Source organism: Absicoccus intestinalis (assembly GCF_033971885.1).
Lineage (GTDB): Bacteria > Bacillota_I > Bacilli_A > Erysipelotrichales > Erysipelotrichaceae > Absicoccus > Absicoccus intestinalis.
The window spans coordinates 1-115,343 of record NZ_JALBUS010000002.1 but is presented as its reverse complement, the minus strand read 5'-3'; the positions used below and the strand labels follow the sequence as shown (position 1 = coordinate 115,343).

126 protein-coding genes and 7 tRNA genes (1 of these 133 running past the window's edge) are annotated in these 115,343 nt (G+C 40.2%); 119 read left to right on the top strand and 14 right to left on the bottom strand.

Annotation, left to right across the window (positions count from 1 at the left end; translation table 11 throughout):
• The 27 genes from MOZ64_RS01770 to MOZ64_RS01640 form a co-directional block, all read left to right on the top strand.
• Positions 1 to 462, top strand: partial view of a PBSX family phage terminase large subunit gene (locus tag MOZ64_RS01770; protein ID WP_320324906.1) — the 3' end only. It extends 801 nt beyond the left edge of the window; only the last 462 of its 1,263 coding nucleotides appear in the window; the start codon falls outside the window, past its left edge; it ends in the stop codon at positions 460 to 462.
• The gene (locus tag MOZ64_RS01765; protein ID WP_320324905.1) at positions 459 to 1,835 is read left to right on the top strand and encodes a phage portal protein; all 1,377 of its coding nucleotides are present in this window, start codon (positions 459 to 461) and stop codon (positions 1,833 to 1,835) included. Before MOZ64_RS01770 ends, MOZ64_RS01765 begins: the two co-directional genes overlap by 4 nt.
• A 1-nt stretch (position 1,836) precedes the next feature.
• On the top strand, positions 1,837 to 3,471 hold the full coding sequence (locus MOZ64_RS01760) for a phage minor capsid protein (RefSeq protein ID WP_320324904.1): 1,635 nt from the start codon (positions 1,837 to 1,839) through the stop codon (positions 3,469 to 3,471).
• Positions 3,472 to 3,488: 17 nt separating this feature from the next.
• Entirely contained in the window at positions 3,489 to 3,686 is a 198-nt protein-coding gene (locus MOZ64_RS01755; protein WP_320324903.1) for a hypothetical protein, read from the top strand.
• Positions 3,687 to 3,691: 5 nt separating this feature from the next.
• Positions 3,692 to 4,015 carry a YjcQ family protein gene (locus MOZ64_RS01750; protein ID WP_320324902.1) on the top strand — a complete coding sequence of 108 codons (324 nt, stop codon included), beginning with the start codon at positions 3,692 to 3,694 and terminating at the stop codon, positions 4,013 to 4,015.
• Between the two features lie 38 nt (positions 4,016 to 4,053).
• Positions 4,054 to 4,389, top strand: coding sequence for a hypothetical protein (locus MOZ64_RS01745; protein WP_320324901.1), 336 nt, complete (start codon positions 4,054 to 4,056; stop codon positions 4,387 to 4,389).
• Positions 4,390 to 4,669: 280 nt separating this feature from the next.
• On the top strand, positions 4,670 to 5,227 hold the full coding sequence (locus MOZ64_RS01740) for a phage scaffolding protein (protein ID WP_320324900.1): 558 nt from the start codon (positions 4,670 to 4,672) through the stop codon (positions 5,225 to 5,227).
• 11 nt (positions 5,228 to 5,238) lie between these two features.
• Positions 5,239 to 6,060: a phage major capsid protein gene (locus tag MOZ64_RS01735; protein ID WP_320324899.1), complete on the top strand. Its 822-nt coding sequence runs from the start codon at positions 5,239 to 5,241 to the stop codon at positions 6,058 to 6,060.
• An 88-nt stretch (positions 6,061 to 6,148) separates the two neighbouring features.
• Positions 6,149 to 6,478 (top strand): head-tail connector protein, encoded by a 330-nt coding sequence (locus tag MOZ64_RS01730; protein ID WP_320324898.1) that lies wholly within the window; start codon positions 6,149 to 6,151, stop codon positions 6,476 to 6,478.
• 1 nt (position 6,479) lies between these two features.
• Entirely contained in the window at positions 6,480 to 6,842 is a 363-nt protein-coding gene (locus MOZ64_RS01725) for a DUF6751 family protein (protein WP_320324897.1), read from the top strand.
• Positions 6,842 to 7,279, top strand: coding sequence for a minor capsid protein (locus MOZ64_RS01720; RefSeq protein ID WP_320324896.1), 438 nt, complete (start codon positions 6,842 to 6,844; stop codon positions 7,277 to 7,279). The genes MOZ64_RS01725 and MOZ64_RS01720 overlap by 1 nt, the downstream gene beginning before the upstream one ends.
• Positions 7,280 to 7,704: 425 nt before the next feature.
• Positions 7,705 to 8,211, top strand: coding sequence for a hypothetical protein (locus MOZ64_RS01715; protein ID WP_320324895.1), 507 nt, complete (start codon positions 7,705 to 7,707; stop codon positions 8,209 to 8,211).
• 65 nt (positions 8,212 to 8,276) lie between these two features.
• Positions 8,277 to 8,669, top strand: a complete 393-nt coding sequence (locus MOZ64_RS01710; protein WP_320324894.1) for a DUF6673 family protein — start codon at positions 8,277 to 8,279, stop codon at positions 8,667 to 8,669.
• A 1-nt stretch (position 8,670) separates the two neighbouring features.
• Entirely contained in the window at positions 8,671 to 9,216 is a 546-nt protein-coding gene (locus MOZ64_RS01705; RefSeq protein ID WP_320324893.1) for a Gp15 family bacteriophage protein, read from the top strand.
• A gap of 19 nt (positions 9,217 to 9,235) precedes the next feature.
• Positions 9,236 to 13,138 (top strand): phage tail tape measure protein, encoded by a 3,903-nt coding sequence (locus MOZ64_RS01700; RefSeq protein ID WP_320324892.1) that lies wholly within the window; start codon positions 9,236 to 9,238, stop codon positions 13,136 to 13,138.
• Positions 13,123 to 13,998 (top strand): phage distal tail protein, encoded by an 876-nt coding sequence (locus tag MOZ64_RS01695; RefSeq protein ID WP_320324891.1) that lies wholly within the window; start codon positions 13,123 to 13,125, stop codon positions 13,996 to 13,998. Before MOZ64_RS01700 ends, MOZ64_RS01695 begins: the two co-directional genes overlap by 16 nt.
• A 2-nt stretch (positions 13,999 to 14,000) precedes the next feature.
• Positions 14,001 to 15,062, top strand: coding sequence for a siphovirus ReqiPepy6 Gp37-like family protein (locus MOZ64_RS01690; protein ID WP_320324890.1), 1,062 nt, complete (start codon positions 14,001 to 14,003; stop codon positions 15,060 to 15,062).
• Position 15,063: 1 nt separating this feature from the next.
• The gene (locus MOZ64_RS01685; RefSeq protein WP_320324889.1) at positions 15,064 to 15,804 is read left to right on the top strand and encodes a hypothetical protein; all 741 of its coding nucleotides are present in this window, start codon (positions 15,064 to 15,066) and stop codon (positions 15,802 to 15,804) included.
• On the top strand, positions 15,805 to 16,227 hold the full coding sequence (locus MOZ64_RS01680; RefSeq protein ID WP_320324888.1) for a hypothetical protein: 423 nt from the start codon (positions 15,805 to 15,807) through the stop codon (positions 16,225 to 16,227). It abuts the gene before it with no gap.
• A 1-nt stretch (position 16,228) separates the two neighbouring features.
• Positions 16,229 to 16,648: a hypothetical protein gene (locus MOZ64_RS01675; protein ID WP_320324887.1), complete on the top strand. Its 420-nt coding sequence runs from the start codon at positions 16,229 to 16,231 to the stop codon at positions 16,646 to 16,648.
• A gap of 395 nt (positions 16,649 to 17,043) precedes the next feature.
• Positions 17,044 to 17,433: a hypothetical protein gene (locus MOZ64_RS01670; RefSeq protein ID WP_320324886.1), complete on the top strand. Its 390-nt coding sequence runs from the start codon at positions 17,044 to 17,046 to the stop codon at positions 17,431 to 17,433.
• Between the two features lies 1 nt (position 17,434).
• The gene (locus tag MOZ64_RS01665) at positions 17,435 to 17,569 is read left to right on the top strand and encodes a hypothetical protein (RefSeq protein WP_320324885.1); all 135 of its coding nucleotides are present in this window, start codon (positions 17,435 to 17,437) and stop codon (positions 17,567 to 17,569) included.
• A 1-nt stretch (position 17,570) separates the two neighbouring features.
• Complete coding sequence (locus MOZ64_RS01660) at positions 17,571 to 17,783, top strand: holin (protein WP_320324884.1); 213 nt, start codon at positions 17,571 to 17,573, stop codon at positions 17,781 to 17,783.
• On the top strand, positions 17,767 to 18,087 hold the full coding sequence (locus tag MOZ64_RS01655) for a hypothetical protein (RefSeq protein WP_320324883.1): 321 nt from the start codon (positions 17,767 to 17,769) through the stop codon (positions 18,085 to 18,087). Before MOZ64_RS01660 ends, MOZ64_RS01655 begins: the two co-directional genes overlap by 17 nt.
• Positions 18,088 to 18,141: 54 nt before the next feature.
• Entirely contained in the window at positions 18,142 to 19,854 is a 1,713-nt protein-coding gene (locus MOZ64_RS01650; RefSeq protein WP_320324882.1) for a GH25 family lysozyme, read from the top strand.
• A 1-nt stretch (position 19,855) separates the two neighbouring features.
• Positions 19,856 to 20,125: a hypothetical protein gene (locus MOZ64_RS01645; RefSeq protein ID WP_320324881.1), complete on the top strand. Its 270-nt coding sequence runs from the start codon at positions 19,856 to 19,858 to the stop codon at positions 20,123 to 20,125.
• Positions 20,126 to 20,145: 20 nt separating this feature from the next.
• Positions 20,146 to 20,391, top strand: coding sequence for a DUF6275 family protein (locus MOZ64_RS01640; protein ID WP_320324880.1), 246 nt, complete (start codon positions 20,146 to 20,148; stop codon positions 20,389 to 20,391).
• Between the two features lie 434 nt (positions 20,392 to 20,825).
• On the opposite strand, the gene MOZ64_RS01635 is transcribed toward MOZ64_RS01640, so the two are convergent.
• The gene (locus tag MOZ64_RS01635; RefSeq protein WP_320324879.1) at positions 20,826 to 21,455 is read right to left on the bottom strand and encodes a helix-turn-helix domain-containing protein; all 630 of its coding nucleotides are present in this window, start codon (positions 21,453 to 21,455) and stop codon (positions 20,826 to 20,828) included.
• A gap of 20 nt (positions 21,456 to 21,475) precedes the next feature.
• A complete protein-coding gene (locus MOZ64_RS01630) occupies positions 21,476 to 21,847 on the bottom strand; it encodes a hypothetical protein (RefSeq protein ID WP_320324878.1) in 372 nt (123 codons plus the stop codon).
• A 406-nt stretch (positions 21,848 to 22,253) separates the two neighbouring features.
• On the opposite strand from MOZ64_RS01630, the gene MOZ64_RS01625 reads away from it, so the two are divergent.
• The 15 genes from MOZ64_RS01625 to MOZ64_RS01555 all read left to right on the top strand — a co-directional run bounded on the left by MOZ64_RS01625 (position 22,254) and on the right by MOZ64_RS01555 (position 35,505).
• On the top strand, positions 22,254 to 22,817 hold the full coding sequence (locus MOZ64_RS01625) for a hypothetical protein (protein WP_320324877.1): 564 nt from the start codon (positions 22,254 to 22,256) through the stop codon (positions 22,815 to 22,817).
• 2 nt (positions 22,818 to 22,819) lie between these two features.
• Positions 22,820 to 23,224, top strand: coding sequence for a hypothetical protein (locus tag MOZ64_RS01620; RefSeq protein WP_320324876.1), 405 nt, complete (start codon positions 22,820 to 22,822; stop codon positions 23,222 to 23,224).
• Between the two features lie 967 nt (positions 23,225 to 24,191).
• The gene (locus tag MOZ64_RS01615) at positions 24,192 to 24,950 is read left to right on the top strand and encodes a DeoR/GlpR family DNA-binding transcription regulator (RefSeq protein ID WP_320324875.1); all 759 of its coding nucleotides are present in this window, start codon (positions 24,192 to 24,194) and stop codon (positions 24,948 to 24,950) included.
• Positions 24,951 to 25,077: 127 nt separating this feature from the next.
• Positions 25,078 to 25,509, top strand: a complete 432-nt coding sequence (locus tag MOZ64_RS01610; RefSeq protein ID WP_320324874.1) for a PTS sugar transporter subunit IIA — start codon at positions 25,078 to 25,080, stop codon at positions 25,507 to 25,509.
• A gap of 68 nt (positions 25,510 to 25,577) precedes the next feature.
• Positions 25,578 to 26,069 (top strand): PTS sugar transporter subunit IIB, encoded by a 492-nt coding sequence (locus tag MOZ64_RS01605; RefSeq protein WP_320324873.1) that lies wholly within the window; start codon positions 25,578 to 25,580, stop codon positions 26,067 to 26,069.
• 63 nt (positions 26,070 to 26,132) lie between these two features.
• Positions 26,133 to 26,978, top strand: a complete 846-nt coding sequence (locus tag MOZ64_RS01600) for a PTS sugar transporter subunit IIC (protein ID WP_320324872.1) — start codon at positions 26,133 to 26,135, stop codon at positions 26,976 to 26,978.
• Between the two features lie 2 nt (positions 26,979 to 26,980).
• Entirely contained in the window at positions 26,981 to 27,805 is an 825-nt protein-coding gene (locus tag MOZ64_RS01595; RefSeq protein ID WP_320324871.1) for a PTS system mannose/fructose/sorbose family transporter subunit IID, read from the top strand.
• Positions 27,806 to 27,872: 67 nt separating this feature from the next.
• Positions 27,873 to 28,202: a hypothetical protein gene (locus MOZ64_RS01590; protein ID WP_320324870.1), complete on the top strand. Its 330-nt coding sequence runs from the start codon at positions 27,873 to 27,875 to the stop codon at positions 28,200 to 28,202.
• Positions 28,203 to 28,280: 78 nt separating this feature from the next.
• Positions 28,281 to 29,318, top strand: a complete 1,038-nt coding sequence (locus MOZ64_RS01585) for a glycosyltransferase family 4 protein (RefSeq protein ID WP_320324869.1) — start codon at positions 28,281 to 28,283, stop codon at positions 29,316 to 29,318.
• Positions 29,319 to 29,326: 8 nt separating this feature from the next.
• Positions 29,327 to 30,358: a lysylphosphatidylglycerol synthase transmembrane domain-containing protein gene (locus MOZ64_RS01580; protein ID WP_320324868.1), complete on the top strand. Its 1,032-nt coding sequence runs from the start codon at positions 29,327 to 29,329 to the stop codon at positions 30,356 to 30,358.
• Positions 30,358 to 32,334, top strand: coding sequence for a glycosyltransferase (locus MOZ64_RS01575; protein ID WP_320324867.1), 1,977 nt, complete (start codon positions 30,358 to 30,360; stop codon positions 32,332 to 32,334). Before MOZ64_RS01580 ends, MOZ64_RS01575 begins: the two co-directional genes overlap by 1 nt.
• Positions 32,327 to 33,259 (top strand): 3'-5' exoribonuclease YhaM family protein, encoded by a 933-nt coding sequence (locus MOZ64_RS01570; RefSeq protein WP_320324866.1) that lies wholly within the window; start codon positions 32,327 to 32,329, stop codon positions 33,257 to 33,259. Before MOZ64_RS01575 ends, MOZ64_RS01570 begins: the two co-directional genes overlap by 8 nt.
• A complete protein-coding gene (gene rimO, locus MOZ64_RS01565; RefSeq protein ID WP_320324865.1) occupies positions 33,256 to 34,557 on the top strand; it encodes a 30S ribosomal protein S12 methylthiotransferase RimO in 1,302 nt (433 codons plus the stop codon). Before MOZ64_RS01570 ends, rimO begins: the two co-directional genes overlap by 4 nt.
• Entirely contained in the window at positions 34,545 to 35,021 is a 477-nt protein-coding gene (locus MOZ64_RS01560) for a DNA-deoxyinosine glycosylase (RefSeq protein WP_320324864.1), read from the top strand. Before rimO ends, MOZ64_RS01560 begins: the two co-directional genes overlap by 13 nt.
• Positions 35,014 to 35,505, top strand: a complete 492-nt coding sequence (locus MOZ64_RS01555; RefSeq protein ID WP_320324863.1) for a dCTP deaminase/dUTPase family protein — start codon at positions 35,014 to 35,016, stop codon at positions 35,503 to 35,505. The genes MOZ64_RS01560 and MOZ64_RS01555 overlap by 8 nt, the downstream gene beginning before the upstream one ends.
• Before the next feature lie 87 nt (positions 35,506 to 35,592).
• On the opposite strand, the gene MOZ64_RS01550 is transcribed toward MOZ64_RS01555, so the two are convergent.
• Positions 35,593 to 38,214 (bottom strand): cation-translocating P-type ATPase, encoded by a 2,622-nt coding sequence (locus MOZ64_RS01550; RefSeq protein WP_320324862.1) that lies wholly within the window; start codon positions 38,212 to 38,214, stop codon positions 35,593 to 35,595.
• Positions 38,215 to 38,476: 262 nt separating this feature from the next.
• Between MOZ64_RS01550 and MOZ64_RS01545 the strand changes: the two genes are divergently transcribed.
• From MOZ64_RS01545 to MOZ64_RS01465, 17 genes are all read left to right on the top strand, one after another.
• Positions 38,477 to 38,553, top strand: a tRNA-Arg gene (locus MOZ64_RS01545).
• Between the two features lie 15 nt (positions 38,554 to 38,568).
• Positions 38,569 to 38,645: transfer RNA gene (locus MOZ64_RS01540), tRNA-Pro, on the top strand.
• A 17-nt stretch (positions 38,646 to 38,662) separates the two neighbouring features.
• A tRNA-Met gene (locus MOZ64_RS01535) sits at positions 38,663 to 38,739 on the top strand.
• Positions 38,740 to 38,751: 12 nt separating this feature from the next.
• A tRNA-Ile gene (locus MOZ64_RS01530) sits at positions 38,752 to 38,828 on the top strand.
• 20 nt (positions 38,829 to 38,848) lie between these two features.
• A tRNA-Ser gene (locus tag MOZ64_RS01525) sits at positions 38,849 to 38,939 on the top strand.
• A gap of 10 nt (positions 38,940 to 38,949) precedes the next feature.
• Positions 38,950 to 39,026, top strand: a tRNA-Met gene (locus MOZ64_RS01520).
• A 3-nt stretch (positions 39,027 to 39,029) separates the two neighbouring features.
• Positions 39,030 to 39,105, top strand: a tRNA-Phe gene (locus MOZ64_RS01515).
• A 198-nt stretch (positions 39,106 to 39,303) separates the two neighbouring features.
• Complete coding sequence (locus MOZ64_RS01510; RefSeq protein ID WP_320324861.1) at positions 39,304 to 39,492, top strand: hypothetical protein; 189 nt, start codon at positions 39,304 to 39,306, stop codon at positions 39,490 to 39,492.
• Between the two features lie 343 nt (positions 39,493 to 39,835).
• On the top strand, positions 39,836 to 41,104 hold the full coding sequence (locus tag MOZ64_RS01505) for an MFS transporter (RefSeq protein ID WP_320324860.1): 1,269 nt from the start codon (positions 39,836 to 39,838) through the stop codon (positions 41,102 to 41,104).
• A gap of 88 nt (positions 41,105 to 41,192) precedes the next feature.
• Positions 41,193 to 42,299, top strand: a complete 1,107-nt coding sequence (buk, locus tag MOZ64_RS01500) for a butyrate kinase (RefSeq protein WP_320324859.1) — start codon at positions 41,193 to 41,195, stop codon at positions 42,297 to 42,299.
• A gap of 15 nt (positions 42,300 to 42,314) precedes the next feature.
• Positions 42,315 to 43,319, top strand: a complete 1,005-nt coding sequence (locus MOZ64_RS01495) for a phosphate acyltransferase (protein WP_320324858.1) — start codon at positions 42,315 to 42,317, stop codon at positions 43,317 to 43,319.
• A gap of 50 nt (positions 43,320 to 43,369) precedes the next feature.
• Positions 43,370 to 44,305: an alpha/beta hydrolase gene (locus tag MOZ64_RS01490; RefSeq protein ID WP_320324857.1), complete on the top strand. Its 936-nt coding sequence runs from the start codon at positions 43,370 to 43,372 to the stop codon at positions 44,303 to 44,305.
• Positions 44,306 to 44,319: 14 nt separating this feature from the next.
• Complete coding sequence (locus MOZ64_RS01485; RefSeq protein ID WP_320324856.1) at positions 44,320 to 44,910, top strand: 4'-phosphopantetheinyl transferase family protein; 591 nt, start codon at positions 44,320 to 44,322, stop codon at positions 44,908 to 44,910.
• Between the two features lie 151 nt (positions 44,911 to 45,061).
• Positions 45,062 to 45,301, top strand: coding sequence for an acyl carrier protein (locus tag MOZ64_RS01480; RefSeq protein ID WP_320324855.1), 240 nt, complete (start codon positions 45,062 to 45,064; stop codon positions 45,299 to 45,301).
• Between the two features lie 11 nt (positions 45,302 to 45,312).
• The gene (locus MOZ64_RS01475; RefSeq protein ID WP_320324854.1) at positions 45,313 to 46,602 is read left to right on the top strand and encodes a thiolase family protein; all 1,290 of its coding nucleotides are present in this window, start codon (positions 45,313 to 45,315) and stop codon (positions 46,600 to 46,602) included.
• A 10-nt stretch (positions 46,603 to 46,612) separates the two neighbouring features.
• Positions 46,613 to 47,050: a Zn-ribbon domain-containing OB-fold protein gene (locus MOZ64_RS01470; RefSeq protein WP_320324853.1), complete on the top strand. Its 438-nt coding sequence runs from the start codon at positions 46,613 to 46,615 to the stop codon at positions 47,048 to 47,050.
• 4 nt (positions 47,051 to 47,054) lie between these two features.
• Positions 47,055 to 47,885: a ThuA domain-containing protein gene (locus tag MOZ64_RS01465; protein ID WP_320324852.1), complete on the top strand. Its 831-nt coding sequence runs from the start codon at positions 47,055 to 47,057 to the stop codon at positions 47,883 to 47,885.
• Positions 47,886 to 48,150: 265 nt separating this feature from the next.
• On the opposite strand, the gene MOZ64_RS01460 is transcribed toward MOZ64_RS01465, so the two are convergent.
• On the bottom strand, positions 48,151 to 50,088 hold the full coding sequence (locus tag MOZ64_RS01460; RefSeq protein WP_320324851.1) for a BglG family transcription antiterminator: 1,938 nt from the start codon (positions 50,086 to 50,088) through the stop codon (positions 48,151 to 48,153).
• 175 nt (positions 50,089 to 50,263) lie between these two features.
• Here MOZ64_RS01460 and MOZ64_RS01455 point away from each other — a divergent pair, with 175 nt between their 5' ends.
• The 7 genes from MOZ64_RS01455 to MOZ64_RS01425 all read left to right on the top strand — a co-directional run bounded on the left by MOZ64_RS01455 (position 50,264) and on the right by MOZ64_RS01425 (position 59,329).
• Positions 50,264 to 50,908 (top strand): class II aldolase/adducin family protein, encoded by a 645-nt coding sequence (locus tag MOZ64_RS01455; protein WP_320324850.1) that lies wholly within the window; start codon positions 50,264 to 50,266, stop codon positions 50,906 to 50,908.
• A 10-nt stretch (positions 50,909 to 50,918) separates the two neighbouring features.
• The gene (locus tag MOZ64_RS01450) at positions 50,919 to 52,076 is read left to right on the top strand and encodes an iron-containing alcohol dehydrogenase family protein (protein WP_320324849.1); all 1,158 of its coding nucleotides are present in this window, start codon (positions 50,919 to 50,921) and stop codon (positions 52,074 to 52,076) included.
• Between the two features lie 10 nt (positions 52,077 to 52,086).
• Positions 52,087 to 53,142 carry an NAD(P)-dependent oxidoreductase gene (locus MOZ64_RS01445; protein ID WP_320324848.1) on the top strand — a complete coding sequence of 352 codons (1,056 nt, stop codon included), beginning with the start codon at positions 52,087 to 52,089 and terminating at the stop codon, positions 53,140 to 53,142.
• Positions 53,143 to 53,150: 8 nt separating this feature from the next.
• A complete protein-coding gene (locus MOZ64_RS01440) occupies positions 53,151 to 54,323 on the top strand; it encodes an MFS transporter (protein WP_320324847.1) in 1,173 nt (390 codons plus the stop codon).
• Between the two features lie 145 nt (positions 54,324 to 54,468).
• Positions 54,469 to 56,445, top strand: a complete 1,977-nt coding sequence (locus MOZ64_RS01435; RefSeq protein ID WP_320324846.1) for an oxidoreductase — start codon at positions 54,469 to 54,471, stop codon at positions 56,443 to 56,445.
• An 8-nt stretch (positions 56,446 to 56,453) separates the two neighbouring features.
• Positions 56,454 to 58,019 carry a xylulokinase gene (locus tag MOZ64_RS01430; protein WP_320324845.1) on the top strand — a complete coding sequence of 522 codons (1,566 nt, stop codon included), beginning with the start codon at positions 56,454 to 56,456 and terminating at the stop codon, positions 58,017 to 58,019.
• A gap of 251 nt (positions 58,020 to 58,270) precedes the next feature.
• A complete protein-coding gene (locus tag MOZ64_RS01425) occupies positions 58,271 to 59,329 on the top strand; it encodes a zinc-binding dehydrogenase (RefSeq protein WP_320324844.1) in 1,059 nt (352 codons plus the stop codon).
• A gap of 51 nt (positions 59,330 to 59,380) precedes the next feature.
• Here MOZ64_RS01425 and MOZ64_RS01420 read toward each other — a convergent pair whose 3' ends face one another.
• A complete protein-coding gene (locus MOZ64_RS01420) occupies positions 59,381 to 60,502 on the bottom strand; it encodes a PP-loop family protein (protein WP_320324843.1) in 1,122 nt (373 codons plus the stop codon).
• A gap of 55 nt (positions 60,503 to 60,557) precedes the next feature.
• Here MOZ64_RS01420 and MOZ64_RS01415 point away from each other — a divergent pair, with 55 nt between their 5' ends.
• Complete coding sequence (locus MOZ64_RS01415) at positions 60,558 to 61,751, top strand: L-serine ammonia-lyase, iron-sulfur-dependent, subunit alpha (RefSeq protein ID WP_320324842.1); 1,194 nt, start codon at positions 60,558 to 60,560, stop codon at positions 61,749 to 61,751.
• On the opposite strand, the gene MOZ64_RS01410 is transcribed toward MOZ64_RS01415, so the two are convergent.
• On the bottom strand, positions 61,696 to 62,481 hold the full coding sequence (locus MOZ64_RS01410; RefSeq protein ID WP_320324841.1) for a MurR/RpiR family transcriptional regulator: 786 nt from the start codon (positions 62,479 to 62,481) through the stop codon (positions 61,696 to 61,698). The two genes, MOZ64_RS01415 and MOZ64_RS01410, sit on opposite strands and share 56 nt — an antisense overlap.
• An 88-nt stretch (positions 62,482 to 62,569) precedes the next feature.
• On the opposite strand from MOZ64_RS01410, the gene MOZ64_RS01405 reads away from it, so the two are divergent.
• The 9 genes from MOZ64_RS01405 to MOZ64_RS01365 all read left to right on the top strand — a co-directional run bounded on the left by MOZ64_RS01405 (position 62,570) and on the right by MOZ64_RS01365 (position 70,296).
• Complete coding sequence (locus MOZ64_RS01405; RefSeq protein ID WP_320324840.1) at positions 62,570 to 63,574, top strand: hypothetical protein; 1,005 nt, start codon at positions 62,570 to 62,572, stop codon at positions 63,572 to 63,574.
• Between the two features lie 140 nt (positions 63,575 to 63,714).
• A complete protein-coding gene (locus MOZ64_RS01400; RefSeq protein ID WP_320324839.1) occupies positions 63,715 to 64,137 on the top strand; it encodes an Hsp20/alpha crystallin family protein in 423 nt (140 codons plus the stop codon).
• A gap of 122 nt (positions 64,138 to 64,259) precedes the next feature.
• Positions 64,260 to 64,643, top strand: a complete 384-nt coding sequence (locus MOZ64_RS01395; RefSeq protein WP_320324838.1) for an Hsp20 family protein — start codon at positions 64,260 to 64,262, stop codon at positions 64,641 to 64,643.
• A gap of 43 nt (positions 64,644 to 64,686) precedes the next feature.
• The gene (locus tag MOZ64_RS01390; protein ID WP_320324837.1) at positions 64,687 to 65,397 is read left to right on the top strand and encodes a tRNA threonylcarbamoyladenosine dehydratase; all 711 of its coding nucleotides are present in this window, start codon (positions 64,687 to 64,689) and stop codon (positions 65,395 to 65,397) included.
• 41 nt (positions 65,398 to 65,438) lie between these two features.
• Positions 65,439 to 66,194 carry a DeoR/GlpR family DNA-binding transcription regulator gene (locus tag MOZ64_RS01385; protein WP_320324836.1) on the top strand — a complete coding sequence of 252 codons (756 nt, stop codon included), beginning with the start codon at positions 65,439 to 65,441 and terminating at the stop codon, positions 66,192 to 66,194.
• 16 nt (positions 66,195 to 66,210) lie between these two features.
• The gene (locus MOZ64_RS01380) at positions 66,211 to 67,065 is read left to right on the top strand and encodes a YihY/virulence factor BrkB family protein (protein ID WP_320324835.1); all 855 of its coding nucleotides are present in this window, start codon (positions 66,211 to 66,213) and stop codon (positions 67,063 to 67,065) included.
• A 52-nt stretch (positions 67,066 to 67,117) separates the two neighbouring features.
• The gene (locus tag MOZ64_RS01375) at positions 67,118 to 67,405 is read left to right on the top strand and encodes a hypothetical protein (RefSeq protein WP_320324834.1); all 288 of its coding nucleotides are present in this window, start codon (positions 67,118 to 67,120) and stop codon (positions 67,403 to 67,405) included.
• A 457-nt stretch (positions 67,406 to 67,862) separates the two neighbouring features.
• Positions 67,863 to 68,405 carry a LemA family protein gene (locus MOZ64_RS01370; RefSeq protein ID WP_320324833.1) on the top strand — a complete coding sequence of 181 codons (543 nt, stop codon included), beginning with the start codon at positions 67,863 to 67,865 and terminating at the stop codon, positions 68,403 to 68,405.
• The gene (locus MOZ64_RS01365) at positions 68,368 to 70,296 is read left to right on the top strand and encodes a DUF2207 domain-containing protein (RefSeq protein WP_320324832.1); all 1,929 of its coding nucleotides are present in this window, start codon (positions 68,368 to 68,370) and stop codon (positions 70,294 to 70,296) included. The genes MOZ64_RS01370 and MOZ64_RS01365 overlap by 38 nt, the downstream gene beginning before the upstream one ends.
• Positions 70,297 to 70,332: 36 nt before the next feature.
• Here the strand turns inward: MOZ64_RS01365 and MOZ64_RS01360 are convergent, their stop codons facing one another.
• Together MOZ64_RS01360 and MOZ64_RS01355 are read right to left on the bottom strand one after the other, a co-directional pair.
• A complete protein-coding gene (locus MOZ64_RS01360; protein ID WP_320324831.1) occupies positions 70,333 to 70,812 on the bottom strand; it encodes a phosphatase PAP2 family protein in 480 nt (159 codons plus the stop codon).
• 12 nt (positions 70,813 to 70,824) lie between these two features.
• Entirely contained in the window at positions 70,825 to 71,781 is a 957-nt protein-coding gene (locus MOZ64_RS01355; protein WP_320324830.1) for a sugar-binding transcriptional regulator, read from the bottom strand.
• Positions 71,782 to 71,840: 59 nt separating this feature from the next.
• On the opposite strand from MOZ64_RS01355, the gene MOZ64_RS01350 reads away from it, so the two are divergent.
• Positions 71,841 to 72,329, top strand: a complete 489-nt coding sequence (locus tag MOZ64_RS01350; RefSeq protein WP_320324829.1) for a GNAT family N-acetyltransferase — start codon at positions 71,841 to 71,843, stop codon at positions 72,327 to 72,329.
• A gap of 41 nt (positions 72,330 to 72,370) precedes the next feature.
• Here MOZ64_RS01350 and MOZ64_RS01345 read toward each other — a convergent pair whose 3' ends face one another.
• Together MOZ64_RS01345 and MOZ64_RS01340 are read right to left on the bottom strand one after the other, a co-directional pair.
• Positions 72,371 to 73,243 carry a DegV family protein gene (locus tag MOZ64_RS01345; RefSeq protein WP_320324828.1) on the bottom strand — a complete coding sequence of 291 codons (873 nt, stop codon included), beginning with the start codon at positions 73,241 to 73,243 and terminating at the stop codon, positions 72,371 to 72,373.
• A 66-nt stretch (positions 73,244 to 73,309) separates the two neighbouring features.
• Entirely contained in the window at positions 73,310 to 76,744 is a 3,435-nt protein-coding gene (locus MOZ64_RS01340) for a pyruvate carboxylase (protein WP_320324827.1), read from the bottom strand.
• 80 nt (positions 76,745 to 76,824) lie between these two features.
• Between MOZ64_RS01340 and MOZ64_RS11645 the strand changes: the two genes are divergently transcribed.
• From MOZ64_RS11645 to MOZ64_RS01250, 19 genes are all read left to right on the top strand, one after another.
• On the top strand, positions 76,825 to 77,361 hold the full coding sequence (locus MOZ64_RS11645) for an alkaline phosphatase family protein (protein WP_441293710.1): 537 nt from the start codon (positions 76,825 to 76,827) through the stop codon (positions 77,359 to 77,361).
• A 123-nt stretch (positions 77,362 to 77,484) separates the two neighbouring features.
• Positions 77,485 to 77,976, top strand: coding sequence for an alkaline phosphatase family protein (locus tag MOZ64_RS11640; RefSeq protein ID WP_441293709.1), 492 nt, complete (start codon positions 77,485 to 77,487; stop codon positions 77,974 to 77,976).
• A complete protein-coding gene (locus MOZ64_RS01330; protein ID WP_320324826.1) occupies positions 77,955 to 78,611 on the top strand; it encodes an HAD family hydrolase in 657 nt (218 codons plus the stop codon). Before MOZ64_RS11640 ends, MOZ64_RS01330 begins: the two co-directional genes overlap by 22 nt.
• Positions 78,608 to 78,976: a PTS glucitol/sorbitol transporter subunit IIA gene (locus tag MOZ64_RS01325; RefSeq protein ID WP_320324825.1), complete on the top strand. Its 369-nt coding sequence runs from the start codon at positions 78,608 to 78,610 to the stop codon at positions 78,974 to 78,976. The genes MOZ64_RS01330 and MOZ64_RS01325 overlap by 4 nt, the downstream gene beginning before the upstream one ends.
• A complete protein-coding gene (locus MOZ64_RS01320; protein ID WP_320324824.1) occupies positions 78,973 to 80,169 on the top strand; it encodes a Sapep family Mn(2+)-dependent dipeptidase in 1,197 nt (398 codons plus the stop codon). Before MOZ64_RS01325 ends, MOZ64_RS01320 begins: the two co-directional genes overlap by 4 nt.
• Positions 80,170 to 80,246: 77 nt before the next feature.
• Positions 80,247 to 81,866, top strand: a complete 1,620-nt coding sequence (locus MOZ64_RS01315; protein ID WP_320324823.1) for a putative manganese-dependent inorganic diphosphatase — start codon at positions 80,247 to 80,249, stop codon at positions 81,864 to 81,866.
• Positions 81,867 to 81,880: 14 nt separating this feature from the next.
• Positions 81,881 to 83,203 carry a TrkH family potassium uptake protein gene (locus MOZ64_RS01310; RefSeq protein ID WP_320324822.1) on the top strand — a complete coding sequence of 441 codons (1,323 nt, stop codon included), beginning with the start codon at positions 81,881 to 81,883 and terminating at the stop codon, positions 83,201 to 83,203.
• Position 83,204: 1 nt separating this feature from the next.
• Positions 83,205 to 83,855: a potassium channel family protein gene (locus tag MOZ64_RS01305; RefSeq protein ID WP_320324821.1), complete on the top strand. Its 651-nt coding sequence runs from the start codon at positions 83,205 to 83,207 to the stop codon at positions 83,853 to 83,855.
• Between the two features lies 1 nt (position 83,856).
• Entirely contained in the window at positions 83,857 to 84,690 is an 834-nt protein-coding gene (gene nudC, locus MOZ64_RS01300; RefSeq protein WP_320324820.1) for an NAD(+) diphosphatase, read from the top strand.
• 98 nt (positions 84,691 to 84,788) lie between these two features.
• The gene (locus MOZ64_RS01295; protein WP_320324819.1) at positions 84,789 to 85,607 is read left to right on the top strand and encodes a transketolase; all 819 of its coding nucleotides are present in this window, start codon (positions 84,789 to 84,791) and stop codon (positions 85,605 to 85,607) included.
• Positions 85,607 to 86,533, top strand: a complete 927-nt coding sequence (locus MOZ64_RS01290; RefSeq protein WP_320324818.1) for a transketolase family protein — start codon at positions 85,607 to 85,609, stop codon at positions 86,531 to 86,533. Before MOZ64_RS01295 ends, MOZ64_RS01290 begins: the two co-directional genes overlap by 1 nt.
• The gene (locus MOZ64_RS01285; RefSeq protein ID WP_320324817.1) at positions 86,524 to 86,736 is read left to right on the top strand and encodes a type II toxin-antitoxin system Phd/YefM family antitoxin; all 213 of its coding nucleotides are present in this window, start codon (positions 86,524 to 86,526) and stop codon (positions 86,734 to 86,736) included. Before MOZ64_RS01290 ends, MOZ64_RS01285 begins: the two co-directional genes overlap by 10 nt.
• An 88-nt stretch (positions 86,737 to 86,824) precedes the next feature.
• Positions 86,825 to 87,196: a hypothetical protein gene (locus MOZ64_RS01280; protein WP_320324816.1), complete on the top strand. Its 372-nt coding sequence runs from the start codon at positions 86,825 to 86,827 to the stop codon at positions 87,194 to 87,196.
• 149 nt (positions 87,197 to 87,345) lie between these two features.
• A complete protein-coding gene (locus MOZ64_RS01275; RefSeq protein ID WP_320324815.1) occupies positions 87,346 to 87,900 on the top strand; it encodes a histidine phosphatase family protein in 555 nt (184 codons plus the stop codon).
• The gene (locus MOZ64_RS01270; RefSeq protein ID WP_320324814.1) at positions 87,897 to 88,472 is read left to right on the top strand and encodes a histidine phosphatase family protein; all 576 of its coding nucleotides are present in this window, start codon (positions 87,897 to 87,899) and stop codon (positions 88,470 to 88,472) included. Before MOZ64_RS01275 ends, MOZ64_RS01270 begins: the two co-directional genes overlap by 4 nt.
• 2 nt (positions 88,473 to 88,474) lie before the next feature.
• Positions 88,475 to 88,939 (top strand): MarR family winged helix-turn-helix transcriptional regulator, encoded by a 465-nt coding sequence (locus tag MOZ64_RS01265; protein ID WP_320324813.1) that lies wholly within the window; start codon positions 88,475 to 88,477, stop codon positions 88,937 to 88,939.
• Positions 88,940 to 89,030: 91 nt separating this feature from the next.
• Positions 89,031 to 89,402, top strand: coding sequence for a GntR family transcriptional regulator (locus MOZ64_RS01260; protein WP_320324812.1), 372 nt, complete (start codon positions 89,031 to 89,033; stop codon positions 89,400 to 89,402).
• Positions 89,395 to 90,099: an ABC transporter ATP-binding protein gene (locus MOZ64_RS01255; protein WP_320324811.1), complete on the top strand. Its 705-nt coding sequence runs from the start codon at positions 89,395 to 89,397 to the stop codon at positions 90,097 to 90,099. The genes MOZ64_RS01260 and MOZ64_RS01255 overlap by 8 nt, the downstream gene beginning before the upstream one ends.
• Complete coding sequence (locus MOZ64_RS01250; protein WP_320324810.1) at positions 90,090 to 90,848, top strand: hypothetical protein; 759 nt, start codon at positions 90,090 to 90,092, stop codon at positions 90,846 to 90,848. Before MOZ64_RS01255 ends, MOZ64_RS01250 begins: the two co-directional genes overlap by 10 nt.
• Here the strand turns inward: MOZ64_RS01250 and MOZ64_RS01245 are convergent.
• Positions 90,845 to 90,982 (bottom strand): hypothetical protein, encoded by a 138-nt coding sequence (locus tag MOZ64_RS01245; protein WP_320324809.1) that lies wholly within the window; start codon positions 90,980 to 90,982, stop codon positions 90,845 to 90,847. The genes MOZ64_RS01250 and MOZ64_RS01245 overlap by 4 nt on opposite strands.
• Positions 90,983 to 91,016: 34 nt before the next feature.
• On the opposite strand from MOZ64_RS01245, the gene MOZ64_RS01240 reads away from it, so the two are divergent.
• The 9 genes from MOZ64_RS01240 to MOZ64_RS01200 are packed head-to-tail and all read left to right on the top strand — an operon-like array spanning position 91,017 to position 98,074.
• Positions 91,017 to 91,751, top strand: coding sequence for a hypothetical protein (locus MOZ64_RS01240; RefSeq protein ID WP_320324808.1), 735 nt, complete (start codon positions 91,017 to 91,019; stop codon positions 91,749 to 91,751).
• A gap of 23 nt (positions 91,752 to 91,774) precedes the next feature.
• On the top strand, positions 91,775 to 91,963 hold the full coding sequence (locus tag MOZ64_RS01235) for a hypothetical protein (RefSeq protein ID WP_277633448.1): 189 nt from the start codon (positions 91,775 to 91,777) through the stop codon (positions 91,961 to 91,963).
• 1 nt (position 91,964) lies between these two features.
• Positions 91,965 to 92,693 carry an LD-carboxypeptidase gene (locus MOZ64_RS01230; RefSeq protein WP_320324807.1) on the top strand — a complete coding sequence of 243 codons (729 nt, stop codon included), beginning with the start codon at positions 91,965 to 91,967 and terminating at the stop codon, positions 92,691 to 92,693.
• Positions 92,694 to 92,695: 2 nt separating this feature from the next.
• On the top strand, positions 92,696 to 93,379 hold the full coding sequence (locus MOZ64_RS01225; protein ID WP_320324806.1) for a hypothetical protein: 684 nt from the start codon (positions 92,696 to 92,698) through the stop codon (positions 93,377 to 93,379).
• Complete coding sequence (gene recG / locus MOZ64_RS01220; protein WP_320324805.1) at positions 93,348 to 95,327, top strand: ATP-dependent DNA helicase RecG; 1,980 nt, start codon at positions 93,348 to 93,350, stop codon at positions 95,325 to 95,327. The genes MOZ64_RS01225 and recG overlap by 32 nt, the downstream gene beginning before the upstream one ends.
• Before the next feature lie 9 nt (positions 95,328 to 95,336).
• Positions 95,337 to 96,125, top strand: coding sequence for a hypothetical protein (locus tag MOZ64_RS01215; RefSeq protein WP_320324804.1), 789 nt, complete (start codon positions 95,337 to 95,339; stop codon positions 96,123 to 96,125).
• Positions 96,125 to 96,724: a PIN domain-containing protein gene (locus MOZ64_RS01210; protein ID WP_320324803.1), complete on the top strand. Its 600-nt coding sequence runs from the start codon at positions 96,125 to 96,127 to the stop codon at positions 96,722 to 96,724. Before MOZ64_RS01215 ends, MOZ64_RS01210 begins: the two co-directional genes overlap by 1 nt.
• Before the next feature lie 34 nt (positions 96,725 to 96,758).
• Complete coding sequence (locus tag MOZ64_RS01205; RefSeq protein WP_320324802.1) at positions 96,759 to 97,586, top strand: carbon-nitrogen hydrolase family protein; 828 nt, start codon at positions 96,759 to 96,761, stop codon at positions 97,584 to 97,586.
• Positions 97,583 to 98,074, top strand: a complete 492-nt coding sequence (locus tag MOZ64_RS01200; protein WP_320324801.1) for a hypothetical protein — start codon at positions 97,583 to 97,585, stop codon at positions 98,072 to 98,074. The genes MOZ64_RS01205 and MOZ64_RS01200 overlap by 4 nt, the downstream gene beginning before the upstream one ends.
• Here MOZ64_RS01200 and MOZ64_RS01195 read toward each other — a convergent pair.
• A complete protein-coding gene (locus tag MOZ64_RS01195; RefSeq protein WP_320324800.1) occupies positions 98,053 to 98,973 on the bottom strand; it encodes an AEC family transporter in 921 nt (306 codons plus the stop codon). The two genes, MOZ64_RS01200 and MOZ64_RS01195, sit on opposite strands and share 22 nt — an antisense overlap.
• Positions 98,974 to 99,040: 67 nt before the next feature.
• Complete coding sequence (locus MOZ64_RS01190) at positions 99,041 to 99,892, bottom strand: dimethylarginine dimethylaminohydrolase family protein (protein ID WP_320324799.1); 852 nt, start codon at positions 99,890 to 99,892, stop codon at positions 99,041 to 99,043.
• Between the two features lie 228 nt (positions 99,893 to 100,120).
• On the opposite strand from MOZ64_RS01190, the gene MOZ64_RS01185 reads away from it, so the two are divergent.
• The 14 genes from MOZ64_RS01185 (at position 100,121) to MOZ64_RS01120 (ending at position 115,158) form a co-directional block, all read left to right on the top strand.
• A complete protein-coding gene (locus MOZ64_RS01185) occupies positions 100,121 to 101,338 on the top strand; it encodes an ATP-binding protein (protein WP_320324798.1) in 1,218 nt (405 codons plus the stop codon).
• A 54-nt stretch (positions 101,339 to 101,392) separates the two neighbouring features.
• Positions 101,393 to 102,577, top strand: a complete 1,185-nt coding sequence (locus tag MOZ64_RS01180) for a PucR family transcriptional regulator (protein WP_320324797.1) — start codon at positions 101,393 to 101,395, stop codon at positions 102,575 to 102,577.
• A 128-nt stretch (positions 102,578 to 102,705) separates the two neighbouring features.
• A complete protein-coding gene (locus MOZ64_RS01175; protein ID WP_320324796.1) occupies positions 102,706 to 103,806 on the top strand; it encodes an ABC transporter ATP-binding protein in 1,101 nt (366 codons plus the stop codon).
• A 12-nt stretch (positions 103,807 to 103,818) separates the two neighbouring features.
• The gene (locus tag MOZ64_RS01170) at positions 103,819 to 104,652 is read left to right on the top strand and encodes an ABC transporter permease (protein ID WP_320324795.1); all 834 of its coding nucleotides are present in this window, start codon (positions 103,819 to 103,821) and stop codon (positions 104,650 to 104,652) included.
• Positions 104,649 to 105,449 (top strand): ABC transporter permease, encoded by an 801-nt coding sequence (locus tag MOZ64_RS01165; protein ID WP_320324794.1) that lies wholly within the window; start codon positions 104,649 to 104,651, stop codon positions 105,447 to 105,449. The genes MOZ64_RS01170 and MOZ64_RS01165 overlap by 4 nt, the downstream gene beginning before the upstream one ends.
• Before the next feature lie 2 nt (positions 105,450 to 105,451).
• Entirely contained in the window at positions 105,452 to 106,306 is an 855-nt protein-coding gene (locus MOZ64_RS01160; protein ID WP_320324793.1) for a dimethylarginine dimethylaminohydrolase family protein, read from the top strand.
• Between the two features lie 12 nt (positions 106,307 to 106,318).
• On the top strand, positions 106,319 to 107,365 hold the full coding sequence (locus MOZ64_RS01155) for a polyamine ABC transporter substrate-binding protein (RefSeq protein ID WP_320324792.1): 1,047 nt from the start codon (positions 106,319 to 106,321) through the stop codon (positions 107,363 to 107,365).
• Positions 107,366 to 107,367: 2 nt separating this feature from the next.
• Complete coding sequence (locus MOZ64_RS01150; RefSeq protein WP_320324791.1) at positions 107,368 to 108,621, top strand: Zn-dependent hydrolase; 1,254 nt, start codon at positions 107,368 to 107,370, stop codon at positions 108,619 to 108,621.
• Between the two features lie 173 nt (positions 108,622 to 108,794).
• A complete protein-coding gene (locus MOZ64_RS01145; RefSeq protein ID WP_320324790.1) occupies positions 108,795 to 109,067 on the top strand; it encodes a type II toxin-antitoxin system RelB/DinJ family antitoxin in 273 nt (90 codons plus the stop codon).
• Positions 109,068 to 109,349 carry a type II toxin-antitoxin system YafQ family toxin gene (locus MOZ64_RS01140; protein ID WP_320324789.1) on the top strand — a complete coding sequence of 94 codons (282 nt, stop codon included), beginning with the start codon at positions 109,068 to 109,070 and terminating at the stop codon, positions 109,347 to 109,349. It abuts the gene before it with no gap.
• 372 nt (positions 109,350 to 109,721) lie between these two features.
• Positions 109,722 to 112,580, top strand: a complete 2,859-nt coding sequence (locus MOZ64_RS01135) for a DEAD/DEAH box helicase (RefSeq protein ID WP_320324788.1) — start codon at positions 109,722 to 109,724, stop codon at positions 112,578 to 112,580.
• 1 nt (position 112,581) lies between these two features.
• Positions 112,582 to 112,971, top strand: coding sequence for a (deoxy)nucleoside triphosphate pyrophosphohydrolase (locus MOZ64_RS01130; protein ID WP_320324787.1), 390 nt, complete (start codon positions 112,582 to 112,584; stop codon positions 112,969 to 112,971).
• Between the two features lie 172 nt (positions 112,972 to 113,143).
• Positions 113,144 to 113,344: a hypothetical protein gene (locus tag MOZ64_RS01125; RefSeq protein WP_320324786.1), complete on the top strand. Its 201-nt coding sequence runs from the start codon at positions 113,144 to 113,146 to the stop codon at positions 113,342 to 113,344.
• Positions 113,345 to 113,622: 278 nt separating this feature from the next.
• Positions 113,623 to 115,158, top strand: coding sequence for a helicase C-terminal domain-containing protein (locus MOZ64_RS01120; RefSeq protein ID WP_320324785.1), 1,536 nt, complete (start codon positions 113,623 to 113,625; stop codon positions 115,156 to 115,158).
• On the opposite strand, the gene MOZ64_RS01115 is transcribed toward MOZ64_RS01120, so the two are convergent.
• A partial coding sequence (locus tag MOZ64_RS01115; protein ID WP_320324784.1) for a hypothetical protein occupies positions 115,145 to 115,343 on the bottom strand: 199 nt, incomplete at its 5' end. The genes MOZ64_RS01120 and MOZ64_RS01115 overlap by 14 nt on opposite strands.

Below are 115,343 nucleotides of genomic sequence, written 5' to 3'. Positions count from 1 at the left end.
GGCCTGGATGAATATTACTATTCCGGCCGTGATACCGGACGGCAGAAGAGCCCTAGCGATTACGCCAAGGACTTTCGCGCTATGCTTGATACCTTGTATGAGACGCATGGAAGAAAGCGTGTATACGTCTATATTGATCCGTCTGCCAAAGGTTTGGCGGAGGAGATCAAGCGGATATGTCCGGAGATAGTATTACGAAATGCAGACAACACAGTGACCGAAGGAATCAACCGAGTGCAGAAGCTGTTAAGCTACGATGCACTTTTTTTATGTGATAAGCAGAAGAATGCAGAATCTGAATTCTATTTATACGGCTACGACCCCGATTCGATTGATCGGGGCCTCGAGAAGCCAATCAAAGAGCATGACCACGCGATGGATGCAATCCGGTACGCGGTCATGGGACAGTGGCGCACCATGAAGCGCATGCTGCCGTACTTAGAAAGGGAGGACAAGGAATGAACGAACAGGCCAAACAGACATCGTCCGGTGTATGCGCCTATCTGAAGAATCTTGGATATGACACTGTCGATGCCGAGTATTACAAAATCATACAAAACTGGATGGATTGGTACATGAATAGCTTGGATGACAATCACAAGACACAGTACTGGAATGGCGTGACTGTGAGGTCCAGGGTCATCAAGTCACTAGGGATGGCGAAAACGGTGTGCGAGACATGGGCCAATTTATTGATGAACGAAAAAGTTCAGATTGCCATTGAACCGGAAACCGTCAATACCCGAGTCCATCAGATATTGGATGCCAATGACTTTGAAGGGAACACCAACGAATTGTGTGAGAAGTACTGTGCGTTAGGAAGTGGGGCCTTCCTGGAATACATGAAGGATGATGAGATCTTCGTTGACTACATCATGGCCAATATGATCTACCCATTGTCCTGGGATTCGACAGGTATTAAAGAGTGCGCCTTCGCGTCCCAACGCCACGATAAGAGCATTGGTGACTATCTGTATATCCAGATGCACGTGATGGATGAGAGAGGTCTGTACCAGATCGAGAACCACATGATACAGATCAAGGCAAGTGGTTCCTTCGATGAATTGCCGCTACCGGAAGGCATGGAACCAATTACATACTTGAATACGGATATCCCACTGTTCCAGATCGTGAAACCAAAACAGGTCAATAATGTGGATATCTACAACCCGATGGGCATATCTGTATACGCGAATGCGGTAGATGTACTGAAAGAAATCGACACGACCTTTGATGCTTTTGACTCTGAGGTACGCACCGGACGCCGACATATACTCATGGCTGGCGAAGGCTTCACGATGGACGCCAACGGTAACCAACACAATGTGATTGATGACAATGAGGAAGTGTTGCGCATGGTCGGCGAAGGTGGAAGCGATGGCGGTATTGAGCTACATGACTTTAGTCCTTCTTTCCGGATCAGTGAACTAAAAGAGGCTTTGCAGTTTCAGTTGAATTTACTATCTGAGAAATGCGGTATGGGTACCAATCAATATGAATTCGCCACCAAAGGAGTCAAGACGGCTACTGAGGTGATCAGTGAGGACAGTGATATGTACTCTACGTTGAAGAAGCATGAGAAGCCACTGGATACCGCTATCCGTGGCATGATCCGTGCGATTGGCTATTTAATGGGCACAGATATCCAGTATGAAGATATCCAAATTGACTTTGATGATTCGATCATCGAAGACAAGGAGACCGAGCGTAAAAATGACCAGACAGACCTGGCCAATGGAACGCTGCGTCCTGAGGAATACCGATCGAGATGGCGCAATGAATCCATTGAAGAAGCTCTCAAGAATCTGCCACAGCAAGCGGACGTACTAGAGTAGTATGATCGACCCAAGCACATTAGAGTCCTATGGTTATGGCGCGGAAAAGATCTTTGCGAATTTGGAGATACGGATCATGCTTGATGTGGCCAGGCGGATCCATGACGCCGGTGTGATCACACGTAGTGCGGATTGGCAATTATATCAACTCAAATTGATGGGTTACTCCAATGCAGATATACGCAAGCTTGTAGAGAGCGCGCTCGGTGATTCTGAGGCTTATGTCAATGGCCTTTACGAAGAAGCCATCAAGACCGACTACATTCGCTACAAGCCGATGTATGAATATCTGAATAAGGACTTTGTGCCATGGATAGCCAATACGCAATTGCGCAATATCGTTGATCAGAAGCGAAGGAACACGATCAATGACTACACCAACATGACTCGAAGCCTTGGCTTTGTCGTAAAAGAAGATACCGGACTGAAAGCGGTAAGGCTAACGGACTATGTTAATGACAAGCTCAATCAGTGTTATGTAGATATTGCATCCGGTGCCTTTGACTACAACACGACTCTGCGCAAGGCCGTAATAGAGATGACCAACTCCGGCGTGAGGTGGATCAACTATGACACTGGATGGCACAACCGCATAACTGTAGCAGCAAGACGTGCGGTCATGTCGAGCCTATCGGATATCAACTCGAGTATATCCGATCAAGTGGCCAAAGACCTTAACACAGATATGTTTGAGGTTACCGCACATGCGAATGCTCGACCAACCCATGCCGTTTGGCAAGGTGGATGGTACACCAAGCGAGAGCTTGAAGAAGTATGTGGCCTTGGAGATGTAACGGGCCTTCTCGGGGCGAACTGCTACCACAATTATTACCCGGTGATACCTGGACTAAGTAAGCACACTTACACCAAGAAAGAGCTCGAAGAGTGGAAGAACGACACACCAAAGGAATATGAAGGTAAAGACTATACAGGTTATGAGGCAACGCAAAGGATGCGTAAGATGGAGACCAATATGCGCGCCTATCGTGAGCACATCAAGATCTTGAAAGAGTCCGGTGGTTCCGAAGTTGATATACTGGCCACACAGGCCAGATATCGAGCTCAGATGAATGAATACGCTAGATTTAGCGATGCCATGGGTCTGAAACAGCAGAAAGAGCGCATCTATGCCGACGGGCTTGGTAAAGTTGGTACTGGTATCCCGTCAAGAGGTGATAAGAGAACAAATAATGTATCGCTTAATAAATATTCAATGCTGTTAAAAGGCAGAGAGAAGGCGATTCAAAATCATGATATATCAGCTTTGATTGACGAAGAAACCTATATAAATGTTGCTAAAGAAGTCGATAAAAAGCTAGTTGGATTAAAGACTAGTGATGATATAATGATTACTGGATATAAGACACACTTTATTGATAGGGTGATTGGCGAATATCAATCTAGTAACGAAACCATAAATAAAAACAGTTTTGCTGTTAAGGCTGAGATTATGAGCGAAAAGCCAAGACAAGGTGTACCTATTGAGTATATAAAAGACTGCTTACAAAATAGCGATAAGGCGACCATAAAGCCGCATAAGAGTGGCAAGCGGTCTAAAACATATATCTTAAAAGGAAAATGTGCGGTTACTATAAACCCCGATAGCGGTGATTTAATACAAACCAATAGACTATAAAGGAGGCGATCAATTTGTTGTTAGAAGAAGAAAAAAAATGGATTACAGAGAATATTAAAAACGGTTCAAGAATTATTGATTCACAAGATAAAGAAGAAATCATTCTTTTTTTACATGAATTTACTGTTGATGAGTTATATGACAATGACTTTGAAGCCACAGAAAAGACCCATATGGCCGAATCCATTATTGATCGTTTAGTCATTAGTGAGTGATAGTCATGTCCGAAAGTATTAAATTAATTTACAAGATACTCAAGATACTTGAGCAATCTATGGATTATCCTGAATTCGATATTAATAGACTAGACCCTGAAGCGCTTGGTACTTCTTTGAATCGGCGCAATGCGATCCTGGAAATGCTTCTCAAAAAAGGCTATATAGATGGTATCGCAATCAAGAAGTATGTTGATGAAGAATCAAATACTATCTTAGGCCTTGGTAACATCAAGATAACGGTTGACGGTCTTGAATATCTTGAAGACAATAGCCTGATGAAAAAAGCGGCAAACCTTGCAAAAGGAATCGCAGAAATAATTAATTAGCACATCTGAAATGGTGTGCTTTTTTAGTGGAGAGATGAATGGTATATATTTTAAATACGCGATATGAGATATTTTATCGCAATCGAAAAGATGATGTGGAACTTGAAGATGCAGATGGGTATGTTGATTTTTACAATAAAAAAATTGTAATCTGCAATTTAGACGACTGGACTAATACAACGCCAAAAGCCATTGCAGAACGAATGAAAGAGACCTTGCGCCACGAAATTATTCACGCTTTTCTTTTTGAGAGTGGGTTGTCCACATGTTCTGGATATACAGATCATTGGGCTAAAAATGAGGAGATGGTCGATTGGATTGCAATCCAAGGGCCAAAGATCCACGAAGCTTGGAAGAGCGCTGGGGCCATATGATCATGTGCAGACACATCTATACTGAATCGATTGATAAATCATACTACGATCATAACCTACAATGCAGAGCAGAAAAGAGAGTACGTACGTGTATTCTTTGCGGCAAGACAGAAAAGGAGACGATATACGTGAAAGATCCGCCGAAGCGAAAGCTACCTAAATTTATTCATGATGATCTAAGTGATGCTTAGGTCTTTTTAAATGCCCTCGGTATGGCGTTAAAAGGCAACGACCGGAGCGGAGCGAACCGTGTTAAAAAAGTGTTATGGAGGAAAATTAAATGAAACGAGATGATCTAAAAAAGATCGAGGGGCTTACCAGTGAACAGATTGATGCCATTATGAAGTTGCATGGTACCGATACCTCAGAATGGAATCAAAAACTGGAAGAACAGAAAAAGGAAATCCAAAAAAGAGATGACACGATCAATGAATTGACCGAAAAGGTCAAGACTTATGACGGTGTCGATGTAGCAAAGCTACAAAGCGATTTGAGTGAGTGGGAAGACAAGTACAACAAAGATATGGCGGCGAAAGATAAAGACTTCGCGAAGCAGATGTATTTTAGTACGATCCAATTCAATAGCAATTTGGCCAAGAAAGCCGCTATGGAGGCGTTCGACGAAAAGAATCTTGAATTCAAAGATGGCAAATTCATTGGCGCCGATGAATTTATCGAGGACCTGAAGAAGTCCGATCCACAAGCTTTCAAATCAACAGATCCAGACCCTAAGCCAAAAGGAAAAGGCGCACCAATGGGTGGAAGGGCACCTGGGTCTGATGACCTGGACGGCGTAGAAGAGCGCTTCTACGAATTGAATCCAGGACTTAAGAAATAGGAGGATAAAAGATGGCACATACACCACAAGAAAGATATTCAAATCTAGTATTAGCGAAATTACGCGCTACTTCCATCTTTGCCGGGTTATTCAATACCCGCTATGAAGGAACACCAACGGCCGGAGCCGTAAAGATCCCAGTACGTGATACTGAAGTAGCGGTTGGCGATTACAATAAATCAAAAGGCGGAACCTTATCCGAAGGAAGCACAGCTTACAAAACATTACCTATCGATAAAGATAAATATGTAAATGAATTGATTGACGGATTTGACGCAGAAAGTGTACCGGACAACTTGGTAGCCGATCGTTTAGATTCGGCCGGTTATTCGATGGGCGTTAGCTTGGATTCAGAGTTGGTTAATTTATGCGCGACCACTGGTACTGCTTTGTCTGGAACCGCAGCATTGACCAAATCCAATATCTATGAAGATATCGTGGATGCTGTGCAGACGGCAAAAAAGAAGCACATCAATGTCAATGAGATGTGGCTAGCGGTAACCAACGACACATACGCAACATTGTTGAAATCCGACCAATTCATCCATGCGTCACAATTAGGTGATTCGGTGATCCAGTCGGGTGTGGTTGGACGTATTGCCGGTGTCAATGTATATGAATCCGACAATATTGATGACAAATTGAATGTCCAATACATTCTTGGTAACAACGTATTCTGCCACTATGTAGCTGAGTGGATGGTACCTGTAGCAATCAATGACTTGAAAGACGGCGCACATATCGGTGCTTCCGCAGTCCAAGGCCGTCAGTGCTATGGCGATATGATCTCACGACCTGAAACTGTATTGGTCAAGAAAAAAGCATCCGCTTAGATCGGAGGTGTAGCTGATGGCTCTTACATACGATAACTATGAGAGCTCGAGCCTTAGTCCGATGACACATCAGGAGTATGACTACTATGTGGATGATGCGATCATGACGGTGCGCGGTTACTGTCACGGTCGCATTCCGGACGATCTGTCCGAGATGGAGACACAGGAACCAACGGCCTATAGGGCCCTTGAAAAGTGTGTCTATCGTGTGGCTGATCGTTTGAAAGACTTTGACAAGGCCTTTAACCAGATGGACGGCATCGCAAGTGAAACCACGGACGGGCACTCGGTCACTTTTGAGAAGCGTGATCATGCGAGCCAGGAAGCAGATCTGTACAGATTGGTACGTAAGCACCTGATGCCTACCGGGCTACTGTATAGCGGCTATGATCCTTATTGGGACGATCGGAAGTGGTAGCATGTTGGATACTGATCAAGTGATCACACACGTATACAGTGTGTATGACAGAGCTACGCGCACCAATGTCCATAAGAAGGAAGTGCTAACCGGTTCGTGGTTCCGTAAGAGCCAGGTCACGATCGAGGGCAAATCCGCAGTAAGTGCGGATGCCGTGATCGTACGCATACCGGTAGCAACCGCAGCTGATGCACCTGTGATCAAGGTGACGGACTGCATGGTACTTGGTGATGCCGATATTGAGTGCAAGACCCTAGCAGATATCAAGAAGGCCTATCCGGAGTGTTTCGAGGTCCAGTCCGTGACCTATAACATGCACTCCGTATCCGGCTACTCCAATCATGTGAGAGTGAGCGGATCCTGATGGCACGTACTTTTAACATTCCACTTGAAAATCGGACCATTGTGATACGCACCAAAGGCGGCGAGGTCAAAGGTGAGCTCAAATGGAACCCTACTTACAACCCAAGCAATCGCTTTGAGGTCGCACAGACCTATGTCGATACAGAGGTCATCCGATTGAGTGATCCTATGGTACCGTTCCGTCAAGGTGTACTGCGAGGCAGTGGCATGCGAGCATCATCGATTGGCGATGGTTGGGTACGATACAGTACGCCATATGCGCGCTATCAGTACTACGGCAAGGTCATGATTGGTCATGCACCTAAGACCGTTACCAACATACCGCTAACCTATAGCGGAGCACCACGACGCGGTGCGAAGTGGTTCGAGCGAATGAAAGCACAGAATCTGAATCATATCATGAGAGGAGCTGGACGGATAATTGGAAGTGGTAAATAAATTAGAAAAGATACGTGACTATTTCTGCGAATGCCCGTATCTAAAAGATGGACTTTTCAATGTCGACTATCTAGGCAATGAAGCGATACAGTACGCTATCGTAAGCCAGATCAACGCCAGTCCCGTGATCAAGAGATACACGGATGGCGAGAAGCTTATGCAGTATCCTTTCAGTTTCATGTCCGTGGGGCAATACTCGTCGGACATACTGGATCAGATCAGTGCATCGGGCTTCTATGAACGGCTTGAAAAGTGGATAAATGAACAGAATGATATCGGTAATCTGCCCGACATACCGAATATCCAAAGTATTGAGGTACTCGCACCAGGGTACCTTTTTGACGTATACGGCACAGGTATGGCCAAATACGAGATTCAATGTCGGGTAACATACCTGGAATATTAGATTAAAGGAGGATAACTAAATGGCAGAAGCTAAAAAAGGCTTAGTAACACGTGATAAGAAGGTCGCCTTTATGCAAGTAAGTGGTGCGACCGATGGGACTTATACACGCATGACGAAATTCACAGAAATGTCGAAAAGCTCTAACGCAAATGAGTACTCACGTAAATATGTAGATCAACCAGGCGAGGACAGTGACGTAACAGGATACAGTCCATCTTACTCTTATGCCTTCGATCAATACGTGGGCAACGCCGTGCATGATGATATCGTCAAGATCACGGATAACGAATTGGTAGGTGACGATGCCGTACGTACGATCATCGTGGTTGACTTTACGCAACCAGGTACGACAGAAGGGTCGTACAAAGCTAAAAAGCGTCAATACTCAGTCATCCCTGATTCGGACGGAGACGACGAGAACACTTACACATACTCCGGTGATTTGAAATCCAAAGGTGTATCGACAGATGTGGTTGTTACGACCTCGGATGATTGGGCTACCTGCAAGGAATCTGCAGGCGCCTAAGCAAATATGATGGATGAGCACTTAGCTCATCCTTTTTAATTTTCTGAAAAGGAGGATAAAGAACCATGAGCAAATGGAAGATCAGAGATGCAGTGCTCGAATTTGACTGGAACGATTATGATGACACCATGCGCTTCCATGAGGCTGAGGAAGCTCTTAATAAAAAGGATTTGGAAAAGGCCCTAAACAAGCCAAATATCACGCAATGGGATCAAACAAAGCTATACTGTGAGGCCTGGAACCAATACTTTGATACGGTATTTGGCGTCGGCACATCTGATAAGCTTTTCAACGGCAAGCGCAACCGCGTGCTTACAACGACCACGATCTGTGCCTATACCGAATTCATGAGGAAGGCCCGTGAAGAGGCAAATAAGGCAGATGTAGAAGCATCTAAACAGCTAGATAAGGCCTATAAAGATTTGAGCGAATTCTTGAAAGATAAAATGGTGAACTAGTATGAATCCACTAACTCAGAAACTGCCGTCAACACTGGCCGTATCTGAGAAAGAGTATCGGATCATCACAGACTTCCGGTACTGGTTGCAGATCAATGAGGTGATCATGGGACATACAAGAGATGATATAGGTGCTTTGATTGAAGGCCTATTCATGGAGGAGACGCCAGAGAGCACAGACGCCGAAGAACTGATGCAACAAATTGGGTGGTTTCTGCGATGCGGCGAACAGCTGCATGCGCAAACATCCAAGCAAAAAGAGACCTTCAGTTACACGGCGGATGCGGACTATATCATAGCCGCCTTCCAGGAATTCTATAGCATTGACCTGATGAGCATCGATGATCTGCACTGGTGGCGGTTCAACATCCTCTTAAATGCCATGAGCGGAGACAGTGAGCTCAAAGAGCGCGTGCGATTCCGAAATATCAAGCTAAGCGATATCAAGGACAGAAAGCAGCGCAAACAGATCAAGCGGATACAACGTATGATCGCACTGCCTCATGCGCCGATTGATGATACAGATATAGGTGCCGCTTTATGGTAAGGAAAGGAAGTGACAGCATATGGCAGATGGGTCCTTAATTTTTGATACTCATATCAACGAAAAAGGCTTCTCCAGTGGCGTAAGCAAGATCGGAAAAGCCGCGAAGACAGGCCTTAAAGTAGCTGGTGCTTCTTTGGTGGCAATGTCCGGCTATGCACTCAAGGTTGGTACTGATTTCGATTACGCCATGAGCGAGGTAAAAGCCATATCCGGTGCTACTGGAAAGGACTTCCAGGCTCTACGGGATAGGGCACTAGAAATGGGCGCCAAAACCAAGTTCAGCGCTACGGAAGCCGGAGAGGCCATGAAGTATATGGCCATGGCCGGATGGAAGACCGGTGACATGCTAAGCGGTATCGAAGGAATTATGAACCTGGCGGCCGCATCTGGGGAGGACCTGGCCACTACTTCCGATATCGTGACCGATGCTTTGACGGCTTTTGGTTTGGCCGCATCAGACTCGGCACACTTCGCGGATGTTCTGGCGGCCGCATCATCTAACTCAAATACCAATGTTGGCTTGATGGGCGCGACCTTCAAATATGTTGCGCCAGTGGCCGGAGCTTTAGGCTATAAGATCGAGGATGTGGCACTGGCCATTGGTTTGATGGCCAACTCCGGAATCAAGGGCGAGCAAGCAGGTACGGCACTGCGGTCCATACTTACGCGGATGTCCAAGCCTACGGATGATGTAGCGGCGGCGATGGATCAACTGCATATCTCACTGACCAACGCCGATGGCTCCATGAAGCCTTTTGGCCAGGTGCTAACGGAATTGCGATCATCCTTCTCCGGATTGACTGCCGACCAAAAAGCACAGTATGCGGCGACCCTTGCCGGACAGGAAGGTATGTCCGGATTATTGGCAATCGTCAATGCCTCGGATTCGGACTATAAAAAATTAAAAGACTCAATTGATAATTGTGACGGCTCGGCTAAAAAGATGGCTGACACCATGAACAACAACCTAAAAGGTCAGTTCACGATCCTAAAAAGCTCACTGGAAGGTCTAGGTATAGCTTTCTATGACAAGCTCAAAGGCCCTCTTACCGAAGCCGTAAAGGCTTCAATCAAGAGCCTGAATGAATTGACCGCATCCATGCAGAACGGCCAATTGGCGGACAGTTTCACACAAGTGGCCGGCGCTATGGGCATGGTGGTAAGCGTGGGTGTCAAAGGCCTCACCAAGGCCATACCGATCGTGATCAAGTCTTTTGGTTGGTTTATATCGCATGGGAAAGCAACGGCCAGTGCCATAACTGGTATTGGCACGGCAATGATCGCGGTCAAGAAAGGCGCCACTATAGCCGGTGCTTTCAATAAGGCTAAAGCTGTAATATCTTTGTTCTCAACTACGGTGACCGCAGATATGAGCATGGCCACCAAGGCCACGGAATTATTCAGACTGGCGACCATGGGTCTATCACCTACGGCACTAACTGTTGGTATCATCGGTTTGACTGCCGCGGTAGGGTCTTATCTAGCAATATCCCTTGCCGCATCTGCGTCCAAAGATACGGATGCGAAGAAAACCGATGAATTAATCGAAAAGCACAAGGCGTTTACGGCTACTTTAAAAGAGCAAGATAAGGCCGCAAAGGAGCAGCTTAATACACTGGATACCAATAGCGCTCAAGCTACGACACTGGCGGCAAAGATTGAGACTCTGGCCAATAAAGAGCACAAATCCGCAGGCGAGAAACAACTGTTAAAGCAATATATCGAGGATTTGAACGCGGTAATGCCAGGTCTTAACCTGTCGTATGACGAGAATACGGATAAGCTCAATCAGTCGACAAGTGCTATCTATGCCAATATCGCGGCGCTACAGGAACAAGCCAAAGCACAAGCCTATCAAGAGCTGGCCAAGAAAACGGCCAAAAGCTTAGCGACGGCAGAGGATAACCTGGCTCAATCCGAAAAAAGGGTAGAAAAGAATACCAATGCAGTTGAGAAGGCACAAAAGAAATACAATGCGGCAAAAAAGGAAGCAAAGAAACATACTAAAGATCTTAATGACCACACCAATGAGTGGGTCCAAAAAATGGATCTTGCAAAAGCCAAATTAGAGGATTCAAAGGTAACGCTAAAGAAGTCTCAGAATGATACAAAATCATATAAAGATGAGATCGCAGACCTAAACAAAAAGCTAAACGAGTACGCCAATTCATCGGCGGAGGCACAGCAAAAGACCGCTAACTTCCAGTCTGTACTGCAACAGGCACAGGAAGCAGGCATCGAGATACCGGAATCAGTCATCAAAGGTATCCAGTCAGGTATGTATGATCTGCCTCAGACTTTGGACCAAATGAAGAACCTGATCAACTTCGACCCGATCGCGCAAAAAGCTAAAGAAGCGGGCGTCAACATTCCGCAAAGCGTGAGCGAGGGAATCATGGACGGTACGTATGCCGTACCGACCAGTATCGACCAATTAAAGAACCTGATCAGTTTTGACGGCATCGCGCAAAAAGCTAAAAAGGCCGGTATCGATATACCGCAAAGCGTAAGTGAAGGTATCATGAACGGCACATACCAGGTGCCTACAAGTATCGAGCAACTAAAGCGATTGATCCAGCTTGATAACCTCGCACCAAATGCCGAGGTGGATGGTCAGAAAATACCGGAGGATATCGTCAAAGGTATCCTATCCGGCAAGATCAAGATGCCTACAAGCATCGAAGAGCTAAAAGCTTTGATCAACTCATCATTAGACAGTGCGCAAGCAGATATCGATGCAAATGCCGAGGCCAATGGCGGATCTACATCAACACATTATCAGACAGGTATGCATGCCAAAATTCCAGGCGTACAGGCCGAGGGTCTTAACCTTAAGACCGCCGCCAAGACGTCCATGACGGATGACGGCACTACGTCCATATTAGGTATGGCGCTAGGTAATAACTATGGATCCGGTATCGGATCTACGGCCGGTACCGTACTGATGCATGCACTAGGTCTTAAGACCTCCGCCCTGTCGGGAACGGCAGATACAGGTGGCATGTTCGCAAATGGATCCATGTCCGGCGGCCAATACGGATCCGGTATCGGGTCTGCAAGTGGCGGTGTTCTGTCGATGGCCATGACCTTGATGATGATGGCACTGACAGGTACATCCGGCGGTGCTTTCTTCGCAAATGGGTCCGCTTCAGGTGGTCAGTATAGCTCTGGTCTAGGCGCATCCGGTGCCTTATCTACTGCAGCGGCAATGACCTTAAAAAGGCTCGCAGAAACAGCAGTTACTGGCGGATCGTTCCGAAGTAAAGGCTCGCACTCTGGTAGCGCCTACGGACAAGGTATCGGATCTGCAAGAGGGACTGCACGATCCAATGCGTCGGGTCTGAAATCCGCCGCGGAAGGCGGTGTGCAAGGAACCGGTGCCTTTCAGACGGCCGGTAACATGGCCGCGCAAGGGTATGCGCAAGGTATTAATGCGGGAACCCCGTATGTAGAAAGAGCGGCCAGAGCGATGGTACAGAGAGCCGCCGCGGCGGCGAATAAAGAACAGATAACCGGTTCGCCTGCAAAGCTATTCCGTGATGATATCGGTATCTGGGCGTCCAAAGGGTATGCCTATGGTATCCTGGACGGCATCCGAGACGTTAAGAAGAGCGCCGCACAGATGGTACAGAGTGCTGTATCAAGCGCTACAAATACGCAGAATCGCCTTAAAGATACAATCAATGGGCTGATGCTTGATGGCGGTCTGAGCCAGTTGAAAGAATCGGCTCGTACGGTCATCGATAACTTTGTTGGAAGCGCTACAGTGCCTCGTCTAGCAGGTGCCTATGGTACATCTGGCGGCACGGTGACCAATTACAATCAGACCAATTACTTCACCTCTACGGGCCCTTTAAAGCCGTCTGAACAAGCAACCGAGATGAAGAATGCGTTAAGAAGAATGGAGTGGAACAAGCGATGAGAGAGTGGTATATCACAAATTCATATGGCGTTGAGATAAGCTTCAACGCCGGCGACCCTTTCCGATTGACCAATATCGAGGGGCTTGGCGTCAACAATGTGTCCTTCTCAGAGTCGCAGACGATCCACGCCGTCGGGACCACGATATCGGCCTCATCTGTTGAAGGCCGAGAGATAACACTGGAAGGCGATATGAAGAGCACTTATGCCAATCGGCGTAAGCTGCTTGATACTCTACTGCCCGATAATGATTTAATATTTCGGGTTGTAGATAAAGAAGCCGATGTTGATCACTACATCAAGTGCCAGGTCAAGAAGAGTCCGGAAATTTCCGAGGATCAGGAAGTGTATAAAAAATTCCAATTTGTGCTCTACGCTTCCTATCCGTATTGGCGCGATAACAAAGAGTCGATCGTAGCCTTCGTAACCTATAACAGCGGATTCAAGTTTAAGCGGTCCTTCTCGAATACGATACCGTGGAAGGTTGGGTCACGTGACGTTAACCAATTAACCTATGCAGTCAATAAAGGGTCCGATAAGACAGGATTCCTGGCACGTTTCGAAGCTACAGGCTATGTCAAAGGGCCTGAAATATTGAAGGTATTGACGCAAGAAAATATTAAGTTTCCTAATCTGGAGATGGGAGAAGGCGATGTGCTTCTTGTGTCTACATATGAGAATGAGCGCTACTGCAAGCTCATATCAAATGGTATCGAGAAGAACATCTACTACTTGATGGATGATGACTCTAATTTTTTCGTACTGGACAAGGGAAGCAATGCGGTCCGCTTTGACGCCTCGTCCAATATCGGTAATCTGTACTGTACGATCAGCTTCGCGAACACATATGTAGGTGAGTAGATATGGAAATCGCAATCTATGATAAACAGGGTGTTAAAGTAGATATCCTGCAGAACACCACGAGCATCCAATGGAACCGAAAGTACAACGAGACCGGTACCTTTGAGATACACGCCAAAGGTACCGAAGCCAATATCAAGCTACTGACTACCGAGAATCGATTAGTCAATCAAGACACGAATGAGATAGGTTTCATCACATATGTCTTTCCGGACGTATCATCGTCCGGAGAAGAAGATATTGAGGTTCGTGGGTATCTTAACAACCTGGATGATCGGATCAATCCGAATACGGTTACGATCACGACCGTAGAGACAGGCCTGTATAAGCTTGTCAACGATAACAAGCGTGGGCTTGATATCACCACGGCAGATACCAAAGGGCTAAGCGAAAAAATAACCGATGGTATCGATACCACGTGGAAGACCCTTCGTGAGTCTTTTGAAACGATATGCCAGGCTACAGGCCTTGGGTTTCGCATGGTTCGTAAAGACGGCAAGATGAATGTCATCGAGCTGTACAAACGCGGTATCGTTGATACGGTCAAATTCTCGGATGAGATCGGGAATATTGTTACGCAGTCGTACCTGGATGATATATCCAGTTACAAAAACTACGCTTATGTCGCATGTCAAGGCAAGAGCGAAGAAAGGCTCGTGTACAAGGTCGACGTGTCCAATGGCAGACCAATCAAGGAACTGTATGTGGACGCCCGTGACCTTTCATGGACCTATCAGGATGATAAAAAGGTCGAACATACCTATACCGCAGAGCAGTATAAAAATAACGCAATCAAGCGTGGTATGGAAAAATTAGAAGAGTGTGCCGCGATCCGTGAATTCACAGCAGATATAAGCTCTGGTGATACACTTTTTGTGTTCCGTAAAGACTACGATCTAGGCGATGTGATACCAGTCAAATCCGTCAAGTACGGCATCGCTAAACAATTCCGGATATCGGCCATCGATGAGATCCAGGAGGATGACGGATCGTCGTACAAGATCACGTTGTCCAATTATGAGGAAGAACTAAAAAAGAAAAATGTAACTACGGAGGAGGGATAGGATGGCTAATGCTTTCCCATTGAACGATGTCGAGTACCTGGCAGACGACCTAAGGCGTTGGTTCGTCGGACGGGAATCTGGCATCCTAAATATCACAGGCACGGACTTCTCGGTCAGTGCCGCCGGCGGTATGCTTGTAAGCGTCAATCCTGGACAGGCCTATCTGCATACATCGACGGAGAAGACAGGCGGCCTGATGTACTGGACGGATACGCTCAAGCAGTATCAGGTACAGGTGGCAGACACGTCTGATCGGTACGACTATATCGCCGTGCGGTATTCAAAAGAGGAGAACTCGTGCACACTTAAGTATGTCGTCGGTACTGGCGTAACACCTACACCGGTGCGTACGACCAATATCTATGAGATCATACTGGCTTACTTTTTGGTACCGGCCAACGCTGGAGAGATCACACAAGCCAATATCGTCGATACACGACTCAATAGCAAGTACTGCGGTCTGTGTGTGGATACACTGACCAAGATACCAACAGACTCTTATGCCAACCAACTGACTGAATTTATGCAGACCAATCAGAGCGAATTCAATACGTGGTTCGCTACGATCAAGGGCACGCTTGATGGTGACACGGCCGCAAAACTGGCCAATCAGATCACGACGCTACAGGATAAGGTAACAGCACTTGAACCTTACAAAGCTCAGGTGGATACGCTCAACGCCTGGAAACAGTCCGTGTTGGCCGGAGAAACTACAGTAATGATCTTCGAGGAGGAGGAGTAAATGATAGTAGCGAAATTTTTAAATGCCGCACACAATCTGGTGGAGCAGAAGGACATCAAAGAGACTGTGATTGGGAGCCACAAATCCACCGATTATGTGCACAATATTACATGTACACAAGATCCGACAAGCTTCGACTACCTACTGATCTACGTTTTTGCACCAGGCGGAAAAAGGAACACGATCTGTGCTGCAAAATACTACAATGGCAAGTGGTATAATCTAGCATCGGCCACTGTCTATCGCACCATCTCACTGCTGATCACATCGTCCGGTACTTCTCTGCGTATCGAGATAGCAGAGTGGGCTAACTCATCCAGTAACAATGGATGCCAAATTGACGCCGTCGTCGGTGTGAATCGGGGGGGGGGTCACTGGCTAAGATCTTTAGTTGGCTGGCACCTCGCAGAAAGGTGGTGCTAGCATGCTGACCGCAAAAGCTAACTCCACAGAGTACAAGGTACTAACTGATACTGATCTAGATGTGCAGACTGCTACCGTATCCGGTAACGGCTTGACGGTCACGCTATACAAGAGCGGACGCGTCGTAAATGCCGAATTTAAGAAACTCGGTAACATGCCAAAAAGTGGTTACAATTCTGTGATGCTCACCATACCAGATGGTTTTCGGCCTACAGTGGCGCAACAGATATACTACTTAGGCATCGCCGGAAGCGGTAGGAGCGGAGACGGAAAATACATGGTCAGTCAGGCCGGAGATGTTAGTATGTTCACCACTACAACTGGGGCCATCGAGCGTATCGTGACAGGTTCCTGGATCACTTCGGGGGGGGTAATTAAGGCCCTACTTAGATTGATTCGAAAGGCGGTGATTGGATGCTAAAAACCAAGACACAGTCGACCGCTTACAATCTAGTGACTGACAAAGATATGACTTACTCATACGCAGAAACCAAGACAGGAGCCACATGGGTGGATGGAAAACCGATATACAGACGTGTTTTCAAGGTCACCAACAAAGCATTGTCTAATGGCACTATGGTGCAGAGCTTCGCAAGATCAAACTTTAGCGAAATCACAAGAATCTACGCTTATCTTTGCGGATCAGATGGCGGACACATACCCTTTACGCGCGTCGGAAGCTCGGGGAAGGGATCAGGTATCGAGTACTCATCGGCTAATAATGGCTTTATATTTATGGGTAACGATACCTGGAGTGCACAATCATCCAGATGGCTCATGATCATCGCAGAATACACGAAATAGAAAGGAAACTATATGTCTACAACTATCTATATAAATAAGGACGATACAGGCCACGTACAGGCCGTATCTACAACATACACAAGTGCAACCAACAACGAGGCAGTGCTAGATGATAGCACTTTTTCTTTTGATAAAATCGAGGGTTATAAGGCTACCTACGATGCCGAAGGAAAGTTACATGTAGCCTTTGACCAGACTCAATACGACGCTTATACCAAAGCGCAAGCCGAGGCCGAGGCGAAGGCCAAGGAGGAAGAAAAGAAACAAGATAAGCAGGACGAGATCTTGAATCAGATTATCGCGATGGGCATCGATATCGGACAGATGAAAGCGGATATCGACTTTTTAAAAGCCATGTCTGGTGTCGACACTACCAACTCGACCGCGGAAGAAGGTGCTTAGTATGACCGTATATCAGATGGCTAAGCTATACTATCCAAAGTACTGGACACTTCGTATGCTTCAAATGCTCGTCAAGGCCGGACGGCTCACACAAGCCGAGATGGATGAGATCGTAAGTGGCGCAAAGGAGGGATAGCATGGACAAACTACAAAACAAGACCTGGTGGGACGCGGCACTTATCCGTGCGGTCAAGACAATATGCCAAACAGCAGTAGGTACGATTGGTGCTAGTACGATGATCGAGGCCGTGGACTGGAAAGTGGTGCTATCAGCAAGCCTTTTGGCCGGACTGGTATCACTTCTAACTAGTTTAGGTGGCTTGCCTGAGGTGGATGATGGTAACGCCTAAGGACGGAATGACCTTCGAGTTCTTGTTTTCTTCGGCCGCATTTGTGGTATTGATTATCAATATCGTTGTCATGATCAGAAACAATAGTAAGCAAGACGCAGAAGGTGTCGTCAAGGCAAATCTCAAATTAGACCAGCTATGCCGTGATAGTGGTGAAACAAGACTTGATCTTAAATCTATGAAATCAGACATCGAAAAAATGACCAAAAAGCAAATCGAGCATGACTTCCGTCTTGAGAAGATTGAAGAAGACCTAGACAGTGCATGCGGCCGAATTACTAAACTTGAGGAGAAAGAAGGTTAGTATATGTCTTTCACACCTAGAACATCATATGGAAATTTCGGAAGTACACAGTGGATGCAGTATGCAGTAGCGCGTACTGGAGTGGCCATGCCTAACTGCTTTACGTATGCAACAGCACGAATTTCCGAGATCGTAGGAAGCCGACAATCACTTGATGGCAGTTCAAAAGTAGTCGGCGCGGGACAACTATGGGTGACTCATGCGCCCGAATTTGCTCAATCGAGCACGCCAGTGCTCGGTGCGCTCATGATCTTTCAAGGTGGCGTCGCGCCATACTACTATGGCCACGTTGCTGTGGTAGAGGGCATCTCCGGTGGACGTGTGACCTTCTCTGAATCGAGTTATCGGGAGTTCAACTTCCGCCTCAATTCGATGAGCTCAGCGCCTGGATCGTACTATCCTAATGGGTATGGCAATCTTAAGCTTATTGGCTACCTTGTCCATAAATCATTAACAGCATCAGATATTAAGTTGACCAACGAGAATGGCACCTATACTCTTGCAGTACCGACCAATAAACGGCGCGACTCGCCAACTGGCATCATCGCCGAGACTTTACCAGTCGGGAAGAAACTAAGTTACACCAACGTGACTACTTATGGCGGTTCCAGATACATCAGTTGGGTAGAGACAGAGCCTAATGGCAACAAGTATCGATACTACGTCTATGCACCTAAACAGGAGAGCTCAAGTTATAGCGAGTCTCAACTGATCAATGAGGTTGGTGTGGCCACACTTACCAAGGCTGTTAACAAGCGCCGTGACTCGCCAACGGGCATCATCGCAGAGACCTTACCGGTTGGTAAGAAGCTAAGCTACACAAATAAATGGATTGGGAATGGTCATCGTTATATCAGTTGGGTCGAAACGGAGCCTAATGGCAATAAGTATCGCTATTTTGTGGCCGTATCCGGTTCCGAAAAATACGGTGTTGATACATGGGCTACCTTTGGAGGACCTAGCACAGACACCAAGGCCCCTCAGACACCAACAACCGCACAAACAATCAATGAATCCAATGTTAAGCACTGGGGCGTTGACCTTTCGGAACACAATGCCGATGGCATCGACCTAAGTGCGTATGACTTTGCGATCTTAAGAAGCAACTACGGCGAGATCGCGGACAAGGAGATAGAGTGCTGGATCGATGTGTGCAAGAAGACAGGAATCCCTTATGGGCTGTACTGCTATGACTACGCCATTGATGACGATCAAGCAGAAGCAGAGGCCAAGTATACGATCGAGATGGCCCAAAAGTACAAACCAGAACTTGGCGTGTGGATCGATATGGAAGACGAGGATAAGTATAAGGAAAAAAGAAACGCATGGACAAAAGAAAGAGCCTTACGTACGTGTGAGATCTTCTGCAAGTGCGTCCAAAGCGCCGGCTTCTACACTGGTATCTACTCGTCATCCTGGGTCTTCAAAAACTGGCTTAATAGCAGCACGCTCAATCAGTATGATAAATGGGTTGCTCAGTGGGATTCAAATGATGGAAACTACAACAGCGATACGTCAAGTATGGGCACGATCCATCAGTACACATCCGTAGATAAGCACTCTGGCATCGGATTGGATAAAAATGCGATGTACGTTGATTTCGATCATTACAAGTCTAAAATTGCGGAAAAACCACAAAATGAGACAGAAAACGTACAAAAAGATGAAAGTAATGAATCGGATATCAAAAAATTAAATGTACTTATAAGCACATTGATCAATCTTTTGAAGAAGCTATTGAGCATTTTCGGAAAGTCGGGTGATTGAATTGGCGCTCCACTACCGGAAGAAACCAGTGGTCATCGAGGCGATGCAGCTCAATATGCGAAATCGTGACAAGATCCTTGACTTCGCGCAAGGCAGTATCACACTGAAGTGGGACGATGGATACCTAGTTGGTGCGTATGTGCAGACCTTGGAAGGGTGCATGTATGCAACCTATGGCGACTATATCATCCGTGGCGTAGATGGGGAGTACTATCCCTGCAAACCGTCGATTTTTGAGAAGACGTATGAATTAGCAGACCAATTATTTTAAAAGAAAGGAGATGATGATACATGGATGAAAAAGCTATAAGAATTGTTTATAACTATATTGACGAACATTTGGATGCAAAAAACACAAAAAAATATGAGGTATTTGTTGTATGGAAGGTTAAAGCATTACAAAACTGGAAGTGGTTGATTTCATCAACGCTTGCCGATGGGATGTATTACGAAATAACTTATAATGGCGATATAAAAGAATTCTATTTAGATGCATATAAAAAATTCGAAAACAGATGCATCAAAGATACTTATTAATTCGCAAAGCAATTTGCAAAACAACTTTTTAAACTGAAGTATATGTTTTGCAAAAATCAGTTATTGTTTTTACTGTTTTTCTAAAAAAAGCAGTTAGTGCACGATTTTGCAAAATATGACACTAAGAAAAATTATAGTGTCGAATATCACGAAATGTGGCACTAAGAAAATTCAACTATTGTTTTCGTGTAAAAGGGGTAGTTATATGGCTACCCTCTTTTTTTTATGCTATAATATGACTGTGAAATGGTCACATTCGATGGGACTAAAAAAAGAAGATGACTTACGATGGATAAACGTTGGGAGTGATCCTATATGCTTTGGGTTATCTTCTTTTTTTTGTGGTATAGTATAGTAGAAGAACAAAAAGCAATTTGCTTTTCGAGATGGTAGTGCCCCATGTACTACTGTCTTTTTTTGTGGCCGATTTTTTTTTAGAATTGATACAGCCGCTTGTATAACTCATCGACGGTGGTATTCATCGCGGACGCCAATTTAATTGCGTTGGCGACTGACATTTTGGCAAAGTCTGTTCTGCCTTTCATCAGATCGCGCACCGTTTGATCCGGAACGCCCGACTTTTTCGAAAGGCTTGATGTCGTGTGCGGCCAAAGATCCGCAAATCTAAGGCAACGCTCGATGCCCATCAGGTAGCATAACGAAGCATAATTGAAATATGCGTCGGTTGCTTTTCGGAAACCTTTAACACGCTTTTTGCTCACAAAGTCAAACGCTTGTTCGCTAAGTGGCATGTATTCGCCTGTATCAGTGCAATGCAAAGCATAATTGCCATCGATTTCTACCAATCGAACATGGTACTCTTTGTAGGCATCTTCGATATTTTTTGAATGTACAAGATCACTTAATTTTGCTCGTTGAGACTGCCAATAATCAACAGTATTCTTTTCAGATTTGCCGTTGATCTGCAAGTCAGATTGTAAATCCTTAATAGCATCGCGGAATGCCTTATCCAGCCATTCATAATCGTGAATGGCGTGGGTCATATCATGCAACATTTCGCTTGGGCAGTAGTTTTGTAAGAATTCTTCATTATTCATTTTCATAATTTTTTACTCCTTTTCTGTTAATCCTTTGCCAATACTCTGGCGTCTTCGATAATAACTTCTCCACAGTCATTACCACATTCTGCATAGTCACCACCAATTAGATATAGATGATCACCCTCATAGTGCTCAACGCTTTCAAGCGCCTCTTCGATGGTATCTTGCGTAACTGCGATAGCACATGTTCCGTCGAGTTCACCATAATCCCAGCAACCAAGGATTCCGTTATAATTATCAGATTCGAATGTGTCATCATCGGATTGTGGATCTTGGTACCATTGATGGCTGTTCGCTACGGTATCACCGACTTGATAATCCGTGTAGTCCATCCGTAATCCGTATACGGAATGCTCATCTTCTTCTACGATTCTTCTAATGTCTTCCTTGGTCATGATCTATGCCTCTATCTTTCTACACCCATATACTACCACGGTATACCGTGGTATACAAGCACAAATTGCATTTTTTTTTGAAATTTGTTTTAATCGTGATAACCCTACACCGATATATCCCAAAGTCACACAAAAGCACCACAAATACACCGATATATAATATAGGTAAGGGAAAGCCGTATTCCCTTTCTTAAAACTTTCTTGAAAGCGCCTTAGGTAAAAATACGATACCTAAGGCGTTTTCATTGGTCTAAAAAGCTATCAATTTGTATCAAAGCACCACACATTTAATAAAGAATAAAATATAAATTGAATTGAAAGGATGTACCAGAGGCATCTTCCTTTTTTATAGCTTGATTCAAAGGCCTTCTTTTTTATATAATTGTTGCAATGGGAGTGAATAAGTATGAATTTTTCAATGTTTAGTGATTCCATGTTAATGTGGGTCATCGCAATCATCATATTTGGCTTTATTGGTTGGTCCACATATAAAACAGTCAAATTGATCATGGCAAACCGTAAAGCTCTCGAATTATTTCAGAGTCAGCATCCACATGCAGAAGTATTGGATGGATCCAAAAAATCGATGTTGTTGACATTTGCCTTTGGCATTGTTTGTATTGTTTTCTTATGTATTACAGGTACGGTAATGAAAGTGGACATGAGTCAAATCTTCTACTATCGTGTGGCTTATTTAGCGTTGGCATTGATTTTCTTTGGTCAAGGTGTTGAGATGAGCGTACGTAAGAAATTATGGTTTGCCGAAGATGGGTTCTTCTATATGGAAAAATTTTATCGTTTTCGTATGATCACTTCTTATGAGCGTCAAAAAGGAACGGTACCAACTGTGAAGATCCAAATTGGCCAAGATGGAATTGTTTTACCAAATAATATGGCTGTCGTTGTAAAAGAACATGCCGAAGCGTGGAAAACCGCAAAGAAAGCGTCGAAGAAAAAAGGAAAAAGATAATTATGGCTAAGGATACTAAAAAGCAGGAAACACCGCAAGTTACGCCAACGATGCAAAAGATTCTTGATCGAGAAGAAAAAATGAAGAAGCGAAATAGTGGGCGTACCGCTAGTGAAGCTGTGATCAATGTATTTCGTAAACATAAGGCTTTCAGCCCCAAGCGAGCTGTACAAATCGATGCATTTAAGGATTTGCCTTTATCAACTTCAACGATTTCGTATACGATGGCTAATTTGATTGATCAAGGCGTCATTATGCAAAGTGAAGATAAAAAGGACTATTGGTTCAATGAAGCCCGTTGGAATGAATTATCGAAAGAAGTTGTTCGTGACTATCAATTGGTTTTTATTGTTCCATTGGTTGTTGGTTTAGCTGTATTTGTCTTGATTAAATTCGTATTTCACTAAAAAGAGCTAACGTTATCTGTTAGCTCTTTTAATATGCCATTTGTTCGTGGGTTATTTGTTTTCCGTATACCTTATTTTTATACCCTTTCACCCTTCTTGGATGTTTTCTGACCCTCACACTTGATTTCCATACTCTTTCAAAAATGACCTTTATTGAAGATTTGTATTATTATTATTATTATTATTATGTTTTCTCTTCGCATTCATTTTTTTTATTATATTTCCATCAATTCTCATTTAAAACGATTTTTTCAGAATCCTTTCCATTCTTACCACTATTTTCTTTTAAATGATTTTTTTAGTACATCGATTCTCCAAACATACCTCTATTGAAGATTTCTTTCCATTTGGATCTCTCTTCTCATGTATCTTCTTATTGAATGCCTTTTTTTCATTTGAAACAGCTTTTTTCAGAAGATTTCTTCTTACCATTTTCCCTTTTCAAATGATTTTATTTTGTACTGTGTGCGAACAAATGGATGTAAACGAAGATTTCTCCTCTTCGTATGCATCGATTTCTTTTTGTACTTATATAATAACAGGAATCTTCTCATTTACAATAAACTGGCATTTTTGGCTAAAACTCTGGCATTTATTGATATATATAACTTTTATTTAAAAAAAGGGGACTTACATATCTGGATGGATATTTCTGTACGTGTGGAATTCCAGATTTGTTGTCCCATCTTCATTATTGTATTTTAAAAATAAAATGCAATGTGATTATTTGAATATTAAAAAAAAAAACAACAAAAAAATTTGGTATGGTAAAAGATAATAGAAATATTACTTTGGAATGATAGGGAAAAGAAGAAATAGGAGATAATTAAATCGTGAAAGATTTATTTGGTGGAACTAGTAGATTTCCAGTATCGAATCATTGGGGAAGAACAATAAATTTGTAAAAAATTTGGTAAAATAAGAAAAAATGATATAATAATTTTGCTTTGCAAGGGGAGAGACAGAAATGTCAAAGAAAAAAGAGATACGACAAAATCAGATTTATCAGTTGTTGGTTGATAATGGTCGCATGCGCATCAAAGATCTCGCTGATCAGCTCGATGTCACGACGGAAACATTGCGAACGGATCTAGTCGATCTCGAAAAGCAACGTCGTGTTGTTCGTGAACATGGCTATGCGCGAAGTCTTTCTGAATTAGAAGAATCACCCCTTCAATGGCGTGAAAAAGAAAATGAAACAGATCGAAAAGTTGTGGGTATTCGTGCTATGCACTTGGTAGAAGATAATCAAGTCATCTTTTTGGATTCGGGATCTACGGTGTTATTGGGAGTGCCCGTTTTGGCAACCAAACATGGCATCACGGTCGTGACCAATAGCATACCCGTGGCTTATCAAACTGCATTGATGGATATCCATACGATCTTTTTAGGTGGACCCGTTACGAATATCGGTTTACGGACCCATGGCCATCGTGTCGTTGAAGCTATTGATGAAATCACTTTTGATCTCGCTATTCTTGGTAGCGATGGGATTGCGAATGCTCATGGATTTACGATTCTTTCGTACAATGAGATCAATATCAAAAAACATGTTATTGTCCAGTCAAAAAAATCAATTGTAGCAATGGATGGTTCTAAATTTAAGAAGAAAGCTTCTTTTGCGTTTTGTAATTTTAGAGATATCGATACTTTAGTAACAAATCCTTTTTCCGAAGAAGATAAAGCCATCGTTAAAGAAATACCGGAAATTATCGAAGTATCTTGACGCATGAACAGTATTTGATCATTTGTATACATCCCTTGATGAATTATGGTAAATTATGTGAACAAATGATTGAAAGAGGTTACAAACCATGTTAACATGGAGGAGTAATAAGACGGAGGACGAAACAATGAAATATGTAATTATGGTAAGTCATGGTGAGTTCGCACCTGGTTTACATTCAGCTGTCAAAATGATGACTGGTGATCGCGATGATGTTCTTTCTACAAGTTTGAAAGACGGAATGAGTGCCGATGAATTTGCAGAAAACTTCAAGACACTAACAAAAGATATCAAGGATGATGATCAAATTATTTTATTGGCTGATATCTTAAGTGGATCTCCATTCACCAATGCATTGAATGTACTTTCAGAACGCGGCTTGATGGGAAATACATTGGTATTAGCAGGAATGAACATGCCAATGGCAATCACGGCTGTTTTGATGAAAGACAATTTCGATGATTTTGATGCTTTAGCAGAAACATTGTTGAGTGAAGGTCGTTCAGGATTGACTCGTTTTACAGTAGACGACGATGCTGATCAAGACGACGATATTTAATAAAATTTGGTAAGGACGTTTCATAGATCATAGAACGTCTGGATAGAAACTAAAGGAGGAATAATATAATGATTAGTTTCGTACGTGTGGATGATCGTATCATTCACGGTCAAGTTGTCACAAGATGGTCAAAAGAATACCCTTGTGATGGTATTATTGCGGTGAATGACAAAGCTGCAACTACGCCTGTTTTGAAAAAATCTTTCCAGGCTAGTACAGATAAGAAAGTCTTTGTTTGGACGATGGAACATTTCTTAGATGTACAAGAGAAAGTATTGAATTCTAAGAAAAACTATTTCTTGATCACTAAGAATCCAATCGATATGAAGAAGATCTTAGTTGATCACAAATTTGTACCAAGCAATGTAAAACGTATCATCATTGGACCATGTAATGATCGTCCCGGTGCTACAAAACTTGGTAACAACCAAAGTATCACTCAAGAAGAAGCGGATGCACTAGAAGCCATCACAAAAGCTGGTTACGAAGTTGAATTCGCATTGGTTAAAGAAACTTCAATTGGTACTTGGGATAAATTTAGATCTAAATTTGGTTACTAGAAGAAGGCAGCTTCTAGTAAGCATTTAGATAAATAAAGTATAAGGTTTAAAGGAGAGAAGAGTATGACTTTATTTCAAGCTATTATTATTGGTATTTTGAGTATGTTAGCTGCTTCTACACCTGCCATGGCCGGTACTACTATCGGTAACTATACGATGAACCGTCCACTAGTTGCTGGTTTGTTATTGGGAATCGTCTTCGGCGATCTTCGTGGATGTATCCTAATTTCAATGCCAATGCAAGTTATGTGGATCGCTTTGGTTACTCCAGGTGGAACCGTCGCATCTGACTTGCGTGCCGTTTCTTATATTGGTATTCCATTGGCTTATGTAGGTGCTCGTGCTGCAGGTATGGATTTTGGTGGAAAAGAAGCGCAAGGATTAGCATCTTCTATTTCTGCTATGACTGGTGTTATCGGTATCACATTGTTCTATTTAACAGCAATGATGAACTTGATCTGGCAACACTGGGGCTGGGCTCAAATTGAAAAAGGAAATATTGAATGTGTCGGTAAAGTAGATGCCTTACTGCCTTGGATCACAAATATCGTCATTTCATTTATTCCAGTTACATTACTTTGCTACTATGGTTCAGGTGCCGTAGAAGAAGTATTCAACAACTTAAATACTTCTGTATGGTACGTCAAGGCTATCTTAACTGTTGGTGCTGTTTTACCAGCTGTAGGTATCTCTATCTTGTTGAAGTCTGTAATCACTAAGAATTCTGACTTGATCTACTTCATGTTTGGATTCGCATTGGCAGCTTCTATGGGATTGACATTGTTAGCCGCTACAGCAGTTGGTGGTGTATTCGCATTGATCGACTACAAGATGGCAATGAATAAGATTGAATTGTTAGAAGCTGGCGCTGGCGCTAGTGGTGCTGACGACGATGAGGAGGATATTTAATCATGGCTGAAAAGAAAAAAATCTCTGAAAAGGCGTTAAATACCGCATTCTGGCGTTGGTGGTATGGAAACTTAACATGTTTCTCACAAGAACACATGCAGACATTTGGTTACATGTGGGCTATGCTTGCTCCAATTAAAGATCTTTACTCAAGTCATGAAGATCAAGTAAAGGCTATGCAAGCTTATACTCCATTCTTCAATACTGAACCTCAAATTGGTGGTATCGTTGTTGGTATTACTTGTGGTTTGGAAGAAGCTCGTGCAAACGGTGCTGAAGAAATCGATGATGAATTCATTAACTCTATTCGTGCAGGTTTGATGGGACCTCTTGCCGGTATCGGTGATTCTTTGATCGTTGGTACATATATCCCTATCTTACTTGGTATCGCATTAGGATTAGCTGAAGGTGGATCTCCAATTGGTCCTCTATTCTATATCATCGTTTGGAATGTAACGGAAATCTTATTTGAAAAATTTGTCTTCAAAAAAGGTTACGAACTTGGTGGTTCTGCTGTTGATGTATTAGTTGGTGATAAAGCGACTGCATTCCGTGAATCTGTAATGGTTTTAGGACAAGTAATCGTTGGTGCAATGGCTGCTTCTTGGGTAACTGTTTCATCTCCATTGGTAATCGCAAAAGACTCAACTGGTGCTGATGTTACATTGATCTCTCGTTTAGATGGTGCGTTCCCTAAACTATTAACTTGTGCATTCGTATTGTTGGCTTGGTTCTTACAAGCTAAGAAAGGTATGTCTGCTGTTAAAGTATTATTGTTGTTCGTAGTCATCGGATTCGTTGGATCTGTAATCGGAATCTTAGGTTAATCTTTAACGATATGCAAAGCGGAGGCTTTAGCCTCTGCTTTTTTTTCTTAAACAAAGGAGTGATCAGATGAGTAAGTTATCACATAAAGAAAGAGAGCAACTGGCAAGTATTATTGATCAAGAAAATGCCATGTTGAAACGCGTTCGAAGAATCATTCGATGGGAAACCATTTTATTAGTTATTTTCGTCATTTTATATATTTGGGGTGCTTACGTGACAAATGACGCATTCCTGCCAAATATAGGTCCGGGACTTAAAACGGACTTTCGATGGATTGGTTTGATTGGTTCCATTGTCTTTTTGATACTAATGGTCTTGTCCTTTATTTCCTATCGAAATGGACGGAAAGGATTGCTTGCCAAAATTGATTTGTATCAAGGAAAAGAGAATAAATAGCGATGACATAGCGAAGCTATGTCTTTTTTTGACTATAGGAATATGGTATTGATATAATAGTGCCTAGAAGGTGTATATATGAAAAAATTATCCATTACGATGTATTCCAGTGCCGATAAAGTAGCTGGACAAGGTGTAGGTAGCGCTTATAAAGAACAGGTACGCTTGGTCAAAGAAGGAGCGTCTGACCTTTTTGATGTCCGTATCAACGATTGGAAACATCGAAGCGATATTCAACACTTTCATACGGTAGATCCCCAATTTTTTGTGAAAATGCATGATCATCGTTGTGTAAATATTGCCTATTGTCATTTTTTACCCGATACACTAGAAGGCAGCTTACAACTCCCTGGCGTTGCCTTTACTGTTTTTAGTAAATACGTGGTTCAATTTTATAAGAGTGCTGATCGCTTGGTCGTTGTGAATCCAAGCTTTATAGATGATTTGGTTGCCTATGGCATTGATCGTAAAAAGATTTACTATATTCCTAACTTTGTTTCTAAGGAACAATTTTATTTAAAACCCATGGAGCAACGGAATCAAATTCGTCAAAAATATGGCTTTCAAGCCAATGATTTTATCGTATTTGATGCTGGACAAGTACAAACCCGTAAAGGCGTATTGGACTTTGTGGAAGTGGCAAAAAAATGTCCAGACTATCAATTCGTTTGGGCAGGAGGATTTTCGTTTGGGAAAATTACGGATGGCTATGAAGAATTGAAAGAAGTACAGGCACATCCGCCCAAAAATGTGCATTTTTTAGGTATCGTACCACGCGAAGACATGGTTGACCTTTATAATATGGCGGATGTCCTTTTTATGCCAAGCTATAATGAATTGTTTCCAATGACCATCTTAGAAGCAGTCAATCTAAGCATTCCTTTGGTTTTACGTGATCTAGATCTCTACAAAGATATTTTGTTTGACCATTATCTGCGTGGCAATGATAACGATACATTTGCCAAGATTCTTAAGAATCTACACGATGAACCAAGTATCTATCGCAGTGCACAAGCTGATTCACAAGCAATCAGCGACTATTATTCGAAAGAACATGTTTTAGACATGTGGCGAAAATTTTATGTCGATGCATATAAAGAAAAGAAGTATAAATAGGAACGACTATGAAAAATCATAAATATGTATGGAACATTCTATTAGTTTTATCCATTACGGGAATTGCTCTATACTTTGCGTTAAAAGACAACTTTACTATCATCGTGCATGCCATTGCTTCCATGAATATCTTCTCCCTTTTGATCGTGCTACTATGGGGTGCCCTCTTTACGATTGTATGGGGACTTGTTTATGTGGTATTAGGGAGGAAATATATTCAAAAATATTCCGTGAAAGATGGCGTTGCGGTTGCGTTTGTGGGGGCTTTCTTTGCCGGCATTACGCCAAGCAGTACGGGTGGTCAATTTGGTCAAGTCTATATCATGAAGAAACAAGGAATCAAAGTGAGTGATTCCGCCAGTATTTTATGGGCTGACTTTATTATCTATCAAACCACGATGATGATTTATGTAACTATTCTATTTATCTTGCGATATGCCTATTATCGAAGTCAAAGTGGCTGGTTTCGTATCATTTTTTTAGGCTACTTGATCAATTTGATCGTGATCCTTGTATTGTATACCATTGCGCTCTTTCCTAAGCTTTATATTCGTCTGACCGGGAAACTTGCGAAATTCATGGGACGATTCAAATTTATCAAAGACCCAGAACACATTGTGGAGTCTTGGACCATTCAGGTGACCCAATTCACCAAAGAAGCAAAAACCCTATCGCAAGATAAACGACGCATCATTTTATGCACACTGATCAACGTTGTTCGTCTGACCCTTTTGTATTCGTTGCCTTATGCGATTGCGTGGGCTTTGCATATTTCCATTCCGATCAATAAATTATTGGATGTGATCGCACTTTCTAGTTTTGTGATCATCGCCAATAGTTTTATCCCCATTCCCGGAGCCAGTGGTGGAACTGAAGTGGTTTTCACCTTATTATTTCGAGGATTGATGGGTTCTCTAACGGGCGCGGTCATGATCTTGTGGCGATTCTCTACGTATCATGTTGTCGTTCTTATTGGCGCAATTATCTTCATCATCATGCGCAACTATTATGATCGACAAACGAAAAAGGAGGTATCCTAATGCGCATAGGCCTATTTTCCGATGCTTATTTACCTGATATCAATGGTGTTGTCTCTAGTGTAGCGACTTTAAAAGGCGCCCTGGAAAAACTAGGACACACCGTTTTTGTGATTTCAAACCATAAAGGGATGACCATTGAATACGATGAAAAAAATCATATCCTGCATTTACCAGGCATTGAATGGAAAAAGATGTATGGATATAAGATTTCCAGTCCCATTCAAGTCATGGGTGAAAACTATATTCGTAAAATGAATTTGGATATCATTCATGTGCATACCGAAATTGGTATTGGTCTCTTTGCTCGACAAATGGCTAAAAAATATAATATCCCTTTGGTGTATACCTATCATACACTGTATGAAGATTATGTTCATTATGTCAATCCACGAGAAATTGAATCGGTCGATCATACCACGAAACGAATTGTTCGTTTTCTATCGAAAGTAGCCGGTAATGGACCGATGGCGGTGATTGCGCCAAGCAATAAGACCAAGAAAGCCTTAATGTCTTATGGGGTCACGACCCCGATCTATATTGTGCCTACGGGCATTGATCTGAGTGAATATAAGATGTCGAATCTAGACCCTGAAAAAATAAAGGCGGTACGGCAATCGGTGCAGATTCCAGCGGATCATCATGCGGTTGTTTTTGTGGGGCGTATAGCGAAAGAAAAATGCATTGAAATGCCGATTGAAGCCTTGGCCCTTTCAAAAGATCCCTTGTTGGAGCTAGTGATCGTTGGGGCTGGAACCGATGAAAAATATTATCATGAATTAGCCGATACCTTAGGCGTTCGTGATCGTGTCCATTTTACAGGCAAGATCGCCAAAGAAAAGATTCCCTATTATTATGCCGCCTTTGATTGTTTCGTTTCGGCATCCTTATCAGAAACCCAAGGCATGACCTATTTAGAAGCTTTGGCTACAGGACTGCCCGTATTTGGCCGTCGAGATGAAGTCTTAGATGGCCTCATTGACGAAGGTGTGACCGGCTATTATTTTGATGATGCTAACGAATTGGCTCAAAAATGGGAAGTTTTCTTTAGTCAATCGACATCCAAACGGAAAGCGATGACCCCGCTGTGTGAAGCCAAAACAAAAGCCTATGATACCGAATTGTTTGCGCAGAAAGTTTTAGCGGTTTATCAACAAGCTATGGATGATTATCATATGGCTTATCAAGTTGTTAAGATTGATTTCTTGCAGAGTGATTTTGTCCAATTAAATGTGAAACGCAAACAAGATGAAGAAGTCATCAAGATCAAGATTCCAGATGATGATTTCTTTGATCTGAAAGTGTCTGTCAATACGATTCTAGATGCTTATACCGTTGAGAATTATATCAATATGCAAAGTTATTACGAATCCGTCATTAAGGTGCAAAGACATTTGTCCAAAGCGGATTATTCGAGTTATGAAATTTTGCAGTATTGTCAAAGACGACTCAACTTAGATGCTGAAACCAGTCGCTCGATCGTGCGTAATTTTGAAGATGCACGCTTGATCAATGATCGACAATATGCGATGGAAAAAGCTTTGGTCTGGCATAGTTATGGGCAAAATAAATTAATGATCCGCAAAAAATTGGAAAAAGCAGGGATTCGTGGTGAATTGTTGGAACAAGCCTTGGATCAATTGTCCGATACGGATGAAGAAGTGAATGCCACCGAAATGGCGAAGCGCTTATTAAAAGGCATCAAAGCGCAATCGGAACGTATGATGCGACAAAGCCTGACCAACAAATTGATCAAAAAAGGTTATTCTGTAGATATTGCGCATCGCGTTGGTGAATCGATTGAAATTGATACCGATGAAAACGAAGCTTTAAAACAAGCGGTTGCCAAAGCCAAACGGTTATATGGAAATAAGGCACTGGATGAAAATGAGAAATTACAGAAAGTGCGTTTGTATTGTATGCGAAGGGGATTCACGGCTTCGCAAATAGAAAATGCCTTGGAGGAAATAAATGATTAAAGATATAAAAGATGCAGGAAAATATAAGATCTTGTGTATGATTTCTAAATGTGATCAAAGCAAGACCAATAAAGGAACACCGTATTTAAACATGGTCTTAGAGGACGCAAGTGGAGTCATGGATGCCAAATTCTGGAACCTGACCGAAGAACAAGCCAATCAATATAAAGTGGGCATGGTCGTAGAAGCCATGGGTGATGTGATCTTATATCGCAATGCCTTACAATTTCGTATCCAAAAATTGATTGAGCATCCCGAAGAAAATATCACGGACTATGTTCGCAAGGCACCTATGAAAGCAAGTGAAATGCAGCGAAAAGTGCATGAATACATATCTTCGATGAAAAATGAAACGTTAAAATTGGTAACGGAAACGATCATTTCGCGGTATCAAAAGGATTACTATACCTATCCAGCAGCTACGCGGAATCATCATAATTTTGTCGGTGGATTGGCTTACCATTCGTTAAGCATGGCGCGTTTGGCAGACCAAATTGCCAATCAATATCCATATTTAGATCGTGATCTATTGATTAGTGGCACTCTGTTGCATGATGTGGGCAAGATCGTGGAATTTTCTGAACCTGTCTTGCCAGAATATACGGCACAAGGAAACCTATTGGGTCATATCAGCATCATGAATTGTTGCATCGATGAAGTGGCTCATGAATTAGGAAAAGAAAAAGAAGAATCGATTTTATTATTGAAACATATGATCTTATCGCATCATGGCAAACAAGAATTTGGTTCGCCCGTTTCACCCATGATCCCGGAAGCTGAAGTTTTATCGATCATTGATGATTTGGATGCCCGTTTATTTATGATGCGTGCAAGCCAAGAAACCACGGAACCTGGTAAATTTGGCCCGCGTGTCTTTGCCTTAGAAGGACGCATGGTCTATCGTAGAAAGGATGACAAAGAATGAAAATTGGATTTGTATCTTTGGGATGTGCCAAAAATCTGATTGATTCTGAAAATATGATGGCCATGTTGAAAAGTGAAGGCCATGAAATTGTACCGGATTCGAAACAAGCGGAAGCCATTGTTGTCAATACCTGTGGCTTTATTGCTTCGGCCAAAGAAGAATCGATCCAAACGATTTTTGAGATGGCAAAATATAAAGAAAAGGGATTAAAAAAATTGATCGTGTGTGGGTGTCTAGCTCAACGATATCAAGAAGTGTTGGAACAAGAAATTCCAGAAGTCGATGCGATCATTCCGATTCGGGATTATGATAAATTAGCCGATCGCCTACGTCCTCTTCTTGGTCAAGGGGATCAATCCTTGATTTCAAAAAGTGAGCGTGTGTTGACGGGAAATCCTTGGCAAGCGTACATCAAGATCAGTGATGGATGTTCCAATCATTGTGCGTATTGTGCCATTCCTTTGATTCGGGGTGAACAAAAATCACGGACGATGGAAGATATCGTGAAAGAAGCGACTTTCCTAGCTTCCATTGGGGTAAAAGAATTGACCCTAATTGCGCAGGATACCACGAAATATGGATTGGATAATTATGGTGAATATAAGCTAGGAGACCTGATTCGGAAAATCGATAAAATTCCGGGGTTCCATTGGATCCGGATCTTATATATGTATCCCGATGAAATTGTGGATGATGTATTGGTTGCGATGAAAGAAAGTAAAAAGGTCGTTCCTTATTTTGATATTCCTACGCAACATGCATCGACTCGCATGTTGAAACGCATGAATCGTCGCTCTTCTCATGAAGAAGTCAAAGCGATCACCCAAAAAATTCGTCAGATGTTCCCGGATGCCACATTACGAACGACATTGATCGTTGGTTTCCCTGGTGAAAGACAAGAAGATTTTGACGAAATGATGGATTTTGTGAAAGAAATCCAATGGGATCGAATGGGGGCCTTTACCTATTCGCAAGAAGAAGATACGCCAGCGTATGGTATGAATGGTCAAGTCCCACAAGAAATCATGGACAAACGACTTGCCCAGTTGATGCAGGTACAGGAACAGATTTCTTTTGAAAAAAATAAAGCCAAAATTGGCTCTATCGTTGAGGTATTGGTAGAAGAACAAGAAGCCTTGAGTGGTCGCTATCGAGGTCGATCCCAAGCCGATGCCCCCGATGAAGTGGATGGCCAAGTGATTTTTACGGCGAATCAAGATATTCCATTGGGCAGTTTTGTACAAGTAAAAGTGACCGATGCGAAAAACTATGATCTGATTGGTGTATGTCAAGAATAGAAGGCTTGGGCCAAGTCGTTCATGGACAGGATACGATCTTGATTCTTGGTTCCATTGCGAGTGTAGAAAGTTTGGCAAAAGGCTATCATTATGCCCATCCATCCAATCGTTTCTGGAAAGTATTGGCTCGTATCTATCAACAACCTATCGAGACATTAGAAGACAAGAAAAAAATATTAGCCGATCATTCAATTGCACTTTGGGATTCTTGTCGTTCTTGTCAACGCATTGGTTCAGCTGATGCTTCGATCAAGGCCATTGAACCCAACGATATTCCGACTTTTTTAAAAGAATATCCAACCATAGAAAGAATTTTGTGTAATGGCCAAGTCAGTTATCAGACCATGAAGAAAACGTATCCGGAATTGAAATGTATCCCATGTCCATCGACATCGGCGGCCAATGCACGTTGGTCTTTGGATGCGTTGGTCAAAGAATATGGAAAGTGGTTAAAAAATGAGTAAATTATATTGGGCAAAAGTGAAAAAAGAAGCAATCATTCCTACCAAACGAAGGGAAGATGCAGGTTATGATTTGTATCCATGTTTCGAACAAGAGTATTTAGAAATTGCACCTGCACATACACAATTGGTGCCATTGGGCGTAGCTAGTGCCTTTGATTCTGATTATGTCATGATCTTAAAAGAACGTGGCTCCACCGGAACCAAAGGAATGGCACAACGAGCAGGTGTCATTGATTCGGGCTATCGTGGTGAATATATGGCCCCCATCACAAATGTGAATGATAAGCCAGTTGTCATTGCGAAAGCCGATGTTGTTGACCAATTTGATGATACCGAATACATTGTGTATCCCTATGAAAAAGCTATCTGCCAAGGTGTCTTAGTCATGATGCCCCAATTGGAAAGTGAAGAAATTGATCTGGATGATCTTCAAGCCATGAAATCTGAGCGTATGGCAGGAAAACTGGGAAGTTCGCATAAATAGGGAGTAGCGTATAACTCTTTTACGAAGGGAAAGAAGAGAAATACCCAAAAAAGCCGATGGTACTTGAACCATCGGTCTTTTTGATACTTATTGATTTTCTTTGATAACCTTGACCAATTGGATCAAGAGCGTTGGGAGAATGGCCAAACCGCCAATTGATAATGTTTGTTGCATGGTCAATGGTGTAACCGAAAATAAGCTATGTAAAGCAGGTATAAACAAGATCAAGCTTAAGAAACAAACACCCAACAAGAAGGCATATAAGCTATACCAATTGTGTTTGAAACCCAAGCGGAAGATACTATGTTCATTGCGGCAATTAAAGCCATGAAACAAACGGGCCAACGTCAGGGTAGAGAAAGCCATGGTACAAGCTACATTAGCACTGGTTTGTAGACCCATTTGATAGGCGACGATGACAGCCAGAGCAATCAAAGCGCCTTGGATACTGAATTTTTGAACAAAGGGACGGTCCATAAATCCGGCTTTTGGATCGCGTGGTTTTCGATTCAAAATATCTTTAGCGCCTGGTTCCATACCAATGGCCAAGGCAGGCAGGGAGTCAGTCACTAAATTGATAAAAAGCAATTGAACCGCTTTAAAGGGTACTGGCAAAGCTAAGATTGAGGCATAGACAACGGTAATAATTGCTGATAAATTGCCAGATAATAAATAGAGGATCGCATTTTTGATATTTTCATAAATGGTACGACCATTCGCAACGGCTTTGATGATGGTCGCAAAGTTATCATCTGCTAAGATCATGCTGGCTGCATCTTTGGATACTTCGGTACCCGTAATACCCATGGCCACACCAATATCGGCTTTTTTCAAGGCCGGTGCATCGTTGACACCATCACCGGTCATTGATACGATACGACCTTTTCTCTGCCATGCTTCCACAATACGAATTTTGTTTTCAGGAGAAACGCGCGCATAGACGGAAATCTTTTCGATGTTTTGATCCAATTCCGCCTCACTCATCGCATCCAATTCTAGACCCGTTACGGCCATATCTCCGTCTTCAAAGATACCAATACGACGAGCAATAGCCGTTGCCGTTACTTTATGATCCCCTGTGATCATAACTGTTCGAATGCCAGCTTTTTTTGCTTGTGCAACGGCCATTACGGATTCTTCACGAGGTGGATCCATTTCGGAAATCAAACCTAGGAATGTAAAACCATATTCGGTATCTTTGGAAAGTGATTCATCGTCTTCTTTATAAGCAAAGGCAAGTACACGTAGTCCGGATGCGGAAAAAGCTTGATTCTTGGCAAGGATCTTTTCTTTTTTTTCGGGTGTCATGGGATGAATGCCATCATCCAAACGAATGGATTGACAACGATCGAGTAAAACATCCACAGCTCCTTTGGTCAAAATGGTAGAAACACCATGGATCTTATATTTTGTGCTCATCAGTTTACGATCTGAATCAAATGGAACTTCTTCCATTCGATCTAAGGCATCACGTAACTGACTTTCCGTCAATGAAATGGTGTCTTCATCAATTTGAATACCAGGTACTTTTCGATACATTTCCAATAAAGCATATTCGGTTGGATCACCGATTCCTTTACCATCGACTAGGGAGGAATCGTTGTTCAATACCGCATCATAAAGAAGATAACGATGCAATTGATTATGAAGATCGAGCGTATCCGCTGTATAGGTTTGATCACCTACATATATATCTTCCACTGTCATTTTATTTTGGGTCAAAGTTCCTGTTTTATCGGAGCAAATGACCGATACGGATCCCAACGATTCAACCGCAGCTAAGTTCTTGATGATCGCATTCTCTTTGGCCATTCGTTGTGTTCCCATGGCTTGTACGATCGTAACGATCGAACTTAAAGCCTCAGGAATCGCAGCAACTGCCAAGGCTACCGCAAACAATAAAGAATCCATCAATGGTTGGCCACGCAATATTTGCATACCAAAGATCACGACACAGATGATCATGATCACAATGGCTAGTTTAGAAGAAAAGTCATCCAAAGTGATTTGTAGTGGTGTACGCTTTTCTTTGGTGGCATTCATCAAGGAAGCAATTTTACCAATTTCAGTTTCCATGCCGGTGCCAGTCACTAGGATCGTGGCGCGTCCATAAGTGACCAACGATCCCGAATAGACCATATTTAAGCGATCACCAAGAGGGACTTCATGATCAAATGCAACATCGGCTTTGTCCACATTGGTGGATTCACCCGTCAAGCTCGATTCATTCACTTGAAGGGAATGAATATCTAGGATACGTCCATCGGCTACGACCATATCACCGGCTTCAATGGTCATGACATCACCTGGTACGACTTGTTCCGATGGAATTTCAATCATTTGGCCATCGCGAAAGACTTTTGCGGTTGGTGAAGATAAGGATTTGAGGGAAGCCAGTGATTTTTCTGCTTTGATATGTTGGATCGTACCAAGTACAGCATTTAATATAAGGACGACCAAAATGACAAGGGTACTTTCAATATCGCCCATACAAGCAGAAATCAGAGCAGCCACGATCAAAATGATGACCATGAGATCTTTAAATTGTGAGATAAAGACCTGAAAGGTTGTTTGTTTCTTTGATTCTTCTAAGACATTCGGACCATATTGTTGATAACGTAAAGTAGCCTCATCAGCGGATAAGCCTTGTGGCCCGGAATTGAGATCTTTTTCTATTTGTGCTTTTTTTTCTAAGTAATAGTCTTTCATATGCGATACCTCCCGAATAAAAAAGTGAGACCATTGTATATCAAAAAAGATATACAATAGTCTCACCATTTAAACTTACAGCGGAAATAAATTTCGTGGTTGACGCCATAAGTGCATATTTGCCGGTTACTCCCTATTACATGAACATTGAAACATAATTTAAAATGGATTTCAATAAAAAAAGTTTTTTTAAAAAATGTTTGCATTCAGTAAAAGGCTATGTTATATTATTAAGGCACTGATAAGTGTAAAAAATAAATATGCGCCCATAGCTCAATTGGATAGAGCGTTTGACTACGGATCAAAAGGTTGCGGGTTCGACTCCTACTGGGCGCGCCATTTTTTAATGAGTATCGGGACGTAGCACAGCTTGGTAGTGCACTTGATTTGGGATCAAGGGGTCACAGGTTCAAATCCTGCCGTCCCGACCATTTCTTTAAACTTTTTTGGCTGGGTAGCTTAGTTGGCTAGAGCATCCGGTTCATACCCGGAAGGTCGTGAGTTCGAGTCTCACCTCAGCCACCAACGAGTTGAATTGGACCCTTAGCTCAGTTGGTCAGAGCATCCGGCTCATAACCGGCGGGTCGTAGGTTCGAGTCCTACAGGGTCCACCAATATACAAAAGAATCTCCTTGGAGAAGTACCCAAGTGGTTGAAGGGTCCGGTCTTGAAAACCGGTAGGTCGTTCGCGCGGCGCCTGGGTTCGAATCCCAGCTTCTCCGCCATTTGTCACATCGCGGGATAGAGCAGTCTGGTAGCTCGTCGGGCTCATAACCCGGAGGTCGTTGGTTCAAATCCTTCTCCCGCAACCATGTGGTCTCATAGCTCAGTCGGTAGAGCAAAGGACTGAAAATCCTTGTGTCGCTGGTTCGATTCCGGCTGAGACCACCATTCATCAGAGATTGTCCCTAGATTCGTCTGGGGACTTTTTTTATGATTCATATCGATATAATGCATTGACCTTGTTTCCAACTAGAAATGAGGTTTTTTGATATATAAATGTTACTGGTATATATTAAAAGAAATCAATCACATCAGATGGAATGATGCTTTTTCTTATATTAGATGAAAAAGGGGAAATATGGATAAATGATCACATTAGAAAGCATTACTAAAAAATTAGGTTTCGATCCATCAAATGAAAAAGAAGCAAGAGATTATTTGAATAAGCATTGCCCTATGTCTACAGATGCAAATCCTAGCCCTTGGAAAAAATTAGATCTTGAAGAATTTGATTGGCTGGAAGAGCATCATATGGTTGATTGGATTGGAAAATAAAACACCAAATTTAAAAAGCACGATCTAAGTAATGAGGTTGTGCTTTTATTATGCCCTGAGCACGGTATATAAAAGATTTTCAAATAAATGAATTCTATCACAATGCGTATGATGATGGATGTCCACTGTAAAATACAGATGAGAGTTACAGAAAATCAACATGTAAAGTAATTGCAAACACCAAGATTAACAATTTAGAAAATATACTCAAAAAATTTCCTTTAAAAAGAGGAAATTTAGAAAATGAAAACGATTTCATTACTAATTATGATAAAAGCGTAAAGGATAACAAACAGAGAAGGCGGCCATAAAAGTTTGGAATACTTAAAACAGGAGAAGGATAATGGAAAACACAAAAGTTAAGAAAAAAGGGTATGGAAAAGGCTGGGCGTTGATCATTTATGCATTCCTTGCATACTTTACCGCTACAGCAGTGGGTAGTGCCATGAACTCTGCATCTGGAATTTTAGCCGGATTACGTGGATGGAGTGCTACATTTTTGATCAGTTTGATTTCTTTGGGAAGTCTAGGAAATATCGTTGCTGGATTTGTTTTTGGTAAATTATCCGTAAAACATTCAGCTAAGAAATTAAGTTTAATTTGCTTCGTTATTTATTTAGTTGCAATGCTTGGACTAGGTGTAACTACAAACTTAGGGATGTTTGCGGTATGTTTAGTATTTGCGAATGCTATTTCTTGTGCGATTGGATATCAATTGTCACCAGTCATTATTGCAAAATGGTTCCCTAAGAAAAAAGGTATTTTGATGGGAATTGTTACCATGGGTATTCCTTTATGTTCTGGTATTGCTGCTATGATTTATAATGCAGGTTATAAATCTATGGGACCTCTTGGTGGATTCCTTCCATTTATGGCAATTGCAGCTGTTGCAGCTATTATTTTAATTCTATTCATTTCTGATGATCCAAAAGATAAAGGATTTACACCGGATAATGGTGAATTTAGAGAAGTGGATGAAGAGAAAAAAGAGGGTACTAAAAAGGATAGTATTTGGACAACGAAAAAATTATTAACAACACCTCAAGTTTGGGTACATGGTATTACACTCGGCATACAATTATTATTTGCGAGTGGATTGATGGTCCAATTGTATCCAAGACTTCTTGAAATTGGGTTCGATGAACGTACTGCAGGTATGATGATGTTAGCATCTGGTTTATTGGCTTTACCTGGTTCTTATATTTCTGGATTAATTGATCAAAAAATTGGTGCCCGTAAAGCCGCTTGTACTACATATGTAATTGGTGCTTTAGCAATGGTATTAAACTTAGCCGGAAATGTGGTTTGTGTTTGGTTATCTTTAGCATGTATCGGAGTCGTTGTTGGTGGTGCTGCTAACTGGCCTGCTTCCTTATGTATTGAAGAATTTGGTGATAGTTTTGCGAATGGTTATGGAATTATTCAACCTATTATTCAAATTGTTGGTGCTATAGGACCTGCATTCTTCGCAATGATTGCGGGGAAAACAGGAAGCTATCGTATTCCTTACATTAGTGGAGCGATCTTGATGATTATTGGTTTAATTTGCTTCGTATTCTTAGCAAAACCTAATTTTGTAAAAGAAGAAGAAGCAAAATATCAAAATCAATAAGAGCTTTTTAAAACAGAATTGAAAATGAATAGGAGGAACATTATATATTCTGTTCCTCCTATATTTTCAGAAAGAATGAGGAGAATGTATGAAATCATATAAAATTTTTACAATTAATCCTGGTTCTACATCGACAAAAATAGCCCTTTTTCAAGATGATAAAGAATTATTTTCAAAAAATGTGAGCCATGATGCGAATAAATTAGCCGAATATAAAACCATTTCCGATCAATTTGAGTATCGTAAAGAAACAATTGATACTTTATTAGAAGAAAACAATATTTCATTAAACGATGTGGATGCTTTTGTTGGACGTGGTGGAGGACTACTCTCCATGGATGGGGGAACGTATGAAATTGATGACTTAGTTTTAGATCATGCTTCTCGTGGAGCCAATGGTGTACAACATCCAGCGATACTAGGACCTCAACTGGCTTATGAATATGCGAAAGAAATAAATGTTCCTTCTTTTGTGGTCAATCCTCCAGATGTGGATGAGTTACAAGATTTAGCGCGGATGACAGGTATTAAAGGAGTTTATCGAACCATTCATCTTCATGCTTTAAATTTAAAAGAAACAGCCATACGCCACGCAGAGTCTATGAGCAGAAAATATGAAGAATGTAACTTTATAGTATGTCATATTGGTGGAGGCATTTCGATTTCTGCACATCGTCAAGGAAAAATGATAGACGGCTTTGACATTGTCGGTGGAGAAGGCCCGATGGCTCCGACTCGTTGTGGAGAAATTGGTGTTGCCGAATTATTAAAATATTGTGAAGGAAAAGATTTAAAAGAAGTTCGTCAATTGTGTACAAAAAGTGGTGGATTTGTCAGTCACCTAGGCATTTCAGATGCTTTAGAAGTTAGCAATCGAGCAAAAAATGGGGATGCATATGCAGAAATGTTATGGAATACAATGATTTATCAAATTGAGAAATGTATTGGCTCTATGGCAACCGTGTTACATGGAAATGTAGATGGCATCTTGCTTGGCGGTGGAATGGTGTATAACGAAGATCTCGTTTCACAAATTAAGGATACTTGCCAGTGGATTGCACCTGTTAGTGCATATCCTGGCGAATTTGAAATGGAAGCGATGGCTGCAGGTGCTATTCGAGTATTAAGTGGCAAAGAAACAGTGAAAAAATATACAGGACAACGTAAGTTTAAAGGATTTGCCTTTGTGAAATAGAAAGGAATCAAAAAAATGAGTGTTTTAGATACAATTTATGAAGAAGCAAAATTAAATCCTCAAAGAGTGGCTTTTCCGGAAGCATGTAATGAGAAGATGTTACAAGCCGCTTATGAAACGGGAAAAGAAGGCTATATTTATCCTATTCTTGTAGGAAATGAAAGTGAAATTCGTGCTTTATGTAAAGAAAAACAATATGACACAGAAGTTTTTACCATCATTGATATTCACGATGAAGACTATCGTAAAAAATTAATTCAAGCATATATTCAATTGCCAACGGCTTTATTAAAGGAAAAAGCATTGAATCGAAGAATGGAAAATCCATTATATTTTGCGATGATCATGGAAGCCGTTGAAGAAGCGGATGTTACTTTTGCGGGAATCGATAATACAACGGGGGAAGTGTTATTAGCTGGCCAAACTTTTATCGGATTACAACCTGGCATCAGTACCATTTCAAGTATTGGACTTTGTGATATTCCAGGATACAAGGGCAGTGAAGGTTCTTTATTAGCTGTGGGAGATAGTGCCGTTTGTACAAATCCGACGGCTGAACAATTAGCAGATATAGCGATTTCAGCGTGTGATACAGTAAAAAGCTTATTAGATTGGCAACCACGATGCGCCATGATCAGCTATTCAACTCTAGGTAGTGGACAAGGAGAACTGATTGACAAAGTTGTTGAAGCTTTGCATATTGCGCAAGAAAAGCGCCCAGATTTAGCTATTGATGGTGAATTCCAATTGGATGCAGCCATACGTCCAGAGGTAGCTGCCAAAAAAGTGAATCGCGAAAGCAAAGTAGCAGGAAAAGCAAATGTATTGATATGGCCTGATTTGAATGTAGGAAATACAGCCGTTAAATTAATTCAAACTTTTGGTCATGCGAATGCATATGGACCTATGTTGCAAGGATTTAATAAAGTGGTTTGTGATTGTTCAAGAGGTGCACCTGTTTCTGAAATTAAAGGGAATGTTGTCATTAGTGCTGTTCGTGCAGCAGGCAGTAAACAATAAGTATATTGGGTTTCATAATTTTTATGAAACCTATATTTTAGGTGAATGCAATGAACCGATTTATAGAAATGTTAAAAGAACTCTTTGAAGATGGAGAAAAGAAACGTTTAGAAAATTATGATCAATCTATTACCAATCGAAAAGACATCATTCGTTATGAAAATATTGAATATGGTGAAGATTCGATATGGAATACATTGGATGTGTATCGATGCCAGTCTTTAGAAGGTAAAGTTTTACCTGTTCTTGTGAATGTACATGGTGGCGGTTGGATTTATGGTGATAAAAAAGGGTATCGATATTATTGTGAAGCATTGGCAGATAAAGGATATGTTGTGGTCAATGTCAATTATCATCTTGTCGATAGTGCTTATTTTCCAAAACCTATGGAAGATTTAAATGAGGCGATGAATTGGATTTATGAAAATGGTCAAAACTATTTGATGGATATTGATCATATATTTGCACTTGGGGATTCTGCAGGCGCTCATATTTTAGGGGCTTATGCCTGTGCTTGTAGTAATGCGGAGTATGCTAAATTGTTTTCTTTTTCTTTTATAAAGCAACCTTTTGAAGCCATTGCCTTAAATTGTGGTGTTTATTTTACGCATATTAATGAAAAGAAAACCGATTTTGTGCGTATGTTGGCTTTAAATTATTTAAATCTGGAGAATATCGAAAAAGTAAAAATAAGTGATGAACGACAAAGTGAATATGCTAGTAAGATAGATCGTTTTGAATTTATAAAGTATATTAACAATGACTATCCAGATACATTTGTGATGAGTGCTCAATATGACTTTGTACGGATACATAGTGCTTCTTTAGCTTCTAAATTGACGCAAGAGGGAATCAATATGGAATATCGAATGTATAGCTCAAAAACCCATAAATTAGAGCACGTTTTTCATACCGATTTAAATTTACCAGAAGCACTGCTATGCAATGAAGAAGAAATACGTTTCTTTAAAAATCATACTTTATAGAGGGAGAGCCTTTCATGAAAAAAGGAAGGATAATTATAGCCAATGTTAACGATATTATTCGAGATAAAGACGAAATCGTATCACAAATTGCTCCGATGTATATTCAAAAATATCGTTCTCTTTCTTTGCTGAAAGAAAAAAATCAAGAATTGGCAGCTGGGTATTTGTTGAAAAAATATTTGGGCATAAATAAAGATAATCAAATTCTATGTAACAAATATGGGAAGCCTTATCTTTCTTCAGGGAATGTTGCTTTTAATTTATCTCATAGTGAAGAGTACGTTGTATTGGCTATAGCAGATCGCGAAGTGGGTGTGGATATTGAAAAAATCAGAAAATATCATGAAGCAACCGTAAAAAAAGTATTCAACGATGATCAAAAAGAAATGTTGGAACAATTACCAGTAAGTAAAAAAGATTCAAAATTTACAGAAATATGGACCAAAATGGAAAGTATTTTGAAGTTAGAAGGAACAGGCTTTACGGATCGATGGCCAGAAATTGATTATAGTGCCTATTGTGTGCAAACAATTCAATGGAATTCTTATTTTATTAGTGTTGCGACTAGAGAAGCTGTCTCGTTTGCATTCGAAATTGCAAAATAATTGTCCTATTCATAAACATTTTTCCGTTTCAATGCGGAAATTTGGGATGTGAAAGCGGTTATATATTTATATATGATAGGAATATCAAAGGATATCAAACAAAATGGCCGCAAATATTTTGTTTGTACACAGTTCGTTAGGAGGAAAATTTATGACAAGAGAAGAAGTAATTGCGAAAATGATCGAATATGCCGCTATGGCATTTAATGTGGATGCATCCAAAATTAATGAAAATACGGATATTGCCAAAGAATTAGGTGTTGCTTCTACGCAACGTGTGGCAATGAGCGCATCGATTGAAAATGATTTTGATGTAATGATTCCAGTCGCTAGATTTGGAAATTATAAAACAATTGGTGATTTAGCCGATTATGTTATGGAAGAAATGTAAGAGGAAAAAATATGGTACACAATGTAAAAGTTGGAAAAAACATGCGAAGTGTTTCCATTGTGGGTGTTGGAGCTACTCCATTTTTTAATGGTATTACAAACCCTCAATATAAAGGATTAACAAATGGTGAATTATTTGGATATGCTGCTTTGGATGCAATGAAAGATGCACATGTTGAACCTAGAGATGTTCAATATTTCTTTCATGGATCAGCCAATCCACATGTTTTAAATGGTTGTATTACACCAAACCTTCAAGTTGCTGATTGGTTTGGAATGAGAGGTAAAGGATCGATTTCTCATTCTGAAGGATGCTGTACTGGATATATCGCACTGGAGGAAGCAGTCTTTGCAGTCGCTAGTGGTGCGTATGACGTTGTTTTAACAGGATGTTCGGAACAAGGTACAGGCATGCCGGATGGAAATACTCCCGATCATATGCGTACAGCGCTAACAACCGAGGTATTGTTCCCAGATCTGGATTCAATCTTTGATCGTGCTTATGGCCGTTATCTTGGTGGTGGACCAGGAATGAATCATGATGATTGGATCAACTATTATGCAAAAGAAAACAATTTAACAGCCGATCAAATTGATGATGTATTAAATCATCAAGCATACCATTTCAGACGTGCAGCTGAGCTTTGTCCAAGAGCAATTCGCAGAACTCCTTATGATAAACTAGCAAAAGATGCAGGATATGATGATGTTTGGGAATATATGAAATCTCCTCATAATCCAAAAATGACTCAATATTTAAGAACATCTTCTGATTCATGTGTAGCTGATGGAGCTGCTTGTTGTATTGTTGTTCCTACAGAAATTGCTTATCAATTTACGGATAAACCAATTGAAGTATTGGCTACGGGTGCTTCTGTTTTGGATGCAATTGTCCCTCATCTAGAGAAGAAAGCAACCGCTGAAGCAGCGCGACAAGCCTATGAAGCAACAGGCTTAACACCAGATGATATTGATCTAGTATTTGTAAATGACTTCATTGGATCTAGTGCATTCTTAGCTGCAGAAGAAATTGGCTATCTGCCAAAGGGCGAAGGATGGAAATATGCGTTGGATGGACGGCTTGCCTATGACGGAGATAAACCAGTCAACACAAATGGTGGACGTACATCTTATGGACATGCTTTTGCGGCATCTGGTATGGCGGATGTATTTGAAGCAGTTACACAAATGCGTGGTGAAGCTGGCGAACGTCAAGTAAAGAAAATGCCTAAACATGTATTCTTACGTGGATTTGGTGGTGCACAAAATGTTCGTGCAACAATTTTAAGAGCAAATTTCTAAGGAGGACCCCATGGATCAAAATAGAATCAGTACAGAAGAATTCTGGAATCCAGAACATGTTGTCGAAAAATTCTGGAATGGCTTAAAAGAAGGAAAAATTTACGCTAAAAAATGTAAAGAATGTGGTGCAATAGAATTTCCACCACATCATGCTTGCAATGCTTGTGGATATCACGAAACAGAATGGACAGAGTTAACGGGAAAAGGAGAACTTATTACCTTTGTATTCACAGGTGCTTTAAATGCACGTCTTGAATTGGAAGACAAAGGTGAAAAATACGTTTGTGGTGAAGTAAAACTAGATGGTGGACCTGCCATTAACGCCGTTATTTTAGGTATCAATAAGAAAAAAGCACGTGAATTGGATGGCAAGCTTCCCGTTCGTGTACGCCCTGTATTTTACGATATGGGAAGATATACAACATTATTTTTCGAATTAGATGAGTAAGCTTATGGATAAAATACAAGTTTTATTAGTTACCGGCCTTTTGACAGCCGAACATCAAGGAAGAAAAATCACACAACGTTTACGTGAACTCCTCGAAGCAACGGGGCGTTTCGAGGTCAATATTGTTGAAGAATTCCGCAATATCACACCCGCTTATTTGGAACCTTATGATGTTTTATTTATCGATTATGATGGAAAGAAATGGCCAACGGATCATGCACGAAGATTTGGAGAACAAAGTGAAGCGGCAGTCTATGATTTCGTTAGTCAAGGTAAAGGTATTGTTTTTTATCACTCCTCGATTTGGGTGGATCCAGATTGGCCAGATGAATGGCGCAAACTTTTAGGTGGTTATTGTGCTATGGATCAAGGATGCAGACGTTGTCCAAAGGATGATCATTTTGTGGAAACCATGGATGAAAATCATCCAATCACAAAAGGAATTGATAAAAAATGGATGAATGTATTTGATGATTTATTCACCCAATTAATTATTCATCCTGAAGCAAAAATCCATGTTTTGGCTTCGATTTATGATGATATTGAGAATTATCGAGTTCCTGGATTTCCGCCAAAACATCATCCAGTCGACATTCCGGATGGCAAGCTAGAAAATATGCCTGGTGTGAATCAATATACACCAGTGATTTGGACCAATGAATATGGTAAAGGCCGTGTTTTTGTGACATCAATTGGACATTGGGAGGCTTTAGACCGTTTTAACTTTATTACCATGTTAGTTCGTGGTACTGAATGGGCTGCAACTGGAGAAGTAACTTTAGACAAACCAGATCGTTCTGGCGATAATCGTTTAAAATTATTTCCATATTATTAATATAAAAAATTCCTCCATAATTATTAATATTCAAACATTCCTCCATGTTGAATTGATTGTGTCTAGCTGATAAATTTAATAATAAAACAAAAATTCACCAGAAACAGATCTGGTGAATTTTTAATATTGTTTTGTCTAAGCTTTAGTACGCGTATGGATAAAAAAGGTAGGGACCTTTTTAAAATAAAATCAGATAATTCATTATTCGAATTGAAATGTCACTAGATTTTTTAGCGAATGATAGAGCCCGCAAATAGGGACTCCATTATAGGACAAATATTTTTTGAAAGTAGTTCATGAATTCATCTTTGGTTTTCAAGAAACGAGATTCATTAGCATCGAAATGATTTTCAAAGAAATCCCTTAGGAACAAGAATTTTAAACTTTGATCTTCTTTTGCGGTATATAAGAAAATAATCATTCGAATTTTTTTGTCGTTGATCTTAACACGATGCTTTAAAGTAACAACTTCAATTTTTGTTTGCTTAGCAGGGATTGAAGAATAAACAATAGAATATACAGGTCGTGTGGCAAAGCTGATAATTTGTTCACGTTGTAAAACATCTTCTAAAAAGGATTGATCAATAAGGCCTTCTTGTATATTTTTACTCATCATCTTTTTTATTAGTCGAATATAATTGGATTCTTGCATGTTTTCATACCAAATTGCTTCTTTTAAATAATCAATCGTTTTCTTTTGACGATTTTGATACATGAATTCGTATTTTAAACTATGCAAATACTCATTAATTTCTTGCACATTACTTGAATTTAAACTTGGATTAACACTGATGATTTTTTTAGCATTTTCTAAATAATTGATCTTTGTCGTTGTGAAAACTAAATCGGTATTTTTGAAATCGAATTTATCCTTTTGATATATGGGCAATAAATTGGTGACAAATATACTAGTAGAAAAGCGTTCCTCAATTTGTTTTCGTAAATTCCAAGTAGCGGGCATGTTTAAATGGGAAAGTATGACCGCATTAATTCTTTTATGTGTGAGTGTATTGAAAACCGCAGATAGAATTAAACTAAGATAAATGAGTTCAATGTAATTAAAAGGTCTTTTATAAAAATCTTTCGCAAAAGGTTGTATTTCGTATGCAATTTCGAATTCAATAATTAAATTTTGATGAGAAATATATTGACTAACATTGTTGTAATTTAAATAGTGAACCGGAAAACTCAAATACTGAAAGAAACAAGTAATTGTATTATAGAAGTCTTTATCATCAAATACATTTAAATGATATTTGGTTTCAATAAATTTGAGATATTGATTTGTAAAACGAATGATATCTGGTGATAATATATTCGAAATGCCCTTTTGATAAATATCTTCCATTTTTGGTAAGAGGCTGCAAGATAACATTTCGTATAATTCCAATCTCTCATTCGAATTAAATGTACAATTCCATTGTTGTTCTAACTCAGAAAGAATGATGTCAATAATGTCTTTCCCCGTTTCATTATAATAAGTATTTCTAGCATCTTGTAGTTGGTGTCCGTCACAGATTCTCTGATAGGCGATACTGATCATCAGAATCAAATGGATAAGATTTACATCTTCAATCGAAATATCATGAGTATCTAAAATATAATGAATTTTCATACGGCATTCATTAACAATTGTTTCATGAATATATTCATAGGAATAAAATGTGCTGTTTTTCCCATTATAATTCCAATCTTGGCTATAGAGTTGAAGCAGTATTTTTCTTTTTTTTCTTTCGTCATTTTCTATATAAATGAAGTTTTTATTGGAATAAAATTGTACTTCAAATGGATTTAAGTACAGGCTTTTCACCTCAATTAAATCGTGATCCAATGTTGTTTTAGAAATAAACATTTCATCAGAAAGGTCATATACATTCATTGGGTTTTCCTGAATACATAATTGAAGGGCAATGTAGCGAATGCGCTCCGTTTTTGATATAAAGGACTGACTAATGCGAATGATTTTTTGAAGGTTTTTTTGATTACTTGCTTCTAATTTGTATCCAAAACTATGCTTTGAAACAATTTGAATATGGCTACTTTCTAAAATGAAATTAATTGTAGCTATATCATTACGAATTGTTCGGGAGGATACTTGAAGCAAGTTGGATAAATCTACACCAGTCACATAATTTTCGGCTTGCTGCAAATAATTTAATATTTGTCGTTGTCTTAGTGTTAATTGAATGTCGTTATTTTTCATAATGATACCTTTATTTATTCTAAATTAATCTTTTGTGATTTGGCTCCATTTAAGATGATTCTTATCTATGATTACCTCTTTAAAGAGGAAAATTGAACTTTGAGCTTCTTTTTACAATTCAATATACTAAAGCCAGATAAAGAAAACTTCAAGGAGGATCAAGGAGGATACAGTTATGAAATATGAACGAATTCGTACAATTGTGTTAAATGCGATTGAAGAAGCAGTCGCACAAGGATTAGTAAAAGGAACGTCTGGCAATATTGCTTTACGTGATGATGAAGACGATGTCATTGCTATCACACCTAGTGGTATATCGTATACCGGTATGAAACCAGAAGACATTGCCATTGTTGATTTGGATGGAAACTGGTTAGATGGAAATTATAAACCATCCAGTGAAGTACCTATGCATACAGCTGTTATGCGTGCAAGACCAGATGTAAAGGCAACTGTTCATACTCATGCGATGTTTGCAACGATCATGGCCATGGGTGAAAATCCAGAATTACGTCCAATTACACCACCACAATGTGAATTTACACCTGTTGGAATTGTTCCATTCACCATGCCAGGTAGCAACGATGTTGCCGAAAAAGTCGTAGAGGCGTTAGGAGATAATGGTCGAGCTGTATTGATCAAAAACCATGGTATGTTCTGTTGTGGTAAAGATATGAAGGCAGCTATGGCCGCTACAACATATACCGAAGAAATGGCAGTTACCACATTCTATGCGAAATTATTAGGAACCTATGAACCAATGCCAGAAGAAGGCGAAAAAGCGATGAAAGCTTTGATTGCCGCGGATCAAGCGGTCTAGAGGATACACTATGGCAAAAGAATTTTTTGTAAAGAGTGATGTCACCTTTGGCAAAGATGCCATTCAAGAAATTTCACGAATCTTAAAAGGATTTGGAGCCACGAATGTATTGGTTGTCTATGATAAAGGAGTCAAAGCTGTCGGTATTGCCGATAAAGTCGTGGATGCAATCGATACGAACCAATTTAACGTATTTGAATTTGATGGTGTTATCCCCAATCCAACCAACGAAGTCGTAGAAGCTGGTTATGCAATCGCAAAGGAAAATAATATCAATGCCTTTGTCGCTGTTGGTGGTGGATCGAGCATGGATACGGCCAAAGCCATCAATGTATTGACAAGCAATGGCGGCAACATTATGGATTATGAAGGCATTGGCAATGTACCAAAACCCGTTTATCCATTGATTGCGATTCCAACTACAGCCGGAACATCCAGTGAAATTACCAATGTAGCGGCCCTGGTCGATACCAAATCGGTTCGTAAATATGTCGTGATCGATAATAAGATCGTAGCAGATAAAGTGATTGCGGATCCTGAATTCACCCGTACTGTGCCAGCTGGAGTCACTGCCGCTACGGGACTGGATGCCATCACCCATGCCGTAGAAAGCTATATTTCTAACGAAGCGACATATTTAACCAAGTATAATTCTTTGCGTGGTTTACAGATTTTCTATGAAAATCTACCAAAAGTATATGAAAACGGCAACGATATGGATGCGCGTGAAAAGATGATGTTAGGTTGCATCGTTGTTGGATTTGGCTTCTCCAATGCCAATTTAGGATTGGTACATGCGATTGCACATACGTTGAGTGCTCATTTTGGTCTAGCTCATGGCGTGGCCAATGCATGTGTGTTACCTTATGTTACGGCTTTCAATGCAGAAAAATGTCCAAAAGAAATGATTGAAATGGCCAAAGCCATCAACTTATCTTTGACCGGTGATGAAGAAAAAGATAAATTTGCTCTAGCCAATGAATTAGGCCGTATGGTCAAAGAAATGGGTATTCGACCTCTTCATGAACAAGGAAGGGAACATAAGATCACAGAAGCAGATTTTGACATCATCGCAACGGATGCATTAAAGGAAGGTCCGTTACATTTTAATCCACGTCAAGATGTAACAAAAGAAACAATTATTGAAATTTTAAAGAAAGCATTTTAAGGAGACGAAAATGGCAAAAAAGAAAATGGTCTTATGTACGCGTTTACCTGAAAAGCGTATGCAAGAAATTGAAGAATATTGCGACATTACCATTGCTGGTGAATTAAAGCACGGAAAAGGAAATGTAACCGAAGCTCAAACCAGAGAAGAATGTCGTGGCTATGAATTGGTCGTATTGGGCGATGAATATGCCGGTACAGATACGATCAATGGTTGGGCGGATTCAGGTATGAAATTTATTGGTGTAGCCAAAGGAACACCCGTTACGGTCGATAATAAAACGATCATGGATCGTGGCTTGCAGTTGTCATATACACCTGGTCGTAATCGTGTAGCGGTTGCTGAGTATACCATTGGCCTCATGATTGCCATGGCAAGAAAAATCACGATTTCGGCGGAAGGTTTACATAAAGGAGATCATACAAGTCCAGCAAAAGAAGATATCTATGATGTACCTGATGTAAAAAATGTTACTTTTGGTCCTTTGGATGAACATCATCCATTTACTGATTATGGAATTGGATTTGAATTATATGGAAAGAAATTAGGTATTGCCGGTTTTGGTGCCATTGGTCGTGAAGTTGCCAAACGTGCCCAAGCCTTTGGCATGGAAATCTTAGCCTATGATCCATATTTGGATGATGAAAAGATCGAAGCGACAGGAGCCAAAGCATGTGATCTCGATACCATGTTATCGGATGCGGATATCGTAAGTATTCATCTACCAGTTGTGGACTCTACCCGAGGTATTGTCAATAAAGATTGGTTCTCCAAGATGAAGAAAACCGCCTATGTCGTCAATACCGCACGTGCGGCTGTCATTGACCAAAGAGATTTTGTCGAAGCCCTACAAAATGGCGACATTACCGGAGCCGCTGTGGATGTATATTGGCAAGAACCTGTACCAATCAACCATCCATTGTTGAAGATGCGTAATGTAGTTTGTACACCACATATGGCCGGATTAACTACCGATGTTGATAACTGGTCGGGTGAAATGATGTCTCAAGAGATCTTGGCCTATTTAAAAGGAGAAGATCGAAAATATATTTGGAAACGAGTATAATTCCATACATGAAAAATAATCGTAATAAAGCAGGTATTGTCTTAGGCATCTTATTGATGTCTTTGACAATTACTTGCAATACGGCATTTTCTCCAATTTTATCGGAAATTGGAAAATCATTTCCTGATGCCAGTGATTCTTCTGTTCAAATCGTTTTGACGATAATTAGTTTATCTACATTTCCAATGATGTTGATTGAGCCTTTTTTTGAACGTTTTTTAACAAAAAGGGATGTAGCAATTTTAGGAACATTTTTGATGTTAATTGGAGGAATTTTACCTCATTTTTTTCATAGTCAATTATGGATGTTATATCTGGTTAGTGTTGTGATTGGTTGTGGTCTTTCCTTGGTGGTTGTGACTAGTTCCTCCTTAATTGCGGATTATTTCACCGGATTAGAAAAGTCAAAAATCATGGGTTATCAAGCCATCTTTGCTTCTTTAGGTGGAGCTATTGTTGCGAAAGGATCAGGCATCTTGACGACTAATTTTGGCTGGCAAAATGGATATTTGATTTTATTGATCACAGTACCAATTTTATTGGTGATGTTTACATGTATCCCAAAAGGAGAAATCCCGAAAATCGAAAGTAATAGTGGGGGATTTTATATTAGTGGAAAATTGATTTATTTTGGCTTTCTTTGTTTATTAGCAGGTATTTTTATTTCCACATTTAATACGAATATTGCTATGTATTTGGATCGTAACGGAATTGGCAATGAACAAACAGCAGGAACGGTTTCTGCAATCATGCAAATAGCAGGGATTTTAAGCGGCTTGATTTTTGGCTTTATGGTAAAAAGCTTTAAACGTTTTACTTTAGGGATTGCGGTATTATTATCTGCTGTTGGCACAATGATTGTCGGCTTATCAACAAATTTGATCATTGTTTGTATTGGCGCTTTATGTATGGGAGTTGGCTTTGCGATGCGAAATGCAGGAGGCGTTTCCTTTGCGGCCAATATGGTAAACGCTGTACAAGCTTCATCGGCTATTGCGGTTGTATCTGCTTCTTTTAATTTAGGTAGTTTTATTAGTGCGTATGTCATTAATCCATTGGCTGGTATCTTTGGGAGTGATATACGACTTCGATTTATTATTTCGGGTATCGCATTGCTGCTTATTGGTTTATTAACATGTATTCGATCTCCTATAACAGATAAGCAAGCAATTGATGCATAGTAAAAAGAGGGAAGGTGTCAAAAATGGGCACTTTCTTTTATTTTTATATATTTCCTTTTCAAAGAGGAAAAGCAGGTTTTGATAGGAAAGAGGTTACAAATTATCTTATAAGTAAGAATTGTGAAATGTAAGGAGGACTAATTTTATGGGTATTTGCAAATATAAAGGAAAAGAATTGTATCCACATTTGTTTTCGCCATTACGCTTAGGAAACATTAAATTGAAAAATCGAATCATTTGTGCGCCAACGAGCCCGAGTATGATTACGACCGAGGGTCATATGACACCAGAAATGATTGCGTATTTAGAAAGAAAAGCAATGGGTGGTGCTGCGGTTGTTACTTATGGAGAATCCATTCCACATTCAAAAACAGGAAAATCACATAATAAACAATTACAATTGGATTCTTATGGAGTTCGTCAAGGTTTGACCGAAACAACGCGTGCCATTCATAATGCGGGTGCATTGGCAAATATTCAATTGTCACATGGCGGTATGTATGGAGGACTTGCCAGTGTTGGTGGAGATCACGGAAAAGAAGGAATCGCTTGGGGCGTAAGTGACATGGAAATGCCACAAGGCCATGTAAAAGAAATGCCAAGAGAAATGATTTATGAAATTATTGAATCATTTGGAGATGCAGCTTTATTGTGTAAAGAAGTTGGCTTTGACATGGTTCAAGTTCATGCCGCACATGGATGGTTATTTTCTCAATTTTTATCGCCATCATGGAATAAAAGAACAGATGAATTTGGTGGTTCCTTAGAAAATCGTGCACGTTTCTTTCTTTTATCTTTGGAAAATGTTCGCAAAAAATGTGGACCTATTTTCCCAATTGAAGTTCGTATGAATGGGGATGATTTCTTAGAAGGCGGATTGAATCAACAAGATTGTATTGAAATTGCGAAAATGATTGATGGCAAATGTGATTTGATCAATGTATCTTGCGGTAATCATGAAGATCCATCCATGTTTCAAAGAACCCATCCATCGGCATTCTATCCACATGGCGTGAATGTTTATTTGGCTGCCGAAATCAAGAAACATGTAAAAACTCCAATTGCGACGGTTGGTTCTTTACAAGACCCATCACAAATGGAAGAAATTATTGCGACAGGACAAGCCGATGTGGTTGAAATTGCTCGTGAATCTTTAGCAGATCCAGACTTGCCAAAGAAAGCCTTGCTCGGACAAGCCGATGATATTACGCCTTGTTTACGTTGTTACGAATGTTTTGGTGCAACCGGTCAACTAGAAATGGTAAAATGCACAGCCAATCCAATTATTGGTGAAGAGATGCAAGATCGTTTTGGCGTAAAACCAGCCCAAGAAAAGAAGAAAATATTGGTTGTTGGTGGAGGGCCTGCTGGTATGGAAGCAGCCATTACCGCTGCCCAACGTGGCCATGATGTTACTTTGGTAGAAAAACAAGATCATTTAGGTGGCAATTTGATTCCTGCTGGTTCGGCTTACTTTAAAGAAGATTATCGAAAATTAGCGAAAGTCTTAGAAAAACGTATCTATAAAAATAAAGTTGAAGTTTGTTTAAATACAGAAGCAACACCAGAATTTGTTAAAGATTTTGATCCGGATGCTATTTTTGTGGCAGTTGGCTCAAAAGAATTAAAACCACGTATTCCAGGCTTGCACGAAAGTGAAAAAGTGGTCATGGCTATTGATGCCGAACTCCATCCAGAAAAATTAGGAAAAAAAGTTGTTGTTATGGGTGGTGGCCTTGTTGGCAGCGAAGGCGCTATTGGATGGAATCACGATGGACACGAAGTAACGATTATTGAAATGAAACCCGAACTTGCGATGGAATGCAATTCTTTCTATCGTGGTGGCTTATTACCAAGAATTTATGATGCGGCAAAAGTTTTGTGTAACACGAAAGTAAAAGCCGTTGTTGAAGATGGCGTTTTAGTCGAAGATAATGAGGGCAAAGAATTTGTGGTAGAAGCCGATTCTGTTGTTTGTGCTCTTGGATTTAGACCTGACTATCATTTAGTGGATTCATTAAGCGATTTAGTTGATGAATATTACATTATTGGCGATTGCGCGAAAGTAGGAAAAGTTTATGAAGCAATGAGCACAGCTTATTATTCGGCTTTACGCGTATAGGAGATGGTATGACAAGATATTTAATTGGAATGGATTGTGGCACGACCAATATTAAGGCTATAATCATGAGTGAAGAAGGAAAACGAATGGCAGAAGCTAGTCGTCCGAGTACTTTCTTGAATCCGGGTCCGAACATGCATGAACAAGATGCAAATGAATGGTGGAAACAAGCAAAAGAAATCTTTCATTCCTTAATGAGTCAAATAGATATCCATGTTGCTAAAAATATTTGTGGAATTTCCATTAGTTCTCATACGGTAAGCATGTTGCCATTGGATAAAGATGGACAACCTTTACGAAACGCTTTGACCTATCAAGATGGCCGTAGTGCTAGACAAATGTATCAAATTTTAGTAAAAATGGGATTTGATCATTTTGTCAATACCGTGGGAGGGCAACCTTCTGTAGCTTTCTTACCATGTAAATTATTGTGGTTTAAGGAAAATGAACCGGAATTGTTTGCAAAGACAGAATGTTTTCTACAAGCGAGTTCATTTATTAATTTTAAATTAACAGGCCAAAAAACAACCGATATCGATCAAGCAAGTCGTACACAATGTTTAGATATGAATACGATGGAATGGTCGAAAGAAATTGGTGATATTATCGGCATTGATTTGGATCGATATTTACCGAAACCAGTTCCTGTCGATGAAATTATTGGATATGTAACCCAACAAGCTTCTTTCGAAACTGGATTACCTGAAGGTATTCCTGTTGTTGCGGGATGTAGCGATGCGATGGCAAGTATGTATGCAACAGGACTATCAAAGTTGGGTGAGGCTGGAGAATCTAGTGGCACAACATCTTTGGTTTTTATTGGAAGTGAAGTAAAAAGTTCTTTGGATGTTCCTGTAGTGACACGTCCTTGTTCGATTGATGGAATTCCTTGGATCTTTGATGCACCTATCCAAACAAGTGGAGCTGCTCTGAAATGGTTTATTGATTCATATGCTATTAATGAAAAAATCATGTGCGAACAAAATAAAACCAACATCTATAATTACCTGAATGAAAGATCATTAGAAACAAGTCCAGGTTCAAATGGTTTGTTCTTCTTTCCTTATCTATTAGGGGAGCGTGCTCCTTTATGGAATGATTATGCTCGTGGCATGTTTATCGGTTTATCTATGGATACGTCTAAAGACGATTTAATACGTTCTGTATTTGAAGGTACAGCGTATGCACTGCGTCATGTAGTAGAAACAGTCAAAGAATCTGGCGGAAGATGTGATGCATTACGTATTTGTGGTGGCGGAGCCAAAAGTAAAACGTGGTCGAAGATCAAAGCGTCCATGTTGCATTGCCCTGTCTATTTATTAAATGAAGAATCTGGTGATGTACCAGTGGGTGATGTTTTGATTGTCGGTCACAAATTAGGAATTTTCCCAGATTTAACGAAAGCAGTTGAATCCATTGTAAAAGTAGATGAAGTCATTGAACCGGATCCTGAATGGGAAGAAATATATGATATTCTGTATCCATATTTTGTCAGTATGTATAATTCATTAGATCCAAATTTGCGTGCTTTACGTGCAGATCTGGAAAAAGTGCAAAACGTGTTGTCAAAGTAGAAACTCTTCTGTCTCAATCTGAGTTTGCGTCAACTTTTCGTAACATTTATATCTTTCATAATAATAAAGTAGATTAGCCTTGTAGACCTTTAGATAATATTCTACAAGGCTTTTTTAATTGCGATAAAACAAGAAATTGATGGTAAATAATGAATCCTTTGAATCTTCCTCTTTTGAGAGGAAATAGTGTTTTTGTGAAGGATTATTTTTCTAAGTACAGTATAGATAGACAATCAAAGGAGATTACAGATATGACAAAAATGAAAGCAGCATTAATGTATGGTCCCAATGATATTCGGGTAGAAATGACCGAAAAACCAGCTTGTCCAAAAGATGGTATGATCTTAAAGATCATGGCCGTTGGTCTGTGTGGATCGGATATTCGTAATTTGACTTCCGATTCCAGAAAAGGCAACTACCCATTTATCTACGGCCATGAAATTGTGGGATGTGTCGATGAAGTAGGTCCAGAAGAAACCAAATATCATGTGGGTCAACGTTTGTTCCTATTTCCAGGTACCTATTGTATGGAATGTGATAATTGTATTAGTGGTCATAGTGAAAATTGTGAAAATGAACATGTGGCAAAATTGGCCGGAACCGGTGGCTTTGCTCAATATATTGCCGTGAGTGGCGAAAAGATCCATTATGGTGGTATTTATGAAATTCCCGATGGCGTTTCTTATGAAGCGGCTAGTTTAGGTGAACCACTGACATCAGTATTTGCTTGTTTAGAAAATGCGAAAGTTGGATATGCCGACACCATTGTGATCATCGGGGCTGGTCCAATTGGTGATTTCATGGCGCAAATTTCAAAGATTCGTGGTGCACAAAAAATCATCATGATCGATTTGAACGAACATCGTTTGGAAATGGCAAAACAATTTGGTGTCGATGAAGTCATCGTAAGTAAACTGGATGATCCGCAATATGCGATCAATCGGGTATTAGAATTGACAAATGGCAAAGGTGCCGATAAAGTCATTTCAGCAACACCGGCCAATGCTACACAAGCCCAATCTCTATATATGGTTAAAAAAGGTGGCTTGGTTGTGTTCTTCGGTGGTGTACCAAAAGGATCAAAGACGGAATTGGATACAAACTTGATCCACTACAACAACATTTGGATCAAAGGACATTTCGGGGCATCGTATGATCAATCCAAGCGTGCTTTCCATTTGGCTACTTCACCGAATTTCCCAGCTGAAAAATTCATTACGCATATTCTTCCATTGGATGAGATCAATCATGGAATTGAACTGACCAAGACCGGAGAAGCTATCAAAGTTGTCTTACATCCTTGGGATTAAAAAACGAAACCGAAATATTGGACATACAAATGTCTGATATTCCGGTTTTTTTTATTGATCATAATCATCCAAGAAATGATGTTTTTTATCATCCTCTTTATACGCGATGATGGTTTTCAAACTGACATTCTCTACGCTCTTAAAGATATTTTGTTCCACAAATGGATTGGTCTGTTTCATTTGGCGAATCAATTGTTTGACTTCCATTCGCTTTGATTTTGGACGAGTCAGACAAGCTTCACTGCTACAAGTATCGGTGAATTTACAAGCACATTGAATAAAATAGAGATCATTGTGCTTTGCCCATGCCTTGATATCATCTTCATGGATCAGATACAACGGACGAATGACTTCCATGCCTTCAAAATGATTGGAATGTAACTTAGGCATCATCGTTTGGATCTGTCCACCATAGAGCATCGACATCAAAATGGTTTCAATCACATCATCATAATGATGACCTAAGGCAATCTTATTGCATCCCAACTGTTTGGCATAGTTATACAAATGCCCTCGACGCATGCGTGCACAAATGTAACAAGGATTCTTTTCAATATGGAAGACATTTTCAAAAATATCCGAAGTAAAGATCTGAATGGGGATTTGTAACTTTTTCGCATTTTCTTCAATGACATGGCGATTGGCAGGCGAATACCCTGGATCCATCACGATATATTTCACATCAAAATGGATTGGGCCATGCTTATGTAACTCTTGAAAACATTTGGCCATCAACATGGAGTCTTTTCCACCGGAAATACAAACGGCAATGGAATCGCCTTCTTGGACCAGTTCATACGTTTTGATTGCTTTGGTGAACTTCGACCAGATCTTTTTGCGATATGTTTTGATGATGCTGCGTTCCACTTGACGACAAAAATCATCACTTCGTTTTTGTTTGAGTTGTTCCATCACAAACGATACATAGCCACCTTGTAGCGAATAAGCTTCGTATCCTTTTGCGCGCAAAGCAGCCACTACCGGTATACTTAATTGTCCCTGTTCGCACACGACGACAAGGGGTGTCTTTTTTTCAAATTCTTTGTGTTCGATTTCTTCGGATGATAATGCGATGCTTCCTTCAAGCGGATTCTTTTGCGTTTGTTCTTGGTCGCGTATATCGATCAAAAGATAATTCTTCATTTGTTTCAATTCTTGCATTGTGATTTCCATAGTCGTATTTTACCATATATGTGTATAATATATATACAAAAAGAGGAACTTGTTTATGGAAAGTGTAAAAGAATTATTTAAGATTGGACCTGGACCGAGTAGTTCGCATACATTTGGTCCGATGCGTGCATGTCAATATATGTTGGAAACCTATCCAGAAGCGACCCAATTTGAAACGGTTTTATTTGGCTCGCTGGCTTTTACGGGCAAAGGCCATTTGACGGATCAAATCATTCGCAAAACATTGAAGCATTGTACGATTCGATTTGACTATAAAACAGAATATCCACATCCCAATACGATGACCATTGAAGCCTTTGATGCCGTTCATAGTTTAGGAAAACATACATTTGAATCCATTGGGGGTGGCATGATCACTATTGATGGGCAAGCCAATCACACCATGGAAGCGCCATATATCCATCATTCCATGGATGAAATTCAAAGCTATTGTAGCCAACATCACATTCGATTGGATGAATATGTGGATGAATTTGAAGAGAAGATCAATCCCTATATGGAAAAGATCTTTAAAGCGATGATCCATTGTGTCACAAAAGGCCTAAAAACAACAGGAAAATTGCCAGGTGCTTTACAATTGGACCGGATCGCGCATGCCTTGTATCAATCGGCATCCAGTTGTGATACCCAAGAAGATCGTAATTTCTTATTGCTTTCAAGTTATGCCTATGCTGCTAGCGAACAAAATGCGAGTGGTCATTTGGTCGTTACGGCTCCAACCATGGGCAGTGCCGGGGTATTACCTGCCTTGGTTTATCATAGTTATAAAGACCAAGGATATAAAAAAAGACATATCCTCCAAGCTCTAAAAGTAGCGGGATTGATTGGTTGTTTGATCCAAGAAAATGCGACCATATCGGGTGCGGAAGGGGGTTGCCAAGCCGAAGTTGGTGCTGCTTGTGCCATGGGCGCCGCCTTTGTGGCCAGTTTAGAAATGCAGACCAACGAACAAATCGAATGTGCAGCAGAAATTGGTTTGGAACACCATCTCGGATTGACTTGTGATCCCGTTGGTGGGTATGTGATGATTCCATGTATTGAACGCAATGCCGTGGCAGCCCAACGAAGTTTAGATGCGGCTCGCCTAGCTAAATATTTGCGCAATGTCAAAAAGAATCGAGTGAGTTTTGATATGGTCGTTAAGACCATGAATCTTACGGGTAAGAAATTACCTATCGAACTGAAAGAGAGTGCTTTGGGCGGTTTGGCTGTGGTTGTGAAGTCGTAGCATGATATAAGAATTCAATCAAGATACGTGTAAAGATCGATAAAGGAAGGCGACTAAAAAAAGGATAATAGCTATCATCGATGACTTTTTCGGTATGCACGAGAAAATACCAATCGGCCAGATCATAAAGGACCGTATCTTTTTTGCCGCAACAAACAACAATGGGTGTACCGACTTTTTGACATTGACTAGCCGCAATGGCTATTTCGGAAGAGGTATTCTGCAACGTTAAAAAAATGGCCAGATCGGTTGGTTGAATGCGTTGTTTGATGTTGAGCAAGAGCACAGAATCATCCACCAAGATGGCATGGTAGCCTAAGATTTCTAAATAATGACAAAACTCCATGCCACAATAGGTCGAAAGACCTTTCGCAAACACAAAGATACGTGGGCTTTTTTGAATGGCTTGAACAACTTTTCGAATATCAGATACCGAAAGATGTTGGATGGTTTCTACACTTTCTCGATAACACTTGGCTAAGATCTCATGAGCAAGGGGTGTGTTTCTCTGTTGGGGCTCACTGATCTTGAATTTCAGTTGGGCAATGCCGGAAAAGCCAGCCTTTTGGATTGCGCGAGAAACCGTGGAAGAAGAAGTATAGGTTTGCTCCGCAATTTCATTGATCGATAAAGTGGGAATTTTGGTTTCATGGACATTGATAAAATCAATGACACGCTTTTCAGATGAGGATAATTCTTCCAGTAAAGCCGGACTCATAGGGATGATCATATTGGGAATCCTTTCATCGTATATTGACATGCTGGGCACGTTTTTGTTTCTGCCTTCATTATAATATATTCAGAAAGAGGTGTGAAACATGACAACAATTACATATATCGGTGCGGGTGTGATGGCCAGTGGCTTGACATTTTCCGCATTTGAGAATGGCCATACCATTCGCATGGTAGGTACACCATTGGATCGAGCCATCATCGATCAACTCCAAAAAGACAATTATCATATGCGTTTAAAACGCGTACTACACACAGGCATTACTTATTATCAAGTAGAAGACGTAGACGTGGCTTTAGAAGGGGCCGATGTCGTGGTATGTGGGGTATCCAGTTTTGGCGTGGATTGGTTTACCGAAAAGGTATTACCGAAAATTCCCCCAAAAGCACGGATCTTATCGGTCACAAAAGGGTTGTTGGACCAACCCAATGGCGCACTTTTAACATTTCCAGCGTATTGGCAACAAAAAGCGCCCGGACTATCCATTAATGCGATTGGCGGACCTTGCGTTACGCGAGAACTTGCAGATCATGAACCATCTTGTGTCACGTATTGTGGCAAGAATAAAAAAGATCTGGTGTGGCTACGTTCGTTATTTGAAACATCCTACTATCATATTTCGTTATCAACGGATGTAGCGGGGGTAGAAACCGCAGTGGCCTTAAAGAATGGCTATGCCTTGGGCGTTGCTTTGACGATTGGTTTACAAGGCGGAAAAGACACAGGCAACTACAATGCGCAAGCTGCTGCTTTTGGTCAAGCCGTTCGCGAAATGGAACGGTTGATCGTAGTAGCTGGTGGCCAATTGGAAAGTTCCATGGTTGGGATTGGTGATTTATATGTGACGGTGTTTGGGGGTCGTTCCCGCAAGATTGGAATTCTTTTAGGAGAAGGTTATAGCTTGGAGCAAGCCATGGAAAAACTACAAGGAGAAACATTAGAGTCTGTAGTGATTGCGAGTCGTGTGGCACGCGCCATCAAAACGTTGCATAAAGAAGCGGAATTTCCTTTATTGATCCATATGGATGGTGTGATCAATGAAGGCAAACCGGCTACCATGCCATGGAAGGAATTTGAAACAACATTTTAGCACTTAAGTGTTGACAGTGCTAAAAACTAGTGCTATAACAGAATTGAAGATAGAAATAGGATACCAAAACGATCAAAGATATCTCGTTCCTATCCGAGATCAATTCATGTTTCTGAATTGAAAACTTGGGAGGCGATATCATGAAACGTGAACTCAGAAATTGGAAGGATTTTCCAGAATTTCCACATGTATTTGATGATTGGGATGCTAACTTCTTCAATGATCGGACATCGATGAAAACCGATGTGATCAAGAAAGACGACCATTACGAAATGAAGATGGAAGTACCTGGCTTTGATAAGAAGGACATCCAAATTGAATGGGTCAATGGTTATCTTTGCGTACAGGCAGATAAGACCAGCGAAACCAATGAGAAAGACGATAAAGGAACCATCATTCGTCAGGAGCGTTGTGGCAATCATTGTGCACGTCGATTCTATGTAGGCGATGGCTACAAACAGGACGATTTCAAAGCAAGCTACAAGAATGGAGAATTAACGATCACATTCCCTTGCATAAGCGCTGCGCAGCGTAGTGAAACCAAACAAATTGAGATCCACTAGACAATTTATAGAAGGAACGCTTTCCTAACGGTCGCCGACCCGAAAGATCGGAATCTAGCAATATGATCAAAATCGACGGTCGAGGAATCGACCGCCTTTTCTATAGGTAAGGAGATAAACAGATGAAACGAGAACATCATAATTGGAATGATTGGGATATTTTCCACGAATCCAATAACATGAAAACGGATATTGTTGAAAAAGATGGAAATTTTATCATGAAAGTGGAAATTCCCGGATTTGAAAAAGACGAAATCAAAGCGGAATTGGTCAATGATTATTTGTACATCAAAGCCAATAAAAAGAAACAAGAACAGAAAACGGATACCCATGGAACGATGATCCATCAGGAACGTTCCAACCATTGTTCCCGCCGATATTATGTGGGAGAAGGCTATGATGAAGACGACTTCAAAGCTCATTTTGAAAATGGCATGTTGACGATCATTTTTCCAGATAAACGTACAGAAGATCAAGAAAAACCAAGAGAAATTCAGATTGATTGAACCGGTTGAGAAATTGACCGGTTTTTTGTGTTATGATACTACCATGAATCGATATGCAAGAACCGAAATGTTACTTGGAAAAGAAGCCATGGAAACCCTAAAACAAGCCCATGTTGCGGTATTTGGGATTGGTGGAGTAGGTGGCTATGTTGTAGAAGCTCTGGCACGCTCCGGCATTGGCCGTTTGGATATCATTGATAACGATACGGTAAGCATCACCAATATCAATCGCCAAATCATTGCTTTGGAAGATACGATTGGGCAATTGAAAGTGGATGTGATGGAACAACGAATCCATGCGATCAATCCGGAAATCGAAGTCACCAAACAGGCTTGTTTCTACCTACCCGAAACGAGTGATTCCTTTGATTTTTCACAATACGACTATGTAGTGGATTGCGTGGATACCGTCACGGCAAAAATTGAGATCATCTTGCAAGCAAAAGCACATCAAGTTCCCATCATTAGTGCCATGGGAGCGGGCAATAAGATCGATCCAGCTAAAATGGAAGTGGCCGATATCTATCAAACCAGCTATTGTCCGTTAGCGAAAGTGATGCGAAGAGAATTAAAGAAACGACATATCCAGCATGTAAAGGTGGTTTACTCCAAAGAAAAGCCAATGCAACCAAAATTGCCATGTGAAGAAAATGTAGCCAAAAAACATGTGCCGGGCAGTATGGCATTTACCCCAGGTGTCATGGGTTTGATCATGGCCAGTGAAATTGTGAAAGATTTAGTTAATTATCGTTAATTGTGGTGTATAATGAGACCATAGAAACAGAGGGTAGACAGATGTTAGCACAACGACGATATGATATGATCTTAGAACAAGTTCACATGAAAAAAACAGTGACAGTAAAGGAATTAGCCCAACAGTTACATGTCACAGAAGTTACCATTCGTCGCGATTTGGAAACATTGGATAAAAAGAAAATGTTAAAACGTGTGCATGGTGGGGCCAAAGAATTAGGGACCACATCGATCTTATCGCCAACCAACGAAACCAGGATGTTGGATCGATTGAGTGTGCACTACAATCAAAAATTGCGCGTTTGTCAAAAAGCAGCAACCTATCTTCATGATGGTGACTGTATTTTTTTAGATGGCGGTACCAGTATCCTCCCTTTGTTGCAATGTATTGAACATCTTCAAATAAAGATCGTGACCAATAATGTATTGATTGAACATGCATTTGAAGGTGGCAAAGCCGAATTGATCAGTTTGGGTGGTACCGAAATTCCAGAATATAAAATGATCGTTGGTCCATGGGCACAAAGAATGCTGTGTACGTTTAATTTCGATTATGCCTTTATTGGATCGGCTGGTTTTGATGTGGAAAATGATTTGTTGTATACCGCTGAATCGGAAACATTGGCCATCAAAGAAGTAGCTATGGCCCAAAGTTCAAAGACTTTTTTATTGACGGATTCCTCGAAAGCATCCGTTAAGGGATTTTGTAGTTTTTCCATGACCAACAAAATTGATCATGTCATCTGTGATAAAGGCTTACAAATTGATGATTTACCCGAACATTACATTTTAGTATAATATGGAACGATTTTTGATGCGGCTGAAACCATTGATACAATTTATCAGCTCATTTTCCGATGAAATGCAAAAACGCAACATCACCGGGTATGCCGGAAGCATTGCTTTTTTTCTCGTGCTTTCCAGTATCCCACTTTTTGTATTGTTTTCGTTATTTATTCCGACCATGGGTATCAATCAAACGGATTTTACGGCCTTTTTTACATCCATTGTTCCCACCTATGCAACGAGTTTTATTGCTTCCTTGATCTCCGAAGCCTACAATATGTCCGGTGCCATTTTTCCCGTCTCTTTGTTGATCTTGTTGTTTACTTGTTCACGCGCCATGATGGAACTCATGCGTGGACTACAAGCTGTGTACGATGTGAAGACCAAGCGCAGTTATCTCTATTTGCGCGCATTGGCTTGCGTATACACCTTGTTGTTGATCGTTTTATTAGCTTTTATGATCATCCTTTTAGGATTTGGTGATGACATCATGCATTTGATTCGTCAACATTGGATCGGACCTGCCATCTTATTTCAAACCATTTATCATTTTCGTTATATCATCATCTTTGTAAGTGGTATCCTTATTTTAAGCTTGATCTATAAATTAGCCTCGATGGAAAAACAACCACTGATTGAACAAGTTCCAGGAGCCATTTGTACGTTATTGGCTTGGGTTATTTTTACCAAACTGTTTACTTTTTTTACCAAGATCAGCACCTATAGTATTATTTATGGCTCTTTATCGGTGCTGGTGATCTTCTTGTTTTGGCTCTATTGGTGTATCTATATTCTATTGATTGGCGGCTATATCAATTGGTATTTTCGCTATGTATTTCGCGTTTGGCTGTTGCGGATCCATAAGATATTTCATCATCGATAAAATGTTACAAATCTTTTAATTTCATTTGAATTCCATATGATATAAGCAAATTATGAAAACGACAAAGTATACCGATGCGTATGCCACGATTGGAATTTGTTTAGGGGTTGCCTTTGGTTGTTGGATCGACCAATTGGCCATAGGCATTTGTATTGGCAATCAGAAAGATAAGAAGATCAATCATCAACTGGCATCGGATGGATGGGAAGTGATCGAAGTCAATGATCATATCATCATTCAAAATAAAGCGAAACAAACCAAGGAAGTCAATCGCACCCTTGATGTCAAAATTGGGGATATCGTCTATCTTCAAGATAATAATACGATTGAAAAAATATAAAAAAAGAAGGTTGTTGGCCTTCCATTTCGCATACGAGTCATTGGATGTTTAAGAGGGAGAGAAAAGGCAACTCGCATACCTGCTCAAGAACTTGCTTGAGTGGTCTTATCATAAAAAATGTACATTAAATGAAATTAAAAAACGAAAGATTAAGAGAAAGAAAAGGAAAGAGACAATTTGACATTTACCCCTAAATACAATTTAAAAAAGGAAGGAATCTTTTTCCTTCCTATCGTTTTATTTACTAGTTAAGCAATATGAATTTTTGTAGAGAGAGAAAGGGATTTTCCTAGTAAATAAAACCAACGCTTGACTATTACCTCCTTTGAATGACCTTATCATAATCAGGCTACCTTAACTTAACTTTAGAGTGGGGCAAAAATTCTAGTGTTTATACAAAATATATTAAGTTTTACTTTGATATGTTAAAATGGAAAAAAGAAAGGATTTATGTATTATGACATGGATTATTATTTTGATTATTGTTGTGCTGATCGTCTTGATTGCGATTTCTGCCTACAATAAATTGATTCGCATGCGCAATAAAGTGGATGAAAGCTATGCCACGATGGATGTGTATCTAAAAAAACGTTTTGATTTAATTCCTAATTTAGTAGCTACGGTGAAAGGATATGCCAAACATGAAGCCGACACGTTAGAAAAAGTCATTGCGCAACGTGGCAGTGCACATGGCACCCATGAAATTCTTGATAGTGAAAGAGCCATTGGCGGAGCTATCCGTAATTTATTTGCGGTAGCTGAGTCGTATCCAGATTTAAAAGCTAATCAAAACTTTATGGATCTACAAGGCCAATTGAAAAAAGTGGAAGAAGACATTGCCAATGCCCGTAAATACTACAATGCTGTTGTACGTGAATACAACGATGCAATCATGACCATACCGACAAATATCATTGCGAGCCTGTTCCATTTTGAAAAGCGCCAAATGTTTGAGGTCGATAATGAAAACGAACGCCAAAATGTTAAGGTCGAGTTTTAAATGGCTCTTTGCCCTGCTTCTTTGTCTGGGAGCTAGTTTTACACCTGCCAAAGCCAGCACGGCAGATTACTATATCGAAAATTTTAAGATCAATGCTACGTATCATAAAAACAACACCATTACGCAAACCGAAACGGTTCAAGTTAATTTTTTGGAACCCAAACATGGCATCTATCAATATATTCCGGAAAAATATTATGTAGGCTATAAAGATGACGAAGCCAAGACGGGACAAGTTGATACGTATGCCATACAGGTAAAGAACGTTTCGGTGTCTGGTGCTGCATATGAAACATCCAGTGAAGATGGAACCTATCAAATCAAAATTGGAGATGCCGATACGTATGTGAGTGGATCAAAGACCTATACGATCCAATACACACTGGTCCTGCCAAAGGATTATCGTCCGGATTATGATTTTATGTACTATTCACTGATTGGTCCCGATTGGGCTTGTGATATCAATCATGTCTCCTTTGATATCCAATTTGAAAAGCCATTGACCCAAAACGAAGTGAATGGATTCCATTTGTTTAGTGGCCCAAGCGGACAAACAAGCAATGCTGCCCAAGTGGACTACCAAGTGACGAAAAAGGGAATTACAGGTACAGTGGATCATTTATCTTCGGGATCCGCCATAACGATCCTGACTCGATTGCGCTCGAATTATTTTGTGGATGCGTATCAACGATCTACTTGGCTGTCTTGGCTATGTGCCATTGTAGCTGCCATTCTATTGATCTTGGTTTTGATCAAAGAACTCCAAGATCATGATGATCCGGTGACCCCTATCATTACCTTCGATCCACCCGATGATCTAGATCCATCGGCAGTTGGCTATATCGTGGATGGCCAGGCCGATGATGTGGATATGATGGCTTTGGTCCCTTATTGGGCAAAGAAAGGCTATGTAGAAATTGAAGACAAATCCACCGCCAAGAAAAAACCACACATCATTGTTCATGCCAAAGTGGATGCATTACCTCCATCTTCTGCGTCGTATCAAACGATGTTGTTTAAAGCGATGTTTAAGAAAAACAAGTCCTGTGATTTCACGCATATGAATAAGAAGTTTGGAGAAAAGTTTATTGCTGCCAAAGAAGCGCTGCATCAATCCTTCTTGGATGAGCGTAAACTCGAAGAAACCGATTCTTTTGAATATCTCAGTCTTGTTGGTTTGATCCTATTTGCGATCGCGCTTTTGACCTCTTCGTATATAGGTTATTTCTATCATTGGTACATGGCTGTATTCTTTGTGATCCTGTTTGTGATTTGTGCCATTTGTTTAAACAAAAATATCAAAGAATCGTTTGATAAACAGCATCATCGTCCATGGAAACTCTTATTGAGCTTGATTGCTTTGGGTGCATGGTTGTTCTTTTTGTATCAACAAGGAACAAAAACGGATCAGATCCTACCGGGATGGCTTTTGTATGGTTTATCAATATTGAGCTATCTAAGTCTTTTCTTTTCTTATCGAATGCAGAAGATGAGCACGTATTGGAAAGAAAAAGCCGGACCATTGATGGGATTAAAAGATTTTATCCAAAAAGCAGAAGTGGATCAATTGGAAAAGTTATCGGCAGAAAATCCGAATTATTTCTATGATGTGATTCCATATGCGATGGTTTTTGGTTTGGCGCAAACATGGGCTAAGAAATTTACGAGCATCGAGATTCCACAGCCAGACTGGTATGTAGGCAGTGATCCGACACTATGGAATACGATGTATTTCTATTCCATGATGGATCATGGTATTCAGACCCCAGTCAATGACTCGGTGAAAAGTTATAATGCCGCCCAAGCAGCTGCACAAGCTGGTTCGAGTTCGGGCAGTTTTGGTGGCTTTTCTGGTGGCGGTGCCGGTGGCGGTGGCGGCGGTGCCTGGTAAACAAAAAGCGATGCGTTGACATCGCTTTTCTTATCTCTAGAGAAGGAAAAAACCAATCCACCCACAAAGCCAACCCAATAATGCCCCAACGACGACATCTTTGATCCAATGCACACCAATACATACCCGACATATCATCAGCAACAAGGTAAAGAGCATAAACCATGCACCAAGCCAAATGTTGACAGAAGCCATGGCCATACTAATGATGGCCACACTGAAACAATGACGACTTGGAAAACTTTTGCCCTTGGTCGCTTTGGGTTGAAGGGTTGGAAAATCCATGATTTCATAGGGTCGGGGTTGATTCAAAGTAGCGCGAAGTCCAGTTTCCAAGCCAAAACCAATGGCAGGTACCCCTATGCATTTCCATAATTGATGGGTGCATGCATAGATGCATAAGAGGCCATAACTGACATACACCAAACGAGTGAGCCACGTAGACAAAAAAAGAATGCAGGAAGAAAGGGTTGGATGGTTTTTTAAATAGATATATTTTTTTTCATACCAAGACATATGTAAAGTGTATTATAAGTCCACCGAATTGAGAAGAGCTTTTGCGGTTTCTTGCGTGGTGATCAAACAATTGATGTATCGACCACGTAAAACACCACGAATGGCATCGACTTTTTCTAAAGATTCGGCAATGCCAATGCGATAAGGAATACGCGCCAGACCTTTCTTATCAATGCTGATCAAATGCGTATCCAATGTATCGGATAGATAGGTGCCATAGATATCAAAATAATGACCAGCAATATCTCCAGCCACTTTGCCATGTTCCACTTCTTTAAAGAAATCATTGCCATAGAAATACCGCCATTTATTCATGGTCACTTTGGGCGATCCAATGCCTAAGAAGGCAATATCTACTTTATGCCAATATTCGGTGATCGACTGCATAAAATCGCTATGCATAAACCGATCTTTTAGATCGGCAGACTCTACATAGGCGGGCGCATCGATCAAGATGGCACCACAATCCAGATTTCGACTGGCTTCATAAGCTACGGCATTGACATGATAATCACTGCGAATGCGACCGGAACTTCCACCCATTAAAGGCACACACATTAACGGTGTATGATGGGCTGGATTGGTCAAATGATTGGCTACTTCACGAAGGGTGGCTCCCCACGCAAATCCTAAGACCATATGATCATCTAAAATCGTTTGAAAAAAGGCATTGGCTTTATTCGCTAAAACAATGGATCTTTGATCACGAGTCAATCCTTCTGCACAAGTGACGACACCGACATATTTCAATTGGTATCGTTCTTTTAAACGCTTCTCTAAAGGAAAATTCTGATCATGGAGACCATGGATCGTGATATCCACAATCCCCTCTTGACGAGATAATTTGAGTAAACGAGAAATCGTACTTCGATGAATATGAAGTTCTTTTGCGATTTGGGATTGCGTTTTGTTTTCCATATAATACATTTGCGCAATTTGTATCAATTGTTGTTCTTCTTCTGGTTTCATACACTAATAAAATAACATAAAATGTGCAGTAAAAAAACGCTTTCAATGATACAATACATTTGAAAGAAGCAGTACCTATGGTTTTAGAATTAGGATATTGGCATCTAACAGATAGCCATATCATCACCAACATATTGGATCATGTCGATCATACTTATATGGGAGAGACCATCCCTTATCCGTACCCGGAAATCATTGCGCATTGGTGGTTGCAGTCGGTACAAAAAAAAGAAGGCGAAAATGGTATCTATCGTATCGTGATCGTTGATGGACAGCAGGTCGGTCATATTTGTGTCACCAAAAAGGAAGAGGATCCAACCATAGGTGAAATTCAATATTGCTTGATGGAAAACTTTCAAAATCATGGCATCATGACCAAGGCATGTAAACAAATCTGTAAGATTGCCTTTGAACAATTGGATATCACAAAAATTATGGGTCGAGTCTATCGGGCCAATGTCGCCAGTTGTCGGGTACTGGAAAAGAATCATTTTCAATGTTGTCAAGAAGCTTCCATTCGAATCTATATCAAACACAAAGATGGGTAAAAGATCCATCTTTTTTCTTTTCAAAAGAAAAAGCCGTATTTTCATACGACTCTTCGTGCACATCCAATCCCAAGACAACCAGGACCCGTATGACAAGAAATACTTAAAGACAAAGGATCTTTGGTAACATGAAATTGAGGGAATTCGGCTTTGACTTCCTCAAACCATTGTTTGACTTGTTCCGGCTGACCATGGGTATAAGAAATATAGACTTCTATTTCCTTTTTATCCACAAATGGTTTAAAACGTGTATCAAGATCGGAATGCAACGCATTAAACATGATTTTTTTGGCTGCTTTTAAGCTCCGGGCTTTTGCAAACGCATCCAATTTTTCGCCCTGTATTTGTAGGACCGGTCGAATGCGTAATAGACCACCCAATAAAGCCGCAGCCGAGGTGACACGGCCACCACGCTTTAGATAATCCAAACTACCAACCATGATATAGATGCTGGAATTAAATTTTTCCGCTTCTAAGATTTCTTTGATTTCTTTGGCTGATTTCCCTTGATCACGAAGGGTCATCGCATCATAAACCGATTGACGTTGCGTTAATGAAATTCTTTGGTTATTCACTACTTGTACTTTGCCATCGAATTGTTGTGCTAATAATGTAGCGGTCTCACACGAACTCGATAAACCACTCGACATGGGAATGTATACGACTTCATCATGCGTCTGTAACGCTTCTTTCCACATGGATAATACCTCACCGGCCGGTGGCATCGAGGTTGAAAATTCCATGTTGGGATCGTTTTCCATACGCTCGAAGAATTCCTGGGCGGTGATGGTTTCATTTTCGTAATATTGTTTTCCATCCAGGAAAAAAGGCATACGTAAAATGTATACACCCAGCTTCTTTCCTTCTTCAGGAAAAATACCGGATTCATTATCTGTCATGATTGCTACTGTCATAGTATCCATCCTTCTTCTGCTTTAACAATTAGCTATTCTAACACGGGGAATGGGAAAAGGAAACAGTCACTTCACGTCTAATGTAAACAATAATTGCCCTGCTTTGACAGTGTCTCCTTCTTTGGCCAAGATGTCTTTGACGGTACCATGCATCCGGGCTACCACGGCTGTTTCCATCTTCATGGCCTCAATGATACCTAAACTATCATTTTCTTGGACTTCATCTCCAACTTTCACATTGATCTTGGTGACAAGACCTGGAATGGAAGCACCAGCCTGTGATTTATCTTGAGGATCGACCATCTTGGTCTCTTTGCCTTCTACATGCACATGTGGATCGGGTACCGCAATGACACGGCGTTGACCGTTCAACTCAAAGATCACATTACGCGTTCCATCTTCTTCGTTGATATCACCCAATTCGATAAAACGAATGACCAAGGTCTTTCCTTCATCAATGGTGATCAAGTTGCGTTCTCCTTTGGCTAGACCATTAAAGAAGACATGGGATCCCATATGCATCAAATAACCATATTCCACTTCGTGTTTCCAATATTCTTTGACAACTTTTGGATACATGATATATGAAATAACTTGACGCATATTGAAAGGATGTGGACACAATACAGCCACTTCTTTTTTGGCTTTTTCAAAATCGGCTGGTGGCAATAACTTTCCAGGACGACAAGTAATAGGTTCTTGTCCTTTTAATACCACTTTTTGCAGATTCTTTGGGAAACCATGTGGCGGTTGTCCCATCAAGCCTTTGAAATAATCAATGACCGAATCCGGGAAATTCAAGTGTTCTCCCTTTTCTAAAATGTTTTCCGGTGTCAAATCGTTTTGGACCATGAAAATAGCCATATCTCCAACCATCTTGCTGGAAGGAGTGACCTTGGTGATACCACCTAACATCGTATCGACCACTTTATACATTTTTTTGACATCTTCAAAACGAGAGCTCAAGCCCAAGGAATTGACTTGTGGTCGTAAATTGGTATATTGACCACCAGGAATTTCATATTTATAAATATCCGTATCCGTTGTCTTAAGGCCATGATCAAATTTTTCATAGCGCAAACGCACATCGGCATAGTAATTGGATAATTCTTCAATCCGATCCAAATCAAATTCGGTATCTCGATCTTGGCCATGCAAAGCGGCAACGATCGCATTCATGGATGGTTGTGAAGTCATGCCTGCCATCGAAGCAACGGCAGTATCCACGATATCCACACCAGCTTCGGCCGCCATCAAATAGGTAGCCACTTGGTTGCCCGATGTATCATGGGTATGCAGATGGATCGGTAAGGATACTTCATTTCGCAAAGCATGTACCAATTCTTTGGCGGCATAAGGCTTCAATAAACCAGCCATATCCTTGATGCCAATCGAATGCACACCACGTTTTTCTAATTCTTTCGCTAATTTGATGTAGTAATCCAACGTAAAGGTATCGTTGCTTGGATCTAAGATATCCCCCGTATAACAAATTGTACCTTCACAGAATTTGCCTTGTTTCAATACTTCATCGATCGCAATTTCCATACCCGGCAGATAGTTCAAGGAATCAAAGATACGGAAGATATCAATCCCATTGATGGCACATTGATGTACAAATTCACGCACGACATTGTCTGGATAATTGGCATAACCCACACAAGAACTACCACGCAACAACATTTGGAAAGGAATATTAGGAATGACCGATCGCAACAAGGTCAAACGTTCCCATGGATTTTCATGTAAGAAACGGAAGGCCACATCAAAAGTGGCACCACCCCACATTTCCAAGGAGAAACAATCTTTTAAAATTTCAGCTGTACCTGGGGCTGCCAAGATCATATCGCGCGTACGCATGCGCGTCGACAACAAGCTTTGATGAGCATCCCGCATGGTCGTATCGGTGATCAATAATTTCTTTTGATTACGTACCCACTTGGAAAAATCCGTTGGTCCAAGTTGATCCAATTTTTGTTTCAAACCTGGTTCTGGATCGCCCGTATGTTTGGGAAAACGCGGTTTATCGTATTGTTTTCGTTCGGCATTGGGAGCACTGACTTGGATATTGGCAATATAACGCAAAATACGCGTAGCCCGGTCTTTGGAACCAACCACATCAAATAATTCGGGTGTATTGTCAATGAACTTGGTTGAACATTGGCCCGCCATAAAAGTTGGATGCGTCAAAATATTTGAAATAAAAGGAATATTGGTCTTGACACCACGAACATGCACTTCACTAATGGCACGTAAAGCCCGATGACAAGCCCCCTCAAACGTGTTATCAAAAGCCGTGACTTTGACTAATAAGGAATCATAATAAGGGGAGATCACGGTACCGGTCGTGGCATTTCCACCATCCAGACGCACCCCAAAACCACCACCTGTACGATAGGCAATGATCTTGCCATGATCTGGGGCAAAGTTGTTTTGTGGATCTTCCGTCGTTACCCGACATTGGATCGCATAATTTCGCGCTTTGACATCGGATTGTTTGGAAATTCCGATTTCAGGAATATTTAAGGAACGACCTTCCGCAATCAAGATCTGGGCCCGCACTAAATCAATACCAGTCACACATTCGGTAACCGTATGTTCTACCTGGATACGGGGATTCATTTCGATAAAGTAGTAATTGCCTTGGGCATCGACCAAGAATTCTTCGGTTCCGGCATTCACATAGCCAACCGTTTTCGCAATACGTACGGCATCGGCGCGAATCTTGTTTAAGACGGTCTCATCCACCGACCAGGCCGGTGCAAATTCAATGACTTTTTGGTAACGACGCTGCAACGAACAATCCCGTTCTAAGATATGATAGGTATGACCATTTTGGTCGGCAAGGATCTGGACCTCAATATGTTTGGGATTGACCAAGAATTTTTCAATAAAAATATCATCGTTCCCAAACGCTTTTTGTGCTTCCGCCTTCACCAATTCAAACGCTGGCTTAACTTCTTCTGGTTTGTCACATCGACGCATACCACGGCCACCACCACCGGCAGCCGCTTTTAAGATGATTGGAAAACCAAAGGATTTGGCCATAGATAAGGCTTCATCCGCATCTTTTAGTGGCTTGGTCGAACCCGGAATGATGGGTACGCCCGCTTGGATAGCGATTTCTTTGGCATTTAATTTATCGCCCATCTTCGCTAAGATATCACTGGGTGGACCAATAAATACTATGCCCGCATCTTCACAGGCTTTCGCAAATTCCGCATTTTCACTTAAAAAACCATAACCAGGATGGATGGCATCGACCCCACGGCGTTTCGCTAAACGAATGATGGCAGGAATGTCGAGATAGGCACCAACCGGACTATCATTTTCACCAATGAGATACGCTTCATCCGCACGAATACGGAATTGTGAGTTGATGTCTTCTTTGGAGTACATGGCTACGGTATGGATGCCAAGATCGTAACATGCACGAAAGATACGAATGGCAATTTCTCCACGATTGGCAACCAAGACCTTGTTAAAATTATGGATACTCATATATGTCCTCTTTCTAATGATATAAATATTATAGGACAGTTTATATCTAATGCCAAAATAAAGTGTGTTAAACTAGTGATATGCGATATCAGCGAATATTTACCATCGTTTTGGATTCTTTTGGCGTCGGTCAAGCCCAAGATGCAAAGGCATTTGGTGATCAAGGGGCAGACACGTATGGACACATTCAAGCCCATATGTCTCTACACCTTCCTCATTTGCGAAAATTAGGTTTGGATGCCTTATATACACCCCAAGCCCATCAAGGCATTGCACTTCGATTGGCCGAACAAGGCCCCAGTAAAGATACCTTATCGGGACATTGGGAATTGATGGGGGTACCTGTCGATGTCCCTTTTCAAGTGTTTTCATCGTTTCCCCAAGATTTGATCCAGGAACTGGAAGGGGAAACGCAACATACTTTTATTGGCAACAAAGCCGCTTCAGGTACGCAGATCTTATCCGAATTAGGGCATGTGGAAACACAGACCCAAGGAAAAACATTAATCCTCTATACTTCGGCGGATTCGGTCCTCCAAATTTGTGGCAATGAAGAAATCCTTGGCTTAGAGGAATTGTATCGTGTATGTACGATTGCTCGAAAACTGACGATGTAGCCTCCATGGAAAGTAGGCCGCGTCATTGCTCGACCATATATTATTCGGCAGGGACAATATATACGTACGGATCATCGAAAAGATCTGGCCCTGGCCCCGATTCGTCCGACCGTTTTAGACTTTTTGCCTTATACGATTGGCATTGGTAAGATCAGCGACATTTTTTCGGGACACGGGATTTCGGAAAGCTATCATTCGACCAGTTCCGTTCATGGGATGAAACAAACCATAGCTATGCAAGAAAAAGATTTTCAGGGACTGTGCTTTACGAATCTGGTGGATTTTGATGCCAAATGGGGACATCGCCGCAATGTAGCAGGCTATGGCCATGAATTGGAACGTTTTGATGTTCTACTTGGCGCATTTCTTAAACGGATGCGAACGGATGACTTATTGATCCTTACGGCCGATCATGGTAATGATCCTACTTGGCAAGGAACCGATCATACCCGAGAGAATGTACCTTGTTTGTGTTATTCTTTACAGCTTCATCGACATGAAACCTTGCCAACGGGATCGTTTGGTGATGTGGGAGCAACCATTTTGCATAATTTTAATATTGTTCAACCAGAATATATGATAGGAGAACCAATATGGGACATTTTCAAGCAGTGATCTTTGATAAAGATGGCACCTTATTAGATACCGAAAAATATTATCGACAAGGATGGCAAGTAGCTGCTCATCATTTGGGCATACCATTGACCGAACAAATGAAACGAGCCATCTATGGTCGTTCTGGTCATGATCAAGTGGCCAGTCTTCATCGGGTTTGTCCTCATATCGATGCCGCTTTGTTTATGGATATTGTCATGAAATATGCCGAAGACCAAATGGAAAGCCGAATGGATCAGAAACCTGGGGTGCAAGCTTTGTTGCAGATGCTACAAGACCAAGGCATTCCTTGTGCCTGCGCCAGTGGTGGCCCTTTATCGTTGATCCAAAAGAATTTAAAAGCTGTAGGGCTGGATCCTTATTTTTCTGTCTTGGTTTCGGGCATGGATGTGCCAAGAGGCAAGCCGTATCCCGATGTGTTTGTAGAGGCAGTACGACAATTGCATGTGGCGGCTAATCAGTGTATCGTAGTGGAAGATAGTCCCAATGGCGTCTTTGCCGCCAAAGCAGCTGGTTGTTTTACGATCATGGTGCCGGAAAACAATTGGAGCAAAGAAATGGCCAAGGAAAAATATGATTTGTGTGTAAATAATATGTATAATGTACAAGACTATATCAAGGAGGTATGGAAATGAAGACCTGCTTTAGTACGCATGTAATGGCAGTAGGGCCACAAGTATCTTCCTTTCAAAAGGGGGATTTTATCATTTTGTTTGGGACGGATGTGCCCGATGAATTAAAAGCATATAGTTATATCATTGAAAAACAAAAAGTGGATGCGATCCAACCTGGACAAATCTTACGGATGGATGGCATTGCTTATCCAATTACGGCGGTTGGTTCGGAAGTGATGGATACGTTACAAACGATGGGCCATTGTACGATTCGTTTCAATGGTGCCAAAGAGCCACAAATGCCAGGAACCATTTATGTGGAAAAAAAGGATGTACCGACATTACATGTGGGATCATCCATTGAAATTGTGGAGGTAGATGCATGATCGATACGTTAAAACAACTCATTGCGATTCCAAGTGTTTCGCAAACCAAATATACCAAGGATGCTTTGCGTTATGTATTGGCTTTGTGTGAAAGTTTTGGTTTCTCTGTGCATGATGGGGGATCGTATGGCTATGCCCAAATCGGCCAGGGCGAAGAAATGATGGGAATCATTGGTCATTTGGATGTTGTGCCAGCTGGTCAGGACTGGGATAGTGATCCATTTACGGCAACGATCAAAGAGGGTCAGATCATTGGTCGTGGTGTCATGGATGATAAAGGCCCGATGATGGCAGCTATCTATGCTATGAAAGATGTCTATGAAAGTGATAAGCATTTGAATAAGCGCGTTCGTATCATTTTTGGTACGTGTGAAGAAGTCGGTGAATGGGAAGATATCGAAGCGTATAAAGCCAACGAGGAACTGCCTACGTTTGGGTTTACACCGGATGCAGACTTTCCTGCCATCTATGGCGAAAAAGGATTGTTGCAGACTGAATGGCATATGCCTTTGAAACATTCGGGGTTTCAATCCATCGAAGGTGGTGAAGCAATCAATATGGTGCCGGCTTGGGCCAAAGGACAATTGGACGATGGGACCTGGCTCGAAGCCAAGGGAAAAAGTGCGCATGGATCGATGCCAGAAGAGGGTATCAATGCCATCTCAAAATTGATGGAACAAGCCCATGGACCTTTAGCGGCTTTTTATCGTGACAAGATCGATATGCAAGGAGCTAAGCTGCATTTGGATCTTGCGGATGAACAAAGTGGATCATTGACACTGAATGTTGGCAAGGTCGAAGTGCGAGGAAAAGATGTGGTTTTATCGGTGGATATTCGCTATCCGGTTTCTTATACGGAAGCCGATGTCCTAACCCTCTTAAAACAAGAAGTAGAACCGGACATGCATATCGTTCGTATCAGTGGAAAAGCACCCATCTATATGGATAAGAATGGCCCCATCATCACCAAGATGTTAGAGGCCTATCGAACGGTTACCCATGATGATTCCGACCCTTTGGTCATTGGTGGAGGCACCTATGCGCGAGCGATGGATCATATCATTGCGTTTGGACCGGTCTTTCCAGGGGTGGAATTGACCGAGCATCAAGCCAATGAACGAATCGATATCGCCGACCTAGAAAAAGCGCGAGAAATATATCGCTTGGCGATTGAAAAATTAGCGACGGATTAGATATCCGTCTTTTTGTATGGGTTGAAAAAGTGCTTAAAATAGCGTAAAACGATACTGTAGATAGTAAAGGGGTAAATATGAGTCAAACCATTTATGTGACAGGACATAAACATCCAGATACGGATTCGGTGGCTTCGGCAATTGCGTATGCCTACTTGAAAAATCAACAAGGTGTGGATTGTGTGGCTTGTCGTTTAGGCGAATTAAATGATGAAACCAAATATTTATTGGATCGATTTGGTTTTGTGGCGCCTTTTTATTTAAAAGATGCGCGCATTTCACTATCGGAAATTGCGCTGGATGATCCGCTTTGTGTACATCCGGATACGACCATCTATGAAACGTTGCAACTGATGGAAAAAGAAAATAAGCCATCGATTGCGGTAACCGATGAAACGGGCAAAGTACTTGGTATCATTGCCAATCAGGATATTTCCAAAATTGGGATGGGCGATACGTCGTTGGGAATCGATTTATTAAAAGTGACCAGTGTGGAAAATATTGCCAAGACCTTGGATGGTACGATCGTTTATAATGATGCCCAATTTCATTTGAATGGGAAAGTCAGTATCATTGCCTTGGCGAAACAAGGATTGACCAATTACGATGTAAAGTCGCGTATCGTGATGCTGGGGGATGATAAGGATGCCCAGATGCAAGCAATTCAAAAAGGTGCGGGCATATTGATCGTGGTATGGGCCAAGACGATCGATCCAGAAGTGATCGAAGTGGCAAAAGAACATCATTGTCCGATCATCTTATCGGGACATGGAGCGATGAATACATCGCGTTATCTTTATTTTTCACCCGTCACTGCGTTGTTGATGCATTCGGATCCTGTGAGTTTTCATTATTGGGAATTGGCGGAAGATGCATCCAAGAAGATGGCCAAGAGTCGATTCCGTTCGTATCCGGTCTTGGATGAAAAGGATGGATTGGTTGGCTATGTATCGCGATATCATATCTTGAATTCCCAAAATAAATCCATCGTCATGGTGGATCATAATGAGTTTTCTCAATCGGTTCGTGCCATTGAAAAAGCGGATTTGATCGAGGTTATCGATCATCATCGCATCAGTGATTTTTCAACGCGAATGCCTGTGGCCTTTCGCAACGAGATCGTGGGTTCGACCGCAACCATTCTAACAGGCATGTTCCAGGAAAGACAGGTAGCGATACCGAAAAATTTGGCGGGATTATTGTTGGGGGCCATCTTAAGCGATACCTTAAAGTTTCGTTCGCCGACCACAACGCAAAAAGATATTTTTATGGCCAATGTTTTGGCCCAAATTGCCCAGGTGAATATTGATGATCTGGCCAAAGATATGTTTAGTGTGTCGACCAACATTGCCGACAAATCCATGATCGATATCATGCATATGGATTTGAAGACCTTTGATTTTGAGGATCAGAAAGTCGCAATCAGTCAGGTGATCATCTATAATTTTGAAGCCCTGACAGGAAGAGAAGCCGAAATCAAAGAAGCTTTAACGGAATTGTTGGTGCATTTGGAAGCCAAGACGTATTGTGTGGCTTTTACCAGCATTGCCGATGGTGGATCGATCATTTATGCACAAGGAGAATGTAAAGAATGGATCGAAGAAGCCTTTCCCCAAGAAGGTCAGATCCAAGCGGGCATCTTATCAAGAAAAAATCAGATCGTTCCAATCTTGATGGATGTCTTTAGTCATCATTAGATTCGAGGGATTTTATGATTTTTAAGAAACGATTTACATCGGCTCGCATCATCATCCTTGGCTTTGCGGGTGTGATCTTGCTGGGGGCCTTGTTGTTGATGTTGCCGATTTCTTCACAGAAACATGTAGTGACACCGTTTTTGGATTGTCTGTTTACATCCACTTCTGCCGTTTGTGTGACAGGGTTGATCGTTCATGATACCGCAACCTATTGGACCAGCTTTGGTCAGTTGATCATTTTGTTGCTGATCCAAATTGGTGGTATGGGCGTTGTGACCATTGCGTGTGCCTTGGCCATTCTTTCGGGACGAAAGATTGGTCTTCTTCAACGCGCAACGATGCAAGATTCTATCGGTGCCTTTCAAATGGGTGGGATCATGCGCATGGTGAAGTTTATCATCAAAGGCGTGGTCTTGTTGGAAGGCTTAGGTGCGATATCGATGGCTTTTGTGTTTGTGCCCAAGTTTGGTTGGGGCCAAGGCATTTGGTATGCGATCTTTCATTCCATCTCGGCCTTTTGTAATGCGGGATTTGACCTTATGGGTGTGATCAAACCGTATTCTTCCATCACTACGATGCGTTCCAATCCCATCATCAACTGGACCATCATGTTGTTGATCATCATTGGTGGATTGGGTTTCTTTGTATGGAATGATATCTTAGTGAATAAATGGCATTTTCGCAAATATAATTTGCATGCCAAAGTGGTCGTATTGACAACGCTTCTTTTATTGGTGTTGCCAACAGTCTATTTTTTCTTTGGTGAATTTCAAAATGTCCATGATCTGCAAACGCGTTTCTTTTTGTCGGCTTTTCAATCGGTCACAGCACGGACGGCTGGCTTTAATTCGGTCGATTTTACGACCATGACCCAGACCGGAGCCATGGTCATGACCCTTTTGATGTTGATTGGTGGTTCACCCGGATCAACGGCCGGTGGTATGAAAACGACGACCTTTGCGGTGATGTTGGCCAATGTAACGGCGGTCTTCCATCGCGATAATGTACATATGTTCCATCGTCGGATCGATAATGATACAGTACGAAGTGCTGGTACCATCTTTACGATGTATATTACGTTATGTTTAGCCGTAGCCATGATCATATCGAGGATCGAAGGCATTCCGATGATGGCTTGTCTTTTTGAAGCGGCCTCTGCCATTGGTACGGTGGGTTGTACGATGGGGATCACCCCATATTTAGGCGCAATCAGTCACATCTTATTGATTGTATTGATGTATTTTGGTCGTGTGGGCGGTTTGACTTTAGCGTATGCGGTAGCTTCGAAGAGCCGATTTGTGAATAGTATGCCAGAAGAAAGGATTTCGGTAGGATAATATGAAAAATGTTTTATTGATTGGTTTGGGTCGTTTTGGCACAAATCTTGTTCATAAATTGAATGAATTGGGTCATGAAGTCATGGCAGTGGATATCAATGAAGAACGTGTCAATGATGCCTTGCCCTTTGTGACCAATGCCCAAATTGGGGATACGACCGATCGTGAATTTTTAGCATCCTTGGGTGTTCGTAATTTTGATATCGTGATCGTAGCGATCGCGCATGATTTTGAAAGTGCCATGATCACGACCAATATGGTTAAAGAAATGGGTGCGCCCAAAGTGATTTCGCGAGCTTGTAGTGATATCCAGGAAAAATTGTTGAAGAAGATTGGAGCGGATATTGTCGTATATCCAGAAAAACAAGTGGCTCATTGGACGGCGCTTCGCTATACGTTGGATACGGTTTTTGATTATTTTGAATTGAGTGATGGCTTTGCGATCTATGAAGTGCCAACACCCGATAGTTGGCAGAATAAGAGTATCTTAGAATTGAATATTCGTAAAAAATACCATTTGAATATTTTGGCCATCAAAGAAGCCGATGGCCGATTGAATGTGATGGTGGGTTCGGAAACGAAATTTGTGAAAGGACAACGCTTGCTGGTATTGGGTAAGACCGAAAATATTCGTAAGTGTTTTAAGGTGTGATATGATCCAAGATATTCAACCCAGTCGATTTGATTTGAGTTATCTTCAGTTGGATCCCGCATATGAAGATACTGTCTTGGTCTTTGAGGGAAAAAAGCTTGCGGTAAAAGGATTGGATCCATTGCGGCTTCCTACGTATCGGGACATTCATGGCCCGGTCCAATATTTATTTTCCATTGATGAAACGCATTATTTTCTGGCCTTAGAAAAACAGGAGCAATTGTCGTATCAAGATATTCATCGATTGCGTCATCAACAACCAAAGAAAGAACAATTTGCGGCAGTCACGGCCTATCATTTGTATGTATGGTATGCCAAACATCGGTATTGTGGTGTATGTGGAAAGCCCATGGTTCCGGCTCATAGTGGAAGGGCGTTGCGTTGTCCTTCGTGTCACAATCGCATCTATCCAACCATTATGCCGGCAATCATTGTGGGCGTGATCCATAATGATTCCATTCTTGTGACGCGGTATGCCCATCGAACGTATAAAGGTCATGCTTTGATTGCGGGTTTTTGTGAAATTGGCGAGACCCCTGAAGATACCATTCGACGGGAAGTCATGGAAGAAGTGGGCTTACACGTTAAAAATATTCGTTACTATAAGTCGCAGCCTTGGGGATTCGATTTGAATTTGTTGCTCGGATTTTTCTGTGAATTGGATGGGAATCCAACCATTACGTTGGAACAAGAAGAATTAGCCAAAGCACGCTTTATTTCACAGGATGAATTGAATGATAAACCCGATGATCTCTCCCTGACCAATGATATGATGATGTTCTTTAAGGCCCATGGTGCCCATGTGTTGGATTGTTTAGATTCGAACTGTCATTGAACAATTGTATAAGTTTAGAAATATTGTTTATTTCATTTCAAAATGTTGTATACTTTTAATTGGCAAACGTACGAAAATTAAAGGAAAAGGAGACGCATATGCAAGTAGAAGAATTAAAAAAACATGCAAACAATGTTCGTAAGAATATCTTGACTGCTGTCTATTCGGGTCAGTCCGGACATCCGGGTGGATCTTTATCGGCAGCCGATATCTTGACGTATTTGTATTTTGAAGTCATGGACATCAATGAAGACAATGTGAAAGGCATCGATCGTGATCGTTTCGTATTGAGCAAGGGACACATCACACCGGCTTTGTACAGTGTCTTTGCGGAAAAAGGTTTCTTGAGCGAAGAAGATATCAAGACCTTCCGTAAATTTGGTTCCAAATTGCAGGGACATCCAAATATGAACTATATCGATGCCGTGGATATGTCAACGGGATCCTTGGGACAAGGTGTATCGACGGCGGTTGGTATGGCCATTGCCAATAAGCTGGACAACAATAAACATCGTATCTTCACTTTGTTAGGTGATGGTGAATGCCAGGAAGGTGAAGTATGGGAAGCTGCTATGGCAGCCAGCCATTATGGATTGGACAATATCACGTTCATGGTCGACTGCAACCATTTGCAGATCGATGGCAAAGTAGAAGATGTCATGAATGTCTATCCATTGGACAAGAAATTTGAAGCCTTTGGCTTTGAAGTGGTCAAAGCGTATGGTCATGATTTTGATGATATCAAGGCAGCGTTTGATTATGCCTTGAGCGTAAAGCGCAAACCAGCATGTATTTTGTGGAACACGACCAAAGGAAAAGGTGTCAGCTTCATGGAAGACCAGGCCGGATGGCATGGCAAGGCACCGAACAAGGAACAATATGAACAAGCAATGGCAGAATTGGAGGGCAATGAATAATGGCAAAACAGGCAACTCGAGCAGCCTATGGAGAGGCAATTGCAGAATTAGTGCAAAAAAATAAGAATGTTGTCGTATTGGATGCAGACTTAGCAGGCAGTACGAAATCCGGCGAAGCCAAGAAAGTGTGCCCAGAACGTCATTTTGATATGGGAATTGCCGAAGGCAATATGATGGCGGTCGCAGCCGGACTGGCAGCCAGCGGCAAGATCGCATATGCATCGACCTTTGCGGTATTCGCAACCGGAAGAGCCTATGATCAGGTGCGCAACAGTATCTGTTATCCAAACCTGAACGTCAAGATCTGTGCGACCCATGCCGGCATCACGGTTGGTGAAGATGGGGCATCCCATCAGGCATTGGAAGATATTGCTTTGATGCGTGCGATCCCGAATATGCATGTATTCCAGCCATGTGATGGACCGGAAGCCAAAGCCATCGTCAAGGCCGTAGCCGATATCGATGGACCATGTTATGTCCGTCTAGGAAGATTGGCGGTTGAATCGGTCAATGATCCAGAGACCTATACATATGAATATGGCAAAGGGGTCGTTATGCAAAAAGGCGAGAAGGTCGCTATCGTAGCCACCGGAATGATGGTACAGGAAGCTTTGGAAGCTGCGAAAGCATTGGATTTTGATCCAACGGTAGTCAATATCAATACGATCAAACCAATCGATGCGGATCTGATCAAAGAATTGGCCAAGACCCATGATGCGATCGTAACGGTCGAAGAGCACAATGTGATCGGCGGCTTAGGCGGAGCGGTAGCGGAAGTATTGGCCTCAGAAACCGATCGTTGTCCACAATATATGATGGGTGTACAGGATACGTTTGGACAAAGCGGTACCCCAGCTGAATTGTTGGATCATTATGGCTTGAATGCCAAACATATTGCTCAATTCGTCAAAGATTTATGCAAGTAGAGCTGAAAGAAGCACAAACCAATTTGGAATCTTTGATTCAAAGATCCCATCAAGAAGAGATCGAGATCACCAAAAATGGAAAGGTGATTGGTCGGTTGTGTCCGCCCAAGGTCAAATCGAGTGTAGCATCCATTCTATCGGGTGATGCTGAAGGCATGGATTGGTTAGCTTTAGCGGATCAAAATTTAGATGATTTTTTATAGGAAGCATGGTCAAACATGTTTCTTTTTTTATAAAGCTCCGATATACTAGAATTAGAAAGAAGCATCGATCCTAGGAAAGGAGAAATTCATGCAAAAAGAATATCGAAGTGTTGTCTTTGATTCAGACAATAAGCAATTTGAAATCAAAGATGGAACCGTTGGAAACTATCCTTTTGCGGATGTGAAGAAATGTTCGATATTAAATGAAGAGGCAAAATATCGAGGAAAGACGGCACCTTTCTTTCATCAGATTTTAGGTGGAACGGCATTCTTTACAATGATGGGAGAACCAAATTTCTATGTGGGTTTACGTATCATCACAAAATCGGATGAGACGTTAGCTATCTATGTATCTATAAAACCCGTCTACTTTAATACCGATGCCTATTTTGCGGATCGTACGGAAGCAGAAAAGATCCAAAAAGTCTTTCAAGCAATTATCAAAAAATATAATGAATGATCGATGCGGTTGAAAAAGAGCTTGTTTCATTGGGAAACAGGCTTTTTGTTTCTGTGGATTGTAAATAAAAGGTTGATAAAGTCAACTTTTTCAATGATACTAAAAACAACCAAAGTGGCATTCAATGATATACATGTTATAATGCAACTATGAAAACAATGTTCTATATTGTCCGACATGGACAGACGTTATTTAATGTCAAAGAGTTGATACAAGGATGGTCGGATTCGCCTTTGACCCCTTTGGGCGTACATCAAGCGCAATTGATGGCGGAAAAGATCAGTCCGATTGAATTTATTTTAGGGGTTTCCAGTACGAGTGAGCGAGCTAGAGATACGTTATTGACCATCACGCAAGAGCGTTTTCCCGTCCTTTTCTACAAAGATCTAAAAGAAATAAGTTTTGGTAGTTTAGAAGGGGGAGATCGTCGGCCTCTATTAGAAAGTCCACGACGGGATTATACTGCTTGGGGTGGCGAAAATTTTGATGAAGCGGGATTGCGTGTGGAACGCCGTTTGATCACTATTGCTAAACATGTAGGCAATCGAAATGTATTGGTGGTCAGTCATGGTACGGTCTTGCGGGAAGTGATCCATGATCTGGATCCAAACTATAACGATATCATGCCGAATTGTTCGATGATGAAAATTGCGTGTGAAGATGGACAGTTGTCCTTGGTCAGCTATCCGGAGGTTTTGATATGACAAGATTTTATGTCGTTCGTCATGGCAAGACGTTATTTAATAAGAAAGGCTTATATCAAGGGTGGTGTGATAGCCCCTTGCAGCCAGAAGGTATCCAACAAGCCAAGGAAATTGGTGCCAAGTTGATGGACAAGTCTTTTTCGTTGGCACTCTCGTCGACTTCTGAGCGCGCCATGGATACAATGCACTATATCATTGCCAATCGTCCAATTCCATACAAGTATGAAAAGGGCTTACGAGAAGTCTTTTTTGGTAAAAAAGAAGGTGATCCATTTGGCGTATCACGACCGGATCCGGAACAAGATTGGATTGGTTTTGCGTTTTGCGGAGGAGAAAATCGTGACGATGCAAGAGACCGATTCATGCATACATTGGAAAAATATGCGGATCAAGACAATGTATTGGTTGTGAGTCATGGGGCTGTCATTGCTCGTACGATCGAGTATTTACGACCGGATATTGCCAAGGCTCGTCCTCATATTTCTCAGTTGGTTCCCAATTGTTCATTAACGATCTTTGATTATCAAGATAACCAATGGCAATTGGTTCAATTACCACAAAAGGAGGTTTAAATATGCATAAAAAAGACATGGACACGTTGGATCTTTTCAATGAATTGATGTTTCAAAAATTTGCGGTAGATCGTACATCTTTGATTCATCGTATGATGGGACTATCGGTTCCGGCTTATGTGGCACTATTCTATATTGAAGAAGAAACGCGCCTAGACGATCAAGATAAGGTCTTTGTACGTGATTTATCCAATCATCTGACGATTTCGATGATGGAAACCGCAAAAATCGTGGATGAACTGCAAGAACAAGACTTAGTAGAACGGGCTTATAAAGGCGATGGGTCCGAAGGAACCTATGTGTATTTGACGGAACATGGAAAAGAGGCATGTGACAAACAACGAGCTGCAGTGGTTAAAAAATATAGACATGTCGTGGAACAGTTTGGTAAGGATCGCTTGGTTGAATTGTTACGAATGTTAGAAGATCTCGATAAGATCTTACATGCGGAAGAAGAGGATGAATGATCTTCTTCTTTTTTTGTGTTGACTTTTCTGTACGTTGTGTTATTGTATTAGTGTACTAAGTGATTAATACAATAACACAGGAGGTGAAGGCATGAAATGGAAGTTGGACACAGAACGTCCGATTTATCTACAAATTGTTGAACATATAGAAAAGGATATCATGAAAGGAAAATATCCGCCGAATTCGCAATTGCCTTCGGTTCGGGCTTTGGCATTGGAAATTGGTGTCAATCCCAATACGGTGCAACGAGCCATGGCTGAATTGGAACGAAAGGGATTGGTTGTTTCACAACGTACGAATGGTCGATTTATTACGGACGACCAGGAAAGGATCCAACAAATGAAAAGGGAATTTGCGCAAGCAGAAATTCAAATGTTTTTATCACATATGCATGATTTGGGTTTAGATACCAAAGCGGTAATAGAAGCAATCCAGAAAGTTGAGGGAAAGAAAGATGAGTAAAATTGTATGTAATGATCTGACAAAAATATATCCGGGTCATAAGGTGGCTTTGGATCATATCCATTTCACGTGTGAAAATGGTCGAATCATTGGTTTATTGGGGCCCAATGGTTCGGGTAAGACCACATTGATGAAATTGATGCAAACTTTATTGATGCCAACAAGTGGTTCCATTGAAATTGATGGGTTGGCACCAGGCGTAGAAACCAAGGCTTTTGTTTCCTATTTACCGGATGTAGAATGTTACGATCCAAAGATGAAAGTGAGAGATCTTGTGAATTTCTATGATGACTTTTATATGGATTTTGATCTGGATCGTGCCTTGGAAATGATGAGTGAATTGCATATTGATCAAGATATGCGTATGCAAGCTTTATCGAAGGGAAATAAAGAAAAGGTGGCTTTGATTTTGTGCATGGCTAGAAATGCCAAACTCTATATTTTGGATGAGCCCATTGGCGGTGTCGATCCAGCTACCCGTGATTATATCTTGCATACCATTCTTTCCAATTTTGATACGGAAAACTCATCGCTGTTGATTTCGACGCATTTGATCACCGATGTGGAAAGCATCTTGGATGATGTGATCATGATCAATGAAGGAAAGGTCGTAACGGCAAAGAGCGTTGACGCGATTCGCGAAGAACATGGTCAATCGGTCAATGAATATTTCAAGGAGGTCTTCAAATGTTACTAAAAATATTTAAATATGACATGAAAAGTGTCAGTTGGAATTTGGGGCTGTTGCATCTCTCGTTGTTTGTATTGATCTTGGTGGCCCATTTGTTTGAAAATATCATCCCTTTCTTATCGAATCTCTTATATTTTATTTTTTCGGTGGTATTGATCGTTTCTGCATTCATGGTCCATATCAGTTTTATCAAACGATTCAAAACGAGAACTTTTGAAAAAGAAAGCTATATCTATCATTCCTTGCCTGTAAGTATCGATAGTTTGATGTTGTCGCATACCTTGGGTTATGTGATTTGGGGCTTGATCAATCAAATTGTATTGGTTGTCGTTATCCTATTTACCGGTATGGTCTTTGACCCAAGTTCGATCAATTGGTCCGATTTCCAAATCCTCTTTAACCAAGTACCTGGTCAAGCATGGGTATTGTTGATCATTGGTTTGATCTTGGAATTTGTTTGGTTTTCTACTTGGGCCCAATTGTCAACGACCATTGCCAATCATTTTCCGAACCATGATCGTTTGGTGTTAGTGATTGAATATATTGTTGGTTTCTTTGTGATGTTGTTTGCATCGATGCGTTTGACCGTATGGTATACCGATCACATCGATTCGATCGTCAATGCGACCAATGCACAAGTATGGTCCTATGTCTTGCATTATGGCTGGATCGTATGTGCCGTAATAGCTATTTTGACTTTGATCAATTACTTTAGTGCTCGTTATTTATTGACCAAACATACGGATATTGTCTAGTAAAGACAGTAAAATTCGCATGGTTTATGCGACAACTCGATCTTCGATCCATGTTGCACAAATTGTTTTTCCATTATCTGAATGTCTTGTTCATCTAAATCACCACCTATCGACAAGACAATTGTGTCGGCCATGTTTTTCATGGCCTTTTTATGTTAAGGTTGTTTTATGAATAAACAAGAATATATGAGAAGAGCTTATAGCTTGTTACGTTCTTTTTTACAATGTTCCTATGTTGAATTTTGTGAAAAGACAAGTGTTCATATGGAACAAATCGATGAATGGATCTATGTCTTTCTTTTCTATCCCATCGTAAATGGCTTGGAACGAGGAATTTTGCTGGTCTATGATCAAGACCAAGTCATTGCGGATCTTTCTTTTATGCATGGCTCGCTGGATGATGTCCTAAAAAAAGAAAGTGTGTATGATGCCATCACGCTGGATTCGGACTGGTCCAATTTGGAATATTATACATTGTGCCACTACTATTTCCCTGATTTGGCCTATCCCTATTGTCAAAGTAAAAAAGAAGAAACCTTTTTTGGTGAAGTCATCTTTTTTACCAATGCCTATGTAACAAAAAGCTATCGACAAAAAGGCATTTTCTTCTCCATGTTGGATATATCGAAAGAAATGGTTTGTCGGCAAATCAAAACCTCTTGTATTTTATATGCCGTCTTTGCCTTGGATCCGGACATTCCTTGTTACGGTCCTGATACCACTCCTGAACCCTATTATTATTCCATGAAAGATGAACCTGCGCGATTGCGCAACAAAAGCATCCTGGAAAAACGTGGGTATATCGGTGTGCGTTTGGAAGATGAAGAAGAAAACGATGGGTCGAAATTGTGGTATGCCCTCTTAAAAGAGCAGGAACAGATTGTAGAAGTGGATGTAGTATAATAACTATATAGGAAGGAAATTGTATGTTAACAGCACTATTGATTTTCATTATCGCATGTATTTTGGCGGGTTTAGCCATCTTTTTGGTAAGCTTGCCCTTTTTGATTATTTTCTCTATTGTCTTTGCTTTGTTTGGCCTCTTTTTTCATTATTGGTGGGTCTGGATCATCCTCATCGTTGTATGGATCCTATTTAGAAAAGAGCAAGATTGATATGGCAACAATTGGTTTATTGGGATTATCCGATCCTGTCAAAGAAGGATCGCTTGATTCTACCATGGCTGCGTTAAAGGCATGGAACCATACGGTCCAGATATCTCCTTTGCTTTTTCAAACAGCCAGTCCGAAACAAAGAGCTTCCGTTTTTAATGAATGGATGACTCAATCTTTTGATTTTATCTTTGATGTATCGGGTGGTGATCTAGCCAATGAGACCCTTCGCTATTTAGATTTGGATACCTATTCAAAAAGTCATGCGATTTTTCATGGCTATAGTGATCTGAGTTGTGTATTGAACGTGTTAGCGATGTATCGACCTTGTGTCTTGTTTCAAATCAAAAACAATCAAAACAAGACCGATCTTAAGAAGTATCTAGCTTTTCAGCCCAATGATCTATGCATCGGTGCAGGGTTAGGGGGCAACATTCGTTGTTTTCTGAAATTGGCAGGAACCAAGTATTTCCCCGATTTGAGTGGTGTTCCATTGTGTCTGGAAAGTCGGTCAGGCAATGCTTATCGGATTCGTTCTTTCTTTGCGCAATTGGAAGATATGGGCGTGATCGATCAAATAGCTTCTTTGACATTGGGGGAATTTACCCAATTGGAAGCGGAAAATGAGTATGATATCTTACATACGATCACAAAGTCCTATGCGATACCAGTGTCTTTTCATGCCCCATTTGGGCATGGATCCCATTCCAAAGCGATTCGATTGGAGGTATAAATTTGGTAAAAATAAAATATTTTTTGTATTATTTTGGACTCAGTGTCCTCTATGATCTGGCATATTTTTTCATTGCCGCTCATGCGACAAACTATATTCCTTTGGTCTTACTGATTGGTGTTTTGTGGAGTGTAGGTCTTTATAAATTATGTATGGAATTGTGGGATGTTCATCGAAAAATCGAATGGAAAGAAGGCTTGATCGTCATCTTGGTACAATTTATGTTTCAATGTGTGCTTTTGACTTTTCATGTACAAACCAATACGGATGCAGTTGCGATTCTTGTACAAGTTATCTATGGCTTGCTTGTATTATTGTGGATGCCTGTACAAATTGGCGTAAATTATCGATTGGCCAAACAGAAAAACCCCCAAATGCTTGCGTTATGGAAAGGTTGTACGGCTTATTTGATCCTGTTGGTTGGTTTGGATACCCTAACGAAAAATGTCTATGCCTTGACATCCTTGGAAAGTGTGGCTCGATCGATGGCCTTAGCCAATAATACCTGGTTTGGCTGGACCATGGTCACCTGGATGCAAGTGCATTTTTCATCGGCTTTGGGCATGGCCTTGATCGTGATTGGCATCTATTTTGTATTGAGTCTTGTTGAGAGTGGCATTTGGTTATATGTCGTTAACCGAATAGGGAATGATCATGGATCTAAACGTATTAAAACTCACAAGTAGACGCCAAGGATTATTGGCCAAGATGGGAATTGCTTCGGTTGAAGATTTGTTGGAGACATATCCCTTTCGTTATGAAACCATCGAAATCATCCCATATTCCCAATGGCAAGAAAACGATCATGTTTGTTTTGAAGGCTTGATTTGTCAAACGGCTCGTGTGATTCGTTTTGGGAAGAATCGTTCCATGACGAAATTTACAGTTATTTCGTATGATCAAGAAATAGAAGTGACTTTATTCAATCGGCCATGGACGCAACAATTTACCTTTGGCAAAACCATTACGCTCTTTGGTCAATACAAAGGCAAGAACAAATTTACGGCAACCAATTATAATTTTGAACCCTTATCCAAACAAACAGGCATGCACCCTGTCTATACTTTGCCCAAAGAGATGCATCAAAAAGAGTTTCAAAAGATCATGGATGCGGCATTGGCCTATCGTGAGGAAGTCGAAGATGTCATTCCTCATCGTTATCGTGACCAATATCGTTTGTTGGAACATGGCCAAGCTTTGTTGTGGGTGCATCATCCTCAAGATCAAAAACATTTGTCGTATGCTTTGCGTACTTTAAAATATGAAGAATTTTTATGTTTCCAATGTGTCATGCAAGCCACACAGAATCAAGCCACAAGTGCTTCAAAAGAACCAAAGATCTTTGATGCATCTTTGATCGATGCCTGGATCGACAAATTGCCGTTTCCATTGACCAAAGATCAAGAACGTGCCATACGGGATGTATGTGAAGATCTGCATAGTAGTAAAACGATGTTTCGTTTGGTACAAGGAGATGTGGGTTGTGGCAAGACCATCGTGGCCATGGCTGCGATTTATGCCTCCTATCTAGCCGGCTATCAATCGGCTTTCTTAGCTCCTACGGAAATATTGGCTCGTCAACATTATGAAAAGATGAAAGCTTTGGGCTTTGATGTGCAATTGTATGTATCGGCTCTTTCAGCCAAAGAAAAACAAGTCATTTTAGATGGCATGGCTTCAGGCGAAATGTTGATTTTTGTAGGGACCCATGCTTTGTTCCAAGACCAAGTGCAGTTTGCCAAGTTAGGCCTGGTCATTGCCGATGAGCAACAACGATTTGGTGTACGACAACGCCGATCGATGTTAGAAAAAGGCCAAAATGTAGACTTTTTGATGATGTCAGCGACACCGATTCCACGTACCTATGCTCATTTTATCTATGGCAATATGGATATTTCCAATATCAAGACGATGCCACCCCATCGAAAACCAGTGATTACGACCTATGTCAAAGGCACATCGATGAAACCCATTCTTCCAGATATTTTAGAAGGATTGGATCAGGGGCGTCAGGGTTATGTGGTCTGTGCCGCCATTGAAGATTCCACGGAAGTATCGATGCGCTCTGCCATCAAGGTCTATGAAGGCATGAAAAAGACCTTAAAAAAGCGACGCATTGGTTTGTTGCATGGGCAAATGAGCAGTGAAGAAAAAGAAGCCATCATGAATCAATTTGTCCAAAAAGAATTGGATGTATTGGTTTCAACCACGGTCATAGAAGTAGGCATCGATGTGCCCGATGCCACGATGATGGTCATCTATGATGCGCATCGCTTTGGCTTGAGTACGTTGCATCAGTTGCGTGGGCGTGTAGCACGTGGTAAGGAACAAGGGTATTGTTGGTTATTGTCGGATTCGAAAGATCCCCAAGCCATCGAGCGTTTAAAGAAATTGGAAACGATCACGGATGGTTTTGCGATTACGGAATATGACTTGCGCTTACGTGGGCCTGGTGATTTTTTAGGCGTTCGTCAAAGCGGGTTACCGAACTTTGTCTTGGGGGATCTGGAAAAAGATAAAGCTATGATGGATGAATGTGTGAAGAATGCCGAGGAAATCTTACAGCAAAAGATTGATCAGCCGATGTTGGATTTTATTTCTAAAGCTATAGCCAATGCCCAATATTTTGATTAAAATAGAGTCATGAATGAAAAAATTCGTAAGAAATTGCTCTATTTTGTGAGTCTGGGGACCATGATTGCCATCTTGACATTGATCGGATATGCTTTTTTCATGCGCCAAGTCGATGTGGATGTGACCCAAAATATGCATTTGGAATATACAGGGGAAAATGGCAAGGCGACGTTGGTCGTGACCAATCCGGCTTCCAATATCAATGAACGAACACGAACTTTTATGGAGTCTGTAAAATATGAAGCGGATCCGAATACGGATCTGTCCAATGGCGATCAAGTCAAAATCACGGCTACGTATGATAAGGGTTTAGCACGTCAATACAATTTTCATCCAACCCATACCACAACGACCATCACGGTTTCGGGGTTACCGGATCAATATGCGACAGTATCCAAAATTCCTAAGTCTTATTTAAAGAAGATCTATGCAGCGGCTGATAAATATATTGAAGAGCATGAACAAGATATATTCCGAATCGAATTAAATCAGGATAATGCGAATGTCACTTTGCGTTCCAATCAAACGGTCTACCGGGCGTTCTTAAAATCAAAGAAAAAGGGAAATAGTGATCGTATCTTAGAGATGCATAATTTACGATATCGCGTTGCCAATACGGACTATACCATTTATTATATTGTAATCGTACCGAGCGTGAATGACTCGAAAGAAGTTGTTACCGAAGATATTTATGGAGAAGAGGCAACGATGTCGGAAGAAGAAATCAAAAATAAACAATTCAGTGAATATGTTTCACGCGTATATGGTTCTGGTTATACCATAGAGGAGATTAAATAATGCCACAGCGAATCATTTATTTAGTCGATACCGAAAATGTCGGATCATCTTGGAAGATCTTATTAGAAAAGAAAACGAAAAATGATAAGATTTATTTATTTTATACGGAGAATTCGCCGCATATTTCTTATGCGGATATGTTGGAAATCGTACAATATCCAAATGCGTTTGAAGCGATTCCTTGTTGTACGGGTAAGAATGCTTTAGATTTTCAATTGGCTTCGTATTTGGGTTTCTTGGTCAAGAGTGCACCGAAAACGCAATATTGTATTTTTTCTAAAGATACGGGATATGATGCCTTGGTTTCTTTTTGGAGCGAAAAAGGCTATAGTGTTCAGCGATTGGATGCTGTTTCTTTTGAGCAACAAAAGAAAGCGGAAGCCAAAAAGAAGACACAAACTTCGCTTACGTCCATGGATGATCAAGATGCCAAAATTGTCCGGGACATTTTAGCCCGGAATCATGAGGAGTTATTGGATATCCACAATGAATTGGTACAAACCTTTGGCATGAAAAAGGGAAGTGTCATGTACAAGCAGTTAAAGCCAGAAATTAAACTGGCTGCCCAACAAGACAAACAAAATGAAGTCTGCCACTAAATAGTGGCTTTTTTTACAGTGAGGAATGATAAAAATGCGTATTCTACAAATTCAAGCCCATGTATATGAAGAAAAAGAAAAAAATTTGGATGCATTGGAAGCAAAAATCAATGAATATAAGGATCAGAAGATGGATTTGGTAACGATTGGGGAAATGTTTGATTGTCCGTATCAAACAGATCGTTTTCCTCTCTATGCTGAAACAGAGCAAGAGGCGACATGGTCGCGATTGTCTTCGATTGCCGCCAAGTTTGGCGTGTATTTATCAGCAGGTTCGGTTCCGGAAAAAGATGATAAGGGACATATATACAATACGGCCTATGTATTTGATCGACAGGGGCGACAAATTGCGAAACATCGAAAGGTCCACTTTTTCGATGTGGATATCGATGGGGGTCAACACTTTCATGAATCCGACACCTTGACAGCCGGGAATGAATGTACGACCTTTGATACCGAATTTGGCAAGATGGGTCTTTGTATTTGTTTTGATTGTCGCTTTCCGGAATTTGTGCGACTCATGGCTTTGGAAGGAGCCAAAGTCATTTTAGTTCCAGCTGCCTTTAATATGAGTACTGGCCCAGCTCATTGGGAATTGATGCTGCGTTCTCGTGGCATGGACAATCAATGTTTTGTGGTGGCTACATCCGATGCCAGAGATGAAAAGGCAAGCTATGTATCTTGGGGCCATTCGATGGTCGTATCGCCTTGGGGAAGCATCGTCAGTGAAATGGATGAGAAAGTATGTGCCAAAGTGATTGATATCGATTTGCGTGAAGTAGAAAATATTCGTCGACAATTGCCTTTGATGACGGCTCGAAGAGAAGATGTCTACGAATTGAAAAAGCGGGTGAAACAATGAAAAAGATATTGACTTATCGCAACAGTTTGATTGCTTGCGTCGTGAGTGGTTTACTCGGTCTTGTGACTTGTTTTGTCGGGGTCTATTTCTTATCGACATTAAGTGCCGCACCAACCGTGAGTGCCATGGGCACGGTATCCAAGTATTTGTGGCTGGTCAAAGGCAATATCCTCTGTCTTTTGGTTCTATCCATTTTTTGGATCATTCATTTGGTTTTCAATCATAAAAAGCCAATCAAGGAATGGATACCGATCCTTTTCACATGGATTTGTTTTGTTGCATCCATATTAGCTTGGCCAACCTTGAATCAAGTTCATCAGGTATTGCTTCATCCAACCATGTTGAATTTATTAAGCATCATGGATCTGAAACAAGCCAAGATGAATCACATGATCATTTTATTGGTCATTGGTATCTTTGGCATGTTGGTCAATGGCATGCTTTCAATGATCTATTTAATGAAGATTCATAATAAGACCCAATCATAGATCATAAATACCAGAGGAATGGTGACTACAGATAGGATCGTTGTGAGGATAATGCCTTCGGAACAAAGTTGGGTGGGCCATCCTTTTTCAGCCAATACGATGAGGGGAAGATTGGCTATGGGCATACCAAACATCAATAAAGATACAACTTGAAGATCTTGAGGAACATGGGCCATCATCATGAAGATACCGGCGATGAGCGGGAGAATGACCATCTTGACAAAGGTAAAGCCATACATTTTTCCATCCAAAAACATTTTTTTGAGATCCTTTTCTTGAGCCAGAGTCATGCCTGTGATCATTAAAGGCAAGGCAATGGAGACTTCCCCTAAATAATTGAGGGTTTGTGCACATACGTAAGGTAGACGAATGTTGCCTAGAAAAAGGACCAAGGCACAAATGGAAGAAAGCGTGCCAATATTAAAGATTTGTTTGTAGGAATGGGAACTGTCTTTGATCAAGGATAAGCCATAGGTATAAAACAACACATTGAAAACCAAGCCAAAACAGGCAACGTAAATCACGTATTCGGGGCCTAGAAGGCCGCGTACAACAGGAATGCCAATAAAACCGACATTGGGAAAGTCGATCATGAATTGCCAGATGACGCTTTCATGGGAATCTTTGATCCTACATGTAAAGAGTTTTCCAAGCAGAATAAAACTGCCATACATCAGGATCGCGATCCCAAAGGTATAGGCAATATAGGTCAGATTTCCGGATGCATCACTGGATAAGACACTAGAAATACTCAAGGCCGGATTAAAGACATTGACGACAAGCCACGATAGCAACTGTTGTTGGGGTTGATCGATCTGTTTGATCTTTTGGGTAATGGCACCCACCAACATTAGAAGCAAGATGACCATCATTTGTTCAAAAACTAAGATCGTAGACATAGGTATTCTCTCTTTATAAGTATAAACATTCTCAAGCTATAAAAAAAGAACTATGTAGACACATAGTTCAGGCATGTCGTTCCAAGGGAAAGGTCATACAATGAAGGCCACCGCCACCTTTTAAGATTTCAGTAATATCCAATTCAATGGTTTCTAAACCAAGGGCGCACATTTTTTGGTTGACTTCCACATTTTGTTTCAACGTCAATACTTTGCCATTGCCTAAGGCTTGTAGGTTACCAAAGTGTTTAAATACACCTTCTTGCGGAATGGGTATCAGGGTAAAGTTGCGTTTTTTTAACATGTTGATGAAAAATTCAGGGAGTGCTTCTTCACAGACCACAGCTACTTTTTCGGCAACAATATTAAAGCACATATCCAGATGCAGATTGCGACGCGCACAAGGAACGCCGACCATGGTATAACCAAGCTCTTCGACTTGTCGTTTCACATTTTCAAAGCCATCTCGATCGGTTCGGGCAATGATGCCATGGGCAATGGTATAGTCATCCAACATCCAGAAATCACCACCTTCAAAAGCACCACTTGTACAACGTGCAATAACCGGAATGTCTAATTCTTTCATTTTCTTTTCATATTCGGCTGTTTCTGCTTGTCGACAAGGTTCGCGAAACGATCCCATGATATAGCCTTCTTTGACACAACCGCCAAAATCACGGGCAAAGACTTCATAATGAAGACCGGGTTTAGGATCCATCAATTCGACTTTCACACCGTTTTTTTCATAGGCATCTATCAACAATTGGTGTTCGGCCATACATTTTTCTTTATTGACCGTTTCTTTTTCATCGAGCCATTTTTCTGTGATCACATTAATGGGTTCAAATTCATGATACGTTGGTGGACACAATAGCACTCGTTTGAGTGGATCCGTGCCGTTACATACAAATTCTTTCATATCGTACCTCCTTGATAGCTTTATCATAGGGCGATAGTTTTTGAAATACATTAGTAGCGAGAACAATATCTTTTGTGCATGAAATACAAAATGGATAGAGGATTTGAATAATTATCAAAATACCGAAATCGGTATAAAATAAGAAAAAATATAAATAAATCCCGATATCGGGATTTATATTTGAATGCTCGTTCTCGTTTTGATATATTGGAAATGAGGTGAATGGGTATGGTGATACGTAAAAATTATTTAGATCAACTTATTTCATGGAAAGATCACGATATCATCAAAGTGATAACTGGAATTAGAAGATGTGGAAAGTCAACATTATTAAAGCAATTTCAAAATTATTTGAAAGAAAATGGCGTTATGAATGATCAAATTATTTTCATTAATTTTGAAGATTTACAATTTGAATCATTGATGGATTATAAGAATCTATATACATATATTGTAAACAAACTGCTTCCAGATGAAAAAATGTATATATTTTTAGATGAAGTTCAAAAAGTTCCTGGGTTTGAGAAGGTCGTAGATAGTTTATATATCAAGGAAAATATTGATGTTTATATAACCGGCTCAAATGCATATATGCTTTCTTCGGATTTGGCTACTCTTTTATCGGGGCGTTATGTTGAAATTTCTATGCTGCCTTTATCTTTTAAAGAAGTTTATAAAGAAAAAGGAGGAGATAAAGAAGAGGTATTTTATCAATATCTAAAATATGGTGGTTTTCCTTATCTCATTACGATGGCATTGAATGATGAACAATTGAATATGTATTTGGAAGGCATTTATAATACGGTCATCATAAAGGATATAGAAGAGCGAGAAAATAGAAAAAATGTAGATTCAAACAAAAGAAAAATTTCCAATGTGGTTCTATTGAAATCCATTGCGAAATATTTAGCTAGTACTGTTGGTAGTGTAATTTCGGTTAAAAAGGTTACAGGATATCTCGTTTCGAGTGGAAGAAAAGTATCTGCATCAACAGTAGATGACTATATGGAAGCCTTAAAAGAAGCATTTATTTTTTATCCGGTGGAACGATTTGATGTATCTGGAAAAAAAAATTTAAAAACATTGAATAAATGGTATATCGTTGATCTGGCATTGCGAAATTTTATGTTGCCAAAAAAAAAGTATGATTTAGGCTTTTCTTTAGAGAATATAGTCTATTTTGAATGGATTCGTAGAGGATATAGAGTAAGCGTAGGAAAGACCGAATCTTCTGAGATTGATTTTGTTGGGCAAAAAAATGATGAAATTATATATTGTCAAGTGACGGCTAGCATGATTGATCCAACAACGTTTGAAAGGGAGATGGATCCATTACGCTCCATTAAAGATAACTATAAAAAAATAGTTTTAACATTGGATAAGGTTACATTAGGAAATTATGAAGGCATTGAAGTAATGAATGCGATTGATTGGCTATTGGATTAATATCTTTTGTGCATGAAATACAATGTAGTACGTCCATAAATAGAAGGTGATTGTATGATTTGTGGTGATATTTTAGAAATAGAAGATCTCAAAGAACTCGAATTGGTAGCTGGCCAAAAGGGGTTATATCGGCATGTGCGATGGTTATATTTTGCGGATTCCATGCGTGTGGTCAATGACACCTTTTATGAAGATCCGGAAAAATATAGCCATTGGATCCAAGGTGGTGAGTTGATGGTCATCACGAATGAAGATATCATTCAGAACGATGAATTTGTGAGCAAGTTGGTCTACAATTCAGAGGAAAAGTGTGCATCGGGCATCATTATTCAAAAAGATAAAACAACGCCTTTTTTGATGGATCTAGCCAATGAAAAAAACATTCCGTTGTTTGAATTGCCATGGACCATTCGTTTGATTGATTTGTCACAAATTATCAGTACGCGAATCGTTAATGAAAAAAATATTTATACGTCATTGGAATCTCTTCTTTCCAGTATTTTATATGGCAACTATTCCAGTGAAGAAGATGTGATCAAGATGGGTTTGATTTATCATTTTGATTTTGGTCGAGAATGTGTATTGGCACGGATCGAAATTCGGGATCGCGAAAATGAGGAATATATCAAGAATTTGATTCGGAATGCGTTTGATAATCAAGGCATTCGTTATGTCATTGTCTTACCAGAACCCGATGGATTATTGGTCTTATTTCCTTCGGATACACTCGATCAAAAACAAATTCAATCCATTTTTGTTTCGATTGGAATGTCATATTGGAACAAAGAAAAGGTTCGTATCCAAGTAGGAATCAGTTTACGAAAGAATGGAATCTTGCAATACAAAGAAGCACGCAATGAAGCCCTTTTAGCGGTGAAATTTGCGGATGATCAACATCAATATGTACAATGGTATCGCAATCTTGGTATCTATAAAGTGCTAGGGTGTATTTCCCAAACGGAACCGCTGTACGCCTTTTATCAAGAAATCCTAGGGAAACTGGAGGTGTCGGATTCGGTTTCCCATGGCAATTTGTGTGAAACATTGAAAGTATATATGGATTGTAACTGTAATGCGTTGGATGCCAGTAAACGACTGTATATTCATCGAAATACGATGCGCTATCGACTGAATAAAATTGAAGAAATCTTAGATATTTCTTTGAATGATATGCATACTTTATTTCTATTGAATACGGCTTTTGAAATCAAACATTTTTTAACAGCGATAAAATCTTGATTGTGCATGGTGCATAAAAACAGTTATGCATGTAAACATTGAGAGATGGTGAGGAATATACTAATATCTAGACATAGCAACGGAGCTAACCGAACGAGTTAGTTCCGTTTTTTGTTTGGAGGGATTGTATGTTAGCGATGACGGGTGGTCTTGGAAAACGGATGGAATTAAAACATGTCACTAAACGATATGGTAAAAACGAAGTAGTCAAAGATGTAAATCTAACGATAGAGAAGGGCGATTTTGTGACGATTCTTGGTCCTTCTGGAGCAGGTAAGAGTACGGTCTTAAAAATGATTTCTGGTTTTGAAGATATCAGTGAAGGCCAGATCTTAGTGGATGGAAAAGATATAGTTGATCGAGAAGCCAACCAACGGAATTTTGGCATGTTGTTTCAAAATTATGCATTGTTCCCACATATGACGGTGGAAGAAAATATTGCCTATCCATTAAAGATTCGCAAGATCGAAGCCAATCAACGAAAAGAAATGGTGGAAAACATCTTGGAAGTTGTTAATTTGAAAGGTTACAACAAGCGATATCCAAAAGAACTTTCAGGAGGTCAGCAACAACGAGTAGCCATGGCTCGAACAATCGTGTTCAATCCTTTGGTGTTGTTGTTGGATGAGCCAATGGCTGCTCTGGATAAACAATTGCGAAAACAAATGCAACGGGAAATTCGTAAGATCCATCAAGACTTGGGTTTGACAACGATTTCGGTTACCCACGATCAAGAAGAAGCCTTGACCATGGCCAATAAGATCTGTGTCATGCGTGATGGTCAGATCTGTCAGATATCGACACCAGAAGATTTGTATGAATATCCGAATAGTCGCTTTATTGCGAATTTTATCGGTGAATCAACCATTTTGGATGGACATATTCTTTCCATCGATGATGACCAGGCACGGGTGAAATTAAACGATGGCAAGATCGTACCGGTTCAATTGGGTGAGCGTACTTCTTGGTTCCATGAAGGACAGGACATGTATTTGGTTTTACGTCCAGAGCGATTCCGTATGGTACAAGCGGATTTTAAAGGTATTGTTCTACCAGGTTTCATCAACCAATCGACCTATGTAGGAGATGCCTACTATTTGGAAATTGAATCAGAAGAAGGCTTGATGTTACGGGTACAAACGTATGCACGGGGTAAATATGATTTGCGACGTGGAGCTCCCATCAAGGTGGGATTCTATCCAAAAGATCTGATTCCGGTTGCAGAGTAGGTGGTGGTGATCATGAAAACAATCAAAGAAAATCCTATGCGTTTATTTCTGATTCCACCATTCGTATTCATTCTGTTTTTTATGGTCATTCCCTTGATGGAGGTATTGATTCGGTCAGTATTTGATGAGAGTGGTTTTACCCTTGCTTATTTCCAACGCTTTTTTGCCACTTCTTTATATATGAATGTATTAAAAAATACCTTCACCTTAAGCTTGATCGTATCCGTTCTTAGTTTGGTATTGGGCTATCCCATTGCCTATTCCATCACGAAGGCTTCTCGAAAAGGGAAGATCGTGATCAATACGGTCGTGCAGATCTTATATTGGACCAGTCTTTTAGTGAAGACCTATATTTGGATCATCATGCTTCAACAACATGGTGTTATCAATACCATTCTTATGGGGCTTGGTCTGATTGATCAACCTATTCAATTGTTACATACCTATTTTGGTGTCGTTTGTGGGATGACCTATATTTTTCTTCCTTACATGATTTTTTCACTAACTCCCATCATGCAACAAATCGATACCAATTTGTTGACGGCCTCCGAAAATCTAGGTGCTAGTCGATTTTATACTTTTCGTAAGATTTTCTTGCCATTGAGTGTACCTGGCATCGTAAGTGGTTTTTCCATCGTATTCTTGAATGCTTTGGGCTACTATATCGTACCCGCTTTACTAGGTGGTCAATCCAATACGATGATGTCGCAATTGATCCAGCAAGCCATCAATGTGGAATTGAATTGGAACTTTGCAGCTGCCATTTCGGTGGTATTGATCATCGTGACCATCCTTATCATGCTCATCACTCAAAGGTTGGGTAGAGTGAAAGGAGAATCCAAATGAGAAAGCGAAAATTCAGCATTTCCAATGTATTGACGACCATCACTTTGGTTGTGATCTTGTTGTCAATTTTATTGGTCATTCCGGTATCTTTATCGGCTTCTACCTATATCACATTTCCCATTACCCAATTTTCTTCCCAATGGTATCAGGATTTGTTTTCCGATCCGGAATGGGCATTTGCCTTTCAAAATTCTATCATTATTGCCATTTGTACAACCATTCTTTCTTTGCTTTTCGGTATCATGATTTCACTAGGATTGCGTGAATTATCCAACAAGATCCAAACGATCTTTTATGAATGTTTTCGTTTACCGCAATCGGTACCCATTATTGTTACAGCGATTTCCATGTACGCTCTATTATCTCGCCTGCATTTGAATGGTACGTACTTGGGATTGATCATTTGTCATACGATGGTAGCTATTCCATTTGTCGTTAGTGCTTTAATGGCCGGACTATCAAAGATTGGTGATCAATATGAAATGGCAGCCCGTAATTTAGGGGCAGGACGACTACAAGCTTTTAAAGATATTGTTTTACCAATGTTGATGCCATCGATTGGTTCGGCTGCGCTCTTTGCGTTTATGACCTCGTTTGATGAGATAGCGATCACTCTATTTGTGGTTGATCCATCGGTCATGACCATTCCAATGAAAATGTACAATGGCATCAACCAACAGATCAAGCCGACACTAGCGGCATTATCGGCTTTGATCATCGTTGTGGTTGCACTTGGATTCATCCTATATGGATGTATTCAATTGTATATAGATAAAAAGTCGGAGAGGAGGATCTAATTATGGCGACTTTTGTAAACAATGCATATGGAAAATTAAAGAAGGTGTTGCTTTGTCCAGCTGATTATTATCGTATTGAACCTATTAATGGGATTTCAAGAAAATGGATGGAACAAGGCTATGAAATGGATTATGAATTGTGTAAAAAACAACATAAAGCATTGATTCAAGCGTATGAAGACAATGGCGTAGAAGTTGAATTGATCGAGCCGAAAGAAGGATTGACCTATCAAATCTTTGCCCGTGACTTTGGCATTTGTTTAAAAGAAGGCTATGTATTAGGTCATTTTAAAGAACCGGTACGACAACCGGAAACAGCTCTCTATGAAAAGAAATTAAAAGAACTGGGTGTTCCTTGTATTGCCCGTTGTACTGCAGGTTGTTTTGAAGGGGGCGACTTTTGTTTCTTAGATGAAAATACCTTATTAATGGGGGTAATCGATCGTACCGATCCGGCTGGCTTTGATAGTGTCAAAGCCCAATTATCCGATTTAGGCTATGAAATGACACCTATCTATGTGGATCGTAAATATCTTCATATTGATATCATCATCAATATCATTGCGAAAGATACAGTTATTATTTGTCCTGATTTGTTGCCCGATGGTATTGTTCAACGATTTAAACGACGGAATTTCAAGATGATTGAAATTACGAAAGAAGAAGTACTGGCTTATGCGGCCAATATTCAAGGATTGGGGGATGGCAAAGTCATTTCCGCCAATACCAATACCAAGACCAATCAGCGGATGCGTGAATTCGGTTTGGAAGTCATTGAAGTGGATATCAGTGAGATCGTAAAAGGTGGTGGGGGCATTCACTGCATGACTTTCCCCTTGATTCGTGAAGCAGAATAGGAGAGATGTGAGATGAATAAATTATGGAAAAGAGGATTGACTGTTTTAGCAGCTGGTGCTATGAGTGTTTCGGTAGCAGCTTGTGGCAATACTTCAGCAAATTCGGGAAAAGAAAACTTAGTGATCTGTACGTGGGGTGGTGCTTTGGAAGATGGAATTAAAGCCGCTGCCAAAGGGTTTGAAAAGAAATACAACTGCAAGATCACGTGGGATAGTTATACCGATTATTCTAAGATCCAAACCATGGTCAATAACGACAATGTCACATGGGATGTAGCAACTTTAGATTCCTATTGGACCTATGCAGGGGCTAAATATTTAGAGAATATTGATTATGATATTGTCGATAAAACAGGCATTGAAGATTACACTTCGAAGAAAGGGGTAGGAGCATATACGTTTGCGACAGTCATTGCGTATAATACATCAAAATACAATAGTCAAACAAGTCCGCAAACTTGGGCAGATTTCTTCAATACGGATAAATATCCAGGTAAGCGAACCTTCTATAAGAATCCCATCCATTTATTTGAAGAAGCATTGTTGGCTGATGGGGTAGCTCCAGAAGATCTGTATCCAATTGATATTGATCGTGCTTTGAATAAACTAGATACAGTCAAAGATAGTGTCAGTGTATGGTGGGAATCGGGTTCTGAACCCGCCCAATTGTTATCGTCCAATGAAGTAGATCTCGCTTCAGCATGGTCCGGTCGTATTCAAGATGCAAAAGATGAAGGGGAAGCAGTTGACTACAACTACAATCAAGCCTTATGTATTACGGATAACTGGGGCATTATCAAAGGTACGAAACATAAAAAATTAGCGAATGAATTTATCAACTATGTTACGCGTCCAAAAGCACAGGCTCGTTTTGCGAAGACCGTATCGTATGGTCCTGTCAATCAAGGGGCTTATCAATATTTGGATGATGCAACCATTCGTAAGATTCCTTCGAGTGATTACTACAAAGATCAAGTGGTATGGTTTAATCCTGAATGGTGGGCCAAAAACTATGATAAAGCCAATGAAAAATTCCAGAACTGGTTACTGGAGGATTGATCATGATCACGTGTAGTTTAGAACGAATGACAAATTTGATCGATACATTTTCAAAGTTTGGGGCTACCGGACATGGAGGCATTACGCGATTCTCCTTGTCCAAAGAAGCTATCCAAGCCAGAGATGAATTTGTCAAACGAATGAAAGCGATTGGCGCGCAAATCGAAACGGATGATATTGCCAATGTCTATGCGACCTTACCAGGTAGTGATCCCAATGCTAAACGGATCGTGATGGGATCGCATGTGGATTCGGTCATGAACGGAGGCAATTACGATGGAATTTTAGGTGTCATGAGTGCGATGGAAGTGTTGACAACCATCCAGAAAGAGCAGATTCCGCATATCCATCCGATCACAGCGATGATCTGGACCAATGAAGAAGGTTCTCTCTATCCGCCTTGTATGATGTCGAGTGGCATTGTCTGTTATGATTATTTACCCGAGAATGTGCGTTCCAAATATAAAGAAGAAAATATGATGGCTTCCAAAGGCGATACGATGACCTTCCAACAAGCCATTGAACAGTCGGGTTATAAAGGGGATAAGAAAAATCGAATCACTCCAAATACATACCAATATATGTTTGAAACACATATTGAGCAGGGCCCCATCTTAGAAGACCATCATAAAGATATTGGAGTCGTGGATTGTGTATTGGGCATGTTCAACTATCGTTTGAAGTTTTATGGTCAAACGACCCATGCAGGAACCTTTCCCATGCCTAAGCGTAAAGATTCGTTTTTAGCAGCAAGTCATGCACTGATTGAATTACATAAACGCATTGATTCATTAGGTTATAAAGATCTTGTCTATACCACGGGTGAAGTATCTTGTCATCCCAATTTACATACATGCGTACCGGATTATTTTGATTTCTGTATCGATGTCCGTCATGAAAAGAAAGAAGTCCGAGATGCTGTATTGAAGATCGTCAAACGTTTTGAAGATGAGATGTGGGATGGTTGTATCTGCAAGGTTGAAAAAGCATGGGAACGAGAAACGGTATATTTTGATAAGCAATTGATTGATTATGTGGAAGAATCCGCAAAAGAATTGCATACAAACTATCAAAGAATCCATTCGGGTGCGGGACATGATGCCCAGTTTGCCGCATATATGCTTCCCACCACAATGATATTTGTACAATCCAAAGATGGCTTATCCCATTGTGAACAAGAATATTCTTCTCCAGAACAATGTACCCAAGGTGCTTCTGTCATGTTGCATGCTGTATTAAAAGCTGATCAGACATAAATATATCTTACGCTTTTCTACATTCCCTCCTTCTAAAAGCGTAGAGCCCTCATAAATCATAAACGAGGGCTTTTTTGACTTGAAACAAGTCAAAGTTATTACCAAATTTGCTAAAACGATTTACAATGTATATCTAATAGAATATAATATGGGTGGAAAAGGAGATGATTTGTATGTCTACAGTTCCTACTCAGATTCGTATTAATGCAGATGTTAAAAAGCAAGCAAACGAACTATTCAATGACCTTGGCATGGATATGTCCGGAGCTGTTAACATCTTTTTAAGACAGTGTATCATGAGAGGAGGACTCCCCTTCAAGGTAGAGATTCCACGGTATTCACAAGAACTTCTTAATGCTGCCGATGAAGCTAAGCGAATTTCTCGTGATCCAAACGTTCCAGGGTATACGAACATGGATGATTTAAAGAAAGCACTTGAGGGATAAATGGTATTCATTGTCAAATTTACCACGGCTTATAAGAAAAGTTATAAGCGAATGAAAAAACGTGGATTGGATATGTCACTTCTTAATGAAATTATTGATACTTTACGTCAGGGGAAAGTACTGGAAGAGAAATATCGTGATCATGAATTAAAAGGAAATCTGAAAGGGTTCCGTGAATGTCATATTCAGCTGGATTGGTTACTCATTTATCTGGTTGATAATGATATTCTTACATTGACGTTGATTGATACTGGCAGTCATGCCGATCTTTTGGATATGTAACAAGTACCGCCTATAACGGCGGTCTTTACTATGTTCGATGAAGCTAAGCGAAATTCTTGTGATCCAAACGTTCTAGGGTATACGAACATAAGCACTTGAGGAATAATGGTGAATTCTCTATTGCAAAATTGATCATGAATGGGAAGGACACATGTCCTCGATCTCAAGAATCTGAAATCAATACTGTGAATCGGGCAACCGATATTTTATATAACTTTTTCTCTTCTCTACAATAATAGATAAAGATGCAGATGAAATGATAGAATCATCTGCATTTTTATGTTTATTGTAGTAAATACATGCAAGGGAAGATCTTTGGATCTTTTTTTGTGTGAACTCAACCATTATAATAAATAGTATATGAACAGCAATATGAATAAAGAGATAGAAAATGGATTTTTAACTGCATTTGTGGATGCATCGATTCCATCCAGTGAATCCTTTCGTCCACAATTTATCACCAATGATTATCATCGTGGAATGAAAGTTTTAACAACGTTAGAAAAAGAAATGCAACATTGTGATAGTTTTGCGATTAGTGTGGCATTTATTACAATGAGTGGATTAGTGCCTTTGCTACAAACATTGAAAGAATTAGAAGCAAGAAACATTCATGGCCGTATTTTAACAACCGATTATTTAACATTTAGTCAACCAATGGCTTTGGATAAATTAGCATCATTTTCCAATGTGGATCTTCGAATGTATCGTTGTGGCCAATCGCAAGATGGATTTCATACCAAAGGATATATCTTTAAAAATAAGAATGTGTTCCATATGTTGATTGGATCTTCGAATTTAACTAGTAAAGCTCTTACTTTAAACAAAGAATGGAATACTAAATTGGTTTCGAGCCAAGAGGGTGAATTTGCACAGTTTATCCAAAAAGAATTTGATTATTTATTTTTAAGTGATTATTCGCAACCTTATGATGCGTTTATTGACGATTATCGTGATTCCTATGACAATTTTCAAATTCAAAGAGAACAAGTAGAAGAGCAAGAAAAAGAAACAACATCTTATGAATTAAAGCCCAATTCTATGCAGAGGGATTTTATTACATCGTTGGAATCGATTCGAGCAAAGGAAAAGAATCGAGCGTTGTTGATATCAGCAACAGGTACAGGAAAAACATATGCATCGGCTTTTGCGATGCGTGAAGAAAAGCAAAAGCATGTGTTATTTATTGTGCATCGTGAGCAGATTGCCAAACAAGCGATGCGTAGTTATCGTCGGGTGTTTGGAAACACAAGAACTTTTGGCTTACTTTCGGGTAATGAAAAGAATATGCAGGCCGACTATATATTCTCAACAATGCAGACGATGTCAAAAGACTATATAATGGAACAATTTGATCCAAATCAGTTTGATACCATTATTATTGATGAAGTGCATCGGGCTGGGGCTTCGAGTTATCAAAAGATCATGTCCTATTTTAAACCAAAATTTTGGTTAGGAATGACAGCAAGTCCCGATCGTACCGACGGGTATGATATCTATGGCTTATTTGATCACAATATTGCCGGGGAAATACGTTTGCAACAAGCTTTAGAAGAAAATTTACTTTGTCCATTTCACTATTTTGGCATTACAGACTTTGAAGTAGATGGCCAAGCATTGGATGATATGTCACAATTTAACTTATTGGTTAGTGATCAACGGGTGGATTATATTTTAAAACAAGCTCAATTTTATGGTTATTCAGGCAATCGTGTGAAGGGATTGATTTTTTGTAGTCGAAAAGAAGAATGTAAAATATTATCACAGTTATTTAATGAGAGAGGATTAAAAACAACTGCTTTAAGTGGTGATGATCCACAATCCTATCGTGAAAAATGTATTGAAAAGTTAGTTAGAGATGACACGGATGATTATTTGGATTATATTTTCACCGTTGATATTTTCAATGAAGGTGTGGATATTCCAGAAATCAATCAAGTGATTTTATTGCGTCCAACTCAAAGTCCAATTGTTTTTATTCAGCAATTAGGTCGAGGCTTAAGGAAAGCAGAAAATAAAGAGTATGTTGTTATTTTAGATTTTATTGGCAACTACAAAAATAATTTTATGATACCGATTGCTTTATCAGGGGATCGTTCCTACAACAAAGATACGGTTCGTCGATATGTACAAGAAGGATCCAAAATGATTCCAGGTGCATCCTCTATTCATTTTGATGTAATTACGCGAAAACGGATTTTTCAGTCCATTGATGCGGCTAATTTTAATGAATCCCGTTTATTAAAAGAAAGTTATCAACAATTGAAGTTTAAAATTGGACATATTCCTTCCTTGATGGATTTTGAAACATATGGTTCCATTGATCCATTGCGTATATTTGATAATTCAACCTATGGATCGTATTATATGTTCTTGAAAAAATGTGATAAAAAAGATTTCAAGATTCATTTAGGACCAGTGGAAGAAAATATGTTGGAGTTCATTTCCACGAAATTGGCTGCTGGAAAACGGAAAGATGAATTGATGATTCTTCAACAATTATTAAATAATCAGGATGTTCAAATCCATGGTGATCAAAATTATCGAACCAATATGTTTAATATGTTAACGGGACAATTTGCCACAGGAACAGGAGCCAATCGATATAAAGATTGTGTATTTATTCAAAATGACTTTGAAATATCAGATGTATTTCAACATTTATTACAGAATCCAGATTTTAAACAATTATTCCAAGAAACCATAGAATACGGATTATATCGTTATCAGAAAGAATATAGTACACCATTTAGAAATACGCCATTTACTTTATATGCCAAATATACGTATGAAGATGTATGTCGTTTGTTGAATTGGGAGAAGAGTTTAGTTCCATTGAATATTGGTGGATATAAATACGATTCCAATACGAAAACATTCCCTATTTTTGTGAACTATGATAAATCCAATGATATTGCGGATACAATAAAATATGAAGATCGCTTTGTTTCCGATCGTGAATTAATATGGATTTCTAAATCTGGTAGAAATTTGCATAGTGATGATGTGCAAAAAGCATTGCATGCGGATTCTTTGGGGATTGTGATGCATCTATTTGTACGTAAGAACAAAGAAGATAAAGGATCCAAAGAATTTTATTATATGGGTACACTACATGCGATGAATCAAGGTAAAGAAATTATGGTGGGGAATAAATCGGCTGTTGAGATTAACTATCGATTAGATCAACCCGTACGTGAAGATATTTATGATTATATTGTAGGTGAATGAAATGAAATCAATAGAAGTAGTGGCAGCTGTCATTCAACATAGAGGTCGTATTTTTGCGACACAACGAGGTTATGGCGAATTTAAAGATGGTTGGGAATTTCCAGGTGGAAAAATAGAACCCAATGAAACCCCACAACAAGCCTTAAGAAGAGAAATAAAAGAAGAGTTAGATACAGATATTGAAGTAAAAGATTTAATTGATACCATTGATTATGATTATCCAACATTCCATCTCACTATGCATTGTTTTTGGTGCACAGTCAAATCAGGAAAGTTGGAATTGTTGGAACATGAAGATGCCAAGTGGCTAACTAAAGAAGAACTACAAAGTGTGGATTGGTTACCAGCAGATCTAGAATTATTACCTAAGATTAGGGAAACATGGGAATAGAGAGTAAAAAATAAGACAGTACGGATATTTTTCTATATGATTTAGCGAAGATATGGTAAAACTATTAATAATTAATAGCCTCGTTTTCTTAAATATTTAATAAATAAAGATGTATAGCACAAAGAGGTGCGAAGCATATGTGCTTCGTACTTTTTTAGAAAGAAGTGTAAATATGCATGATTTGAATGAATTGATTGGAATATTTAAAGGCATACACTTTGATGATGTTGTGAATGAGAAAGAAATTACTCGACTTAAAGATTGGGTTGCAAAAAATAAGGATTTAGTTTATGACGATGAGCAAGCAAAGTTGATTAATTTAATGAGTAAAATTCTTGAGGATGGTATTATTACTCAAAATGAATATCAATAAGTCATGATGTATTGCAATGAATATAATCAAAACTTACAGAGTGAAAATACACCTCTATATGAGCTTAATGATATAGTTGATGGTATTATTTGTGATGGTGTTATAAATAAAGCTGAAATATATCATTTAAAAGATTGGATTATGCAGTATAATATTTTATAAAAGATAACCAATCATTTGAAGGATTATATGAAATAATAAATAAGTGTCTAATCAATGATGAGTTTTCAAAGGAAGAACAAGAAAATTTATATAAGATTTTAATCTCTAAAATTAGTTTGATTCGGTTCAATAATAAATTAAAAGTTTTAAAAGAAAAAGTCAAAAATGGTGAAAATATTGGAATTGATGGTGGAATATTAAAACAGCAAGGACGTGATCCTTATTATAAAATTGACGCAAGCAATTATAATATTAAGAATTATAAAGAAACAAAATTTTATCAATGTTGTAAATGCGGTAAAATCACGCCATACAATGTACATAATAAATGTGTTCGAGATAAATGTGATGGAACGTTAGTAGAGATTGATCCAGATGAGACTTTAAAAAATAATTATTATCGTAAAAAATATAAGAATAAAAAAATTGAAACTGTGATAATCAAGGAACATACTGCACAATTAAATCGAGAGAAAGCGAAAGAATATCAAGAAGATTTTAAAAATAAGAAAATCAACATTTTAAGTTGTTCAACTACCTTTGAAATGGGTATTGATATTGGAGATCTTGAAACCGTATTTATGAGAGATGTACCACCTACCCCAGCAAACTATGTGCAGAGAGCAGGTCGTGCAGGTCGTAGAAAAGATTGTTCAGCATATATTTTGACCTATTGTGGATCAAGATCTCATGACTATACATACTTTCAAGATCCAGAGAAAATGATTTCTGGCATCATTAATCCACCTTATTTTGATATATTAAATCAAAAAATTATTATACGTCATTTAACGGCTGCTTGTTTGGGCTTTTTCTTTAGGGAATATCCTGAGTACTATAAAACTATAGAGGATTTTGTAAATAAATCTGGGAATACAAAATTTAACAATTATATTAAATCACATCCTCAAAAATTAAATGCATACATTAACCAAAGAGTTTTACCAGAAGATGTTTATGCATCTTACCATAATTTTAAATGGTTTGAAAATATGGGGAACAAAGATGAAAAATTAGAATTATTTGTGGATACTGTAAAATTAACCGAAAAAGAATATTTGCAAGCAAAAACCGAAGCAATAAAATATGAGAAATATAGAGATGCAGAATATTATACAAAACAAATAGAAAAACTTAATAAAACTAAATTGCTAGATGCTTTATCAAAGCATTGTGTTGTTCCTAAATATGGTTTTCCAATTGATGTGGTTGAACTGGAAGTATATATAGATGGAAAAAGAAATAATGATATTAATTTGACAAGAGATTTACGTATAGCTATTTCAGAATATGCTCCTGGTTCAGAAGTAATTGTTGATGGAGAAAAATATACTTCTGAATACATAATATTACCTAAAACGGGAGACTTCCCTCGCAATTTCATTTATAAATGTCCAACTTGTGAAACAGTAAATATTTTTGCAAGTGATCAAGAAAAACATAAATGTCGGTGTTGTGGAGAAGCATTAGATGATGAATGTCCTGATTTTTATATTGATCCAATTTATGGATTTAGGACAGGAATTAAAAAAGAAAGTACGCGTTTGAAGCCAAAACGTTCATATGCTGGTAATATGACATATCTTGGTGGAGGTATAAATGAAGGAAAGACATTAAAATTTAATGATGTAATTTCAATTATAACAAGGTAAGCGTCAGATAAAACAGTGGATTCCAATTCATCAATAAATCTCCGATAATTTTAGTGAATTCAATTAGAGTTTTTGGAGCTGCTCCAAGAACTTTAAAAAATTCTAGATTGGAGTCTAAATTATATGAAGGCTGAATTATCTCCTGTGAAACAGGTGAAGATCGAATACTGGCTTGAAGTGATCCA

Bases quoted from the DNA above. Each gene is read 5' to 3' on its own strand.
- MOZ64_RS01490 (WP_320324857.1), top strand. From the start codon at position 43,370: ATGAACCGATTTATAGAAATGTTAAAAGAACTCTTTGAAGATGGAGAA.
- MOZ64_RS01480 (WP_320324855.1), top strand. From the start codon at position 45,062: ATGACAAGAGAAGAAGTAATTGCGAAAATGATCGAATATGCCGCTATG.
- MOZ64_RS01285 (WP_320324817.1), top strand. From the start codon at position 86,524: ATGCAAGTAGAGCTGAAAGAAGCACAAACCAATTTGGAATCTTTGATT.
- MOZ64_RS01670 (WP_320324886.1), top strand. From the start codon at position 17,044: ATGTCTACAACTATCTATATAAATAAGGACGATACAGGCCACGTACAG.
- MOZ64_RS01750 (WP_320324902.1), top strand. From the start codon at position 3,692: ATGTCCGAAAGTATTAAATTAATTTACAAGATACTCAAGATACTTGAG.
- MOZ64_RS01180 (WP_320324797.1), top strand. From the start codon at position 101,393: ATGATTTGTGGTGATATTTTAGAAATAGAAGATCTCAAAGAACTCGAA.
- MOZ64_RS01650 (WP_320324882.1), top strand. From the start codon at position 18,142: ATGCAGTATGCAGTAGCGCGTACTGGAGTGGCCATGCCTAACTGCTTT.
- MOZ64_RS01725 (WP_320324897.1), top strand. From the start codon at position 6,480: ATGTTGGATACTGATCAAGTGATCACACACGTATACAGTGTGTATGAC.
- MOZ64_RS01185 (WP_320324798.1), top strand. From the start codon at position 100,121: ATGGTGATACGTAAAAATTATTTAGATCAACTTATTTCATGGAAAGAT.
- MOZ64_RS01340 (WP_320324827.1), bottom strand. From the start codon at position 76,744: ATGAGTATCCATAATTTTAACAAGGTCTTGGTTGCCAATCGTGGAGAA.
- MOZ64_RS01685 (WP_320324889.1), top strand. From the start codon at position 15,064: ATGGCTAATGCTTTCCCATTGAACGATGTCGAGTACCTGGCAGACGAC.
- MOZ64_RS01740 (WP_320324900.1), top strand. From the start codon at position 4,670: ATGAAACGAGATGATCTAAAAAAGATCGAGGGGCTTACCAGTGAACAG.
- MOZ64_RS01585 (WP_320324869.1), top strand. From the start codon at position 28,281: ATGAAAAAATTATCCATTACGATGTATTCCAGTGCCGATAAAGTAGCT.
- MOZ64_RS01230 (WP_320324807.1), top strand. From the start codon at position 91,965: ATGGCAACAATTGGTTTATTGGGATTATCCGATCCTGTCAAAGAAGGA.
- MOZ64_RS01250 (WP_320324810.1), top strand. From the start codon at position 90,090: ATGTTACTAAAAATATTTAAATATGACATGAAAAGTGTCAGTTGGAAT.
- MOZ64_RS01150 (WP_320324791.1), top strand. From the start codon at position 107,368: ATGATCACGTGTAGTTTAGAACGAATGACAAATTTGATCGATACATTT.
- MOZ64_RS01610 (WP_320324874.1), top strand. From the start codon at position 25,078: ATGAAATATGTAATTATGGTAAGTCATGGTGAGTTCGCACCTGGTTTA.
- MOZ64_RS01470 (WP_320324853.1), top strand. From the start codon at position 46,613: ATGGATCAAAATAGAATCAGTACAGAAGAATTCTGGAATCCAGAACAT.
- MOZ64_RS01440 (WP_320324847.1), top strand. From the start codon at position 53,151: ATGAAAAATAATCGTAATAAAGCAGGTATTGTCTTAGGCATCTTATTG.
- MOZ64_RS01655 (WP_320324883.1), top strand. From the start codon at position 17,767: ATGATGGTAACGCCTAAGGACGGAATGACCTTCGAGTTCTTGTTTTCT.
- MOZ64_RS01130 (WP_320324787.1), top strand. From the start codon at position 112,582: ATGAAATCAATAGAAGTAGTGGCAGCTGTCATTCAACATAGAGGTCGT.
- MOZ64_RS01735 (WP_320324899.1), top strand. From the start codon at position 5,239: ATGGCACATACACCACAAGAAAGATATTCAAATCTAGTATTAGCGAAA.
- MOZ64_RS01450 (WP_320324849.1), top strand. From the start codon at position 50,919: ATGGCAAAAGAATTTTTTGTAAAGAGTGATGTCACCTTTGGCAAAGAT.
- MOZ64_RS01630 (WP_320324878.1), bottom strand. From the start codon at position 21,847: ATGACCAAGGAAGACATTAGAAGAATCGTAGAAGAAGATGAGCATTCC.
- MOZ64_RS01245 (WP_320324809.1), bottom strand. From the start codon at position 90,982: ATGGCCGACACAATTGTCTTGTCGATAGGTGGTGATTTAGATGAACAA.
- MOZ64_RS01475 (WP_320324854.1), top strand. From the start codon at position 45,313: ATGGTACACAATGTAAAAGTTGGAAAAAACATGCGAAGTGTTTCCATT.
- MOZ64_RS01190 (WP_320324799.1), bottom strand. From the start codon at position 99,892: ATGAAAGAATTTGTATGTAACGGCACGGATCCACTCAAACGAGTGCTA.
- MOZ64_RS01430 (WP_320324845.1), top strand. From the start codon at position 56,454: ATGACAAGATATTTAATTGGAATGGATTGTGGCACGACCAATATTAAG.
- MOZ64_RS01240 (WP_320324808.1), top strand. From the start codon at position 91,017: ATGAATAAACAAGAATATATGAGAAGAGCTTATAGCTTGTTACGTTCT.
- MOZ64_RS01360 (WP_320324831.1), bottom strand. From the start codon at position 70,812: ATGTCTTGGTATGAAAAAAAATATATCTATTTAAAAAACCATCCAACC.
- nudC (WP_320324820.1), top strand. From the start codon at position 83,857: ATGATCCAAGATATTCAACCCAGTCGATTTGATTTGAGTTATCTTCAG.
- MOZ64_RS01330 (WP_320324826.1), top strand. From the start codon at position 77,955: ATGGGACATTTTCAAGCAGTGATCTTTGATAAAGATGGCACCTTATTA.
- MOZ64_RS01365 (WP_320324832.1), top strand. From the start codon at position 68,368: ATGAAAACGAACGCCAAAATGTTAAGGTCGAGTTTTAAATGGCTCTTT.
- MOZ64_RS01665 (WP_320324885.1), top strand. From the start codon at position 17,435: ATGACCGTATATCAGATGGCTAAGCTATACTATCCAAAGTACTGGACA.
- MOZ64_RS01660 (WP_320324884.1), top strand. From the start codon at position 17,571: ATGGACAAACTACAAAACAAGACCTGGTGGGACGCGGCACTTATCCGT.
- MOZ64_RS01385 (WP_320324836.1), top strand. From the start codon at position 65,439: ATGTTAGCACAACGACGATATGATATGATCTTAGAACAAGTTCACATG.
- MOZ64_RS01280 (WP_320324816.1), top strand. From the start codon at position 86,825: ATGCAAAAAGAATATCGAAGTGTTGTCTTTGATTCAGACAATAAGCAA.
- MOZ64_RS01375 (WP_320324834.1), top strand. From the start codon at position 67,118: ATGAAAACGACAAAGTATACCGATGCGTATGCCACGATTGGAATTTGT.
- MOZ64_RS01200 (WP_320324801.1), top strand. From the start codon at position 97,583: ATGAAAAAGATATTGACTTATCGCAACAGTTTGATTGCTTGCGTCGTG.
- MOZ64_RS01420 (WP_320324843.1), bottom strand. From the start codon at position 60,502: ATGGAAATCACAATGCAAGAATTGAAACAAATGAAGAATTATCTTTTG.
- MOZ64_RS01410 (WP_320324841.1), bottom strand. From the start codon at position 62,481: ATGATCATCCCTATGAGTCCGGCTTTACTGGAAGAATTATCCTCATCT.
- MOZ64_RS01425 (WP_320324844.1), top strand. From the start codon at position 58,271: ATGACAAAAATGAAAGCAGCATTAATGTATGGTCCCAATGATATTCGG.
- MOZ64_RS01205 (WP_320324802.1), top strand. From the start codon at position 96,759: ATGCGTATTCTACAAATTCAAGCCCATGTATATGAAGAAAAAGAAAAA.
- MOZ64_RS01760 (WP_320324904.1), top strand. From the start codon at position 1,837: ATGATCGACCCAAGCACATTAGAGTCCTATGGTTATGGCGCGGAAAAG.
- MOZ64_RS01560 (WP_320324864.1), top strand. From the start codon at position 34,545: ATGTCAAGAATAGAAGGCTTGGGCCAAGTCGTTCATGGACAGGATACG.
- MOZ64_RS01635 (WP_320324879.1), bottom strand. From the start codon at position 21,455: ATGAAAATGAATAATGAAGAATTCTTACAAAACTACTGCCCAAGCGAA.
- MOZ64_RS01510 (WP_320324861.1), top strand. From the start codon at position 39,304: ATGATCACATTAGAAAGCATTACTAAAAAATTAGGTTTCGATCCATCA.
- MOZ64_RS01405 (WP_320324840.1), top strand. From the start codon at position 62,570: ATGACAACAATTACATATATCGGTGCGGGTGTGATGGCCAGTGGCTTG.
- MOZ64_RS01345 (WP_320324828.1), bottom strand. From the start codon at position 73,243: ATGACAGTAGCAATCATGACAGATAATGAATCCGGTATTTTTCCTGAA.
- MOZ64_RS01460 (WP_320324851.1), bottom strand. From the start codon at position 50,088: ATGAAAAATAACGACATTCAATTAACACTAAGACAACGACAAATATTA.
- rimO (WP_320324865.1), top strand. From the start codon at position 33,256: ATGAAAATTGGATTTGTATCTTTGGGATGTGCCAAAAATCTGATTGAT.
- MOZ64_RS01295 (WP_320324819.1), top strand. From the start codon at position 84,789: ATGCAAGTAGAAGAATTAAAAAAACATGCAAACAATGTTCGTAAGAAT.
- MOZ64_RS01400 (WP_320324839.1), top strand. From the start codon at position 63,715: ATGAAACGTGAACTCAGAAATTGGAAGGATTTTCCAGAATTTCCACAT.
- MOZ64_RS01195 (WP_320324800.1), bottom strand. From the start codon at position 98,973: ATGTCTACGATCTTAGTTTTTGAACAAATGATGGTCATCTTGCTTCTA.
- MOZ64_RS01355 (WP_320324830.1), bottom strand. From the start codon at position 71,781: ATGAAACCAGAAGAAGAACAACAATTGATACAAATTGCGCAAATGTAT.
- MOZ64_RS01135 (WP_320324788.1), top strand. From the start codon at position 109,722: ATGAATAAAGAGATAGAAAATGGATTTTTAACTGCATTTGTGGATGCA.
- MOZ64_RS01700 (WP_320324892.1), top strand. From the start codon at position 9,236: ATGGCAGATGGGTCCTTAATTTTTGATACTCATATCAACGAAAAAGGC.
- MOZ64_RS01640 (WP_320324880.1), top strand. From the start codon at position 20,146: ATGGATGAAAAAGCTATAAGAATTGTTTATAACTATATTGACGAACAT.
- MOZ64_RS01320 (WP_320324824.1), top strand. From the start codon at position 78,973: ATGATCGATACGTTAAAACAACTCATTGCGATTCCAAGTGTTTCGCAA.
- MOZ64_RS01380 (WP_320324835.1), top strand. From the start codon at position 66,211: ATGCGGCTGAAACCATTGATACAATTTATCAGCTCATTTTCCGATGAA.
- MOZ64_RS01570 (WP_320324866.1), top strand. From the start codon at position 32,327: ATGATTAAAGATATAAAAGATGCAGGAAAATATAAGATCTTGTGTATG.
- MOZ64_RS01255 (WP_320324811.1), top strand. From the start codon at position 89,395: ATGAGTAAAATTGTATGTAATGATCTGACAAAAATATATCCGGGTCAT.
- MOZ64_RS01370 (WP_320324833.1), top strand. From the start codon at position 67,863: ATGACATGGATTATTATTTTGATTATTGTTGTGCTGATCGTCTTGATT.
- MOZ64_RS01435 (WP_320324846.1), top strand. From the start codon at position 54,469: ATGGGTATTTGCAAATATAAAGGAAAAGAATTGTATCCACATTTGTTT.
- MOZ64_RS01555 (WP_320324863.1), top strand. From the start codon at position 35,014: ATGAGTAAATTATATTGGGCAAAAGTGAAAAAAGAAGCAATCATTCCT.
- MOZ64_RS01705 (WP_320324893.1), top strand. From the start codon at position 8,671: ATGAATCCACTAACTCAGAAACTGCCGTCAACACTGGCCGTATCTGAG.
- MOZ64_RS01605 (WP_320324873.1), top strand. From the start codon at position 25,578: ATGATTAGTTTCGTACGTGTGGATGATCGTATCATTCACGGTCAAGTT.
- MOZ64_RS01675 (WP_320324887.1), top strand. From the start codon at position 16,229: ATGCTGACCGCAAAAGCTAACTCCACAGAGTACAAGGTACTAACTGAT.
- MOZ64_RS01715 (WP_320324895.1), top strand. From the start codon at position 7,705: ATGGCAGAAGCTAAAAAAGGCTTAGTAACACGTGATAAGAAGGTCGCC.
- MOZ64_RS01145 (WP_320324790.1), top strand. From the start codon at position 108,795: ATGTCTACAGTTCCTACTCAGATTCGTATTAATGCAGATGTTAAAAAG.
- MOZ64_RS01315 (WP_320324823.1), top strand. From the start codon at position 80,247: ATGAGTCAAACCATTTATGTGACAGGACATAAACATCCAGATACGGAT.
- MOZ64_RS01445 (WP_320324848.1), top strand. From the start codon at position 52,087: ATGGCAAAAAAGAAAATGGTCTTATGTACGCGTTTACCTGAAAAGCGT.
- MOZ64_RS01590 (WP_320324870.1), top strand. From the start codon at position 27,873: ATGAGTAAGTTATCACATAAAGAAAGAGAGCAACTGGCAAGTATTATT.
- MOZ64_RS01390 (WP_320324837.1), top strand. From the start codon at position 64,687: ATGAATCGATATGCAAGAACCGAAATGTTACTTGGAAAAGAAGCCATG.
- MOZ64_RS01710 (WP_320324894.1), top strand. From the start codon at position 8,277: ATGAGCAAATGGAAGATCAGAGATGCAGTGCTCGAATTTGACTGGAAC.
- MOZ64_RS01325 (WP_320324825.1), top strand. From the start codon at position 78,608: ATGAAGACCTGCTTTAGTACGCATGTAATGGCAGTAGGGCCACAAGTA.
- MOZ64_RS01680 (WP_320324888.1), top strand. From the start codon at position 15,805: ATGATAGTAGCGAAATTTTTAAATGCCGCACACAATCTGGTGGAGCAG.
- recG (WP_320324805.1), top strand. From the start codon at position 93,348: ATGGATCTAAACGTATTAAAACTCACAAGTAGACGCCAAGGATTATTG.
- MOZ64_RS01580 (WP_320324868.1), top strand. From the start codon at position 29,327: ATGAAAAATCATAAATATGTATGGAACATTCTATTAGTTTTATCCATT.
- MOZ64_RS01625 (WP_320324877.1), top strand. From the start codon at position 22,254: ATGAATTTTTCAATGTTTAGTGATTCCATGTTAATGTGGGTCATCGCA.
- MOZ64_RS01455 (WP_320324850.1), top strand. From the start codon at position 50,264: ATGAAATATGAACGAATTCGTACAATTGTGTTAAATGCGATTGAAGAA.
- MOZ64_RS01140 (WP_320324789.1), top strand. From the start codon at position 109,068: ATGGTATTCATTGTCAAATTTACCACGGCTTATAAGAAAAGTTATAAG.
- MOZ64_RS01595 (WP_320324871.1), top strand. From the start codon at position 26,981: ATGGCTGAAAAGAAAAAAATCTCTGAAAAGGCGTTAAATACCGCATTC.
- MOZ64_RS01550 (WP_320324862.1), bottom strand. From the start codon at position 38,214: ATGAAAGACTATTACTTAGAAAAAAAAGCACAAATAGAAAAAGATCTC.
- MOZ64_RS01270 (WP_320324814.1), top strand. From the start codon at position 87,897: ATGACAAGATTTTATGTCGTTCGTCATGGCAAGACGTTATTTAATAAG.
- MOZ64_RS01615 (WP_320324875.1), top strand. From the start codon at position 24,192: ATGTCAAAGAAAAAAGAGATACGACAAAATCAGATTTATCAGTTGTTG.
- MOZ64_RS01505 (WP_320324860.1), top strand. From the start codon at position 39,836: ATGGAAAACACAAAAGTTAAGAAAAAAGGGTATGGAAAAGGCTGGGCG.
- MOZ64_RS01305 (WP_320324821.1), top strand. From the start codon at position 83,205: ATGAAAAATGTTTTATTGATTGGTTTGGGTCGTTTTGGCACAAATCTT.
- MOZ64_RS01265 (WP_320324813.1), top strand. From the start codon at position 88,475: ATGCATAAAAAAGACATGGACACGTTGGATCTTTTCAATGAATTGATG.
- MOZ64_RS01465 (WP_320324852.1), top strand. From the start codon at position 47,055: ATGGATAAAATACAAGTTTTATTAGTTACCGGCCTTTTGACAGCCGAA.
- MOZ64_RS11645 (WP_441293710.1), top strand. From the start codon at position 76,825: ATGCGATATCAGCGAATATTTACCATCGTTTTGGATTCTTTTGGCGTC.
- buk (WP_320324859.1), top strand. From the start codon at position 41,193: ATGAAATCATATAAAATTTTTACAATTAATCCTGGTTCTACATCGACA.
- MOZ64_RS01125 (WP_320324786.1), top strand. From the start codon at position 113,144: ATGCATGATTTGAATGAATTGATTGGAATATTTAAAGGCATACACTTT.
- MOZ64_RS01745 (WP_320324901.1), top strand. From the start codon at position 4,054: ATGGTATATATTTTAAATACGCGATATGAGATATTTTATCGCAATCGA.
- MOZ64_RS01720 (WP_320324896.1), top strand. From the start codon at position 6,842: ATGGCACGTACTTTTAACATTCCACTTGAAAATCGGACCATTGTGATA.
- MOZ64_RS01275 (WP_320324815.1), top strand. From the start codon at position 87,346: ATGAAAACAATGTTCTATATTGTCCGACATGGACAGACGTTATTTAAT.
- MOZ64_RS01170 (WP_320324795.1), top strand. From the start codon at position 103,819: ATGAAAACAATCAAAGAAAATCCTATGCGTTTATTTCTGATTCCACCA.
- MOZ64_RS01260 (WP_320324812.1), top strand. From the start codon at position 89,031: ATGAAATGGAAGTTGGACACAGAACGTCCGATTTATCTACAAATTGTT.
- MOZ64_RS01495 (WP_320324858.1), top strand. From the start codon at position 42,315: ATGAGTGTTTTAGATACAATTTATGAAGAAGCAAAATTAAATCCTCAA.
- MOZ64_RS01310 (WP_320324822.1), top strand. From the start codon at position 81,881: ATGATTTTTAAGAAACGATTTACATCGGCTCGCATCATCATCCTTGGC.
- MOZ64_RS01415 (WP_320324842.1), top strand. From the start codon at position 60,558: ATGGAAAGTGTAAAAGAATTATTTAAGATTGGACCTGGACCGAGTAGT.
- MOZ64_RS01290 (WP_320324818.1), top strand. From the start codon at position 85,607: ATGGCAAAACAGGCAACTCGAGCAGCCTATGGAGAGGCAATTGCAGAA.
- MOZ64_RS01485 (WP_320324856.1), top strand. From the start codon at position 44,320: ATGAAAAAAGGAAGGATAATTATAGCCAATGTTAACGATATTATTCGA.
- MOZ64_RS01215 (WP_320324804.1), top strand. From the start codon at position 95,337: ATGAATGAAAAAATTCGTAAGAAATTGCTCTATTTTGTGAGTCTGGGG.
- MOZ64_RS01395 (WP_320324838.1), top strand. From the start codon at position 64,260: ATGAAACGAGAACATCATAATTGGAATGATTGGGATATTTTCCACGAA.
- MOZ64_RS01155 (WP_320324792.1), top strand. From the start codon at position 106,319: ATGAATAAATTATGGAAAAGAGGATTGACTGTTTTAGCAGCTGGTGCT.
- MOZ64_RS01690 (WP_320324890.1), top strand. From the start codon at position 14,001: ATGGAAATCGCAATCTATGATAAACAGGGTGTTAAAGTAGATATCCTG.
- MOZ64_RS01765 (WP_320324905.1), top strand. From the start codon at position 459: ATGAACGAACAGGCCAAACAGACATCGTCCGGTGTATGCGCCTATCTG.
- MOZ64_RS01175 (WP_320324796.1), top strand. From the start codon at position 102,706: ATGTTAGCGATGACGGGTGGTCTTGGAAAACGGATGGAATTAAAACAT.
- MOZ64_RS01600 (WP_320324872.1), top strand. From the start codon at position 26,133: ATGACTTTATTTCAAGCTATTATTATTGGTATTTTGAGTATGTTAGCT.
- MOZ64_RS01235 (WP_277633448.1), top strand. From the start codon at position 91,775: ATGTTAACAGCACTATTGATTTTCATTATCGCATGTATTTTGGCGGGT.
- MOZ64_RS01160 (WP_320324793.1), top strand. From the start codon at position 105,452: ATGGCGACTTTTGTAAACAATGCATATGGAAAATTAAAGAAGGTGTTG.
- MOZ64_RS01210 (WP_320324803.1), top strand. From the start codon at position 96,125: ATGCCACAGCGAATCATTTATTTAGTCGATACCGAAAATGTCGGATCA.
- MOZ64_RS01575 (WP_320324867.1), top strand. From the start codon at position 30,358: ATGCGCATAGGCCTATTTTCCGATGCTTATTTACCTGATATCAATGGT.
- MOZ64_RS01620 (WP_320324876.1), top strand. From the start codon at position 22,820: ATGGCTAAGGATACTAAAAAGCAGGAAACACCGCAAGTTACGCCAACG.
- MOZ64_RS01165 (WP_320324794.1), top strand. From the start codon at position 104,649: ATGAGAAAGCGAAAATTCAGCATTTCCAATGTATTGACGACCATCACT.